The sequence below is a fragment of the Ruegeria sp. CDSC002 genome, from assembly GCF_059610905.1.
The window spans coordinates 164,117-276,824 of record NZ_JBXWOM010000007.1; the positions used below are offsets into that span (position 1 = coordinate 164,117).

At 57.0% G+C, this 112,708-nt stretch carries 112 protein-coding genes, 1 tRNA gene and 1 pseudogene (2 of these 114 cut by a window edge); 77 read left to right on the top strand and 37 right to left on the bottom strand.

Features of this window, described 5'->3' with window-relative positions; all coding sequences use genetic code 11:
• Both AC2FJE_RS14760 and AC2FJE_RS14765 read right to left on the bottom strand, forming a co-directional pair.
• Positions 1-1,303: the 5' end (the start) of a [protein-PII] uridylyltransferase gene (locus AC2FJE_RS14760; protein ID WP_496698803.1), read on the bottom strand. The gene continues 1,469 nt to the left of window position 1, outside the view; 1,303 of the gene's 2,772 nt are visible here — the first part of the coding sequence; its start codon is at positions 1,301-1,303; its stop codon lies beyond the left edge, outside the window.
• Between the two features lie 7 nt (positions 1,304-1,310).
• Positions 1,311-2,483: a penicillin-binding protein activator gene (locus AC2FJE_RS14765; RefSeq protein WP_282120139.1), complete on the bottom strand. Its 1,173-nt coding sequence runs from the start codon at positions 2,481-2,483 to the stop codon at positions 1,311-1,313.
• Between the two features lie 88 nt (positions 2,484-2,571).
• Here AC2FJE_RS14765 and rsmI point away from each other — a divergent pair, with 88 nt between their 5' ends.
• From rsmI to gshB, 3 genes are all read left to right on the top strand, one after another.
• Positions 2,572-3,429: a 16S rRNA (cytidine(1402)-2'-O)-methyltransferase gene (rsmI, locus tag AC2FJE_RS14770; protein ID WP_058278756.1), complete on the top strand. Its 858-nt coding sequence runs from the start codon at positions 2,572-2,574 to the stop codon at positions 3,427-3,429.
• 1 nt (position 3,430) lies between these two features.
• The gene (locus AC2FJE_RS14775; RefSeq protein WP_058273496.1) at positions 3,431-3,802 is read left to right on the top strand and encodes a YraN family protein; all 372 of its coding nucleotides are present in this window, start codon (positions 3,431-3,433) and stop codon (positions 3,800-3,802) included.
• Between the two features lie 61 nt (positions 3,803-3,863).
• Positions 3,864-4,796 carry a glutathione synthase gene (gene gshB, locus AC2FJE_RS14780; protein ID WP_282120141.1) on the top strand — a complete coding sequence of 311 codons (933 nt, stop codon included), beginning with the start codon at positions 3,864-3,866 and terminating at the stop codon, positions 4,794-4,796.
• Here the strand turns inward: gshB and AC2FJE_RS14785 are convergent.
• From AC2FJE_RS14785 to cobU, 4 genes are read right to left on the bottom strand one after another with little or no spacing between them, the layout of a single operon-like run.
• The gene (locus tag AC2FJE_RS14785; protein WP_496761090.1) at positions 4,793-6,307 is read right to left on the bottom strand and encodes a YifB family Mg chelatase-like AAA ATPase; all 1,515 of its coding nucleotides are present in this window, start codon (positions 6,305-6,307) and stop codon (positions 4,793-4,795) included. The two genes, gshB and AC2FJE_RS14785, sit on opposite strands and share 4 nt — an antisense overlap.
• A 46-nt stretch (positions 6,308-6,353) precedes the next feature.
• Positions 6,354-7,238, bottom strand: a complete 885-nt coding sequence (locus tag AC2FJE_RS14790; RefSeq protein WP_496756378.1) for a glutathione S-transferase — start codon at positions 7,236-7,238, stop codon at positions 6,354-6,356.
• Between the two features lie 58 nt (positions 7,239-7,296).
• Positions 7,297-7,875 (bottom strand): histidine phosphatase family protein, encoded by a 579-nt coding sequence (locus AC2FJE_RS14795; RefSeq protein WP_496756376.1) that lies wholly within the window; start codon positions 7,873-7,875, stop codon positions 7,297-7,299.
• Complete coding sequence (cobU, locus tag AC2FJE_RS14800; protein ID WP_282120144.1) at positions 7,872-8,393, bottom strand: bifunctional adenosylcobinamide kinase/adenosylcobinamide-phosphate guanylyltransferase; 522 nt, start codon at positions 8,391-8,393, stop codon at positions 7,872-7,874. The genes AC2FJE_RS14795 and cobU overlap by 4 nt, the downstream gene beginning before the upstream one ends.
• 100 nt (positions 8,394-8,493) lie before the next feature.
• On the opposite strand from cobU, the gene AC2FJE_RS14805 reads away from it, so the two are divergent.
• From AC2FJE_RS14805 to AC2FJE_RS14830, 6 genes are all read left to right on the top strand, one after another.
• A complete protein-coding gene (locus tag AC2FJE_RS14805; protein ID WP_058273490.1) occupies positions 8,494-9,372 on the top strand; it encodes an RNA polymerase factor sigma-32 in 879 nt (292 codons plus the stop codon).
• Positions 9,369-10,184 carry a ChaN family lipoprotein gene (locus AC2FJE_RS14810; RefSeq protein ID WP_058273489.1) on the top strand — a complete coding sequence of 272 codons (816 nt, stop codon included), beginning with the start codon at positions 9,369-9,371 and terminating at the stop codon, positions 10,182-10,184. Before AC2FJE_RS14805 ends, AC2FJE_RS14810 begins: the two co-directional genes overlap by 4 nt.
• Positions 10,185-10,246: 62 nt before the next feature.
• A complete protein-coding gene (coaBC, locus tag AC2FJE_RS14815) occupies positions 10,247-11,443 on the top strand; it encodes a bifunctional phosphopantothenoylcysteine decarboxylase/phosphopantothenate--cysteine ligase CoaBC (protein WP_496761091.1) in 1,197 nt (398 codons plus the stop codon).
• 15 nt (positions 11,444-11,458) lie between these two features.
• Positions 11,459-11,914 (top strand): dUTP diphosphatase, encoded by a 456-nt coding sequence (gene dut / locus AC2FJE_RS14820; protein ID WP_282169778.1) that lies wholly within the window; start codon positions 11,459-11,461, stop codon positions 11,912-11,914.
• Complete coding sequence (locus AC2FJE_RS14825) at positions 11,914-12,963, top strand: HesA/MoeB/ThiF family protein (RefSeq protein WP_496756374.1); 1,050 nt, start codon at positions 11,914-11,916, stop codon at positions 12,961-12,963. Before dut ends, AC2FJE_RS14825 begins: the two co-directional genes overlap by 1 nt.
• Before the next feature lie 106 nt (positions 12,964-13,069).
• Positions 13,070-15,085: a M3 family metallopeptidase gene (locus AC2FJE_RS14830; protein ID WP_496756372.1), complete on the top strand. Its 2,016-nt coding sequence runs from the start codon at positions 13,070-13,072 to the stop codon at positions 15,083-15,085.
• Positions 15,086-15,090: 5 nt separating this feature from the next.
• Here the strand turns inward: AC2FJE_RS14830 and AC2FJE_RS14835 are convergent, their stop codons facing one another.
• Genes AC2FJE_RS14835 through AC2FJE_RS14860 form a run of 6 tightly spaced genes read right to left on the bottom strand, consistent with a single transcriptional unit; the run spans position 15,091 to position 21,658 of the window.
• A complete protein-coding gene (locus tag AC2FJE_RS14835) occupies positions 15,091-16,023 on the bottom strand; it encodes a 2-hydroxyacid dehydrogenase (RefSeq protein WP_496761092.1) in 933 nt (310 codons plus the stop codon).
• A gap of 15 nt (positions 16,024-16,038) precedes the next feature.
• Complete coding sequence (gene rodA / locus AC2FJE_RS14840) at positions 16,039-17,178, bottom strand: rod shape-determining protein RodA (protein WP_282169774.1); 1,140 nt, start codon at positions 17,176-17,178, stop codon at positions 16,039-16,041.
• Positions 17,175-19,124 (bottom strand): penicillin-binding protein 2, encoded by a 1,950-nt coding sequence (gene mrdA, locus AC2FJE_RS14845; protein WP_282120149.1) that lies wholly within the window; start codon positions 19,122-19,124, stop codon positions 17,175-17,177. The genes rodA and mrdA overlap by 4 nt, the downstream gene beginning before the upstream one ends.
• Entirely contained in the window at positions 19,121-19,657 is a 537-nt protein-coding gene (locus AC2FJE_RS14850; RefSeq protein WP_282120150.1) for a rod shape-determining protein MreD, read from the bottom strand. The genes mrdA and AC2FJE_RS14850 overlap by 4 nt, the downstream gene beginning before the upstream one ends.
• The gene (gene mreC, locus AC2FJE_RS14855; RefSeq protein ID WP_108860807.1) at positions 19,650-20,552 is read right to left on the bottom strand and encodes a rod shape-determining protein MreC; all 903 of its coding nucleotides are present in this window, start codon (positions 20,550-20,552) and stop codon (positions 19,650-19,652) included. The genes AC2FJE_RS14850 and mreC overlap by 8 nt, the downstream gene beginning before the upstream one ends.
• Positions 20,553-20,611: 59 nt before the next feature.
• A complete protein-coding gene (locus tag AC2FJE_RS14860; RefSeq protein WP_039523195.1) occupies positions 20,612-21,658 on the bottom strand; it encodes a rod shape-determining protein in 1,047 nt (348 codons plus the stop codon).
• 155 nt (positions 21,659-21,813) lie between these two features.
• Between AC2FJE_RS14860 and AC2FJE_RS14865 the strand changes: the two genes are divergently transcribed.
• The 3 genes from AC2FJE_RS14865 to AC2FJE_RS14875 all read left to right on the top strand — a co-directional run bounded on the left by AC2FJE_RS14865 (position 21,814) and on the right by AC2FJE_RS14875 (position 24,199).
• A complete protein-coding gene (locus AC2FJE_RS14865) occupies positions 21,814-22,602 on the top strand; it encodes a 23S rRNA (adenine(2030)-N(6))-methyltransferase RlmJ (RefSeq protein ID WP_496761093.1) in 789 nt (262 codons plus the stop codon).
• 181 nt (positions 22,603-22,783) lie between these two features.
• The gene (locus AC2FJE_RS14870; RefSeq protein ID WP_496761094.1) at positions 22,784-23,683 is read left to right on the top strand and encodes a sterol desaturase family protein; all 900 of its coding nucleotides are present in this window, start codon (positions 22,784-22,786) and stop codon (positions 23,681-23,683) included.
• An 18-nt stretch (positions 23,684-23,701) separates the two neighbouring features.
• Positions 23,702-24,199 (top strand): DUF2141 domain-containing protein, encoded by a 498-nt coding sequence (locus tag AC2FJE_RS14875; RefSeq protein WP_496761095.1) that lies wholly within the window; start codon positions 23,702-23,704, stop codon positions 24,197-24,199.
• 55 nt (positions 24,200-24,254) lie between these two features.
• Here the strand turns inward: AC2FJE_RS14875 and AC2FJE_RS14880 are convergent, their stop codons facing one another.
• Positions 24,255-25,829 carry a 2-isopropylmalate synthase gene (locus tag AC2FJE_RS14880; protein ID WP_496761096.1) on the bottom strand — a complete coding sequence of 525 codons (1,575 nt, stop codon included), beginning with the start codon at positions 25,827-25,829 and terminating at the stop codon, positions 24,255-24,257.
• Positions 25,830-26,117: 288 nt separating this feature from the next.
• Here AC2FJE_RS14880 and AC2FJE_RS14885 point away from each other — a divergent pair, with 288 nt between their 5' ends.
• Positions 26,118-26,783 carry an SDR family NAD(P)-dependent oxidoreductase gene (locus tag AC2FJE_RS14885; protein ID WP_496761097.1) on the top strand — a complete coding sequence of 222 codons (666 nt, stop codon included), beginning with the start codon at positions 26,118-26,120 and terminating at the stop codon, positions 26,781-26,783.
• Between the two features lie 5 nt (positions 26,784-26,788).
• Here the strand turns inward: AC2FJE_RS14885 and AC2FJE_RS14890 are convergent, their stop codons facing one another.
• Positions 26,789-28,246: an MORN repeat-containing protein gene (locus AC2FJE_RS14890; RefSeq protein WP_496761098.1), complete on the bottom strand. Its 1,458-nt coding sequence runs from the start codon at positions 28,244-28,246 to the stop codon at positions 26,789-26,791.
• Between the two features lie 147 nt (positions 28,247-28,393).
• On the opposite strand from AC2FJE_RS14890, the gene AC2FJE_RS14895 reads away from it, so the two are divergent.
• From AC2FJE_RS14895 to AC2FJE_RS14905, 3 genes are all read left to right on the top strand, one after another.
• Positions 28,394-30,052, top strand: coding sequence for an NAD+ synthase (locus AC2FJE_RS14895; RefSeq protein WP_496756353.1), 1,659 nt, complete (start codon positions 28,394-28,396; stop codon positions 30,050-30,052).
• Positions 30,053-30,385: 333 nt separating this feature from the next.
• The gene (locus AC2FJE_RS14900) at positions 30,386-30,619 is read left to right on the top strand and encodes a hypothetical protein (protein WP_496761099.1); all 234 of its coding nucleotides are present in this window, start codon (positions 30,386-30,388) and stop codon (positions 30,617-30,619) included.
• Positions 30,620-30,773: 154 nt separating this feature from the next.
• Positions 30,774-32,102, top strand: coding sequence for an NAD(P)/FAD-dependent oxidoreductase (locus tag AC2FJE_RS14905; protein ID WP_282120159.1), 1,329 nt, complete (start codon positions 30,774-30,776; stop codon positions 32,100-32,102).
• Positions 32,103-32,106: 4 nt separating this feature from the next.
• Here the strand turns inward: AC2FJE_RS14905 and AC2FJE_RS14910 are convergent, their stop codons facing one another.
• On the bottom strand, positions 32,107-33,039 hold the full coding sequence (locus AC2FJE_RS14910; RefSeq protein ID WP_496756347.1) for an MBL fold metallo-hydrolase: 933 nt from the start codon (positions 33,037-33,039) through the stop codon (positions 32,107-32,109).
• Between the two features lie 117 nt (positions 33,040-33,156).
• On the opposite strand from AC2FJE_RS14910, the gene AC2FJE_RS14915 reads away from it, so the two are divergent.
• Positions 33,157-33,591 (top strand): DUF1801 domain-containing protein, encoded by a 435-nt coding sequence (locus AC2FJE_RS14915; protein WP_496756345.1) that lies wholly within the window; start codon positions 33,157-33,159, stop codon positions 33,589-33,591.
• Positions 33,592-33,651: 60 nt separating this feature from the next.
• Positions 33,652-34,977 (top strand): glutamate--tRNA ligase, encoded by a 1,326-nt coding sequence (gene gltX, locus AC2FJE_RS14920; protein ID WP_282120162.1) that lies wholly within the window; start codon positions 33,652-33,654, stop codon positions 34,975-34,977.
• Between the two features lie 52 nt (positions 34,978-35,029).
• On the opposite strand, the gene AC2FJE_RS14925 is transcribed toward gltX, so the two are convergent.
• A complete protein-coding gene (locus AC2FJE_RS14925) occupies positions 35,030-35,599 on the bottom strand; it encodes a gamma-glutamylcyclotransferase family protein (protein ID WP_282169763.1) in 570 nt (189 codons plus the stop codon).
• A gap of 95 nt (positions 35,600-35,694) precedes the next feature.
• Here AC2FJE_RS14925 and AC2FJE_RS14930 point away from each other — a divergent pair, with 95 nt between their 5' ends.
• Positions 35,695-36,147 carry an RrF2 family transcriptional regulator gene (locus AC2FJE_RS14930; RefSeq protein ID WP_109312998.1) on the top strand — a complete coding sequence of 151 codons (453 nt, stop codon included), beginning with the start codon at positions 35,695-35,697 and terminating at the stop codon, positions 36,145-36,147.
• Here AC2FJE_RS14930 and AC2FJE_RS14935 read toward each other — a convergent pair.
• Positions 36,144-38,672: an ABC transporter permease gene (locus AC2FJE_RS14935; RefSeq protein ID WP_496756341.1), complete on the bottom strand. Its 2,529-nt coding sequence runs from the start codon at positions 38,670-38,672 to the stop codon at positions 36,144-36,146. The genes AC2FJE_RS14930 and AC2FJE_RS14935 overlap by 4 nt on opposite strands.
• The gene (locus AC2FJE_RS14940; RefSeq protein ID WP_496756337.1) at positions 38,669-39,364 is read right to left on the bottom strand and encodes an ABC transporter ATP-binding protein; all 696 of its coding nucleotides are present in this window, start codon (positions 39,362-39,364) and stop codon (positions 38,669-38,671) included. The genes AC2FJE_RS14935 and AC2FJE_RS14940 overlap by 4 nt, the downstream gene beginning before the upstream one ends.
• A 51-nt stretch (positions 39,365-39,415) precedes the next feature.
• Here AC2FJE_RS14940 and AC2FJE_RS14945 point away from each other — a divergent pair, with 51 nt between their 5' ends.
• Both AC2FJE_RS14945 and AC2FJE_RS14950 read left to right on the top strand, forming a co-directional pair.
• Positions 39,416-40,057: an arylesterase gene (locus tag AC2FJE_RS14945; RefSeq protein ID WP_496756334.1), complete on the top strand. Its 642-nt coding sequence runs from the start codon at positions 39,416-39,418 to the stop codon at positions 40,055-40,057.
• Positions 40,058-40,061: 4 nt separating this feature from the next.
• Positions 40,062-40,676: an SOS response-associated peptidase gene (locus AC2FJE_RS14950; RefSeq protein ID WP_496756331.1), complete on the top strand. Its 615-nt coding sequence runs from the start codon at positions 40,062-40,064 to the stop codon at positions 40,674-40,676.
• A 5-nt stretch (positions 40,677-40,681) separates the two neighbouring features.
• Here the strand turns inward: AC2FJE_RS14950 and AC2FJE_RS14955 are convergent, their stop codons facing one another.
• Complete coding sequence (locus tag AC2FJE_RS14955; protein WP_496756326.1) at positions 40,682-41,242, bottom strand: L,D-transpeptidase; 561 nt, start codon at positions 41,240-41,242, stop codon at positions 40,682-40,684.
• A gap of 178 nt (positions 41,243-41,420) precedes the next feature.
• Positions 41,421-41,627, bottom strand: a complete 207-nt coding sequence (locus AC2FJE_RS14960; RefSeq protein ID WP_058273677.1) for a cold-shock protein — start codon at positions 41,625-41,627, stop codon at positions 41,421-41,423.
• A 1,293-nt stretch (positions 41,628-42,920) separates the two neighbouring features.
• Between AC2FJE_RS14960 and AC2FJE_RS14965 the strand changes: the two genes are divergently transcribed.
• Positions 42,921-43,127, top strand: a complete 207-nt coding sequence (locus AC2FJE_RS14965; RefSeq protein ID WP_282169756.1) for a hypothetical protein — start codon at positions 42,921-42,923, stop codon at positions 43,125-43,127.
• Positions 43,128-43,367: 240 nt separating this feature from the next.
• Here AC2FJE_RS14965 and ettA read toward each other — a convergent pair whose 3' ends face one another.
• Positions 43,368-45,023, bottom strand: a complete 1,656-nt coding sequence (gene ettA / locus AC2FJE_RS14970) for an energy-dependent translational throttle protein EttA (protein WP_496761100.1) — start codon at positions 45,021-45,023, stop codon at positions 43,368-43,370.
• A 217-nt stretch (positions 45,024-45,240) separates the two neighbouring features.
• Here ettA and AC2FJE_RS14975 point away from each other — a divergent pair, with 217 nt between their 5' ends.
• The 4 genes from AC2FJE_RS14975 (at position 45,241) to dacB (ending at position 48,497) form a co-directional block, all read left to right on the top strand.
• Positions 45,241-45,786: a hypothetical protein gene (locus tag AC2FJE_RS14975; RefSeq protein ID WP_496698862.1), complete on the top strand. Its 546-nt coding sequence runs from the start codon at positions 45,241-45,243 to the stop codon at positions 45,784-45,786.
• Between the two features lie 46 nt (positions 45,787-45,832).
• Entirely contained in the window at positions 45,833-46,300 is a 468-nt protein-coding gene (locus AC2FJE_RS14980) for an MOSC domain-containing protein (protein ID WP_496761101.1), read from the top strand.
• A gap of 32 nt (positions 46,301-46,332) precedes the next feature.
• Positions 46,333-46,953, top strand: coding sequence for a nicotinate-nucleotide adenylyltransferase (locus AC2FJE_RS14985; RefSeq protein WP_282120172.1), 621 nt, complete (start codon positions 46,333-46,335; stop codon positions 46,951-46,953).
• A gap of 65 nt (positions 46,954-47,018) precedes the next feature.
• The gene (dacB, locus tag AC2FJE_RS14990) at positions 47,019-48,497 is read left to right on the top strand and encodes a D-alanyl-D-alanine carboxypeptidase/D-alanyl-D-alanine endopeptidase (RefSeq protein ID WP_496756319.1); all 1,479 of its coding nucleotides are present in this window, start codon (positions 47,019-47,021) and stop codon (positions 48,495-48,497) included.
• Positions 48,498-48,499: 2 nt separating this feature from the next.
• Here dacB and AC2FJE_RS14995 read toward each other — a convergent pair whose 3' ends face one another.
• Positions 48,500-48,922 (bottom strand): tellurite resistance TerB family protein, encoded by a 423-nt coding sequence (locus AC2FJE_RS14995; protein WP_058273455.1) that lies wholly within the window; start codon positions 48,920-48,922, stop codon positions 48,500-48,502.
• An 81-nt stretch (positions 48,923-49,003) separates the two neighbouring features.
• Complete coding sequence (locus tag AC2FJE_RS15000) at positions 49,004-49,471, bottom strand: Lrp/AsnC family transcriptional regulator (RefSeq protein WP_496756317.1); 468 nt, start codon at positions 49,469-49,471, stop codon at positions 49,004-49,006.
• 108 nt (positions 49,472-49,579) lie between these two features.
• Here AC2FJE_RS15000 and AC2FJE_RS15005 point away from each other — a divergent pair, with 108 nt between their 5' ends.
• From AC2FJE_RS15005 to AC2FJE_RS15025, 5 genes are all read left to right on the top strand, one after another.
• Positions 49,580-50,380, top strand: coding sequence for a phenylalanine 4-monooxygenase (locus tag AC2FJE_RS15005; protein ID WP_496756315.1), 801 nt, complete (start codon positions 49,580-49,582; stop codon positions 50,378-50,380).
• Between the two features lie 7 nt (positions 50,381-50,387).
• On the top strand, positions 50,388-50,741 hold the full coding sequence (locus AC2FJE_RS15010) for a 4a-hydroxytetrahydrobiopterin dehydratase (protein WP_496698874.1): 354 nt from the start codon (positions 50,388-50,390) through the stop codon (positions 50,739-50,741).
• Positions 50,742-50,862: 121 nt separating this feature from the next.
• Positions 50,863-52,437, top strand: coding sequence for a lysine--tRNA ligase (locus tag AC2FJE_RS15015; RefSeq protein WP_282120177.1), 1,575 nt, complete (start codon positions 50,863-50,865; stop codon positions 52,435-52,437).
• Between the two features lie 48 nt (positions 52,438-52,485).
• Positions 52,486-52,887 carry a DUF4864 domain-containing protein gene (locus AC2FJE_RS15020; protein WP_282169750.1) on the top strand — a complete coding sequence of 134 codons (402 nt, stop codon included), beginning with the start codon at positions 52,486-52,488 and terminating at the stop codon, positions 52,885-52,887.
• A gap of 135 nt (positions 52,888-53,022) precedes the next feature.
• A complete protein-coding gene (locus tag AC2FJE_RS15025) occupies positions 53,023-55,311 on the top strand; it encodes a glycosyl hydrolase family 28-related protein (RefSeq protein WP_496756312.1) in 2,289 nt (762 codons plus the stop codon).
• A 21-nt stretch (positions 55,312-55,332) separates the two neighbouring features.
• Here the strand turns inward: AC2FJE_RS15025 and AC2FJE_RS15030 are convergent, their stop codons facing one another.
• Complete coding sequence (locus tag AC2FJE_RS15030) at positions 55,333-56,016, bottom strand: hypothetical protein (RefSeq protein WP_496756310.1); 684 nt, start codon at positions 56,014-56,016, stop codon at positions 55,333-55,335.
• A 122-nt stretch (positions 56,017-56,138) separates the two neighbouring features.
• Between AC2FJE_RS15030 and AC2FJE_RS15035 the strand changes: the two genes are divergently transcribed.
• Both AC2FJE_RS15035 and AC2FJE_RS15040 read left to right on the top strand, forming a co-directional pair.
• Entirely contained in the window at positions 56,139-56,465 is a 327-nt protein-coding gene (locus AC2FJE_RS15035; RefSeq protein ID WP_058273448.1) for an antibiotic biosynthesis monooxygenase family protein, read from the top strand.
• A 65-nt stretch (positions 56,466-56,530) separates the two neighbouring features.
• A complete protein-coding gene (locus AC2FJE_RS15040; RefSeq protein WP_496756309.1) occupies positions 56,531-56,938 on the top strand; it encodes a universal stress protein in 408 nt (135 codons plus the stop codon).
• Here the strand turns inward: AC2FJE_RS15040 and AC2FJE_RS15045 are convergent.
• Positions 56,923-57,426, bottom strand: a complete 504-nt coding sequence (locus AC2FJE_RS15045) for a HugZ family pyridoxamine 5'-phosphate oxidase (RefSeq protein ID WP_496761102.1) — start codon at positions 57,424-57,426, stop codon at positions 56,923-56,925. The two genes, AC2FJE_RS15040 and AC2FJE_RS15045, sit on opposite strands and share 16 nt — an antisense overlap.
• A gap of 239 nt (positions 57,427-57,665) precedes the next feature.
• Between AC2FJE_RS15045 and AC2FJE_RS15050 the strand changes: the two genes are divergently transcribed.
• From AC2FJE_RS15050 to AC2FJE_RS15060, 3 genes are all read left to right on the top strand, one after another.
• On the top strand, positions 57,666-57,971 hold the full coding sequence (locus AC2FJE_RS15050) for an excalibur calcium-binding domain-containing protein (RefSeq protein WP_373455756.1): 306 nt from the start codon (positions 57,666-57,668) through the stop codon (positions 57,969-57,971).
• A 97-nt stretch (positions 57,972-58,068) separates the two neighbouring features.
• Complete coding sequence (locus AC2FJE_RS15055; RefSeq protein WP_170414756.1) at positions 58,069-58,359, top strand: antibiotic biosynthesis monooxygenase family protein; 291 nt, start codon at positions 58,069-58,071, stop codon at positions 58,357-58,359.
• A gap of 50 nt (positions 58,360-58,409) precedes the next feature.
• A complete protein-coding gene (locus AC2FJE_RS15060; RefSeq protein ID WP_496706018.1) occupies positions 58,410-58,763 on the top strand; it encodes an MmcQ/YjbR family DNA-binding protein in 354 nt (117 codons plus the stop codon).
• Here the strand turns inward: AC2FJE_RS15060 and AC2FJE_RS15065 are convergent.
• Positions 58,760-59,467, bottom strand: a complete 708-nt coding sequence (locus AC2FJE_RS15065) for an ORF6N domain-containing protein (RefSeq protein WP_496706016.1) — start codon at positions 59,465-59,467, stop codon at positions 58,760-58,762. The genes AC2FJE_RS15060 and AC2FJE_RS15065 overlap by 4 nt on opposite strands.
• A 221-nt stretch (positions 59,468-59,688) precedes the next feature.
• On the opposite strand from AC2FJE_RS15065, the gene AC2FJE_RS15070 reads away from it, so the two are divergent.
• Positions 59,689-60,675 (top strand): PIN domain-containing protein, encoded by a 987-nt coding sequence (locus tag AC2FJE_RS15070; RefSeq protein WP_496761103.1) that lies wholly within the window; start codon positions 59,689-59,691, stop codon positions 60,673-60,675.
• Here the strand turns inward: AC2FJE_RS15070 and uvrB are convergent, their stop codons facing one another.
• Together uvrB and AC2FJE_RS15080 are read right to left on the bottom strand one after the other, a co-directional pair.
• Complete coding sequence (gene uvrB / locus AC2FJE_RS15075) at positions 60,676-62,862, bottom strand: excinuclease ABC subunit UvrB (RefSeq protein ID WP_496761104.1); 2,187 nt, start codon at positions 62,860-62,862, stop codon at positions 60,676-60,678.
• 80 nt (positions 62,863-62,942) lie between these two features.
• Positions 62,943-63,422, bottom strand: a complete 480-nt coding sequence (locus AC2FJE_RS15080; RefSeq protein ID WP_496756294.1) for an SRPBCC family protein — start codon at positions 63,420-63,422, stop codon at positions 62,943-62,945.
• 154 nt (positions 63,423-63,576) lie between these two features.
• Between AC2FJE_RS15080 and AC2FJE_RS15085 the strand changes: the two genes are divergently transcribed.
• The 4 genes from AC2FJE_RS15085 to AC2FJE_RS15100 all read left to right on the top strand — a co-directional run bounded on the left by AC2FJE_RS15085 (position 63,577) and on the right by AC2FJE_RS15100 (position 66,141).
• Positions 63,577-63,888 (top strand): ETC complex I subunit, encoded by a 312-nt coding sequence (locus AC2FJE_RS15085; RefSeq protein ID WP_058273439.1) that lies wholly within the window; start codon positions 63,577-63,579, stop codon positions 63,886-63,888.
• Positions 63,889-64,365, top strand: a complete 477-nt coding sequence (locus AC2FJE_RS15090) for a GNAT family N-acetyltransferase (RefSeq protein ID WP_058278703.1) — start codon at positions 63,889-63,891, stop codon at positions 64,363-64,365.
• Positions 64,366-64,386: 21 nt separating this feature from the next.
• A tRNA-Arg gene (locus tag AC2FJE_RS15095) sits at positions 64,387-64,463 on the top strand.
• Positions 64,464-64,701: 238 nt separating this feature from the next.
• Entirely contained in the window at positions 64,702-66,141 is a 1,440-nt protein-coding gene (locus AC2FJE_RS15100; RefSeq protein ID WP_496761105.1) for a CAP domain-containing protein, read from the top strand.
• Between the two features lie 464 nt (positions 66,142-66,605).
• Here the strand turns inward: AC2FJE_RS15100 and xylB are convergent, their stop codons facing one another.
• On the bottom strand, positions 66,606-68,042 hold the full coding sequence (gene xylB / locus AC2FJE_RS15105; RefSeq protein WP_496698895.1) for a xylulokinase: 1,437 nt from the start codon (positions 68,040-68,042) through the stop codon (positions 66,606-66,608).
• A gap of 120 nt (positions 68,043-68,162) precedes the next feature.
• Between xylB and AC2FJE_RS15110 the strand changes: the two genes are divergently transcribed.
• From AC2FJE_RS15110 to AC2FJE_RS15140, 7 genes are all read left to right on the top strand, one after another.
• On the top strand, positions 68,163-69,188 hold the full coding sequence (locus tag AC2FJE_RS15110; protein WP_496756289.1) for a LacI family DNA-binding transcriptional regulator: 1,026 nt from the start codon (positions 68,163-68,165) through the stop codon (positions 69,186-69,188).
• Between the two features lie 94 nt (positions 69,189-69,282).
• The gene (locus AC2FJE_RS15115; RefSeq protein WP_282154165.1) at positions 69,283-70,584 is read left to right on the top strand and encodes an ABC transporter substrate-binding protein; all 1,302 of its coding nucleotides are present in this window, start codon (positions 69,283-69,285) and stop codon (positions 70,582-70,584) included.
• Between the two features lie 107 nt (positions 70,585-70,691).
• Positions 70,692-71,558 (top strand): carbohydrate ABC transporter permease, encoded by an 867-nt coding sequence (locus tag AC2FJE_RS15120; RefSeq protein ID WP_109310933.1) that lies wholly within the window; start codon positions 70,692-70,694, stop codon positions 71,556-71,558.
• 12 nt (positions 71,559-71,570) lie between these two features.
• Positions 71,571-72,401 (top strand): carbohydrate ABC transporter permease, encoded by an 831-nt coding sequence (locus tag AC2FJE_RS15125; RefSeq protein WP_109310934.1) that lies wholly within the window; start codon positions 71,571-71,573, stop codon positions 72,399-72,401.
• 12 nt (positions 72,402-72,413) lie between these two features.
• Positions 72,414-73,418: an ABC transporter ATP-binding protein gene (locus tag AC2FJE_RS15130; RefSeq protein WP_496756286.1), complete on the top strand. Its 1,005-nt coding sequence runs from the start codon at positions 72,414-72,416 to the stop codon at positions 73,416-73,418.
• Entirely contained in the window at positions 73,415-74,188 is a 774-nt protein-coding gene (locus tag AC2FJE_RS15135) for an L-iditol 2-dehydrogenase (RefSeq protein ID WP_496756284.1), read from the top strand. Before AC2FJE_RS15130 ends, AC2FJE_RS15135 begins: the two co-directional genes overlap by 4 nt.
• Positions 74,188-75,699, top strand: a complete 1,512-nt coding sequence (locus tag AC2FJE_RS15140) for a mannitol dehydrogenase family protein (protein WP_496761106.1) — start codon at positions 74,188-74,190, stop codon at positions 75,697-75,699. The genes AC2FJE_RS15135 and AC2FJE_RS15140 overlap by 1 nt, the downstream gene beginning before the upstream one ends.
• 228 nt (positions 75,700-75,927) lie before the next feature.
• On the opposite strand, the gene AC2FJE_RS15145 is transcribed toward AC2FJE_RS15140, so the two are convergent.
• Positions 75,928-77,526, bottom strand: coding sequence for a GMC family oxidoreductase (locus AC2FJE_RS15145; RefSeq protein ID WP_496761107.1), 1,599 nt, complete (start codon positions 77,524-77,526; stop codon positions 75,928-75,930).
• A 109-nt stretch (positions 77,527-77,635) separates the two neighbouring features.
• Between AC2FJE_RS15145 and AC2FJE_RS15150 the strand changes: the two genes are divergently transcribed.
• The 4 genes from AC2FJE_RS15150 to AC2FJE_RS15165 all read left to right on the top strand — a co-directional run bounded on the left by AC2FJE_RS15150 (position 77,636) and on the right by AC2FJE_RS15165 (position 81,754).
• A complete protein-coding gene (locus tag AC2FJE_RS15150; RefSeq protein ID WP_058273422.1) occupies positions 77,636-78,874 on the top strand; it encodes a TRAP transporter substrate-binding protein in 1,239 nt (412 codons plus the stop codon).
• A gap of 65 nt (positions 78,875-78,939) precedes the next feature.
• Positions 78,940-79,605: a TRAP transporter small permease gene (locus AC2FJE_RS15155; RefSeq protein ID WP_058276699.1), complete on the top strand. Its 666-nt coding sequence runs from the start codon at positions 78,940-78,942 to the stop codon at positions 79,603-79,605.
• Entirely contained in the window at positions 79,605-80,963 is a 1,359-nt protein-coding gene (locus tag AC2FJE_RS15160; RefSeq protein WP_058276698.1) for a TRAP transporter large permease, read from the top strand. The genes AC2FJE_RS15155 and AC2FJE_RS15160 overlap by 1 nt, the downstream gene beginning before the upstream one ends.
• An 11-nt stretch (positions 80,964-80,974) precedes the next feature.
• The gene (locus AC2FJE_RS15165; protein WP_496761108.1) at positions 80,975-81,754 is read left to right on the top strand and encodes an IclR family transcriptional regulator; all 780 of its coding nucleotides are present in this window, start codon (positions 80,975-80,977) and stop codon (positions 81,752-81,754) included.
• A 419-nt stretch (positions 81,755-82,173) separates the two neighbouring features.
• Here the strand turns inward: AC2FJE_RS15165 and AC2FJE_RS15170 are convergent, their stop codons facing one another.
• Positions 82,174-83,049 (bottom strand): LysR family transcriptional regulator, encoded by an 876-nt coding sequence (locus AC2FJE_RS15170; protein WP_496705996.1) that lies wholly within the window; start codon positions 83,047-83,049, stop codon positions 82,174-82,176.
• A gap of 112 nt (positions 83,050-83,161) precedes the next feature.
• On the opposite strand from AC2FJE_RS15170, the gene AC2FJE_RS15175 reads away from it, so the two are divergent.
• The 3 genes and pseudogenes from AC2FJE_RS15175 (at position 83,162) to AC2FJE_RS15185 (ending at position 86,141) form a co-directional block, all read left to right on the top strand.
• Positions 83,162-84,148 carry an NAD(P)-dependent oxidoreductase gene (locus tag AC2FJE_RS15175; protein WP_496761109.1) on the top strand — a complete coding sequence of 329 codons (987 nt, stop codon included), beginning with the start codon at positions 83,162-83,164 and terminating at the stop codon, positions 84,146-84,148.
• A 15-nt stretch (positions 84,149-84,163) separates the two neighbouring features.
• Positions 84,164-85,003, top strand: a complete 840-nt coding sequence (locus tag AC2FJE_RS15180) for a 3-methyl-2-oxobutanoate hydroxymethyltransferase (RefSeq protein WP_496761110.1) — start codon at positions 84,164-84,166, stop codon at positions 85,001-85,003.
• A gap of 605 nt (positions 85,004-85,608) precedes the next feature.
• Positions 85,609-86,141, top strand: a pseudogene (locus AC2FJE_RS15185) (sterol desaturase family protein).
• Between the two features lie 109 nt (positions 86,142-86,250).
• Here the strand turns inward: AC2FJE_RS15185 and AC2FJE_RS15190 are convergent.
• Together AC2FJE_RS15190 and AC2FJE_RS15195 are read right to left on the bottom strand one after the other, a co-directional pair.
• A complete protein-coding gene (locus tag AC2FJE_RS15190; protein WP_496761111.1) occupies positions 86,251-87,123 on the bottom strand; it encodes an amidohydrolase family protein in 873 nt (290 codons plus the stop codon).
• On the bottom strand, positions 87,120-88,124 hold the full coding sequence (locus AC2FJE_RS15195) for a nuclear transport factor 2 family protein (RefSeq protein ID WP_496756574.1): 1,005 nt from the start codon (positions 88,122-88,124) through the stop codon (positions 87,120-87,122). The genes AC2FJE_RS15190 and AC2FJE_RS15195 overlap by 4 nt, the downstream gene beginning before the upstream one ends.
• A gap of 161 nt (positions 88,125-88,285) precedes the next feature.
• Here AC2FJE_RS15195 and AC2FJE_RS15200 point away from each other — a divergent pair, with 161 nt between their 5' ends.
• The 15 genes from AC2FJE_RS15200 (at position 88,286) to AC2FJE_RS15270 (ending at position 102,983) form a co-directional block, all read left to right on the top strand.
• Entirely contained in the window at positions 88,286-89,359 is a 1,074-nt protein-coding gene (locus AC2FJE_RS15200; protein WP_496756267.1) for an ABC transporter ATP-binding protein, read from the top strand.
• A 48-nt stretch (positions 89,360-89,407) separates the two neighbouring features.
• A complete protein-coding gene (locus AC2FJE_RS15205; protein ID WP_108859138.1) occupies positions 89,408-90,619 on the top strand; it encodes an ABC transporter substrate-binding protein in 1,212 nt (403 codons plus the stop codon).
• Between the two features lie 66 nt (positions 90,620-90,685).
• Positions 90,686-91,708 (top strand): carbohydrate ABC transporter permease, encoded by a 1,023-nt coding sequence (locus AC2FJE_RS15210; RefSeq protein ID WP_058273413.1) that lies wholly within the window; start codon positions 90,686-90,688, stop codon positions 91,706-91,708.
• Between the two features lies 1 nt (position 91,709).
• On the top strand, positions 91,710-92,864 hold the full coding sequence (locus AC2FJE_RS15215; RefSeq protein WP_496756263.1) for a carbohydrate ABC transporter permease: 1,155 nt from the start codon (positions 91,710-91,712) through the stop codon (positions 92,862-92,864).
• Positions 92,865-92,991: 127 nt separating this feature from the next.
• Positions 92,992-93,522, top strand: a complete 531-nt coding sequence (locus AC2FJE_RS15220) for an ester cyclase (protein WP_282169728.1) — start codon at positions 92,992-92,994, stop codon at positions 93,520-93,522.
• Between the two features lie 11 nt (positions 93,523-93,533).
• Positions 93,534-94,865 (top strand): histidinol dehydrogenase, encoded by a 1,332-nt coding sequence (gene hisD, locus AC2FJE_RS15225; RefSeq protein ID WP_472722919.1) that lies wholly within the window; start codon positions 93,534-93,536, stop codon positions 94,863-94,865.
• A complete protein-coding gene (locus tag AC2FJE_RS15230) occupies positions 94,862-95,914 on the top strand; it encodes an ester cyclase (RefSeq protein ID WP_496756260.1) in 1,053 nt (350 codons plus the stop codon). Before hisD ends, AC2FJE_RS15230 begins: the two co-directional genes overlap by 4 nt.
• Positions 95,914-96,678: an SDR family NAD(P)-dependent oxidoreductase gene (locus AC2FJE_RS15235; protein ID WP_496756258.1), complete on the top strand. Its 765-nt coding sequence runs from the start codon at positions 95,914-95,916 to the stop codon at positions 96,676-96,678. Before AC2FJE_RS15230 ends, AC2FJE_RS15235 begins: the two co-directional genes overlap by 1 nt.
• Positions 96,678-97,721 carry a LacI family DNA-binding transcriptional regulator gene (locus AC2FJE_RS15240; protein ID WP_282120208.1) on the top strand — a complete coding sequence of 348 codons (1,044 nt, stop codon included), beginning with the start codon at positions 96,678-96,680 and terminating at the stop codon, positions 97,719-97,721. The genes AC2FJE_RS15235 and AC2FJE_RS15240 overlap by 1 nt, the downstream gene beginning before the upstream one ends.
• The gene (locus AC2FJE_RS15245) at positions 97,718-98,707 is read left to right on the top strand and encodes a nuclear transport factor 2 family protein (protein WP_496756255.1); all 990 of its coding nucleotides are present in this window, start codon (positions 97,718-97,720) and stop codon (positions 98,705-98,707) included. Before AC2FJE_RS15240 ends, AC2FJE_RS15245 begins: the two co-directional genes overlap by 4 nt.
• Before the next feature lie 192 nt (positions 98,708-98,899).
• A complete protein-coding gene (locus tag AC2FJE_RS15250; protein WP_496756253.1) occupies positions 98,900-99,865 on the top strand; it encodes a cupin domain-containing protein in 966 nt (321 codons plus the stop codon).
• Positions 99,862-100,464 (top strand): class I SAM-dependent DNA methyltransferase, encoded by a 603-nt coding sequence (locus AC2FJE_RS15255; RefSeq protein WP_496756251.1) that lies wholly within the window; start codon positions 99,862-99,864, stop codon positions 100,462-100,464. Before AC2FJE_RS15250 ends, AC2FJE_RS15255 begins: the two co-directional genes overlap by 4 nt.
• A 10-nt stretch (positions 100,465-100,474) precedes the next feature.
• A complete protein-coding gene (locus AC2FJE_RS15260) occupies positions 100,475-101,599 on the top strand; it encodes a cobalamin-independent methionine synthase II family protein (RefSeq protein ID WP_496756249.1) in 1,125 nt (374 codons plus the stop codon).
• The gene (locus AC2FJE_RS15265) at positions 101,596-102,291 is read left to right on the top strand and encodes an alpha/beta fold hydrolase (RefSeq protein WP_496756248.1); all 696 of its coding nucleotides are present in this window, start codon (positions 101,596-101,598) and stop codon (positions 102,289-102,291) included. The genes AC2FJE_RS15260 and AC2FJE_RS15265 overlap by 4 nt, the downstream gene beginning before the upstream one ends.
• Entirely contained in the window at positions 102,288-102,983 is a 696-nt protein-coding gene (locus tag AC2FJE_RS15270) for an RraA family protein (RefSeq protein ID WP_282169719.1), read from the top strand. The genes AC2FJE_RS15265 and AC2FJE_RS15270 overlap by 4 nt, the downstream gene beginning before the upstream one ends.
• A gap of 34 nt (positions 102,984-103,017) precedes the next feature.
• Here the strand turns inward: AC2FJE_RS15270 and AC2FJE_RS15275 are convergent, their stop codons facing one another.
• Both AC2FJE_RS15275 and AC2FJE_RS15280 read right to left on the bottom strand, forming a co-directional pair.
• Positions 103,018-104,160 (bottom strand): adenylate/guanylate cyclase domain-containing protein, encoded by a 1,143-nt coding sequence (locus AC2FJE_RS15275; RefSeq protein ID WP_282169718.1) that lies wholly within the window; start codon positions 104,158-104,160, stop codon positions 103,018-103,020.
• A 312-nt stretch (positions 104,161-104,472) separates the two neighbouring features.
• Positions 104,473-105,342, bottom strand: a complete 870-nt coding sequence (locus AC2FJE_RS15280) for a LysR family transcriptional regulator (RefSeq protein ID WP_496756239.1) — start codon at positions 105,340-105,342, stop codon at positions 104,473-104,475.
• Between the two features lie 119 nt (positions 105,343-105,461).
• On the opposite strand from AC2FJE_RS15280, the gene AC2FJE_RS15285 reads away from it, so the two are divergent.
• The 3 genes from AC2FJE_RS15285 to AC2FJE_RS15295 are packed head-to-tail and all read left to right on the top strand — an operon-like array spanning position 105,462 to position 107,830.
• Positions 105,462-106,328 carry a HalD/BesD family halogenase gene (locus AC2FJE_RS15285; RefSeq protein WP_496756237.1) on the top strand — a complete coding sequence of 289 codons (867 nt, stop codon included), beginning with the start codon at positions 105,462-105,464 and terminating at the stop codon, positions 106,326-106,328.
• Between the two features lie 11 nt (positions 106,329-106,339).
• Positions 106,340-106,888, top strand: a complete 549-nt coding sequence (locus AC2FJE_RS15290) for an isochorismatase family protein (RefSeq protein ID WP_109312362.1) — start codon at positions 106,340-106,342, stop codon at positions 106,886-106,888.
• A gap of 30 nt (positions 106,889-106,918) precedes the next feature.
• Positions 106,919-107,830: an NAD(P)-dependent oxidoreductase gene (locus AC2FJE_RS15295; RefSeq protein ID WP_282120218.1), complete on the top strand. Its 912-nt coding sequence runs from the start codon at positions 106,919-106,921 to the stop codon at positions 107,828-107,830.
• 120 nt (positions 107,831-107,950) lie between these two features.
• Here AC2FJE_RS15295 and AC2FJE_RS15300 read toward each other — a convergent pair whose 3' ends face one another.
• Entirely contained in the window at positions 107,951-108,427 is a 477-nt protein-coding gene (locus AC2FJE_RS15300; RefSeq protein WP_496756235.1) for an Lrp/AsnC family transcriptional regulator, read from the bottom strand.
• An 87-nt stretch (positions 108,428-108,514) separates the two neighbouring features.
• Here AC2FJE_RS15300 and AC2FJE_RS15305 point away from each other — a divergent pair, with 87 nt between their 5' ends.
• The 4 genes from AC2FJE_RS15305 (at position 108,515) to AC2FJE_RS15320 (ending at position 112,525) form a co-directional block, all read left to right on the top strand.
• Positions 108,515-109,525: a pyridoxal-phosphate dependent enzyme gene (locus tag AC2FJE_RS15305; protein ID WP_496756232.1), complete on the top strand. Its 1,011-nt coding sequence runs from the start codon at positions 108,515-108,517 to the stop codon at positions 109,523-109,525.
• Positions 109,518-110,642 carry a M20 aminoacylase family protein gene (locus AC2FJE_RS15310; protein ID WP_496756230.1) on the top strand — a complete coding sequence of 375 codons (1,125 nt, stop codon included), beginning with the start codon at positions 109,518-109,520 and terminating at the stop codon, positions 110,640-110,642. Before AC2FJE_RS15305 ends, AC2FJE_RS15310 begins: the two co-directional genes overlap by 8 nt.
• A 474-nt stretch (positions 110,643-111,116) precedes the next feature.
• Complete coding sequence (locus AC2FJE_RS15315; RefSeq protein ID WP_058273394.1) at positions 111,117-111,593, top strand: hypothetical protein; 477 nt, start codon at positions 111,117-111,119, stop codon at positions 111,591-111,593.
• Positions 111,590-112,525, top strand: a complete 936-nt coding sequence (locus AC2FJE_RS15320; RefSeq protein WP_496761112.1) for a polyprenyl synthetase family protein — start codon at positions 111,590-111,592, stop codon at positions 112,523-112,525. The genes AC2FJE_RS15315 and AC2FJE_RS15320 overlap by 4 nt, the downstream gene beginning before the upstream one ends.
• On the opposite strand, the gene AC2FJE_RS15325 is transcribed toward AC2FJE_RS15320, so the two are convergent.
• Positions 112,526-112,708: the final stretch of an adenylate/guanylate cyclase domain-containing protein gene (locus AC2FJE_RS15325; RefSeq protein WP_496756226.1), read on the bottom strand. 3,099 nt of this gene lie beyond the right edge of the window; only the last 183 of its 3,282 coding nucleotides appear in the window; the start codon falls outside the window, past its right edge; it ends in the stop codon at positions 112,526-112,528. It lies immediately after the preceding gene.

A 112,708-nucleotide genomic window follows, 5' to 3' on the forward strand; every position in this document is an offset into this window, starting at 1 on the left:
CGTCGTCGATGAGGTTTAGGTTGGCTGTCACCAGCCGCATCGCATCCGGGTGGATCAGCATGCCAGTGCGAAGACCTTCCTCGAACAGACGCAGAAGGTTCAGCTTGTCGGAAAGAAACTTCTTGGCGTCCGCTACATCCAAGCGACCGTGAACGACCTTGTACCCTGCTTTGACACGCGGTCGACGCCTAAAGATGCGTTCCAGTAGGGCGGCGCCTTTCACGTGTGACGCTTCGAGTTTGGTCAGGAAGATCCGGGTCAGTTCTCCGACGCGCGTTGCCTCGCGGAAATAGCGTTGCATGAACACTTCAACAGCCCGTCGCCCGGCGCGATCTTCATAGCCCATCCGGTCTGCCACCTCGACCTGCAGGTCGAAGGTCAGCTGTTCCGTCGCACGACCGGTCAGCAGATGCAGATGAGAGCGTACAGCCCACAGAAACTCTTCGGCCTCTACAAAGGTGCTGAATTCCTCGGGTTCAAACAGGCCCAGAGGGACCAGTTCAGCCACGTCCTGAACGCCATAGATGTACTTTGCAATCCAGTAGAGTGATTGAAGATCGCGCAGCCCACCCTTGCCCTCTTTTACGTTGGGCTCGACCATGTAACGCTCGCCCTGCTTGTGGTGGCGCTCGTCACGTTCCTGCAGCTTAGCCTCGATGAATTGACGCTCGCTGCCCTTGAACAGCTCGGTTTTCAGGCGGTTATCAAGTTCTTCGGCAAGGGCTGCGTCCCCAGCCAGATAGCGTTGCTCGAGCATCGCGGTACGGATGGTGAAATCCTCGGTGCCCAGTCGCAGGCAATCCTTGATCGTTCGGGATGAATGGCCAACCTTCAGGCGTAGATCCCAAAGCATGTAGAGCATGGACTCGATGACGCTCTCGGCCCAGGCGGTGATCTTGTAGGGCGTCAAAAAAAGCAGATCGACGTCCGAAGCCGGGGCCATTTCGCCGCGGCCATATCCACCAACAGCAAGAACCGCAATCTTTTCGCCCTGCGTCGGGGTTGCCAGCGGATGTAGATAGGTGCTGGCCACTTGCATCGCTGTGCAGACCAACCCGTCGGTCAAATAGGTGTAGGACCGGGTCAAAGGTCTGGCGTCAAAGGGGCGTTTAGCGAAGGCATCCGCAATGGTCTTGCGCCCAGCCTTTTGGGCATCGCGCAGGATGCGCACGGTTTCATTCCGCCGCGCGGCATTGTCTTGAATATTTTCAAAGGCTTCCGACAGTTGCACCAGGATGGCGGTACTGTCGAAAATTTCATCGGCCGGGCAGATCAGCTCACCCTTGGGGGTGAGCGTCAGCATCGGCTGATCAGAAACCGGCGCCAGAGAAGCTTTGAGGGGCGGAGTCAATCACTACTACCTGTTTGTTCTGGATCGTGGCAACGGCCAGACCGCGTTCATTCGTGCCGTCTGATCGCAGGCGGAAGATGCCGCCAACGCCCTGGAAACCGGCATTTTGTGTCAGGGCAGATGCGGTCAGCGCGTCGGATTTTCCCTGGCTCACCAAAGCCGCAATCGCTGCAATGCCATCATAGGCCAGACCGCTGATCGGGTGCGGAGCCTCACCATAGGTGCTGTTATACCGCTGACGGTACGCCTGCGCCTTTGCCGGGTCGGGCAGGGCGAACCAGCCCCCTTGAACACCCGGCAGTTCCAGCGTCTGTGCCGGTATGTCCCAGCGCGTCAGGCCGAGGAACTGGGTGGTGGCCGACGACACACCAGCTTCTGGCAACAGCTGCGAATACAGCGGCAGTGCGCCAGCTGTCGTTGCCGTCAGAAACACCGAATCCGCACCGGCAGCATCCACGGTTGCCTTGATCGTTGGAACCGAATTGATGACGCCTTGCTGGGACCGGTCATAGCCAACCGTACCCGCGTTCGCTACGCGGCTGCTGGCAAGCGCAGTTGCAATCGCTGATTGACCAAGCTGCCCGGCTGCATCGTTGCTGTGGACGATGACCATGCTGGTCTTGCCTTGTGAACCGGCAAAGTTGACCAAACGGTTCGCAGTGTTTTGAAAAGTCGGGCCCAAAACAAAGACGTTGCCACCTGCAATGCTGGTATTGTTCGAGAAGGACAGCACGTTGACTTTGTTATTCAGTACAGAGAGACCTGCCGAGTTTGCCGCCTGCGCGTAAACCGGGCCAATGATGATCTTCGCCCCATCCGCGACGGCTTGTTGCGCCACTGTCGCGGCCGTGTTCGAGCTGCCCCGCGTGTCATAAACGCGCAGATCAATCTTAACATTCTGCAGATCAGCCATGGCCAGACGCGCCGCGTTCTCAAGGCTCCGCGCCAGTTCGGCGTCGCCGGAATTTCCCGATCCCGCCGGAACCAAAAGTGCGACCGGAACGGGTTTGGACGTGTTGATTGACGGGCCTCCGCCAAGGCCGCCGGGCTCACATGCCGCGAGGAATGCGGCGGTTGCCAGGATCGCGGCGGATTTCGCCAGCTTGCGAACGGGCTTGCAAACGGTAAACATCTAAATGAAAACTCCCTGTCCCGGCGGCTTGGGGTACCACCAATCTGTTATGCCGCGATAATAAACGTCACGCTGTGAGGGTCCAGCTTTGAATTTTCAAAAAGTAAGATTGGGCGCGGGCCTGTATTTTGTTGCCACTCCGATCGGTGCGGCGCGCGATATAACGCTCAGAGCGCTGGATGTGCTGGCCTCGGCTGACGTCATTGCTGCCGAAGACACGCGCAGCTTGCGCCGGTTGATGGAGATTCACGGCGTACCGCTGGATGGGCGACGAATCCTAGCCTATCACGATCACAGCGGCGTCGGCGCGCGCGGCAAAATCCTTGATGCGTTGCAGGACGGGAAGTCTGTCGCTTATGCATCTGAGGCCGGAATGCCGCTGATCGCCGATCCGGGATACGATTTGGGGAAGCAGGCCGCCGAAGCGGGTCATACGGTGACCTGTGCACCGGGACCGTCAGCGGCGCTAATGGCGCTGACACTGGCCGGGCTGCCGACAGATGCATTCTTTTTTGCGGGCTTCTTGCCGAACGCGACCGGCGCGCGCCGGTCGCGGATCGAGGTATTGCGGGACGTGCCGGGCACACTGGTGTTTTACGAATCTCCGAAACGCGTAGCGGCGTGTTTGTCGGATCTTGCAACCGTGCTAGGCAATGACCGTCAGGCCGCAATGTGCCGCGAACTGACAAAGAAATTCGAAGAGGTTCGTCGCGGGACGTTGGAAGAACTGGCGGCCAACCTGCATGGGCAGACAGTCAAAGGTGAAATTGTTCTGCTCGTGGACCGCGGACATTCAGAAACTGTTAACGAATCCGACGTAGAAGAGGCGTTGAAACGAGCCTTGGAAACCCATTCAGTTCGCGACGCGGCCGATCTGGTATCAGAGATGTACAAGCTGCCGCGCCGCCCGATCTATCAGAAGGCTCTGAAATTGGGAAAGGGATGACATGGCTGCACGATCCGTTCGAAGTTCGGTGTCCTATCATGCCGGGCAGGCGGCGGAGCAGCAGGTTGCGTCAAATTATGAACAACGCGGCTATTTCATCCTGAATCGCCGCTGGCGCGGCGCCGGTGGGGAGATCGATCTTATTGCGCGCGACGCTCACGGGATTGTCTTTGTCGAAGTGAAAAAAAGTGTCAGTTTCGATGCCGCTGCCGCCCGGATCAATCGGCGCCAAATGGATAGGATCTGCGCATCGGCGGCCCAATTCCTGGAAACCGAACCAAACGGGCAATTGACCAATGTGCGGTTTGACGCGGCTTTGGTGGATGCCTCGGGCGCCGTTCAAATTATCGAAAACGCCTTCGGTTTAGCCTGATCCCCATTGAACCCCCGACGTGGCTGGGCCATGTATCTGGCGTGAAACTGAGGGACACGCCATGAAAATCGCCTTTCAGATGGACCCAATCGGGGCCGTGGATATCAATGCCGACAGCTCATTCCGTCTGGCCGAAGAGGCGCAGGCGCGCGGACATACGCTGTTTTTCTACAGCCCGGATCAGCTGGCCTATCAAGAGGGGCGGATCACCGCGCGCGGTCAGGACATGAAAGTTCAACGGGTGGCGGGCAATCCGGCGGAACTTGGCCCCGAACGTGAAGTGGACCTGGCAGAGTTCGACGTGATCTGGCTGCGTCAGGACCCGCCGTTTGACATGCATTACATCACATCGACCCACTTGCTGGACCGTCTAAAGGGGCAAGTTTTGGTTGTGAATGATCCGTTCTGGGTGCGGAACTACCCCGAAAAACTACTGGTTCTGGATTTCCCGAATCTGACGCCGCCCACAACGATTGCGCGGGATCTGCAGACCATCAAGGCGTTCAAGGAAAAGCACGGCGACGTCATCCTCAAACCGCTTTATGGCAATGGCGGTGCCGGAGTTTTCCGGTTGGACGCGAATGATCGCAACCTGACCTCTTTGCATGAGCTGTTCACCGGGTTCTCGCGCGAGCCTTTGATTGTTCAGAAATTCCTGCCGGATGTCAGCAATGGCGACAAACGTGTGATTCTGGTTGATGGTGAAGCCGTAGGTGCGATCAACCGCGTACCGGCCGCGGGCGAAACACGTTCGAACATGCATGTAGGCGGTCGTCCCGAAAAGATTGGCCTGTCCGAGCGCGACCTGGAAATTTGTGCCGCGATCGGACCGCTGCTGAAGGAAAAAGGCCAGATATTTGTCGGCATCGACGTGATCGGCGATTACCTGACGGAAATCAATGTGACCTCGCCAACAGGCATTCAAGAGCTAGAGCGGTTCAACGGCGTGAACGTCGCCGAAAAAATTTGGCAGGCGATTGAAGCCAAGCTTTAAGATGCCGCCTTGGCGCTGATACGAAAGCTCAGCGCCTCGGCTATATGAAGGCGCCGGACATCCGGCGCCCCGTCCAGATCAGCGATAGTACGCGCTACGCGCAGGATGCGGTGAAAGGCGCGGGCAGACAGGCCAAATCGCTCGGCTGCCTTCAGCAACAGGTCTTTGCCTTCAGCATCCGGGGCAGCGATTTCGTCCAGCAATTTACCCTCGACATCGGCGTTCTGACGGGTGGACGGTGTATCGCAAAACCGCTCTGCCTGAATCGACCGGGCTTGTTCGACGCGCGCGGCAACGGTGGCGGAACTGTCACCCGAGGGTGGTAGGTCCAGATCGGTGAATCTGACCGGGGGCACCTCAATCCTCAAATCAAACCGGTCCATCAACGGCCCGGAGATTCGGCTCAGGTAATCCTCTCCGCAAACAGGTGCGCGGGAACAAGCGCGCCCGGGATCGGTGAGGTAGCCGCATTTGCAAGGGTTGGCCGCCGCGACCAGCATGAACCGGCAGGGGTATTTCACATGGGCATTTGCACGCGCGACCATGACCTCTCCAGTTTCAATAGGCTGGCGTAGTGTCTCTAGAACCGTGCGTGGGAATTCCGGGAACTCGTCCATGAACAGAACGCCGTTGTGGGCCAGTGAAATCTCGCCCGGCTTTGCCCCCCTGCCGCCACCAACGATCGCAGCCATGGACGCCGTGTGATGAGGTTCGCGAAACGGGCGGCTGCGGCTGATCCCACCTTCGTCCAATAGCCCGCACAATGACTGAATCATCGAAGTTTCTAGCGCCTCGGTCGGTGTCAGCGGCGGTAAAATCCCAGGCAGGCGTGCAGCCAGCATGGATTTGCCGGAACCGGGTGTGCCGGTCATGATCAGATGGTGTCGACCTGCTGCGGCGATTTCCAGTGCGCGCTTTGCACGTTCTTGCCCTTTGACGTCGCGCAGGTCACGCGCGCTGGGCTCAAGTGTGACTTCGCCGGGCTTTGCGGCGGATAGCGGAGACTGGCCAGAGAAATGCCGCACCACGTCCCCAAGCGACCCAGCGCCGATCACCTGTGTTGCATCAACCCAAGCAGCCTCGGCACTAGAGGCACGGGGGCAGAGCAAGGCCCGATCCTCAGCCGCCGCAGTCATTGCAGCGGGTAGGGCACCGACCACAGGCACTAGTGAGCCATCCAAAGATAACTCGCCCAGCGAAACCGAACCTTCGGCGGCGTCCCGCGGAATGATCTCTAACGCGGACAGCAATGCAACAGCTATAGGCAGGTCGAAATGGCTGCCTTCTTTGGGTAGGTCGGCAGGCGACAGGTTGATAGTGATCCGTTTTGACGGCAACGCGATGGCCATCGAGCTCAGCGCGCTGCGGACGCGGTCCCGCGCCTCCGACACGGCTTTGTCGGGCAGCCCGACGATGGAAAATGCGGGCAGGCCCGGTGAGACGGCGCACTGCACCTCGACCGGGCGGGCATCGACCCCTTGAAAAGCAACAGTGTGGGCGCGGGCAACCATGAATGACCTTTTTTGGTTAACAGGTCGTTGCTGCCACGGCTGCGGTTTAAGAATCGTTAACGGCGCGGGTCATCTCGGTGAATTTTGGCCAGGCACCGGGATCAGCGACTGTTTTGTCACGGCAAAACTGGTTGCAGAACCCCCAACGCTCGCCGTTCAGTTCAAGAACTGCGGTGATGGCTTTGCCGGAATAGGGGCAGGCGTCGTTGATTGACATATTTCCGTTCACGGCTTTTGCCTGAGAAGAACCGGCAATTGGCCAAGGTTCGGATGGCAGATCCACGGGGTATGGAAAAGGGTCGTAGTTGACCGTCAGCCCCATCGCACGCCACTGGCGGACAGAAACATCCGACAGCAACTCAAGACAGTATTCGCGATTGGCATCAGCAACTGGCAAGCCATAGCCAATAATCCGTGCCGCGACCGGCGTATAGAACACGTCCGCAAGGGAATAGTGACCGAACAAAGGACCGGAGTCCCCGCCTGACACATTACGGGCATGGGCCCACAAGGTTTCGATCCTTGCAAGATCGGCGCGTGTTTCGGTCGACGGAGCGAACCCCTGCCAGCACTGTTTGAGCTGCATTGGACACTGCCCGCGCAATGCGCCAAACCCGGCCACCATTTCAGCACATAGCCACCGCGCGGTGGCGCGCGCGGCGGGGTCTTTGGGCCAAAGTCCCGTTTCGGGATGTAACTCGGCAAGGGTTTCCGCCATTGCCAGGCTTTCCCCAACCACGGTGCCGTCGGGCAATCGCAGGGCCGGGACAAGGCGGGCCGGCGCGAGGGGTTTCATATCCTCGGCCATGGTGCCGGAGTAGAGGCCGATCATGTGGGAACGATAGGGCAGACCGAACTTTTCCAGCATCAGCCACCCGCGCATGGACCAGCTGGAAAACAGGCGGTCTCCGATAAACAAATCATAAGTCATGCGGCTAGGATGGCGTGGCCGATCCATTCCGTAAATCAGTGATTTGTGCGCGGTTGCATCACGGAAGATGATTGATCCGTCCGACAGACCAGCGATCGCCGTGATGCGTGATTTCGGTAACCGAAAGGTTGTCGATGCGATGGCCAAAAGCCTCTTGCGCGTCAACGTCGAGCGCCCTTTGGACCTGGGTTAGGATCACGCCAAAATGCGCCACGACCACCAGATCGCATCCTGTGTGTTGTTGGATCAATTGGTCAACGGCTGCGTCGACGCGTTCGCGGACCTCGTTCCAGCTTTCCCCGTTTAGGGGGCGCACATCGCCGGGGTTGTCCCAATATGCAAAGGCAAGTTCGGGGTCTTCAGCCTCAATCTCTTTGAAGGCGCGCAGCTCCCAAGTGCCGAAATTGATTTCGCGCAGCGCAGACTGATGTTGCAGCCGCCGCCGTGTGCCTTGAATGGCCGATGCAGTATCGGCGGCGCGGCTCAGGTCAGAGGAAACAAAGATAGCGTCCGCAGGCAGGTGGTCATGCAGCCGGGCAACGGCGGCACGATCGCTGAGGTCAGCAGGCAGGTCGGACCAGCCAACCATCGTTTTGGCGTGGGTCGGGCCGTGACGCACGAGATGCAGACGTGTCAATCCAGTCGCCCCTTCAATACCAACGGCAGGCCAGCCGTGACTTGCACCACCAGATCGGCTTCGGCGGCCAATGCGATGTTCAGCCGTCCCTGCGCTTCGCGAAACCGGCGGGACAGCGCGTTGTCAGGGACGATCCCTTGTCCAACCTCGTTCGAGACGATGACGACCTGTGCGGAACACAGGCGTAGCGATTGTAAAAGCGCGCTTTGCGTCTGTTCCAGATCGTTTTCTGCAAGCAGGTGATTGGTCAGCCACATGGTGGCACAGTCGATCAGACAGACAGAGTTCGGGGGCAAATCCGCCAATGTCGGGCCAAGGTCAAACGGTGCCTCGATCGTCTTCCAGCCTTCGCCCCGTTGGGAAACATGGCGCTGGACCTTATCTTGCATCTCGTCATCAAACACTTGTGATGTTGCAAGATAAACCCTCTTTTTTCCTGATGAAACAACAAGATGTTCGGCAAAAGCCGACTTGCCCGAGGCCGCGCCGCCCAACACAAAGGTTAAATCCGGACTCACGATAATTACCTTCCATGTGATCCACCCGGTTTTGTTTTGCGTATCGTTCATAGGTCGGCAAAGCAACCCCGGCCCGCGCCTGTGAAAAGGGGAGATTTCAATGGCACTGGACAATGCGAACGACTTCTCGATGTCCCGGAGGGCAATGAAAGCCGAGCTTCTGGACGCGGAAACCGAATTAAAGTTGGCATATGCGTGGCGGGACGACCGCGATGAACAGGCCCTTCACCGATTGATCACGGCCTATATGCGGCTGGCCATTTCGATGGCGGCCAAGTTCAAACGCTATGGGGCGCCGATGAATGATCTGATCCAGGAAGCCGGGTTAGGCTTGATGAAAGCCGCCGACAAGTTCGACCCCGACCGGGGCGTGCGGTTTTCGACTTATGCGGTCTGGTGGATCAAGGCGAGCATTCAGGACTATGTGATGCGCAACTGGTCAATGGTGCGCACCGGGTCCACGTCTTCGCAAAAATCCCTGTTCTTCAACATGCGACGTGTGCAGGCCCGGCTAGAGCGTGAGGCCGCGTCCGATGGCATGGATCTTGACCGTCATCAATTGCATCAGATGATTGCCGCAGAGATCGGCGTTCCGTTGCGGGACGTGGAAATGATGGAAGGTCGTTTGTCCGGCTCCGATTTCTCGTTAAATGCCGTTCAATCGGCAGATGAAGACGGCCGGGAATGGATCGACGCGCTGGAAGATGAGCGCGAACAAGCCGCTGAAGCTGTCGAAAACAGTCACGATACCCAGCAATTGCGTGAATGGCTGGTGACGGCAATGCAGGCTTTGAATGATCGCGAGAGGTTTATTGTCCGCGAACGCAAGTTGCGCGAACCCGCCCGAACGCTGGAAAGCCTTGGGCAGGAACTTAGCCTGTCCAAAGAACGCGTGCGTCAGCTTGAGGCTGCGGCTTTTGTGAAAATGCGCAAGAACCTTGAAGCCCAATCGCGTGAGGTGCAACACTTCATCGCATGAAACATCTTGCGATTCTGCTTTGTGCACTGGTGGTTATGGCCAACCCTGGCCATGCCGATGAGCTGATACCCGACGACGTTGTGTCTGCGATGACGTCTGCGGACGTCGTCATATTAGGCGAAATTCACGACAACCCGCAGCACCACATCATTCAGGCCGAGGCGTTGAAGGCCATCAATCCCTCGGCGGTTGTCTGGGAAATGGTGACTGAAGAAGGTGCTCAGAGATTGGCGGACAAGGCCATTTCCGATCCGGAAGAGCTTGCCAGAATACTGAAGTGGCTCGAATCCGGCTGGCCGCCGCTTAGCATGTACTACCCGGTCTTTCAGGCCTCAGACGCGCCGGTTTACGGTGCCATGGTTCCGCGCGCGGCGGCGCGCGCGGCAATGGAACGTGGCGCTGCGACGGCTCTGGGTGCTGATGCCGCCCGTTATGGATTGACGGTGCCACTGCCGAAGGATGAGCAGGTCGAGCGTGAGGCTGATCAACTCGCTGCCCATTGCAACGCAATACCAGAGACTGCGCTGCCGCAACTGGTCGCAATCCAGAGGTTGCGGGACGCGGTTCTGACAAGGGCCATATTGCGCGCTGTGGATGATACCGGTGGACCGGTTGCGGTGATCACTGGCAATGGTCATGCCCGTATGGACAGAGGGATTCCAACCTTTCTGTCCCGGCTACGCCCCGGTTTGAAAGTTTTCGTGCTGGGTCAGTCCGAGGATGGCGTCATTGACGGTGAGTTCGACGCTGTGATCGACAGCCCCAGCATCGAACGTGAAGACCCTTGTCTGGCGTTTGAGACACAGAATTAACCGCTGGAACTGTCCGTTGGCCTTGCCTAATGTCGGGCCGACCGGGACGGGAAGGGCAAAATATGCTGGCATCGAAACGCATTCTTCTAATCATCGGCGCTGGAATCGCGGCCTATAAGTCGCTGGATCTGATCCGGCGGCTGAAAGAGCGTGGTGCCTCTGTAACACCGGTTCTGACAGGCGCGGCCGAAGAGTTCGTGACCCCGTTGTCGGTGTCGGCGCTGGCCGGAGAGAAGGTTTATCGCGATCTGTTCGACCTGACGGATGAGGCCGAGATGGGCCATATTCAGCTGTCTAGGTCCGCCGATCTGATCGTGGTCGCACCGGCAACGGCGGACATGATGGGAAAGATGGCGGCTGGGCTAGCCAACGATCTGGCCTCGACCCTGCTGATGGCGACAGATACCCCGGTTTTGTGCGCACCGGCGATGAATGTCCGCATGTGGGACCATCCGTCAACACAGCGCAACTTCAAGCAACTACAGGCAGGTGGTATTCGGTTCGTTGGCCCAAATGAAGGCGACATGGCTTGTGGAGAGTACGGCCCAGGTCGAATGTCGGAGCCTCTTGAGATTGTGGCCGCGGTCGAGGCGCAACTTGGCAACGGTCCGCTGAAGGGCAAGCGCATTCTGGTCACCTCCGGCCCGACACATGAACCGATCGACCCTGTGCGCTACATCGCCAACCGGTCCTCGGGCGCGCAGGGCACCGCGGTGGCACGGGCGTTGTCTGCGCTGGGCGCTGATGTGGTTTTTGTTACCGGCCCTGCCGATGTTTCGCCGCCCGAAGGGGTGCAGGTTATCCGCGTGGAAACCGCGCAGCAGATGTCTGACGCGGTCGACGCTGCACTGCCGATAGATGCGGGTGTGTTTGCTGCTGCGGTTGCGGATTGGCGCATGGCGACGGCTTCAGACAAGAAGCTGAAGAAAAGCCGCGATGGTCTTCCGTTGCTGGAGTTTGCTGAGAACCCCGACATCCTCAAACGCGTGTCCAGGCTGGATGCGGGGCGGCCGACGTTGGTGGTTGGCTTTGCCGCAGAAACTGACAACGTGCTTGAACACGCCACTGCGAAACGCGCGCGCAAGGGCTGTGACTGGATCGTCGCCAATGATGTCAGCCCTGCGACGGGCATCATGGGGGGATCGGAAAACGCGGTCACCCTGATCTCGGACGATGGGGCTGAAGAATGGCCGCGCATGGACAAGGATGCAGTGGCGCAACGTCTGGCGCAAAAGATCGCCGACGCTCTGACAAGCTGAACAAGAGGTGCAGTGATGGTAGCAATTCGTGTGATCCGCGAAGACGGGGCCGATCCGGCCATCGCTTTGCCGTCTTATGAAACGACTGGCGCGGCGGGAGCGGATGTCAGGGCGAATCTGCCAAATGGAAATTCGATCATGTTGGAACCGGGGCAGCGCGCTTTGATTCCCACGGGGCTGCGGATCGAGATTCCAAATGGGTACGAGGTACAGGTTCGACCCCGATCCGGCCTTGCGCTGAAACACGGGATTACTCTGCCTAATACGCCCGGCACGATCGACAGTGACTACCGCGGCCCGCTGGGGGTGATCCTGCTGAACGCCGGTCAGGAAAGTTTTGAGATTGCGCATGGCGAACGCATCGCGCAACTGGTCGTCGCCCCAGTCGTGCAGGCTGCGTTTGAACCCGTTGAGGTGCTCAGCGACACGGATCGCGGCGCAGGCGGTTTTGGCTCGACTGGACGCGGTTGATGCTTCTGGTTCTGATCCTTGCCGGTGCTCTGTGGGGCATTGGGTACGTAGCGGGGGTGTCCCGAACTGCTCGCTCCGTGTCGGTAAGCGTTTTGCTGATCGGAGTACTTGTTATCCAACTGACGTTGCCGGGTGGGCACCCGCTGCGCGAGGCAACCGGCGGGTCTGCGGCATTGTGGTTGATCCTGGGTGGTGCCGCGGTTTTGGTGTTGAGTTATGGCAAGGTGCTCAAAACGCTGCGTAACCGTGCCGCGCCACAGCCAGCCGAGGAAACCGCGATGCAGTCTGACAAGTTCTCTGAGACCGAGTTGGAGCGGTATGCCCGCCATATCGTTTTGCGCGAACTGGGCGGGCCGGGGCAGAAAAAGATGAAACAGGCCCGTGTGCTGGTTATCGGCGCGGGCGGTCTTGGTGCGCCGGCGTTGCAGTACCTTGCGGCGGCTGGCGTGGGCACCATCGGTGTGATCGACGACGATATTGTTGAAAACGCCAATCTACAGCGGCAAGTGATCCACCGCGATGCCGACATTGGCATGCCCAAGGTTTTCTCGGCCCAGCAAGCCATGCAGGCGCAAAACCCGAACGTGATTGTTCTGCCCTACCATCGTCGTCTGACTGATGAGATTGCAGCAGACCTGTTCGCCGATTTCGACTTGATCCTCGACGGTACCGACAATTTTGACACGCGCTACTTGGCCAACCGTACTGCGGTCGCACTTGGAAAACCGCTTATTTCAGGTGCTCTGTCACAATGGGAAGGTCAGCTGAGCGTCTTTGACCCCGCCAATGACGCGCCTTGTTATCAGTGTATCTTCCCTGAGGCACCGGCCCCCGGTCTGGCCCCGTCCTGTGCCGAAGCGGGGGTTATTGGCCCGTTGCCCGGCGTTGTGGGGTCGATGATGGCGGTTGAAGCGATCAAAGTCATCACCGGGGCCGGGCAGGCCCTGCGCGCCGAAATGCTGATCTATGACGCGCTCTATGGCGAAAGCCGCAAGATCACCCTGACCCGACGCTCGGATTGTCCCATATGCGGAGCGGCAGACGCATAAGCCAAAATGGCGCGCTAGATTGGCAAGAGATTTCGGCGGTATCGCGGGCACCCCCTCTGGACCATTTCGGCCCGCCTCCCTAGCTTGACCAGCAAAGGAGATCCGCATGACCAACCCGATCCTGTCCGCCTGGACCACTCCATTTGAAGTCGCGCCATTTGCCGAGATTTCGGATGATGATTTTGCGCCTGCATTGGACAAGGCGATGGCCGCCCACAACGCGCAGATCGACGCGATTGCCACCAATTCCGACCCAGCCAGTTTCGCCAATACAATCGAGGAGCTTGAGGCGGCTGGAGAGCAGATGGACAAGGTTCTGTCTGTCTTTTTCACCGTTGCAGGTGCCGACAGCAATCCCGCGCGGGAAGAGCTGCAACGCGCATTCTCACCAAAACTCTCGGCGCATTTTTCGGGGATTTCGTCAAACAAGGCGCTGTTTCGGCGAGTTGCGGACCTGTGGGTGCTCAAGGATCAGCTTGACCTGACCGATGAACAGGCCCGTGTTCTGATGCTGACCCATCGTGGCTTTGTGCGTGCTGGCGCAGCATTGGAAGGCGATGATGACACCCGCATGCAAGAGATCAAGTCGCGCCTTGCCACGCTGGGGACGTCCTTCACCCAGAACCTTTTGGCGGACGAACGGGAATGGTTCATGAACTTGACCGAGAATGATCTGGAAGGATTGCCGGGTTTCGTCGTGGATGCAGCCCGCGCTGCCGGGGAAGAGAAGGGTGCTGATGGTCCTGTCGTCACTCTGTCGCGGTCGTTGATTGTACCGTTCCTACAATTCTCACCGCGCCGCGATCTGCGTGAGAACGCGTATCGGGCCTGGACCGCGCGTGGTGCCAATGGTGGTGAAACGGACAACCGCGAGATTGCGGCCGAGATCCTGAACTTGCGCGAAGAACGTGCCAAGCTATTGGGATATTCCAGTTTCGCGGACTACAAACTGGAAACCGAAATGGCCCGAACGCCGGACCGCGTTCGCGATCTGCTGATGCAGGTTTGGGGGCCGGCAAAGGCAAGGGCTGACGCCGACGCCGAAACCTTGACCGCGATGATGCAGGAAGATGGCGTCAATGGTCCGTTAGAGGCGTGGGACTGGCGCTACTACGCCGAAAAGCGCCGCAAGGCTGAACATGATTTGGATGAAGCTGCGCTGAAGCCGTACTTGCAGCTGGATCGTATGATCGAGGCCGCCTTTTCCTGCGCCAACCGGCTGTTCGGGCTGGAGTTTGCCCCGCTGGATGTACCGCTTTATCACTCCGATTGCCGGGCTTGGGACGTAACACGCGACGGGCAGCATATCGCTGTTTTCATCGGTGACTACTTCGCGCGGGGTTCCAAACGATCGGGCGCATGGTGCAGCGCCATGCGGAGCCAGGCAAAGTTCCCCGAGGTACAGGCCCCCGTCGTGATCAACGTTTGCAACTTCGCCAAGGGCGACCCGGCGCTGCTGTCTTATGACGATGCGCGCACGCTTTTCCACGAGTTCGGTCACGCATTGCACCAGATGTTGTCCAACGTGACCTATGAAAGCATCTCTGGCACCAGCGTCGCGCGTGACTTCGTAGAGCTTCCCAGCCAGCTTTATGAACACTGGCTGGAGGTGCCCGAAGTACTGGCCGAATTTGCAACCCATGCCGAAACTGGTGAACCGATGCCGCAAGATATGCTTGAGAAAGTTCTGAAGGCCGCGAATTTTGATCAGGGGTTCCAGACCGTGGAATACGTAGCCTCAGCCTTGGTCGATCTGGCGTTCCACCAAGGCGAAGCGCCAGCTGATCCGATGGCGAAACAGGCCGAGGTTCTTGATGGTATCGATATGCCGCATGCCATCGGTATGCGCCACGCGACACCGCATTTTGCCCATGTCTTCGCTGGCGATGGCTATAGCTCGGGCTATTACAGCTACATGTGGTCCGAGGTCATGGATGCCGACGCATTCGCGGCCTTCGAAGAAGCCGGGGGAGCCTTTGACACAGAGCGCGCCAAAGCACTGGAGGACAATATCCTGTCCACCGGCGGCTCGCGCGAAGCTGAGGAGCTGTATCTGGCGTTCCGCGGGCGTTTGCCAGGGGTCGAGGCGCTGTTGAAAGGTCGCGGGCTTATCGCGACCTGACCGGATCAGTAGCCCAGATTGCGGTCGACGAGGTGGAGGAAGGGTTTGCCTTCCTCCCCTCGTACAATGTTCTGGCAGATCACCTGGGCCGCAGTTGTCGGACGGGTTTCCGACGCGATATGCGGCGTGACGGTCACATTGGCATGCGCCCAATACGGGTGTTCCGGCGGCAGGGGTTCCACGCGGAATACGTCTAACGTGGCGTGGGCAATGTGTCCTGAATCCAGTGCGACCAGCAACGCGTCGTCGTCGATCAATGGACCGCGACCGGGATTGATGATCCGAGCGCCTTTGGGCAACAAGGCCAAAGTGTCCGCATTCAGTGCGTTTTCCGTTGCGGGGGTGTCGGGCAGCAACAGGACAACGATCTCGGCACTGGACAACGCGGCGCGCAAGCCGTCGGTGCCATGCAGGCACGTTACCCCCGGGATGTCCTTTGCGGTTCTGCTCCAACCGGTCACTTTGAAATTCAACGCGGCAAGCGCGGTTGCGGCGGCTTCTCCCAACGCACCAAGGCCCAGCACACACACATTCCGTTCGCTGGCAAGCGGTGGGGCATCGGGCGTCCACACGCCGTCCTGCAGGGTGATATAGCGGTCCATGCCCAGGTGATAGCGCAGCACGTGGCCGACGACCCACTCGGTCATGCCATGCATCAGCCCGTGGTCCACCATCCGGGCCAATGGCACGGTCAGCGTTTCGTTGCCCGCGATTTTTTCAACACCTGCCCAAAGACTCAGAACCGCCTTCAAACGTGTATAGGGTGAAAAATCCAGCAGCCCGCTTGTTGGTGCATAGACAACATAGTCGACCTGATCAGGCGCAAACTCGGTTGCCAGACGGAAGTCCAGATCGGCCTGCGACAGCCCTTTTGTAAGTAGAGGTTCATACACGGGCCATTGTTCTGGGCGCGCGGAAAACAGGACGTTGACGGGCATGAGGGGCCTTTCAATTCAGCGGGGGCGGTGAATATGCGCGCTTTGAACAATGCCGAAGGCGGCCATCAGAACCAGCATGGCGGACCCGCCGTAGCTGACCATCGGCAGGGGCACGCCCACAACCGGTGCCAGGCCCATGACCATGGACATATTGACCGCAAAGAACAGGAAGAAGTTCAGCGCAACACCCAAGGTGACCAGGGATGAGAACCGGTCCTTTGTCGCCAAAGCCGTGACCAGACAAAAGATGATAATCAGGGCGTAAAGGGTCAGCAAAGTGATGCCTCCGACAAACCCGAATTCCTCGGCCAGCGTGGTAAAGATGAAGTCCGTGTGCTTTTCGGGCAGAAAGTTCAGGCGCGACTGCGTCCCTTGCATGAACCCGCGCCCGTTCCAGCCGCCTGACCCCAGCGCAATTTTCGACTGGGTAATGTGATAGCCTGCACCCAGCGGATCGGTGGAGGGATCAAGGAAAGTGTCTATTCGGCGGAACTGATAATCCTTGAGCAACTGCCACTCGGTGCCCCGACTGTTGAACACGGTCGCAATCAAGCCGACCACCGCCGCGATAACGGCGGCGAAATAAGCCCAGTGCACACCAGCCAGGAACATCAGTCCCCCGCCCGCCGCCAACAACAGGATCGAGGTGCCCAGATCGGGTTGTTTCAGGACCATAGCCGTAGGGATCAGGATCAGGATGACCGGGATAAGCACCCAGAGCGGTCGCGATGTCTTATGGGAAGGCAACCAGTCGTAATAGGCGGCCAGAACCATGACCAGCGCAATTTTCATGACTTCGGAAGGCTGGAGCCTCATGAAACCAAGGTCGATCCAACGCTGCGCACCCATGCCGATGGTACCAAAGAGTTCCACAAATATCAGCAAAACGATCGAGCCGAGATAGGCCAAGACGGACATGTTGCGCCAGAACCAGATCGGTACCAACGCGATGATGAACATAACGGTCAGCCCCAGTCCAAACCGCTCAATCTGGGGTTCGGCCCAGGGCATCCAGGACCCGCCCGCGACCGAATACAGCATCAGGAATCCGGCGCTGGCGACGCTGATCAGCAACAAAGTCAGCGGCCAGTTCATATAGAGGAATTTGCGAAACCCTGTTGGCGTGGATTTGACGGCGTACTCAAGATAGCTCATGCGCGGTCCTTTTCATCAGGTCGCGCTTTGGGGCGGCGGTCGCCCTCAAGCCGTTTTTGTTGTTCCTTGATGCGGTCACGATCTGCAACCGGATAAGCCTCGAGCGGCGGGGTGCCGTTGTACAGAGCCTGCAGCATGATATCCCGCGCGACCGGGGCCGCTGCCTTGGATCCGCCACCGCCGTGTTCCACCACCACTGCCACGGCGTATTTCGGATTGTCGTACGGCGCATAGCTGACGAACAGCGCGTGGTCGCGCCGTTCCCACGGCAGGTCTTCGTTGCGGATTACGCCAGCCGCGCGTTCGGCCTTGGTGATGTTGCGCACCTGGCTGGTCCCTGTCTTACCGGCCATGCGGAATTCATCATTGATGATGCGGCTGCGATAGGCGGTGCCAGCCCTGTCGTTTGAGACCGAGAACATCGCTTTGCGCACCTGATTCAGGTTGTAGGGATTGACGTCCAGCGGCTCACCTGCTCCTGACGGTTCCTCGACGCCATTGACGGACCGCACCAAACGCGGCTTCACGGCCCGGCCTGTGGCGATCCTTGCCGTCATGACCGCAAGCTGTAGGGGCGAGGCCAGCATGAACCCTTGCCCGATCGAGGCATTCGCCGTGTCGCCTACCAGCCAGCCTTCACCATGGACCCGCTCTTTCCATTCCTGATTGGGGGCCAAACCGGCAGCGACAGCTGACATCGGGATGTCGTGCTTGACGCCCAGTCCGAACTTGCGCGCCATTTCAGAGATTTTGTCGATGCCGGTACGCACCGCGACATCGTAATAGTAGACGTCGCAGCTGCGCTTTAGCGACAAATTGAGATCCACTGTCCCATGCCCGCCGCGCTTCCAGCAGTGGAAGCGGCGGCTACCGACCTTCAGGTGGCCGGGGCAATAGACGGTGTTGCCGGGGCCAACAACTCCGGCCTCAAGTGCGGCAAGCGCAGTGATCATCTTGAAGGTCGAACCCGGCGGGTAGGTGCCCTGAACCGTCTTGTTGGCCAGCGGGCGGTAGTTATCTTCAGTCAATGCCCGGTAGTCCGCGACCGATATCCCGCGCACGAATAGGTTCGGGTCGAAACTGGGTGCAGAACTGATGGCCCGGATATCCCCGGTTTCGCAGTCGATGACGACTGCAGCCGCGCTTTCACCGCCCAGGCGCGCCTGGGCGTATTGCTGCAGGTCCGCATCAACGGACAATTGCAGATCGGCCCCTGCCTCGCCTTCTTGCCGGTCAAGCTCGCGCATGATGCGGCCTGTGGCGTTGACCTCGACACGTTTTGCGCCAGCTTTTCCGCGCAGGCTGATTTCCTGTTTGGACTCCAGACCGACCTTGCCGATCTGGAACCGGGGGATACGCAGCACCGGTTCGGGATCTTCGATCAGGCTGAGATCATAGTCACTGACCGGCCCGACGTAACCAACGACATGAGCGAAATCCTCGTAGCGGGGATACTGACGGGCCATGCCCACCTCAGGCGTAACGCCGGGCAGGGCGGGCGCATTGACAGCGACCTTGGAGATATCCTCCCACGTGACCTGATCGGCCAGTGTGACTGGCAGGAACGGGGCAGAACGGCGCATCTCGGTCTTGGCGCGATTAATCTCTTCCTGAGTCAGCGGGATAAGCTCTGAAAGTTTGGCGATGACTTTGTCGACGTCGCCCGCATCTTCGCGGACCATAACAATACGATAGGACTGCGTGTTTTGTCCGATGATCTGGCCGTTGCGGTCATAGATGCGCCCGCGCGTTGGCGGGATCAGGCGAATGTTGATCCGGTTTTCTTCGGCCAGCAGACGGTACTCGTCAGCCTGATCCACTTGCATAAAGCGCATTCGCGCTGCCAGGCCGCCGATAAACGCAGTCTGCAACCCACCCAGGATCAACGCGCGGCGCGGCAGGCGTTTATAGGCCAATCCTTGCGCTTTGGGATTGCGTTGTTTCATGCCCTGGCCCCTCTTGTGCCGGGGTCCGACACTGACACGCGCCGAACGCCAAGCACATTCTGGCTGAGAAGTACGACGAGAGGATAAACCGCAATTGTCAGAACCACTTGTATCACCACAGGACCCAAAGCTGCTTGCTGTACCGATAGAATAGCAAGAATGACACGGTTCAATATGAAAATTCCCGCGATCACCACAGCGGCCGTTGTCCATTCAGCCATAAACCCGGCGTCGCGCATTCCGGGCGCGGCCGAGCGCAGATACGACGATCCCAAAACCACAAGTGCTGCCAGCAGGCCCGGAGGTCGTTGCAGCAGCAAATCGGCCATCAGCATCACCGCAGCAACCAGAAAAATGGGAACGTATTCCGGTCGGCGAAGAACCCAGGCGAACGTTAAAGCAATAAGCATGTCCGGAAACGGCCACCGGTCCGGCTGTGTATCCAGAGGCAGAAGATGCAGGAACATAATCAGTAACGCCAGGAACACGTACAAACAGCGTTTGAGCCAAAGATGAGAGGTTTGCCTATCCATCGCCGACCTCCGGTGGGGTCAGGGCAGCCTCGGGTTGCCGTGGGCCCACGATGCCGCCAGGATCCGAGATCACCGGGGCCAAGTGGAAGCGCAGAACGCGAAGGAATTCCAGTCGTTCAAAATCTGCGGAGAGGCGCACCCGCAAACGCCCGCCTGGGTCTTCGGTGATCTGCCCGATCAGCAACCCTCCGGGAAACACGCCGCCATCACCCGAGGTTACAACGCGGTCGCCGGGACGTACCAGTTCGCGGTTTTCCAGAAACTCCACCGACGGGGATTGCGTGTTGTCGCCGGTGATCAGAGCGGTTTGGCCAGACGGTTGAATCGTGGCAGGAATTGCACTGGATGCATCTGTCATCAGGATGACACGCGCGGTGTCGGGGCCAACGCCCGAGATACGCCCGACGACGCCAATCCCGTCCATGGTGGCCCAGCCGTCCCTGATCCCATCCCTTTCACCCACGTTCAGCAGGACCGACTGGCGGAAGGGCGAGCCGCTATCGGCCATGACCACCCCGGTGATATAGGTCAGGCGCGGATCAAGACGCACGTTGTTCAGGTCCAGAAGCCGGGCATTTTCCTGCTCCAGCTGCAACGCGGCCTCTTTCCAGGCGCGCATGATGCGCAATTCGCTGCGCAATTCCTGGTTCTGATCACTCAGCCGTTGGTAACTTTGGAAATCGCGCACCAGATTGACGGCGGCGGTGACAGGAACCATGGCCCATTCCATCGACGGCACAACACTGTCCACGACCTGTGCGCGAAAACGTTCCACGCGCGGGCTGTCGATCCGCCAGATCAGAAAGATGCCTAGCAGACACAACACAACAATCCCCAGCAACAGGCGGCGCAAGGGGGTTGTGTATTCATCGCGCTGTGATCGGTCTTTTGCCACAGGACTCCTTCCCGTGCTGCTCGTGCCGAATTTACCCAATGTAGTAAAGGGTGCGCGCCTTAGCTTTCGTAGTCAATCGCGTGGCGCAGTTGTTTTTCGTATTCCAGCGCCTTGCCGGTGCCCAAAGCCACACAATTAAGGCTTTCGTCGGCTATCGACACGGCCAAGCCGGTCTGTTCGCGCAGGGCAAGGTCCAGATCGCCCAACAGTGCACCGCCGCCGGTCAGCATCACGCCCCGGTCCACAATGTCCGCCGCCAGATCAGGCGGAGTGGTTTCCAGTGCGGTCATTACCGCCTCGCAAATCTGCTGGACGGGTTCGGACAGCGCCTCGGCCACTTGGGCCTGGCTGATTTCAATTTCCTTGGGCACACCATTCAGCAGGTCGCGTCCGCGAATGTGCATCGACTGGCCGCGGCCGTCGTCGGGCATGCGCGCAGTGCCGATGGTGGTCTTGATCCGCTCGGCCGTGGATTCACCGACCAGCAGGTTCTGCTGGCGGCGCAAGTACGAGATGATCGCCTCATCCATACGGTCACCGCCGACGCGGACCGAGCGGGCATATACGATGTCACCCAGCGACAGAACAGCAACCTCGGTGGTACCCCCGCCGATATCGACAACCATGTTGCCGGTCGGGTCGGTGATGGGCATGCCCGCTCCAATCGCGGCAGCAATAGGTTCGGCAATCAGACCGGCGCGGCGGGCGCCTGCGGACAGAACCGACTGGCGGATCGCGCGTTTTTCAACAGGGGTCGCGCCATGGGGAACGCAGACGATGATCTTGGGCTTCGAGAAAGTTGAACGCTTGTGCACTTTGCGGATGAAGTGCTTGATCATTTCCTCGGCAGTATCAAAGTCGGCAATCACGCCTTCGCGCATCGGGCGGATGGCTTCGATCGAACCGGGGGTCCGGCCCAACATCAGCTTGGCGTCTTCGCCAACGGCCAGAACCTTTTTCACGCCGTCCTTGACGTGATAAGCTACCACGGAGGGTTCAGAAAGGATAACACCGCGGCCCTTGACGTAAACCAGCGTGTTCGCTGTCCCAAGGTCGATAGCCATGTCCGCTGTGAACAGGCCGCCCAGATTGCCAAAGATCCCCATATTTTTCCCTGATCCTGTATGTCAGTTTTCTACTGCCCGCGACTCGACGGTTCCGGGACGGATGACTTATAGGGTGCCAACTCGCCCGGTAAAAGGGCTGATTCCGCGACAATCAGCACCTTTCCGCCTTAATTGCAGGGACTTTAGAAGGCATCATGCTCTCATATCAACATATTTACCACGCAGGTAACCTTGCGGACGTCCATAAGCACGCAATTTTGGCAGAAACGCTGGCCTATCTGACCCAAAAGGACAAACCGCTAAGCTATTTCGAAACCCATTCGGGGCGCGGGCTGTACCAGTTGGACTCGGATCAGGCGGTTCAGACCGGTGAAGCAGCAGCGGGAATTGAACGTGCGTTGACCGAAGGCTGGTTTGACGCCGATCATCCCCTGAGCAGGGCCATTGCCGTTGTGCACGATCGGTATGGCAAAACGGCGTATCCGGGGTCGCCGCTGATCGCAGCGAGCCTGTTGCGTCCGCAGGACAAGATGAACCTTGCTGAATTGCATCCGCAGGAATATCGGGCGCTGAGCGACGCCATGATCACGACCGGTGCCCGGACCTATCAGCAGGATGGCATTGAACTAGCCCAGTCCCTTCTGCCGCCAACACCGCGCCGTGGCGTTTTGCTGATTGATCCAAGTTATGAAGTCAAATCCGATTATGACAGGCTGCCCGGCATCATCGCTTCGCTGAATCGGAAATGGAACGTGGGTGTCATCGCGCTGTGGTATCCGATACTGGCCAATGGACGGCATCAGGCCATGCGCGACGCTTTGGCGAAACGGGATTTCCCCAAAGTTTTGCATCACGAGGTGCGCTTTCCGGCCGCACGTGAAGGGCACGGTATGGTTGGTTCGGGCATGTTCGTCGTGAACGCGCCTTATGGTCTGAAGGAGTCCGCTAAAACGCTGGACGGCTTGTTCGGCAAACTTCGTTGAAGAAAAACCGGTGATTACACGGGATTTTGCCTGAAAGTGAACTTCTCAGGGGCAAAAACTGATGTGACAGCAATGGCTTTGTCGGAAGGTCCCGTTTTTCTGATGCGGGGATCTTGATTTTTAATATTGGCTCCGTAAATAAGTTGTCACATATGACAACGAACGGATTCGGATTACTTCGATGGACTTTCTAAGCCGCCATATCAGTGACTTTCACCTGAGTTACTGGGAAACTTTGATCAACGACTGGTTCTTTGTCTTCGCAATGGGCTTCCTGGCCTTCGAATTGGTCCGCTATGCCGTCGTCAAAAAACTGAACTGGCAGATGATGGGGGATACCGTCACCAACTTTATCACGCTGGTTTTCTTCATCGGAATCAGCTTTGTACTATTGGCCGGGTTTTACATCGGTGCATATGTCTGGGCTTCGCAATTTGCCGTGTTCGATATTCCGACAACATGGGCTTCGTTCATTATCGTGCTGATCCTTGCAGACCTGGCCTATTACTGGGAGCATCGAATCCTGCATCGGATCAACTTCCTTTGGGCCACGCATTCGGTTCACCATAGCTCTCCCTTCTTCAATATATCAGTGGCTTATCGCCATGGTCCGCTGGATGGCTTCTGGCCGTTGTTTTTCCATTTGCCGCTTGTGCTTTTGGGGTTCAACCCGTTCATGGTGCTGGTCGCGGAACTGCTGGTGCAGCTGTATCAGACGGCCCTGCATACCGAAGTTATCAAAAAGCTGTGGCGCCCGATTGAATACATCTTCAACACGCCGTCGCATCACCGCGTTCACCATGGATCAAACCCGAAATACCTGGACAAGAACTATGCTGGGATTCTGATCATCTGGGACCGCATGTTCGAAACGTTCGAGGACGAAAAGGAAGAGGTGGTCTATGGCCTCGTCAAACCGATCGACTCGATCAATCCCTTCGTCGCCTTCCTTCACGGCTTTGCCCGCTTGTTCAAGGATGTCCGGAACATGCCGGGGTTCGGCAACAAGCTGGGTGTTTTCTTCGGACCGCCGGGCTGGCAGCCAAAGAACGGCCGTAAACAGAGTAAACTCGCTAAGTAAGGCGTAGGAGCGCAAAAGATGCCAAGCAACACACAACGCATCGTGGCGGTCATCGTTACGGCAGGTCTGTTTGTCGGAGGCGCCTGGGTCGCCTCGGGGTTCACCACAGATATTGACCAAGCAGCGGCTTCCACCACAGGGACCTCGCAAGACAAGGGTCTGACCGTCAATCTGCATGGTGCGCGCAGCACCAAGGGCAACGTGATTGTCATGGCCTTTGACCAGGCGACAGCCTTCGACAACATGGATTACACCAAAGCTGCTAGTTATCTTGAGGCACCAGCGTCCGAGGACCCGCTCCGCTTCGATTTTCCCGACCTCCACAGCGGGTATTTTTCTGTTATCGCGTTTCACGACGAAAACGGGGATTATGATCTGAACTATGACGCGAACTACATACCAACCGAAGGGTATGCAGTATCGGGGCTGAACGATCTCAACGATACGCCGGTGTATGACTACTCGTTGATCGGGATAGAAAAGCCAGCAGATCTGACCTTATTCTATTGGCCGTAATGCGGCTGGAGATAATAGAGAAGGGGCGGTCGACAATCGTCCGCCCCTTTTTTGTTCAAGTGAGATCTTTGTAGCTGATTTCCCGGGTATCTGCGCCCGGACCGGCCTTTTGTCGGCGCACGATCAGGCGGTTCAGCGCGTGGATATACGCCTTGGCCGAGGCCACGACTGTATCGGTGTTGGCGGATTGGCCGGTTGCGATCATGCCGTCCTCTTCCAGACGCACCGATACCGTGGCCTGCGCGTCCGTACCTTCGGTCACGGCGTGCACCTGATAAAGCTGCAGATGCGCCGTATTCGGATGCACAACTCGAATGGCGCGGAAGGCAGCGTCGACCGGGCCGTCGCCTTGTTCGGTGGCGATGATTTCCTTGCCGCCTACTTCCATCTCGATGGTGGCTTCGGCCTTGCCGACGGTTCCGCAGGTAACCTTCATCGAAACCAGTTGCAGGTGATCGTTGCCGTCGTCATCATCCAGCGTCATCAACGCGATCAGATCGTCGTCGAACACTTCTTTCTTACGATCGGCCAGTTCCTTGAACCGAACGAATATGTCCTTGAGCTGGTTGTCGCCAACCTCATAACCCAGCGTGTTCAGCTTATCACGCAGCGCCGCGCGGCCCGAGTGTTTGCCCAGCGGCAAGGATGTCCCGGACAGACCGATATCCTCGGGGCGCATGATTTCAAAGTTTTCGCGGTTCTTCAGCATGCCGTCCTGGTGGATACCGCTTTCATGCGCGAAGGCGTTCTTGCCGACGATGGCTTTGTTGAACTGCACGTTGAAGCCCGACACCGTCGCGACCCGGCGTGAGATATGCATGATCTTGGTGGTGTCGATGCCTGTGTTCCAGGGCATGATGTCATTGCGTGTGCGCAGTGCCATCACCACCTCTTCCAGCGCGGTGTTACCGGCGCGTTCGCCAAGGCCGTTGATGGTACATTCAATCTGACGCGCACCACCCGCAACAGCAGCCAGCGAGTTCGCGGTCGCCATGCCGAGGTCGTTGTGGCAGTGGGTCGCGAAGACCACTTCATCCGCGCCCGGAACCGTTTCGATCAGACGTTTGATCAGGTCAGCAGACTCCATCGGTGCCGTGTAGCCGACCGTGTCAGGAATATTGATCGTTGTCGCACCGGCCTTGATCGCAATCTCGATCACGCGGCACAGATAATCCCATTCGGTCCGCGTCGCATCCATAGGCGACCACTGCACGTTTTCGCACAGATTGCGCGCATGGCTGACCGTTTCGTGAATTTTGTCGGCCATTTCGTCCTGCGTCAGGTTCGGGATGGCACGGTGCAGCGGTGAGGTGCCGATGAAGGTGTGGATGCGGCTTTTACCTGCATGTTTCACCGCCTCCCAACAGCGGTCGATATCGGCGAAATTGGCACGGGCCAGGCCGCAGATACGGCTGTTCTTTGACCGGTCGGCAATTTCAGATACGGCCTTGAAGTCACCTTCGGAGGCAATTGGGAACCCCGCTTCGATGATATCGACGCCCATGTCGTCCAACAGCTCGGCAATCTCCAGCTTTTCCGAATGGGTCATAGTTGCGCCGGGGCTTTGCTCGCCGTCGCGCAGGGTTGTGTCAAAGATCAAGACGCGGTCTTGGTCGGTCACGTTGGTCATGGGATTCTCTTTCTTCTTCTGTCCTAAAGCCTATGGCGCGCGGGCGTCCTCCTCTGAGCGGGCGCGCCGGATGGCACGCTCAGAGGCGGATTAGGATCAGTAGGCCACGCAGAGACGCACCGCGAAGGGCGGTGTCGGCAATCAGGATATCTGCGCGGTTGATCATGGGGTTGAGGTTATACATCGCGCGGCGGGAATGAAAAGAACGAATTTACCTCCGGCCTATGAAGAGATTTCTTTTTTCCCACATGTGTTGATCACGCATTGCCGACGGCTAGTTCAACCCGCATGGAAACAGCACTTATCATCGGCGCCTCGGGTGGGATCGGAGGTGCAATCGCCGACAGGCTTCGGCAACTGTCGGTCGACGTCACCACATTGTCCCGGTCACAGGACGGATTTGATTTGACCGACCCCGAGATCGTAGATCGGACGTTGGCGGGCGTTTCCGGTCCGTTCGACCTGATCCTGGTCGCTGCTGGCGCTCTTGAGGTTAATGGTGCCACCCCCGAGAAAACCATCAGACTGCTATCCGCGCCGGCGATGATGGATCAGTTCGCGCTGAATGCGGTCGGACCTGCGTTAGTTCTTGCACATGCCGCGCGCTTGCTGCCGCGCGACCGGCGCGCCGTCTTTGCGGTTTTGTCTGCACGTGTGGGGTCGATTGGTGACAACCGGCTTGGTGGATGGATCAGTTATCGGGCGTCCAAGGCGGCGCTGAACCAGATTGTTCGCACATCCGCGATTGAGCTTGCCCGGAGCCATAAACAGGCGATCTGCGTCGCCTTGCACCCCGGTACGGTCACGACAGCATTCACCCGGAAATATGTCGGGCGGCACTCTGCGGTTGCACCTGATGAGGCTGCCCGTAATCTGCTAACTGTCGCAGCCGCCTTGGACCCTGTTGATACGGGTGGGTTTTTTGATTGGGCAGGAACGCCGGTACCCTGGTAGCTTGATTACCCGTCAGAGGCGGATGTATCAGGCCCGGTTTCGGTATCCGTCGCGTCGGGTGCGCTCACGTTCTCACTGGGTAGGACTCCGTTTTCCCAAACGCCGGTTTCTTCCAGACCATTGGCATAACGCATCGTGCCATTGCCGTGGCGTTTGTTATCCAGAAAGGTGCCTTCGTACACGTCGCCGGTGGCATAGGTTGCCACACCCTGACCACTGATTTTGCCTTCGGCCCAGCCGCCGGTATAGCTGAATCCGCGCGGGGTTTTTATAGTTCCCTCGCCGTGACGCTGACCGTCTTGGAAATCACCTTCATAGGATGTTCCGTCAGGAAAAGTTGCTTTGCCTTTACCCTGACGCGCGCCATCTACCCAGTCGCCTTCGTACCGATACCCGTTAGCGAATGTCAGAACGCCCGTGCCATGGCTCAGACCGTTCTTGAACTGTCCTTGGTAAACAACACCGTTGGGATACGTGGCCTTACCGTTGCCCTCAAAGATGCCAGCCGTCCATTCGCCGTCATAGACGGTGCCATCCGGATAGGTCTGAACGCCTTTGCCATGCGGCAAATCTGCGCTGAAATCACCGGTATAGGTCGCGCCATCAGGATAGGTGACCTCACCCAGTCCTTCGATCTGGCCGTCCACCCATTCGCCGGTGTAATCAAACCCGTCGGTCCCAAGAAAGCGTCCTTTTCCGTGGCGGCGGTCATCGGCATATTCGCCCTCATAAGTCGCACCGTTGGCATAGGTGGCCTTGCCATTGCCCTGACGGCGGCCATCAACCAGATCGCCCTCGTAAAGGTCGCCATTGGCCTGCAACAAGCGGCCCTTACCGGTCATGCTGTCCTGAGACCAATCACCGGTATATGTCATGCCATCCGGAACTGTCAGAGTACCCTGGCCATCGCGCAAGCCGTTGTTGATTTGCCCTTCGTAGATGCTGCCTTGCGTCGAGGTGATTTTGCCCTCGCCGTGCTTGACGCCATCCTTCCAGTCGCCATCGTAGACGTAACCGCTGGGGTCGGTCAGGACGCCTTTGCCGTGATAGCGGGCGTCTTTGAAGCTGCCCTCGTAACGGACGCCGTTGGTGTATTTTGCAATTCCGGTTCCGTTGATTGACCCTTCGGCCCAGTCCCCCTCATAGCTGCCGCCGTCGGGGTAGATGATCTTGCCCTGCCCCTCGGGTTGCCCCTTCGCGAACATCCCCTCATAGACCGAGCCGTTGACATAGCGCGCTATGCCGTTGCCTTGAATTTCGCCTTCGACCCATTCGCCGACATATTCGAACCCGTTCGGCAGGCGGTAAGTGCCTTCGCCGTGGCGCAGGCCGTTCAGGAAAGTGCCCTCGTACACGCCGCCAACATCATCATCCGCAACGATAACCTGCCCGTCCTGCGCAAAGGCGGATGTGGCCAGCAAAGCCATCGCCGTGGCGGCCAAAGAAATGCGGATAGCGTTCATGGTTTTTCCTGCCTTGCCCGGTTGTCACGTTTTAAAGCAAAACTAAGATACCCGTGCGGACAGAGCAACGTGTTTTGCCGCATTTGACTTTCACTCGCGGTGCGATCTGCTAAATGGCATTAGGACTGACGAGGGCAAGAGGGCAGCATGGCCAACCGTTTCCGCATTACTCTGGCACAACTCAATCCCGTTGTTGGGGACATCCAAGGCAATTTGGACAAGGCGCTTGCGGCGTGGGAGCAGGGGCGCGAATCTGGTGCCGACCTTGTGGCTTTCCCCGAAATGTTCATAACCGGTTACAACACCCAGGACCTGGTGATGAAGCCGGTGTTCCATCAGGCGGCCATGGCGGCGGTTCAGTCGCTGGCTGCGCAATGTGCCGATGGTCCTGCCATTGCAATTGGTGGTCCATGGACGGAAGACGGCAAGCTTTTTAATGCCTACCTGATCCTCAAGGGTGGTCGCATCGGCACCAAGGTGCTGAAACATCACCTTCCGAATGAAACCGTGTTCGACGAGGTGCGCCTGTACGACGCGGGCCCGTTGGGGGGGCCGTACTCGGTTGGCAACTCGCGGATCGGTAGCCCGATTTGCGAAGACAGCTGGCACCCGGATGTTTCGGAAACACTGGAAGAGACCGGGGCCGAGTTTCTGCTGATCCCCAATGGTTCACCTTACTTCCGCAACAAATATGATGTGCGCCTGAACCATATGGTCGCCCGTGTGGTCGAGACCGGTTTACCGCTGATCTATCTGAACATGGTGGGCGGTCAGGACGATCAGGTCTTTGATGGCGCGACTTTCGGCCTGAATCCGGGCGGAGAACTGGCCTTTCGAATGCCGGTCTTCGATGAGGCCGTAACACATGTCGATTTGGAGCGCGGTGATGAGGGTTGGCGTATTGTGCCTGCTGAAGTTGTGCCGCAGCCGGATGAATGGGAGCAGGACTATCGCGCTATGGTCCAATCCCTGCGCGATTACATGGGCAAGACCGGGTTCAAAAAGGCGTTGTTGGGGCTGTCGGGTGGAGTGGACTCGGCGTTGGTCGCGGCAATTGCTGTTGATGCAATCGGTGCGGAAAACGTCCGTTGCGTGATGCTGCCGTCGGAATACACCAGCCAGGCCTCGCTAGATGACGCTGAAGCCGTCGCCAAGGCGCTGGGCGTGCATTACGACTATGTTCCGATCTCGGACAGTCGGGCGGCGGTGACAGACACTCTGGCCTCGTTGTTTGCGGGCCGCGAGGCGGGTTTGACCGAGGAAAACGTCCAATCCCGCCTGCGCGGTTTGCTGCTGATGGCGATCTCGAACAAGTTTGGCGAAATGCTGCTGACCACGGGCAACAAGTCCGAGGTGGCTGTGGGTTACGCGACCATCTATGGCGACATGAATGGCGGCTATAACCCGATCAAGGATCTGTATAAAACGCGCGTGTTCGAAACATGCCGCTGGCGCAATGCCAATCACCGTGACTGGATGATGGGCCCCGAAGGTGAGGTGATCCGACCGTCGGTCATTGATAAACCCCCCAGTGCTGAGCTGCGCGAAGACCAGAAAGACAGTGACAGCCTGCCGGACTACCCGGAACTGGACGCGATCCTGGAAATCCTGGTCGACCGCGATGGCTCGATCGCTGATTGTGAAGCAGCAGGATTCGAAGCAGATGTCGCCCGTCGCGTAGAGCATCTGATCTATATCAGCGAATATAAGCGGTTTCAGTCCGCACCAGGTACGCGCTTGACCAAGCGAGCCTTCTGGCTGGACCGCAGATACCCGATTGTGAATCGTTGGCGTGATCGGTCTTGAGCTGAAACCACGCGTTTTTTTGAGTCTCTGATCGTTTCCAAAAGGGGTGCTTGAGGACGCGCTTTTATTCATTGTCCCTATGACGGGGACAGTGCATATCTAGATTCGGCTTAGGCCGTTTAACACGCTTGAAATCAGGACATTTTTCTGACACATTTTAGCTTAATTGCCGCCTCATGTGGGGCAGATGCGGCGCATTCTTAAGTGGCTCGATGTTCATGATCGAGTTTTGTTTGTTACGCATCGTGAATTGCGTGTCTGTGTTAACGATTTGGTGTGAAAATGCGTGAGCAATACGATAGACCACTCCACTCGCCACCTCCGTGGCGTTCGATGGAAACCAAGGGTCATGAACTAGACGAAGATCAGGTTGATTCTGCCATTGCCGACCTTTTGGGGGCTGAGATGTCGTCAGAGCAAAAATCGGAACCAGCGGAATCTGTGGCCTCTTCGGTTCTGCCTGAACTGCCTTCACAAGAAAGCATGGGCGAAGATTTGGCCAGCAACGATGCCGGATTGACAGCCACATTGCGTCAGAAGTGGGCTGAACTCTGCGGCGCGGCTTAACGGCTTGGACCTGTTGAATCCAACAGTGCCAGAGATCATTCTGGCACTATAACCACAGCTTGTGAAAATTGTGATCCATGCATCAGGCGGTATGTTGCCTATTGCCTGATACCGCGCATTCATTGCAGTCCGAGCAATGAAATAAGAGCGGCGGATGCCCGGTCCAAAACCAACTCCTGTAGAACCTGATCTGCATCTGCCCAAGTCAGTGGACGTTGTGGTCATAGGCGGCGGAATCATCGGCGCATCAACAGCTTTAGAGCTGTCAGAGCGGGGCGCGTCGGTTTTGCTGTGCGAAAAAGGCCATATTGCGGGCGAACAAAGTTCGCGAAACTGGGGATGGGTGCGTTTGGGGCTGCGGGACCCTCGGGAAATCCCGCTCATGCTAGAAGCGCAGCAGATCTGGCAGGATCTGGATCAACGCACAGGGCGCCAAACCGGATTTGCGCGTTCCGGCATCCTTTTTGGCGCCTCGGGGAAGCGGGATCATGCAAATCTTGAACGCTGGATGCGCCATGTTGAAGGTCTGCACACTGGCGCTGAGATGGTTTCGGGTGCTGAACTGGATGGCTTGCTGCCCGACAATCAATCGGGGTTGAAAGTTGCCCTGCACATGCCACGGGATGGACGGGCTGAACCGCAATGGGCCGCCCCTGCGATCGCTGAAGCCGCACGAGACAAAGGGGCGTGCCTGATGACCAACTGCGCAGTGCGCAGCGTTGATGTCGAGAACGGTTATGTCTCAGGTGTGTTTACCGAACGTGGTCGGGTGGCTTGTGCACGGGTGGTTCTTGCCGGAGGCGCGTGGTCGCGGCTGTTTGCGGGCAATGCGGGGATTGACCTGCCACAGCTTAAGGTTCTCAACACGGTCCTACGCACTTCACTGGTGAATGGGCCGGAAACAGCAATATGGTCAGATGACTTCGCGATGCGAAAAAGGGCCGATGGCGGTTATACAATTGCATCCGGGCACGAGAATACGGTTGATATTGTCCCGGATAGTTTTCGGCTTGCGCTGCAGTTTGTTCCGGCGTTCCGACAGGAATGGCGATCCTTGCGTTTCAGGCTGTCCAAACGCTGGGCGGCAGAGGCCGGTGAGGACCGAACATGGTTGCACACCGACGTCACGCCATTCGAACATTGCCGTGTGCTGGATCCTGAGCCCTCGGCCAAGGTCTTGAGGCGGACATGGGCGCGCGCGCGCAAAGGGTTCCCGGTGCTGGAGCAGGCAGAGATCGTTCAAAGCTGGGCAGGTTTGATCGACGTCACCCCGGACGCCATTCCGGTAATATCTTCAGTCGATACCATGCCAGGGATGTTCATCGCCACGGGGTTTTCAGGTCATGGATTTGGGATCGGCCCCGGAGCGGGGCGTTTAATGGCCGATCTGGTTTGTGAAACCACGCCATGCGTTGATCCGGCCGCCTTTCGCCTGTCCCGATTTACGGATGGTTCAAAGGTGCGGCCGGATCCGGGATACTAGGGTGCTATCCCATCATCTGGTAGCTGACCGGCACAAAGCGGAACCCGTCGCCACGGGGTTCAACGAAGCCAGCTGCCGGGAATGGCATGTGATAGCCGATCATCGGAACCTTGTCGGCGGCCAGCATGCCCAGCACGTCGCGGCGCGATGCCGTGGCGGCTGCTTTGTCCATGTCAAAACGGACTTCCCATTCCGGATGGGCAAAGGACCAGACATAGTGGTTTGCCAGATCGGCGGTCAGAACCAGACGCTGCCCGTTGCTTTCTAGATGATACACCGTGTGGCCAGGTGTATGGCCATAAGCTGCAACAGCGGTGATACCCGACGAGACTTCGCCGCCATTTTCAACAAAGGTCATCTTCTCGGCCAAAGGTGTGACCTTGGCCGCGACCAGATCTCCGACACGATTGCCCGCGTCCTGCGCCGCCCAGAAGTCATATTCCGGAGAGGAGGTGACATAGCGCGCGTTCGGGAAGGTCGGCGCGTCATTGATCGTCATGCCCCCGATATGGTCGGGATGCATATGGGTGATGACGACGACATTGATTTGATCCGGTGTCACACCCGCATCGGCCAAGGCCGCCTGAATACCACCTTGCCCCAGCCCCGTGTCGAACAGGACCAGCTCAGACCCGGTGTTGACCAGAGTCGGGGTAAAGAAGAACTGCGCGACATCCGGTGAGATGAAATTGTCTGCTGAGACTTTCGCGAAGTCTTCATCTGACGCTCCGCCGCCAAAGATTTCTTGGGCGCCATCGCGCGGCAGGCTGCCGTCCAACAATGTCGTTACGGTAAAATCGCCCAACGCAAAGGATTTGGCGACGGTTGAATTTGCCCTTGTCTCAGCTCCGGCTGCCAGAACCGGCGCTGCAGCTGCGGCAAAGGGCAAAGCTGCCGCGGTACCCAGTGCCGCTCGGCGTGTCAATTTGATGGTCATATTGGTTCTCCCTGTCAGAACAGCATTCAGTGAGTTTAGGTCGGCGCGAGTCTCTTGCCAGTGTATACCCTTTTCAAATGGGCTGCGTGGATGAACATTACGTGTTAATTTTTGTTTATGGCGCGATCTGAAAACAAAACCGTTCCCACAGGGCAAAGTGTCGAGGGCTTTTTGGCGGCTGTTCAACCGGTGAAGAAGGCAGATGATGCGCGGGCGTTGGATGCCCTCTTTCGGCACGCGACCGGGTTTGAACCTGTTATGTGGGGTGCGTCGATTGTGGGCTATGGTCGATACCATTATCGCTACAAGTCCGGGCGCGAAGGAGAGTTTCTGGCAACCGGGTTTTCCCCGCGCAAAACGGCTTTTTCGATCTACATCATGCCCGGCTATGCAGATTTCGGGGATATTCTGTCACGACTGGGTAAACACAAGCTGGGCAAGTCCTGTCTCTATGTGAACAAGCTGGCGGATATTGACACGAATGTTCTGTCTGAACTGATCTGCGCCGGGTTAAAGGACTTGGATCGGCACTGGCCGGTCCAGCCGACCTGAACGCCTTTGCTGGACAATTGGCCAATCCTGTGACAAGAGCCGCGCCAACAGGAGACACCTATGACAACCACCCGTTTTGCCCCGTCGCCCACCGGTTACATCCACGTGGGCAACCTGCGCACCGCCTTGATGAACTATCTGATCGCCCGCAAAGCAGGCGGCACGTTCATCTTGCGGATCGACGACACCGATCCTGAGCGGTCGAAAGAAGAATATGTCGACGCCATCAAACAGGACATGGAGTGGCTGGGCCTGCACTGGGACCGGGTTGAACGTCAGTCGGATCGTCTGGACCGTTATGCCGAAGCCGCAGACAAGCTGCGCGAGATGGGCCGGTTCTATGAGGCGTTTGAGACGCCCACCGAGCTGGACCTCAAGCGTAAGAAACAACTGAACATGGGCAAGCCGCCGGTCTATGACCGCGCGGCGCTGAACCTCAGCGATGCTGAGAAAGAAGCGCTGCGGGCCGAGCGTGGCAGCGGCGTCTGGCGCTTCAAGCTGGATCATGAGCGGATTGAGTGGAATGACGGCATTCTAGGCGACATCTCGATCGATGCGGCATCGGTGTCCGATCCGGTTCTGATCCGGGGCGATGGTCAGGTTCTCTATACGATTGCGTCGGTGGTGGATGACACCGAAATGGGCGTCACCAATGTGGTGCGCGGCTCGGACCATGTGACCAACACCGCGACCCAGATTCAGATCATCGAGGCGCTGGGCGGCACCTGCCCGCGTTTTGCGCACCATTCGCTGTTGACCGGTCCGCAAGGAGAGGCACTGTCGAAGCGACTTGGCACGCTGGCTCTGCGTGATCTGCGTGAACAGGGCGTGCAGCCGATGGCGTTGTTGAGCCTGATGGCGCGTCTGGGCTCCTCCGACCCGGTTGAGCTGCGCTCGGAAATGGCGGAACTGATTGAAGGCTTCGATGTGAACCGTTTTGGGGCCGCGCCGACCAAGTTCGATGTGCAGGACCTGTTCCCGCTGACGGCAAAGCATTTGCAGTCCCTGCCTTTGGCCGACGTGGCCGAGGCCGTGGCTGATGCTGGTGTTCCTGCCGATCTGGCCGAACCCTTCTGGGCGATGGCACGCGAGAACATCACCACTTTGGCTGATCTCAAGGGCTGGTGGGAACTGTGTCGCGATGGGGCTGAGCCGCTGATCGCGGATGAGGACCGTGAGTTTATCGCCGAGGCTATGGCGCTGCTGCCTGAAGGTTCGTTCGATGGCGAAACCTGGGGCAAATGGACCAGCACGGTTAAAGAAGCGACCGGCCGCAAGGGCAAAGGGCTATTCATGCCGCTGCGCAAGGCGCTGACCGGCATGGAGCGGGGGCCTGAGATGGCCATTCTGTTGCCACTGCTGCAGGTGATCCGCGCAAAAGCCTGAGTGTACGGCAATAGAATGAGGAAGGGCGGGGTCATTCGATCCCGCCTTTTTTCTATGCGTTCTGCACAATCTGGGTTGAGAGAAGGCTGAGACGATCATCCACGAATTCGGTCTCAACCGATTTCAACTGTTGATGGCGCGGGTATCGGGGCTCGGCCCGGTCGTTCAGGATCGGCGCATCCCATCCATCTGTGGTGGCAAAGAAACGATCTGCGCCGTCTTCACCAAATGCGCGCAGGTATCCCTGCACGACCACATCAATGTAACTCAGTAGCAATGGGTGGTGATTGCTTGGAGCATTGTGCCGGTCAAGAGGCACAGCGTAGACGGCAATCTCGACCTCATGCTTTACCGGGTGCGTGACGGATTGTGTGGCGGGAATTCGTTTATAGGCCCATTCCCGTTTGTCTAGGGCAATCCAATCATTTTTCGGCACATGCGCAATCATGCCTTCGATTTCGGACGCAGGGTCCGAAACTGCCGTCAGAAAGGCGACCGGTCGCAGGTCAGTGTGTCGCCACGCGCGCCGCCAGCCTTTTAGCCGGGCAGGATGCGGATCGGGAAAGTCGTGCGTCGAAAGGTTCACAAGGCTGCCGTAGCCAAAGAAATAGGGATCTGCCATGGGCCTGTGCGTCCTTTCCTGACGATTGATGTATGTCAAACCGCTTTTATGCCGGACATGCAATAAGTCTGCATCTTGAAACTTGGGAGGTCACGATGCGGATAACCAAACGGACGAACATTGCGGTACGGCTGCTGATGTATTGTGCAGCTCATCAGGATAGGCTGGTTACCAAGTCCGAGATTGCCGAAGTCTGCAATATTTCCGAGAACCATCTGGCGCAGGTCATCAATCAGCTTAGCCAGTTGGACTATCTTAGCACCCAACGCGGTCGTAACGGTGGTATGGTTCTGGCGCGTTCGGCCGAACAGATCCGGATCGGATCGGTGTTTCGTGATGTCGAAGGCAACCTGCCGCTGGCCGAGTGTTTTGCGGATGCCGACAACACCTGCCCATTGACGGATGCATGTCGATTGCGGATGGCGCTTCAGGACGCGGCTGAGGTCTTCTATGCCTCACTGGACGAGATCACGCTCGACGCCCTGATCTGCGACAACGATCCTTTACTGCAGATACTGCAACCGGTTACCTGCGCGCGCGCCGGTTAATCGCTGGCACGCAGGATGCGGGCTGGGCGGACGGCCAGGGGTCGCAGAGCAAAGATCAGCCCCGCGCCAAGCGTCACGATGATGCCCGCCAGAACAATTCCGATTGCGGACGGCCAGATCACCGAGAATTTCGTGTCGAAAATATAGGTGGCAACGGCCCACCCACCCAGGATGCCGGTCAGCAGCGCAACGCCACCTGCGGCCGCACCCAACAGCGCGGCGCGCAGGGCAAAGCTGAACAGGATGCGCTGCCGGTCCGCGCCCAGTGTTTTGAGGATCGCGGCCTCATATCGGCGCGCGGGTTCCCCGGCCGCGGCAGCGCCGATGAGGACCAAGAAGCCGGTCAGCAGAGAAATACCCGCGCCATAAGACGTGGCCGCTGCGATGCCCGCCAGCAGGCCCGAGACGCGGTCAATCGCATCGCGCACCCGGATCGCCGTTATGTTAGGGAACTTCCCGGCCAAATCGCGCAGAATTGCAGTTTCGGCCTGTTCTTCGGCATAGACCGTCGCGATGAAACTGTGCGGGGCACCTGCAAGGGCCGATGGATTCATCGACATGATAAAGCCCATACCGGCGTTCGAGAAATCAACCTCGCGCGTTGATGTGAGTTCTGCGGTAATGTCCCGGCCCAAAATGTTCACGGTCAGTTGGTCGCCGAGCTTCAGGCCCATTTCTTCCGCTTCCTCGGCTGCGAAACTCACCTGTGGGGTACCGGTATAGTCATCGGCCCACCATTCGCCCGAGGTGATGCGTGCGTTTTCGGGCGGACGGACGGAATAGGTGACGCCCCGGTCGCCATCCAGAACCCAATGATCGCCTGCCATTTCGCGGGCGGGTTTGCCGTTGATCTGTGTGATGATCCCCCGCAGCATCGGTGCGCTTTCGATCCGGCTGACGCCGGGGTCGGTGGTCAACCTGTCGTTAAATCCCGGCATCTGGTCCTTCTGGATGTCGACGAAGAAGTAAGACGGGGCAACGTCCGGCAAGTTGCCGGAAATTGCATTGCGCAAGGTGCCGTCGATCTGTCCAACGGCCGCCAGAACCGAAAGCCCAAGACCCAGAGACAGTACAACGGATGCAGCGCCCTCTCGCGGGTCGGAAATGGCCGACAAGGCCCACCGAAGGGCCGGACGCCCGCGCGCTGATGGGGCGCTAAGCCGAGCCAGCCGGCGCACCGCATAGGCCGCAGCGGACAGCAGCAGCAACGCGCCCACCAACCCTCCGGCGGTCCAGAACGTCAGGCGCGCCGAGCCGCTGAACCAGGCGGCTGACGCGATCAGCAGCGCGAGGCCGAAACCAGTTGCGATGAGGTATACCCCTCGCGGAACCGCACGCGCCGAGGTCAGAGCATCCCGAAACAGCGTCGCTGCGCGGACGTCTTCGGTGCGGGCAAGGGGCCAGAGCGTGAACAGAAAGGCCGTCAGTAAACCGTACAACGCTGCTTCGGCAAGCGGCGCCGGATAAAACGAGAAAACTGCGGGTACAGGCAGCCGGGCTTCAATCAAGGGGGCCAGCAGCAGCGGCAGCAACCCGCCCAAGGCAAGGCCCAGCAAGATCCCGATCCCCGACAGGACACCGATCTGGATCATGTAAGTTTGGAATATTGTCGCCTTGTCAGCGCCCAGTGTGCGCAATGTCGCGATGGTCTCTGTCTTTTGGGACAGATAGGCGCGCACGGCCGCGGAAACTCCGATGCCGCCGACTGCAAGGCCTGATAACCCGACCAGAACCAGAAATGCGCTGAGCCGCCCGACGAATTCCGCAATCCCCGGCGCTCCGTTGCGAGCATCGGTCCATCGCATACCGGTGCCCTCAAAATTCTGACGCGCTTCTACCGCTAGATCTTGCAGATCGGTTCCTGATGGCAGGGCCAGGCGGTATTTGGTGGAAAACAGAGTTCCCGGGGCCAACAGGCCGGATGCTTGCAAGTCTTCGGTCCGCACCAGCGTGCGAGGGCCCAGACCAAAGCCATCTGCCGCCCCGTCCGGTTCATGGATCAATGCGGCGGTCAGGATGAATTCCTGCGTCCCCAGTGCAAAGCGATCTCCGAAGGAAAGGCTTAGCCGATCAATAAGCGACGGGTCCATAACTGCGCCCGGAAGCCCTTGATGCGTCCCTAAAGCCGCCGATAGGGGCAGTGCAGGCTGCAAAACCGGAGATCCCAATAACGGGTACGTGTCGTCGACCGATTTGACCTGAGTCAGCGCGCGTTGCGTTTCAGCGTCCTGATCGGCAACGGCCATTGAGCGAAAATCGACCACTTCAGAGACAGCTGTTCCGGTCTGGTCCATCCAGGCGCGTTCGTCATTTGTAGCAAACCGGTAGGTGAATTCCAGTTGCGCATCCCCGCCCAACAGGGCCGCGCCTTCTTCGGCCAATCCAGCCTGGATCGCGTGGCGCACCGACCCAACTGCTGCGATTGCTGCGACACCCAGCGCAAGACACGCGAGGAAAACGCGAAACCCACGCAGCCCGCCCCGAAGTTCACGGCGTGCCAGCCGCCTGGCCAGCCGAAGGCTCATTCCGCGGCCTTTTGCTGGCTGTCTTCCGAAATCCGCCCGTCGCGCATGCGCACAACCCGATCGCACCTGCGCGCCAGACTATGACTATGGGTTACAAGCACCAGAGTGGCGCCGTGTTTGTCGCGCAGGCCGAACAATAGATCGACGATCGCCGCGCCGTTCGTTTCGTCCAGATTTCCTGTTGGCTCATCCGCCAGCAAAATCTGCGGACGCGGTGCGGCGGCGCGGGCCAGTGCAACGCGTTGTTGTTCGCCGCCTGACAATTGCGCCGGATAATGATCGCGGCGATGCGACAGGCCAACCGCGTCAAGTTCTGCCGCGGCGCGTTGAAACGCATCCTTGTGTCCGGCCAATTCCAGCGGCGTGGCCACGTTTTCCAGGGCAGTCATGGTTGGGATCAGATGGAAGTTCTGAAAGACGACCCCCATCGCATTGCGTCTGAAACGGGCCAGAGAATCTTCATCCATGCCAGTCAGATCCTGGCCAAGGGCTGTGATCTTGCCTGCGCTTGCCTGTTCCAACCCGCCCATCAGCATCAGCAGCGAGGATTTACCGGACCCGGACGGCCCGACAAGCCCGAGCGTTTCGCCTTTTGCGACGGTCAGGGTAATATCGTGCAGGATATTGACCCGGCCGGCATTGCCATCCAGCGACAAAGCGGCATTTTGAAGCGAAAGAACAGGTGTCGTCATAGGTACTTCCAAAAGGAGGCGGTCATTTTGGGATATGGAGTGGTTCAAAAAATGCGCAAGGCTCTGACGGCTTTACTGTTTGCGTGTTGCGGCTTTGCCGCCACAGCGGAACCGTTGGTCATCGCGGCCCTCGGGGACTCGCTGACACAAGGATACGGGCTGCCGGAACAGGACGGGTTCGTACCACAGTTGGATCAATGGCTGAAGGATCAGGGCGCAGACGTGCAATTGATAAATGCCGGAGTATCCGGGGATACAACTGCGGGCGGCGCGGCGCGTGTCGATTGGACACTGACACCTGACGTGGACGCGATGATTGTGGCGCTGGGCGGCAATGACCTGCTGCGCGGTATCGACCCGGCTGTGTCGCGCGCGCACCTTGAGACAATCGTAACCTCCGCCCGGGCGGCGGAGGTTGAGGTTTTGCTGATCGGAATGCAGGCACCGGGGAATTACGGGGTCGATTACAAGCAGGCATTTGATGCGATGTACCCGGATCTGGCCAAGGCATATCAGCTTGTGTTTGCAGAAAGCTTTTTTGAAGGGTTGCAGCCAAACGGCGACCCGAGCGCAGTCCGGCAGTTCATGCAACCGGATGGAATTCACCCCAACAAAGAAGGCGTGGCGCGGATCGTAGCAGCGCTTGGGCCTTACGTGCTGGAGTTGGTCGAAACCTCGGCCAAGCAGGATTGAGAAGATGCCCGGGCGATATTTTCTGACACGGCCAATGTCTGAGGTCGCGCAGGCACTGAACGTCCGATGTGATGTGGACTTGCAGCCGCCGCGAAAAAACATTCAACCGGGTCAGGAATTGATCGTCCTGACTGCCCACGGCCTGACACCCATGCGATGGGGCATGATCCCGGTTGGGCGCGTAAATGCGCGCGGCCGGCCTGTGATGGAAACTATTATCAACGCCCGGTCCGAAACCGTCTTTGACAAAACCGCCTTCGACGGCGTTGGCCGAGCCGTTGTTCCGGTCGACGGGTGGTACGAGTGGACGGGTGAAAAACGTCGAAAAACCGCATGGCGCATCACCTCAGCGAATGGTTCACCTCTGTTCTTCGCTGCGATCACGGACAGTTGGCAGGCTCCGGGCGGTCTGCGGGTTGACCAGTTTGCAGCTGTGACCTGCCCACCTAATGCTGATCTGGAGCCGATACACCATCGAATGGGCGTCCTGCTGGACCCTGCCGACATTCAGACATGGGTTACAGGAACCGAGGACGACGCCAAGGCGCTGGCGCAGCCTTGGCCTGACGGGTTATTGCAGATCGAGGAGGCGACGGACGTCGACTGGTCAGAGCCGTGACCGCCTCAGACCACCGTGACCACAGTTCCGACCGGTACACGCTCATACAAGTCGATGACATGAGCGTTCAGCATCCGAATGCATCCGTTTGAGGCCGCGCGCCCGATGGTTTGCGGCTGAGTCGTGCCGTGGATACGGAAATAGGTGTCGACCCCATTCTGAAACAGGTAGAGCGCGCGTGCCCCCAGAGGGTTACCATCACCGCCCGGTTGAACATAATCATTGTCCTTGAATTTAGCGTAAGTCAGCGGTTCACGTTCGATCATCTCGTTCGTGGGGCGCCAAGTCGGCCACTCTTTCTTGACGTCGATCGTGGCTGTGCCGGTGAATTCCAGACCTGCCTTGCCAACGCCGCACCCATAGCGGATCGCCTTGCGCGGTTCTGTGATGAGATACAGGTAGAAGGACCGTGGCGCGACCAGAAGCTGCCCCGGCAGAAATTGTTTCTTGACCCGAACGAACTGGGGCGTGGGGTCGTATTCAACGGCTGTCTTCTTGGCCGAAGCAATACCGGGTGTCAGGCCAGCGGCAGCAGATGCTGCAAGGAAAGTGCGACGTGTGAACATATCGGTTCTCTTAAGGACAACAGGAAAATCGTAAACCAGTGTCGGAATGATAACCGATCTGGTCAATCATCTGCCAAGAGTAACCGTATTGTGATGTAATCGCAGGGACACACTTGTGTTGCAGTTTTGTCCCGCGTGATGTGAAAAGGGCAGAGGTGACCTCTGCCCTTTCATGGCCTTAGGCCAGTGCGATATCGTCGGCGCTTTCGCGGCCGTCACGACCAGCGCGCAGCTCGTACGTGACTTTCTGGTTGTCGGCCAGACCGGTCAGGCCCGAACGCTCGACAGCCGAAATGTGAACGAAGATGTCTTTGCCGCCATCCTCAGGTGCGATAAAGCCAAAACCTTTGGTGGTGTTGAACCATTTTACGGTGCCTGTGGGCATATCCGTTGTCTCCTGTTTAGTGCTGCCCACGGAGTTGCGGCAGCCCGGCGTCGTTGTCTGTATCGATAGACTGAGCGCCGGAAACGGTGACAGTGGGTCGAAATAGAAAAACGTAAGCCCCATTGATATGGCATCGGGGTGGGCGTGTGACAAGGGATTTTGTGCGTTTCGTACAAGGGTTTGAGGGCCAGTTTCCCGATTTGCACAAGAATCCGCCGACGGGTTTGGTTATTGGCTCAGCGGCCATTGATAAGGTAAAGCTATGCGATCGGGGCGCTAGATGGGCATTTAGAAACCTTTGACCAAGCTTGTGATCAGGTTGCGGCATGACGAGTTACTGCCGCATCCGAATGCCCGGAGTCAGGTACATTCCCACCGTGTCTCTGGCCGATCGATCATCGGAGCAGTTAGTGCACGAGGTGGCACATTTGCGGGCGGCCTTTGTGATGACGCAGAGAGAGCGGCCATTCTGGTGTGATGCGTTTATTGTGTTGCCCGATCATCTGCACGCGGTTTGGACCTTGCCAACGGGGACGCGGATAATTCCACACGGTGGTGGTTAATAAAAAGTCGCTTTGTGTGGGGCGTCGGCGCGTTTGGCCCGCGGAGTGGGTCGAAAGTTGTCAAACAGGAACGTGGGTATTGGCAACGCAGGTTTTGGGAGCACCGGATCCGTGATGAACGAGATTATCGCAATCACATGGCATATCGCCGGGTTGATCCAGTCAAACACGGACTCGTAAACCATCGAACCCATTGGCCATGTTCGTCGATGTACCGCGATGTTCGTGCGGGTCGGGTTGATCTGGAATGAAGAGGCTGCGTCACCAAAAGGAAGCTTGGGGGACCGTAGGGTCGGTGAATTCACCCATCCTTTTTATAGTTGGATTCCTTAAAACTGAGGAATGAAGGTTGCGAGCACCCATCCTGCGCTGCCGAAAAACCTCAGTTTAGAATCCAGACAATCCGCAAAAGAAGCACCCAAAACTATCAGCAATAAATAGTGTCGTAACGTCACAATTGGGGCAGTGGCATGAGCTTTAGCTCGCAAAGTCGCATCACAAAATGACTTTTTGACGGGCTATTCAAAAATGACGCGGAGCGCGGTTTTCTTCCCCGTTGGCGCTTGATCTTTCTTTCATATGTACGCTGCACCGCTGCGGGTGGCCACTCACGGAAACACGGTCCTTGAGCCGACGTCCACCGCACGCTCGGATCGGCCCGCAGCGGAACATTGCAACGAATATTCAGTTTCAAACAATTTCGAGAAACCCAACACGCACGGGGAAAGATATGTTTTTCAAGTCGATCCTAGACCATATTTTCAAGTCAGCGGAGCAGGCAAATTCGATGCCCAAAGAGCTTGCCGGAAAAACCCAAATTGCAAATTCTGGAGCGGTTAACAAAAAAGAACTGACTGTGCTTTTTGGAGATGTTCTGAACGAGAAACAGGTTGGGATTGGTGAAAACCAACAGCCAGTCGGCCAGTCGCGAAAGTAACTGATTTCCGCCGGCTGTTGTAAGGCACAGATCAAGAATGCGCGGACAACCTGACTTATGTTGTGAGAGGCTGAACTCTGACCGGCCGCTTGAGGCTCACAAGTGGTCTGGAGAAGCTGAGAAAGATAGCAGCACGCACCGGTCAAACCGTATTACCGATATCTACGCTGCTACTCACTCCAAACAGGCTATTTGAGGCCCGGAATCACATCCGTTGGTTCCGGGCTTCAAACAAAGTTTTTACCGCGCAAACTTCTTATGCTTCAACCGCTTGGGCTCCAGCGCGTCCGGTCCCAGGCGGCGCTTTTTGTCCTCTTCGTAGTCTTCGAAGTTGCCCTCGAACCATTCCACATGCGCATCGCCCTCGAAGGCCAGAATATGCGTGCAGATGCGGTCGAGGAAAAAGCGGTCGTGCGAGATGACCACGGCGCAGCCGGCGAAATCGACCAGAGCGTCTTCCAGCGCGCGCAGGGTTTCGACGTCCAGATCGTTGGTCGGTTCGTCGAGCAGCAGGACGTTGCCGCCCTCTTTCAGAAGACGGGCCATGTGGACGCGGTTGCGCTCACCACCTGACAGAAGCGAGACCTTTTTCTGCTGGTCGCCGCCCTTGAAGTTGAAGGACGAGCAATAGGCGCGGGAATTGACCTGCGCATCGCCCAATTGGATGATCTCGGCACCGCCGGTGATCGCCTCCCACACAGTGTCGTTGTCTTTCAAGTCGTCGCGGGACTGGTCGACATAGGACAGTTCGACCGTGTCGCCCAGCGAGATGGTGCCGCTGTCGGGCTGTTCCTGACCGGTGAGCATCTTGAAGAGCGTTGATTTACCGGCGCCGTTGGGGCCGATGACGCCGACGATACCGCCGGGGGGCAGGGCGAAGTCCAGCCCTTCGATCAGTTGCTTGTCGCCCATATGTTTCGACAGGCCTTCGACCTCGATCACTTTGCCGCCAAGGCGCTGGCCGTTGGGGATAACGATCTGGGCGCGGGTCAGCTTTTCGCGCTCGGACTGGTCTGCCAGCTCGTTATAGGCGTTGATCCGGGCCTTGGATTTGGCCTGACGGGCCTTCTGGCCCTGACGCATCCAGTCCAGTTCACGCTGCAGGGTTTTCTGCTTGGACTTGTCCTCGCGGGCTTCCTGCTCCAGCCGTTTGGCCTTTTGTTCCAGCCATGCGGAATAGTTGCCCTCGTAAGGCAGACCCCGACCACGGTCGAGTTCAAGGATCCAGCCGGTGATGCTGTCCAGGAAATAGCGGTCGTGGGTGACGATTAGGATGGTGCCCTTGTAGTCGATCAGGTGTTGTTGCAGCCAGGCGATGGTTTCGGCGTCCAGGTGGTTGGTCGGTTCATCGAGCAGCAGCATGTCGGGGGCCTGCAGCAGCAGTTTGCAGAGCGCGACGCGGCGTTTCTCACCGCCCGAAAGGTTGGCGATGTTGGCGTCGTCGGCCGGGCAGCGCAGCGCCTCCATCGAGACGTCGATCTGGCTGTCGAGGTCCCACAGGTTCCGGCTGTCGATCTCGTCCTGCAGTTTGGCCATCTCATCAGCGGTTTCGTCGCTGTAGTTCATCGCCAGTTCGTTATAGCGATCAAGGATCGCCTTCTTTTTGGCCACGCCCAGCATGACGTTTTCACGAACGCTGAGGGTTTCATCCAGTTTCGGTTCCTGCGGCAGATAGCCGACCTTGGCACCCTCTGCGGCCCAGGCCTCGCCGGTGAAGTCCTTGTCGAGGCCCGCCATGATCTTCATCAGCGTCGATTTACCGGCGCCGTTGACGCCGACAACACCGATTTTCACACCGGGCAGAAAGCTCAGGTGGATGTTTTCAAAGCACTTTTTGCCACCGGGATAGGTCTTGGAGACACCCTGCATGTGGTAGACATATTGATAGGCGGCCATGTCGCGTCCTCTGGGTCGGGGAAATCAAGTTGGGCGGTGTGATAGCGGATGGTTGGGATGGGGGCAATCATGAACAATCAGGCCGGATGAAGCCGTCTGCACAGTTTGCAGGGACGTAGTGCCCAGTGGTTAAAACCAGCGGGTTCCGGGTGCTGGGGATTTCCTCTGTAAGGATTGCTGTATACACACAACCCAAACGGGAGATTGGTAAAAGAAGATGAGCAGTTATGTGATAATTTCGATGGCTTTTTTTGCTTTCGGCGCGATCAGTTCAATGGCGGCTCGTGCTGAAAATTTGCCGGACTGTAAGGCGTACAAAGACGCAACTTATTGCTCAACATACAATGTGGCGCAGATGTCGACGTCTCAAATCGAAGGGGGTGATTTTGCTTCTGCAGGTATTTTGACTATGCTTAGTGTTTCGAATGCGTCAGATCACGATATCAGGTACTATGTTACCTTTAATTTCATTCAATCACTTGCAAATATCGAGGAAAAGTTCGCACTGACCGAAGACTACCGACAGCTCAAAAAGTCACTTTTGCACCAGATGCTTAAATATGTAGCCTTGACTGGTGATGAGATCAGAGCTCAAGTCTATTTGGCATACTTGGAATTTTTCATCGAACCGAAGTTGGAATTGCCAAAGAGCGCTAATTATCCTCAGATTGAATGGAAGCAGCAGTCAGCGGATTCCAAGCTTCATATTAAGTGTATTGTCGAAAGCGATGTTCCATTTTTTGCCGCTGAAAGAGATTGCTGAATCCGCCGAATTCAAAACATGTATGAACGGATAAACCGGAGGTTATTTGTCCCTGAGTGTATTGATATCCAACTGGTGCAAACCTGGCCGTATTGACTGGTTCGGTCTGCGACCTGAGCGTCGTGCGGAGATGGTCGCGGTTAAGGAAGGCATGATCTCCACCAATGGGCTTGAAGGCGACCGGGGCCGCGCAGGCAAGCGGGCGGTGACGCTGATCCAGCAGGAGCATCTGGCGGCGATTGGGTCATATCTTGGGCAGGGGCCGGTTACTCCGGACATCCTGCGTCGCAATCTGGTGGTGTCAGGGATCAATCTGGCGGCGCTCAAGGGGCGTGAGGTGCAGGTAGGCGAGGCCGTTCTGCGTTTTACCGTTATCTGCGCGCCGTGCAGCCGGATGGAGGAGGCGCTGGGCAAAGGCGGCTATTCCGCCGTGCGGGGGCATGGTGGGTGGTGCGCCGAGGTGGTGCGGCCGGGGCGAGTCACGTTGGGCGATGAGGTTCAACCGGTTGATTGACAACGTTGTCCAGTTCTGAACATCAGCAAGGCATGGATCGTTTTAGCATTCCATACGCGCGGCCCGGGCAGGTCATCGGGCTGTTCGGTGGGTCGTTTGACCCGCCGCACCAGGGGCATGTGCATGTCACGCTCGAGGCGATGAAGGCGTTTGGGCTGGATCGGGTGTGGTGGCTGGTGTCTCCGGGCAACCCATTGAAGGAACGAGGTCCTGCGCCTCTTGAGCAGCGAATGGCGGCGGCGCGGACTCTGATGCAGCACCCCGGGGTCGAAGTGACGGACATTGAGGCGTTAACGGGGACAAGGGCAACGGCGGATACGTTGGCCGAACTGCGTCGTCTTTATCCCAAAGTGCGGTTTGTCTGGATCATGGGTGCGGATAATCTGGCGCAGTTCCATAAGTGGAAAGATTGGCGGTTGATCATGGACAGCGTGCCTGTGGGTGTGATTGCGCGCCCCGGCGACCGGATTTCTGCGCGGATGTCCCCGGCTGCGCGGCTTTATGCCAAGTACCGCATAGATGGGCAGGCGCGGCGTCTGTTGGGGCGCGCCGATGCGCCCGCTTGGTGTTTCGTGAACGTACCGATGGTCGATGTAAGTTCCAGCCAAATCCGGGAGCGCGGTGGTTGGGGCGCTGAGGTGTTGCCGGAATAGCCCCATGCGCGCATAATCCATATCTGTGGTTGTGCGTATTTAATCTGTGAGATTTTATTCGACTTATGACTGATCGATTTTCTCGACGTGGATTTTTAGCAGGGCTGGGGGCGACTTTGATCCCCTCTGCTGTGCTGGCCGAGGCGCCTTTGGTCTCGTTGCGCCCTCAATTGCGCGGCGACGTACCGACCGGGGTCGAGCGGCTTGTCCAAGCGGCCGGGTTGCGTGGTGAGGTGGTGTTCGCGGTGGCGGATGCAACAACGGGAACGCAGCTGGAAGAGTACAGTGGCAATCAGGGGCTGCCGCCGGCAAGCGTTGCCAAGGCGTTGACAGCTCTTTATGCGCTGGATGTCTTAGGATCAGACTACCGGTTCGAGACCGCCCTGATGGCGGATGGACCGATCGAAAATGGTATCCTGAAAGGTGACTTGATCCTTATGGGAGGTGGCGACCCGCTGCTGGACACCGATGCGTTGGCCAATATGGCGGCGAATTTGCGTGAGGCTGGGATTTCCGAGGTTCAGGGTGCGTTCAAGGTTTATGAGGGGGCGCTACCATATGTGTTCAGTATCGATCCGGGGCAGCCGGATCATTTGGGCTATAGCCCTTCCATCAGCGGCATATCGTTGAATTTCAACCGGGTGCACTTTGAGTGGAAACGTGATGGTACCCGTTATGACGTGTCCATGGATGCGCGCAGCGCGCGGTACAAACCGTCGGTCGATGTGGCCTCTATGCAGATTGAGAAACGAAAAGCGCCTATCTACACCTATGAATCCAGCGCGCGGCAGGACCGCTGGACCGTGGCGCAAGGGGCGCTTGGGACTGGTGGGGCGCGGTGGTTGCCGGTGCGCAAGCCTGCGCTTTATGCGGGGGATGTGTTCAGGACGCTGGCGCGCGCGAATGGGATCCAGTTGGGTCGCGTACAGGTCATGCGCGAAGCGCCGAAGGGAACCTTGCTTGTGGTGCATCACAGTGATCCGCTGGACAGTATCTTGCGCGGCATGTTGAAGTACTCGACCAACCTGACGGCTGAGATGGTTGGTATGGCGGCCTCGCAAGCGCGCGGTGCAAATCTGCAAACCTTGGCGGATTCTGCGGCCGAAATGAACCGTTGGGCGACCGAGACATATGGCGTAACGGGGATCGCGATGGTGGACCACTCGGGTCTAAGCGATGCGTCCCGAATGGCACCGGGCGCTTTGGTGACAGCACTGGTCGCGGCGAAACAAGCGGACGCATTGAAACCATTGCTGAAAAAATTCACCCTTGCGGACAGTCAGGGGCGGCCGGTCAAAGATCACCCGATCAAGGTCGATGCCAAGACCGGTACGCTGAATTTTGTTTCTGGTCTTGGCGGCTTCATCACAACGCCGGACGGCTCCGAATTGGCTTTTGCCATTTTCACCGCCGATGTCGACCATCGGGCCACGATCCCGCGCGCGCAGCGCGAACGACCGCAAGGCGCGCGAAGCTGGAACAATCGCTCGCGCAAACTCCAACGCGCTCTGATCGAGCGCTGGGGGTCTATGGCCGGAAGCTAAGATCAGGTGGTGTGACGTGCCCGCGCGCCGCGTTCGATCGCGGCGGCATGCAGGCGATCAATGCTTAGCTCGTAACGAATTTCTTCAAGCAGGCGCAGCTCGGATTCCGCCAGCGATCCGTCGGCGGCGGCCACATCACAGGCCAGTGCATAGGCGGTTTCGTTCAGCCGTTCGGGCAGATTGTCGCGGATCAGGCCGAACAGCGCATCCAGCCCGTCTTCTTGTTCAAACAGGTCAAACACAGTTTGCGAAACGCGGCGGGTTCGGTCGATGTCATACTCGGCAAAAACCGGCAGCATATTGACCGCGCCTTCGATCTTGACCAGCTCAGCGGTGCGGATGGTCTCATCAGACGCAGAGATCGCAACCATGATCGCAACAAGGCAATCCTGTGGGGACATTGGATGGGGTACTTGTTCGGTCATGGTGTCGTCCTGATTAGGCTTTCTGCGTCAGCACGATAGGTGGGCAAGCGGGCAGGTTCAACGGGTTTCGCTTCGGCGAGGCTAGAGAATGGGCAAAGGACCGCGCGTTTTGGTTTGCCGCAGTACAAAATTGCTGCGTGTGTCGCGCACAAGGCCGGATTTCAAAAGCCGCTGCATAATGAAGTGCTCAAGCTTTTCTGGGGACTTGGCATAGACTTTCAGTATGAAATCGTGATCCCCGGTGATTGAGGCGCACTCGACGATCTGAGGTTCGGTTTCAATCAGGCGCAGGAACGCGTTGATGCTGTCCTCCTGATGCTCGCGCAAAGCTACGTGAACGTAGGCTATGGCGTTCAACCCAACAGACTTGGCGCGTACCTGCGCGGTATAGCCGGAAATGATACCAGCGGCCTCAAGGTCACGCACACGCCGCCAGCACTGCGAAGCGGATAACCCCGTGCGATCCGCAAGGTCCTGCATGGATTGGCGGCCATCCTTCTGAAGCTCTTGCAATATGGCGATATCGGCGGATTGAAGCGTTTGTCTCATAAATCGTGACTCAATGATATGTATTTGCCAAATTACTGGAGTTTCACCGTAAAACCAAACCAAATTTTTCAATCAGAGGGCGTATTCTTTTCACAAGGAGGAGATGTGATGCCCAAGTCGACCAAATACGCCGCAAAGGTTGCCGATGCGCGTGGCCATATCGCGTATACGCCGGAAGAGGATGCTGTTTGGGCCGACCTCTACGCGGCCCAAGAGGAAAACGTTCAGCGCTATATGGCGCGGGACTACCTGGACGGGCTGCAGCGGCTGGACCTGCCAAAAACCACCGTGCCGTCCTGTGCCGATATCTCTGAACGGCTTCTGGATATGACCGGCTGGCGGGTGCAACCGGTGCCTGCGCTGATCGGGTTTAAGACTTTTTTTGGCATGTTGGCGGACCGGGTGTTTCCCGCGGCATCCTTTATCCGGTCGCGTGAGGATTTCGACTATATCGAAGAACCGGACATTTTTCATGAGATTTTCGGCCATACACCTCTGCTGAGCGATCCCCGCTTTGCAGCCTTTAGCCACGCGATCGGAAAAGCCGGGGTTCAGGCCGGTGAGAAAGACTACTCATGGCTCATCCGACTATATTGGTTCTCGATCGAGTTCGGGTTGCGCCTTCAGGATGGTAACATCAAGGCGCTTGGATCCGGACTTGCGTCTTCGCCGACCGAGCTTGTCTATGCTGTCGAGAGTGACATCCCCGACCGGGACCGGTTCGATGTCATGACGATTCTGCGTACCCCCTATCGGATCGACATGCACCAGATGGGCTATTTCGTGCTAGACTCGCCCGAGGAGTTGTTCGCAGCCGCCGATCGTGACCTGTTGGCGGATGTGCGCAGGGCACAAACCCTTGGGTTGCTGCCGAACAAGTTTCCGGAAAAAGTAACCGCAGCGGAGTGAACGGATCATGTCTTCAACAGGAGAAACCTGCAGCCTATCGGACCGTACCTGCGTTCCTTGTTCCGGCGGCGTCCCGGCTTTAACGCGCGATGAGGCTGACAACCACATGGTCGAGCTTTCCGATGATTGGCATTTGGATGCAGGTGCAAAGATGCTGAGCAGGCATTTCAAGTTCAAGGGTTTTGCCAAAGCAACGTATCTAGCAAATCTTTGTGCGTGGTTGGCTGATCAGCAAGGGCATCATCCTGATGTCAGCTTCGGTTGGGGATATGTGGACGTCAAACTGACGACCCATGAAATCGGTGGACTGAGTGAGAACGACTTTATCTGGGCTGCGAAACTGGATCAGTTGACCGCTTAAATCGGCCTTTCCATCAGGAATAACAGCGCGCTTTATTGACTCATGCTGCACCGGCACAATAGGAGGGGTCGGTCGGTTGCATGGGGCGACTGGCACTGTTTTTCCCGATGGAGCAAATCTGATGTCTGAACTGCGTGAAACCGCAATGTCGTCCAAGGCCTGGCCTTTCGAAGAGGCGCGCCGGTTGCTCAAACGCTATCAGAAAGGGGCTCCGGAAAAGGGATACGTTCTGTTTGAAACAGGTTATGGCCCTTCGGGTCTGCCGCATATCGGCACGTTTGGCGAAGTTGCGCGGACCACGATGGTCAAACGTGCATTCGAGGCGCTGTCGGACATCCCGACCAAACTGATCTGTTTCTCGGATGATTTGGACGGCATGCGCAAGGTGCCAACCAATGTGCCAAACCCAGAGATTCTAGAACAGCACTTGCAGCGTCCATTGACCTCGGTGCCGGATCCGTTTGGCACGCATGACAGCTTTGGCGAACATAACAACGCGATGCTGCGAAGGTTCCTTGATACCTTTGGGTTCGAGTATGAGTTCTACTCGGCCAAGGAATTCTACGAATCCGGACGGTTTGACGAGATCCTGAAGCGTGCGGTTGAGCGTTATGACGAGATCATGGCGATCATGCTCAAAAGCCTGCGTGACGAACGTAAGCAGACCTATTCGATCTTCCTGCCACTGCACCCCGAAAGCGGGCGGGTCATGTATGTGCCGATGAAAAAGGTCTGTGCAGAGACCTACACCGTGACCTTTGACGATGAAACGGGCAAGGAATGGACCGTTCCGGTCACAGGCGGCCACGTCAAGCTGCAGTGGAAACCGGATTTCGGCGCGCGCTGGGCTGCTTTGGGTGTCGATTTTGAGATGTACGGCAAGGAACACGCCACGAACGAAAAGATATACGACGCGATCTGTCGTGCGCTGGGTGGCCGCGCGCCCGAGCATTTCTCATATGAGCTGTTCCTGGACGAAAACGGTCAGAAGATTTCCAAATCTTCGGGCAATGGTGTGTCGATCGACGAATGGCTGACCTATGCGCCGACCGAAAGCCTGACTTACTTCATGTATCAAAAGCCCAAGACGGCCAAGCGTATGCATTTTGATGTGATCCCGAAGGCATATGATGAATATCATCAGCAATTGCGAGCGTATCCTGGGCAGGATCTGAAGGCACAGCTGAACAATCCCGTCTGGCACATTCACGGCGGGAACGTTCCGGAATCCACCCTGATCGTGCCATTCGCGATGCTGCTGAACCTTGCGTCTGTGTCCGGGGCCGAGGACAAAGAGGCGCTGTGGGGCTTTATCCGTCGCTATGCGCCCGAAGCCACGCCCGACACCCATCCTGACCTGGATCAGGCTGCGGGCTTTGCCGTGCGTTACTTCAACGATTTTGTCAAACCCACCCGCCAGCACCGCGCGCCGAACGATCAGGAACGCGAAGCGCTGGAGGCTTTGAAAGCCGCGCTTGAGGCCTATGATGGCCCGGTCGAGGACGAGGCGCTGCAGTCGGTGGTTTATTCCGTCGGGCGGGAACGGTTCGACCCGATGCGCGGTTGGTTCACTGCGCTTTATGAGGTGCTGCTGGGTGCCTCGCAGGGTCCACGCTTTGGCGGGTTTATCGCCCTTTACGGCGTGCCCGAAACCATCGCACTGATCGACAAGGCTTTGGTCGGGGATCTGGCCTGATTTGACCTGAAACCGCATGGGGCTACTCTTTCAACAGGAGGTGGCCCCATGCGTCGTTTACTACTTGCTGTATCACTCAGTGCCGGACTGGCCTCGGGCGCGTTTGCCCAAAATGCCGAGATTGAGGCAAATATTGCGGCGCAAATACAGGCGTTTAAGGCAGATGACTTTGTCAGGGCCTTTACCTTTGCAAGTCCCAACATCCAGAACTTTTTTGGGACGCCCGAGAACTTCGGAGCCATGGTCCGCAATGGCTATCCCATGGTTTGGAGACCTGCTGATGTTCGCTTTCTGGAGCTGCGAGAGGTTGCTGGTGCATTGTGGCAGAAGGTCATGATCACGGATAGCAACGGGCAAGTGCACGTTTTGGACTATCAGATGGTCCAGCAAGAAAACGGCTGGAAGATCAATGGTGTGCAGCTTCTGGGAAATTCAGATCCGGCTGCATGACGCAACACCACCGTTACGGTGACATGAGCGGCGGTTAATCCCTATTCGGTACTCAGGCTTTTGCGTTCGGGCAGCCCCGGACACTGGGTTTGTGCGCGTGGTGACCTACTGCGCGCGATTGGGAAAGGGATCTCTATGAACAAGGCAATCACCGACGGCATCGTCTTCATGCCGCCTGCTTTCGCGAATGGTCTGAGCGTCTGGTCCAGAGGCGACGGGACACCAGGTTCGCCAACCTATGACGGCGCACCGAACGGGGCATTTGTTCCGGCGGATCCGGATTTTGGCGGTTGTCTGGAAATCCTGAAGGTGCAGGCCACGCAACAGCTTCGCTATATGGGACAGACGCCCCTGATCCCGGGATGCTATTTGCAAATCAAGGCGCGGGTCAAAGCTATCAGCGGTCCCTTGCCGCAGGTTCGTATTGCGGCTTGGGCGGGCGGGGCCGGGGACCAGCATGTAACCGGTGTGGTCGATCAGGGGCCGGTCGCGCAGCTTTCGGGTTACGGCACCGTGCATGAAATCACGGCCATCGTTGGCAATGGCAAACGCTCCGGTGTTGATATGCCTTGGGGCGTCGCGGCACTTTATGGGCATTTTGGTTTGAACATTGACGGAGCAAACGGTTCGGTCATTCGGGTTGATGATATCGAGATCACCGATGTCACCAGCATTTTTCTGCGCGAGATGATCAGCACTGTCGACGTGCGTGACTATGGTGCAATCGGCGATGGCGTCGTCGACGATTCCGTAGCGTTCGAAGCAGCGGACCAGGCCGCTGGCGGTCGCAGGATTTATGTCCCGAAAGGCACTTATTTGCTGGCGCAGAACACGTCGATGTCGTCCGAGATGGATTTCGAGGGCACAATCATCATGCCCGACGACAAGATGTTGTTGCTGACAAAGAATTTCGACCTTCCGGCTTACATCGCAGCATTCGGGGTCGAGGAGCTGGCGTTCAAAAAAGCGTTTCAGGCGTTGTTGAACAATTCGGATCATGAATCGCTCGACATGGGCGGGCGCAAAATCTCGGTCACAGCGCCAATTGACATGGCCGCTGCCGTTCCGAACCGGCAGGGCGGTTTTTCGACCCGGCGCATCATCCGTAACGGGCAGTTCGATGTCAAAAGCAGCTCGGCCTGGGATACCGAAACCTTCACCTCGGTCGCAACCTACAACCCGGCGGATTCGACCAAGCTGACTAATGTGGAGAACGTCGCCAACATTCCGGTTGGCGCGCTGGTGCAGGGCAATGGTGTTGGGCGCGAAATCTATGTGCGCTCCAAGGATGTCGGTGCCGGAGAGATCAGGCTGAATGACCCGCTCTATGATGCGGCGGGGACGCAAACCTTCACGTTTCAGTCGTTCAAATACCTGTTGGATTTCAGCGGTTTCAGTACGTTGCGCAAATTTGGCATGGAAGAGATCGAATTTCAGTGCAACGGTCGCAGCAGCGCAATCCGGCTTGCGCCGTCCGGCAGTACTTTTGCGGTGACGAATTGCTTTATCAGCCGGCCCAAAGATCGCGGCATCAGCTCGCACGGAACCGGATGTCAGGGGATGTTGATCGACAATTGCCAGTTCCTGTCGACCGAAGAATCCTTCAACGTGTCTGACCGCAAATCCATCGCGTTGAATGCCAATGCAAACGATATCAAACTGCGACACAATCGCGCCGTGCGGTTCCTGCATTTTGCTGTGTTGGCCGGATCCAACAACCTGATCTTAGGCAACCACTTTTTCCAGGGTGACAGCATCCCGCAGGGTATCCGCAGCGCCGGGTTGATCATGACCGGGACCTATAACAGCTCGACCATTTCCGAGAATTATGTCGATAACTGCTTTGTCGAATGGACCAATGAACGGGATGCAAACCCGGTCTACACGAGTGGGTATTCCTTCAGTTCGATGACCATTTCGGACAACATCTTTTATGCCAGCGAAGTCGCACCGTGGTTCAGTCAGATTGTCATTCGCCCTCATGGAGCCGGGCACTATTTGAACGGAGTCGTCGTGACCGGGAACAAATTCCGTTCAAGCAGTGGTCGCATCGACCGGGCCGACCGGGTAGATACTAGTTTTGCCGATCTGAACCATTCGGCGCATCTGAACGTGATTTTCGAAGACAACACGTTCAATGGCATCAACGCAAAGGTGGAAAACCCGTTGCGGATCCGACGCTCGCAACAATCGGCATCCTCGGTTTGGACCATTCCTTCTGACGGCCGGTTGCCCTTTGGCGGCAAGGCCCGCGGGTGCGATGCGGTTACGGTGTTGGGGCCGCTCAGAAATGCGGGTGGGCAGATCGTTCACGCCACGCCCTATGTCGAGCTAGAGCAGGGCGCAAATCAAGACACTATCCAACTACGTTGGCCTTTGCCTGCCAGCGGATCGGTGTCGGCCGTCATGCGTATGGAATACTAAGCGGCGCGTGCCGCAGGCGATCTAGAACGTATTCCAGATTGCCAGCCTGATGCCCGTATTTTTGCGGGCATCATTGCGCTCCAAGCCTAGAACCCACGTGGTGGGGCTGTCCTTGGTGCGGATCATGATCGAAGGCTTGATCCTCCAGTGCAGGGGTTGGTCGCTTTGGTACGCGGTTTCGATCTGCAGCAGGGGGTTAATAAGCCGCGGGGATGACAGGCCTGCAGTAAGGTCCAACTTGCGATATACCGCATCATGCGTTCGAAACTCCAGCGCAGCATCAATGGCGATCCAGCCATTGCCCCAGCCGGTTTGAAACCCCTTGCCGTACGAAAGCGTGGCTTTGTACAAGGCCCAGGCTCGCATCTGGCGATGATGGGCTCCGATTGCAATCTCGGCAGCAAAGCGCCCTGCCTTTTCGAATTCGGCGACAGGCAAGCGGGCAAACACCAGAGCATGACCATAAATGTCGCGGTGCTCTTCAACGTCCAGGCCAAGGGTTAGCTTCTCTCGCAACCCGTACTCAGCATAAAATGACCCTTTGTAGTCGTATCCGTAATCCGGTTCCTTAAACGCCGTTACGGCAGTCGATGCAAAAGATGCGCCCTTATCCCGCAACCAAGCACCAGACCAGGCTGGCGAGGCTGCTAAGAGCAAAATCAGAAGGATCGAAACCCGGCGCATGCGCGCAGCATCTGTTAGCATGGTTAACGGATCGTTAGGATTTGGCCCAATTCTGCAGGAACTTCATGCCGCTGAATGGCAAAGGAAACACAAGACCTTTTCAAAACCTATGTTAGGTTTGAAACAGATAGAGGAGAATCCAGATGCCGAAGATTGCCAAAGACACCAGCGTCCAGACAGTTATCACGACCTTTGAAATGACGCCCGGCACCTGCCAGGACCTGCTGGAAGCTCTGACGGATGCTTATGCGGAATTCATCTCAAAACAGCCCGGATTTGTCGCCGCGGGACTGCACGTGAATGACGCGCAGACGCGGATCGCCAACTATTCGCAATGGGAACGCCGCGAGGATTTTCTGGCTATGCTGCGCACCACGGAAATGCGCAACCGCAATCGGCAGATTAACGAGCTGTGCAAAAGTTTTGAGCCGGTGATGTATGAGGTGGCCGGGACCTTTGGTGGAGCCTGATCTGAATCAATGCCTAACAGCCTGAGATGGTGCAGGGTTCAGGCGTGAAAACGGAGGTGCGCGTCATGTATCACAATATTCTTGTCCCCATTTCCTTTGATGCCGAAAAGGATATCTCTGGGCCGTTGAAGCTGGCCGAAATACTGGCGACATCGGATGCGCAGGTCACGTTGCTGCACGTGGTCGAGCATATTCCGAGCTACGCCATTTCCTACATGCCACCCGAGTATCTGGCCGAAGCTCGCAAGGCGCTGCAGATGGAACTGGACGCGCTTGCGGAAAAACTGCCCAACGCTGAAGGTGTTCTGGTCGAGGGTCATTCGGGGCGGACAATTCTTGACTGGGCAGTCGAACATAAGCCTGACCTGATCATCATGGCATCTCACCGTCCAGGGATGCAGGATCTGTTGCTGGGTTCTACGACCAACCACGTCGTGCGCCATGCGGCCTGCGCCGTTCATGTGGTGCGCTGATCGGGCCAAATGTCGGTTGGGGCAAGGCGCCATGCCTTGCCAAAGCCGCCGTTCAAAACTGCATCGGAAATGGTGAACGTGACGAACCCGAAATCGGTGAAGTCCGCATAGAGCTTGGCCTTGGGCCTCAGGCTCAGATACCGAGCGCGCAGCGCGGCGTGTTTCTCTGTCCCTCTGGCGACGAACTGCGCGTTGGCATGCAGCGTCAACCTTGGGTGCGTCAACGGATCGCCTTTATCACCGGGTTCACCAATCAACAGGGCACAGGCCGGATTGGTGGTCAGTGCCCGGGTGTGGTCGGCCAGGGTTGAGATCAACGTGACCGGATGCCCCTGACCATCCGTTGCTAGTGCCACGCGCGACACAGAAGGAAACGCACTATCTGGGCGCAGCACGGCCAGAGCGCCGAACGTCGCGTTTTCGATCAGGTTGCGGGCCATTTGGCAGGCTGAGTCATCAACCGGGCGGTACGGATCGGTGTTGGTCATTGGTGTCTCAGCCTTGGGCGTTCATTCGGGTGCAACATTATCCGTATTGCGACCTGTGCGCGAGGGGTCGTACAGGTCTCGATTTTGCCGCAAAGCCGGTTTAAGTCTCCGATATGGTTCTCAATGATTCCGAGCAGGGCTCGAATAAGAAAAACCAAAGAGCCGCAGCGCGGCATCGGCGCGCGGATGCGCTGCGCAGACGAGCGTTGTCGCCTGTACGCATCATTTTCATGATCCTCATGTTGCCCGCCACCACCGCGGCGATCGCGGTGGGTGTCTTTTTGCGAACATCCGAATTCGAAAGTCCCGATGCCCTTTTGCATTTGGTAGCGTTGGCTGGCTGTCAGGCCGCCGAAGCGCTTGTACCCGGGCCGTACTGGGACGGTGAGCCGGGGTATCACGCGCGCAACGATACGGATGGAGATGGTGTTGCCTGCGGGGCGACGGCTCCTCAGTTCGCAACTCCCCAACCGGCTGCGGACCCTCAACCAGCTGCGGCGGCGCCTCAGCGGCAGGTGGGTACGGCCAAGTTCGTCCGGCCCTGATCACCTCGACCCGAAACATTCAAATCTATGCTATAGTACACGTGACGCGCCAATTCGGCCGTCAGTGGGGGATTTCGCCCTGAAAGGGAGAAAAGTCATGTTTGCACGTATTACGCAGTTCAAAATGAAGCCTGGCATGCGGGATGCTGCCGAGGCCAAGATGAATGAATTGAAAGACCAGATTATGGGCATGGAAGGCATGCACAGCTTTACCAATGTCATGAATGAAGACGGCACCGGTTTTGTCGTTGCAGTTGTCCAAAGCGAGGAAACATCAAACGCAAACGCATCCAAAGTGGCCAAGCTTTGGGGCCATTTCGCCGAGTTTCTCGAAGGTCCGCCATCGCCTGCGGGGTATGACGTCGTGGTCCACTGGGACAAGGGATAGAACCTCGCCCAGCGCTTGCCAAACCACACACAATCGCCAAAATTGGGCTGATGACCCGCGATGAATTCAACAGCTTTTGTGCCAACCTCAAAGCCACCAGCCATGTGGTGCAATGGGGCAATGCAGATGTGTGGAAAGTAGGCGGCAAGGTTTTTGCGCTCTGTGGCTGGAACGACGGCAAGGATGCTTTCACTTTCAAAGCGACCGATCTGGCTTTTGAGGTGCTGGGCAGCGAACCCGGCATCCGCCCAGCGCCTTATCTGGCGTCACGGGGCATGAAATGGCTGCAGGTCTATGACGAACGCGGCATGAGCGATGAGTCGCTGCGCGAGCATATCGTGACGTCCTACGAGTTGGTCGTGGCCAAGCTGACCAAGAAATTACGGGCGGAATTGGGCCTTTAGCCCTTCATCGCCTGCAGCAATTCCAGCAGTTGTTTCCGGTCGCCGTCATCCGTGTAATCGCCGGTGGCCAGACGCTCGGCAATGCGCAGGCGCAGGCGTTCCTGCTGGGTGCGCACCTCTTCGCCGGCGGTCTCAGCCAGAGTTTTCATGATCATCGCCACCGCTTGTTGCCGCTTGGTGGTGGGGTTGGCGATATAGTCGACGAGGCTCTGTTGCCCGGAATCGAGGATGTTTTCGGCCAGATCACGCAGTTGATCGCCATTGGGCAGCAGCGGGGCAGGGGCGTCCTCGGGCGGCAAGATTTCCGGTACGCTGCGCGGGGTCTCGGCCAGCGCATTTGCGCCGTCGACAAAGGCCTCGGTGATCATCCTTGTGATCTTGATGGCGCGCGGGTCCTTGAACAGAGCCGAGGCGATGGCCACGCCGTAATCCGTATAGACCCACGGGTTGACCCGCCGCCCACCGCGGCCTTTGGGTTTTGAGATCACATTCTGTGATTGCAAATCGGCGACCTCGGCATCGGACAGCTGAAAGCGGTAACCCTCGAACAGGTCCTTGTTGCGCGACACGGCCTGATTGAAGGCGCTGACGGATTTTCCGTAGAACTGCGCCAGATCCTCGGCCAGCACCACGCGAGTGCCGCGCACCCGGTGAATGGCGCTTTGGACTTCATGAGTGCTGGGCAGGATATTGGGTTTCGTCATGGCAACCGTTTGGAATCACAATTTGTGATTTCAAACGTGGAGGAGGGAGGGGTGGGGTGCAAGGTGGAATGTGGTGCTTAAAGGACGGAGAGGTAGAGTGAATAAACTAACTTTTCTTGCTTTGCTGTGCTTCAACAAGTCACATCCATAGGTTGCGTTGTGTCAGTTATGCGCTTGTCTAAACCTAGCCCCGATCAAGTAACCGAAACTGGAATACGGATTTGAAAAGCCTTTTTCTTGATGCAAATATTCTCCTGGATTTTTTTCGCTACGGTCAAGATGACATTACCGAGATCCGAAAGTTGGTGACTCTGATTGATGACCAAGAAATCAGACTATACACCAATAAACTTCTTCAGGACGAGGTCGAGCGATCGCGAGACGGAGTAATTGTAAACTCATTTAATGAATTCAAATCTGGAAAATTCAAAGTTAAACCTCCAAATTATTGTGCCGGAATGCCTCAACTTGATGACCTTCAGAAAATTCTGAAGGAAGCAAATGAAAAGCACCTTCAAATCGTAAAGGATTTAGAAAAAGATATACAAAACCAGTCGCTTGCAGCTGATGAACTTGTAAGGGATTTGTTTTCCAAGTCAAAAGACTTGGAGGTCAATGAAGCAGTCATTAGTCGAGCAAAGGACAGGATGCTGTGGAACAATCCACCAAGAAAATCAAAAGACTCAATAGGGGATGCTCTCCATTGGGAAACTCTCCTTACACTCGATGCTGGTTGGGATTTCCATTTGGTTTCCAGGGACGGCGACTTTGCTTCCGAAGTAAACACAAGTGATTTGAAAGAGTATTTATCCAGAGAATGGCGTTCTACATACAACGAATATGCAAATGTGAACCTATATTCTTCTTTGGCAGGGTTCTTTCGGCAGAACTACCCCCAAATTAAACTATCGGATGAGGCGCAAAAAAACGCCCTGATCGAACGCTTGAACGACTCACCAAACTTTTCGACTACTCATGATGTAATTGCGGAATTGAAAGAGTTCGAATTTTTTACAAACAGGCAAGTCTCAAAGCTTTTTCACATCCTGGTCCACAATAACCAAGTGAACTGGATTTCCACGGACGATGATGTGCACACCTTCTACGTTAGCCTTAAGGACCGAGCGCACTTGGTGCCGAGCGACCTGCATAGTGAGGCGGCGATCGCTCTAGAAGTTGAGGAAGAAGATTTCTTTTTACCGTTTTAATTACCGCTTTCGCCGTTTCACATTCCCACCCCGCTGCCCCGGCCTGCCAGCCGTTGAGCGTCCGCGCGATTTCACCGCGTCTTCCGAGGCTTTCTCGACCGCCCATTGGCGCGCCATGGGGTCGTCGGCGATGGCCAGATCGACCGCTTCCAGACGCTTGATCTCATCCCTGATATTGGCGGCCTCTTCGAATTCCAGGTTCTCGGCAGCTTTGCGCATCTTATCGCGCAGACCGTCCAGATGCGCCTCGAGGTTGGCGCCGTGCATCGGTTTGTCGATGGTGGCTGTGACGCGGTTCATGTCGACGTCGCCCTGATAGAGACCGGCCAGAACGTCCTCGACATTCTTCTTCACCGTCGCGGGGGTGATGCCGTGTTCGTCGTTATAGGCGATCTGTTTGGCGCGGCGGCGGTTGGTTTCATCCAGCGCGCGTTCCATGCTGCCGGTGATTTTGTCGGCATACATGATCACCCGCCCGTCTGCGTTCCGCGCGGCGCGACCGATGGTCTGAACCAGTGAGGTCTCGGATCGCAGGAAGCCTTCCTTATCGGCGTCCAGAATGGCGACCAGCCCGCATTCGGGGATGTCGAGCCCTTCGCGCAGCAGGTTGATGCCGATCAGCACGTCGAACGCCCCCAGACGCAGGTCGCGCAGAATCTCGATGCGTTCCAGCGTGTCGATATCCGAGTGCATGTAGCGGACCCTGATGCCCTGTTCGTGCATGTATTCGGTCAGGTCCTCGGCCATGCGTTTGGTCAACGTGGTGACCAGCGTGCGATAGCCATCGGCGGCGACCTTGCGCACTTCGTCCAGCAAATCGTCGACCTGCATGCCGACAGGGCGGATTTCGACTTCGGGATCCAACAGGCCTGTGGGGCGGATCACCTGTTCGGTGAAGACACCGCCGGTCTGTTCGATCTCCCACTTGGCGGGGGTGGCCGAGACGAAGACGGATTGCGGGCGCATGGCGTCCCATTCCTCGAACTTCAGGGGGCGGTTGTCCATGCAGGACGGCAGGCGGAACCCGTGTTCGGCCAGCGTGAATTTGCGCCGATAGTCGCCCCGGTACATGCCGCCGATCTGCGGCACGCTGACATGGGATTCATCGGCGAAGACGATGGCGTTGTCGGGGATGAATTCGAACAGGGTCGGGGGTGGTTCCCCCGGTGCGCGGCCGGTCAGATAGCGGGAGTAGTTTTCGATCCCGTTGCACACGCCCGTCGCCTCAAGCATTTCCAGATCGAAATTGGTACGCTGTTCCAAGCGCTGCGCTTCCAGCAATTTGCCCTCGCGGACCAGTTGATCCAGCCGGATGCGCAGTTCCTTTTTGATGCCGATGATCGCCTGCTGCATCGTTGGTTTCGGTGTTACGTAGTGTGAATTCGCATAGACCCGCACCTGATCCATCGACGCGGCGCGTTCGCCGGTCAGCGGGTCGAATTCGGTAATAGTCTCCAACTCCTCACCAAAGAACGAAAACTTCCACGCCCGGTCCTCAAGGTGAGCAGGCCAGATTTCCAGTGAATCGCCCCGAACCCGGAACGAACCGCGCTGAAACGCCTGATCATTGCGGCGGTATTGCTGGGCGACCAGATCGGCCATGATCTGACGCTGGTCGTATTCGTTGCCGACCTTGAGATCCTGCGTCATCGCTCCGTAAGTTTCGACCGAGCCGATACCGTAGATGCACGAGACCGAGGCCACGATGATCACGTCATCGCGTTCCAGCAGCGCGCGGGTGGCCGAGTGGCGCATCCGGTCGATCTGTTCGTTGATCTGGGATTCCTTCTCGATATAGGTATCCGACCGCGCGACATAGGCCTCGGGCTGGTAATAGTCGTAGAAGGAGACGAAGTATTCGACCGAGTTTGCCGGGAAGAAGCCTTTGAATTCGCCATAAAGCTGGGCCGCCAGCGTCTTGTTGGGCGCAAGGATGATCGCAGGGCGTTGGGTTTCTTCGATCACTTTGGCCATAGTGAACGTCTTACCGGTACCCGTCGCGCCCAGCAGAACCTGTTCTCTTTCGCCGCCAAAGATACCGCTGGTCAGTTCCTTGATCGCAGTTGGCTGATCACCAGCAGGCGCGAACTCGGTATGCATGACGAACTGCTTGCCGCCTTCGAGTTTCAGGCGCGCGCGAACGTCATCAGCGGTCAGCTGTGTCTTGTCGGAATGGGCATAGGGCATAGGCAGGCTCCGGGTCAGGCCCTTACATTTGTTCTTATTTTGTCCAACTGCAAGGCCTGATCCGGTTCAGAAACTCAGTTTCAGTAATAGGCATACTGTGCATCGGGGATTTGAACCGATTGCACCTTGTCGGCCAGCGCTTTCAGGTTGCTCTCCAGAACCCGGCCCATCATCGCCTTCATCAGTGTTTGACCCATCAGCCAGCCCAGCGGGCCATATTTCATCTGGTAATCCATGCTCCAGACGACCCGTGAATGGCCGTTCGCAAGGGGTTGGATGGTGATGGCCGCATGCGCTTGGATCACAGGCATCGCCGGCATCTCTGATAAGCGTACGCGATAGCCTTTGTTGACTTGCCAATCAGTCACTTCCTCGACCAGCGAGGTGCCGTTTTCAAAGTGGCAACGCCGTTTCGACCCGACGCCGTCTTGCCCAGTCGTCAGCGCATCCACCGAGGCGACTTGTGGTGCGAATTCGTCGATATGCATGAAACGGCTTAGAATGGCCCAAAGTGATTCGGGCCGGGCGTCGATTTCCAGGCTTTTTCTATGGTGGATCATGTTGGTGTCCTCTTGATGGCGTTGCACGATTTATAAAAGGCCCTGATGACAGTTTCTGACATCAGGGCGTGACCAGCCGCGACAATTCCCATCTTGTCCCAGCCTGTACTCTGACGCATAAACAATCTCAGCCAAGTGAGGACGGAGGGGCGACATGCGCGCACGGATTTACAAGCCTGCCAGGAACGCAATGACTTCGGGGATGGCTAAGACCCGCAAATGGGTTCTGGAATACGCGCCCGCGTCGTCGCGTGAGGTTGATCCGCTGATGGGCTGGACGTCTTCCGACGATACGCAATCTCAAGTACGCCTGAAGTTCGACACCAAGGAAGAGGCCCTGGATTATGCCAAAGACAATGGCATCGAAGTCCAGGTTAGCGAACCGCACAAACGCAAACCCAACCTGCGTTCGCGCGGCTATGGTGAGAATTTCGCCACCGATCGGCGTGCGCCCTGGACCCACTAAATGATCGAAATCCATGAGGCGGATCCGACCTCGGACGCGCTGCGCCCATTGATCGAGGCGCATTTCGCCCATGGCGAAGCTGCAGGACCTGCGGAAAGCAACCATACCATGGATGCCCAGGCTCTGGCTGCCGAGGGCATCAGGTTCTGGGCCATGTTTGAGGACGGACAGCCCGTCGGATGTGGAGCGTTAAAGGCGTTGCCGGACGGAACGGCCGAGGTGAAGTCTGTTCACATCATCTCGAAGGTGCGTGGACGCGGTCTGGCGCGTCAGATGATGAACCACCTGACAGATGAGGCTGGCATCCAAGGGGTGGCGGCTTTGGTTCTGGAAACAGGTTCGGAACATCTGCCGGAATATGCGGCCGCCCGTAAGCTATATGAACGGCTTGGGTATTCCTATTGCGGTCCGATTTTTGGATATGAAGACGACCCGAACAGCGCCTTTATGCGCTTGGCTCTTGAACCCCGGAAGTAAAAACAGCAAGAAGGGCCCAGCGGTCCCGTAGCTCAACTGGATAGAGCAGCTGACTTCTAATCAGCAGGTTGAGGGTTCGAGTCCTTCCGGGATCGCCAATTACTCCAAACCACAATGCGTAGATTACATTTTTTGGCCGCCTATTGTGGGCCGCGGTTTATGCAAATTTGGGTAGATGTTGCTTCTAGGGATGAGTCGTACGCAAAATATTGCCGCCCCTACTACTTTGTCGAGCGAATCTCTGCCGTTAAAAGCCTTCACGCGATTTTGGACTGCAGTTTGCACTGATCTGAACAAGTTTGACTGCAACACATGCGAACAATCGGAGGATGGACGATGTCGCAGGCCAGCACGCTTGAGCGTGAAATGCTTAATTTGATCAATGCAGAACGTACGTCGCGTGGCCTTGATCCTGTTCAACTTGAACTCCGCCTGAACGCTTCGGCTGAAGAGCATAGCCAGTGGATGCTGGGATCCGGTAATTTCTCTCATACTGGTGAGGGTGGAAGCTCGGCTACCCAGCGCATGCGCGACGCGGGTTTTGTATTGTCCGGATCATGGGCGACTGCCGAGAACATAGCCTGGCAAAGCCAGGGCGGTGAGCCGGGATTTTCAGACGATGTCGTTGATTTGCACAATGCGCTTATGAACAGCCCTGACCACCGCGCCAACATTCTAAATCCAAACTTGGCTTACATCGGTATCGGAATTGAGATTGGTTCATTTGGTGGTGTTCCTGCCGTCATTGTGACCCAAAATTTTGCCCGTACTACGGCGAGTGTCCAGTTGGACACCGGCGCCGGTTCGGATGCCGGTGGTTCTGATACGCCAGCAGATCCGGTACCGGTCGTTCCCGATCCGGGCGAACCGGCAGATCCGGTTTCGACATCCTCGCAAGAGAATCTGTCGTTTGGCGACGCGGACACCCTCAGAGTGACGCCGGAAGAACTGGATCAAAGTGTTATCAGCGGGTTTGGAGTGGGCAAGTCCCTCGTCATCGAAGGTGTCGAGCTTAGTCGGTCCAACATTCGCTTGACCGAGAATTCGAACGTTGAATTCGATGTTGATGGTGATGGTAGGACGGATCTGACGATTTCGCTGGACGGCGGGCAGTCGGGCGGCGACTTTTTTGCCGTCACCAAGGATGGAAACACCGTGGTCAGCTATGCAAAATTTCTGCCTGACCTTGCGCCTGGGGTCCGCGTTGATAGCAGCGTGATCAACGGCATTGTGAACAAATCCTTTCTCGAAGGCGATGGCACGACCGATTTTCGGATACAGATGGTCAACCTCGGAACCGCTGACTTTAACAATGTCCTTGGCGTTTATGATATTCTAAGTAACGGCGAAATTGCGAATGTGCGCCTGCTGTTTGAAAACACCAATGAAGCGAATGGCGCGGTAGAGCTAAGTAATTTGGCGGACGGAAACCGTCTTGGGTTCTTTATTGTTCAGGATGGTGCGGATTGGGCCCAGACCCTTTCAGACAGCGACAATCTAGGTTTTGTTGCCAGCAATGGTGGCATGGCAGACGTGGACGACGAATTTGATTTCGTTTTAACGGTGAATGGGAACTCTGCTGGCGTCACCACGTTTCACGCTGAAAAGGCGGCCTTGAACAGTGACAATCAGCAACACGCGCTGTCCGGTATCGTGTCGGGCGGCCAGGCAATGACCATCGGTTTCGAGGATTTGACGGGTGGGGGCGATTCCGACTTTGAGGATGTCGTATTCAACGTAACCAGGCTTGAGGACGACGCGTTCTTGATGGTCTAAGTCTGTTTGCCGTGTGCTGCTGACAAACGTATTGAAAGTCTGCGCGCCCTACTTTCGATAACAAAGGTAAGTGTCAGACGTCGATGATATTGCCCTTTCTGCGTTCTCCTTGAATGCGCCGTAGGATTGATGCCTGCGCGCTACGGGCGCAACAACTGCCGTTGGACATTTCACGGTTTGATGCCACTCCTTTGGTAGCGTTCATTGCAGCAAGGCGCACGCACTTGGGAATTGAAACGGGCGGAGGCTTTCCGAGCAGATGCTGTGCGGATTGCCCTGACTAAAGCGGTGGGTCTGGTGAACCGATGCTGCGATAGTGGCGAGTGCCTATTGGGCCTTGAAAGCAGTGTTCAAAACTAGGGTTTGCAAGCAAGAGCTTTCCATGATCCGCGGTAAAGAATGACCGGTAACCTTAGTTAACGTTCTGCTTGGCATCATGGCCACGGAAAACGACTGTATATAGGTCAGTCTACTACCTTCACTGCGGTGTAGAGTCGGCGAAACAGCCTCAGTCTGTCGTGCAGCGCACCGGGACTAGCGGGTTCAAACCTGTCTTTTGTCTGGGGCTGAACTGCCAGATCGGCAATACTAATGGTACCAACTCCACAGGCGGCCAAAAGGGCTGCGCCATAGGCGGGGCCAGAATCCGATCCTTCTGAGCGTACCACCGGCTTTCCTGTCACCGATGCAATCAGGCCCAACAAGAGGTCCGATTGACTGCCGCCGCCGATGGCCGCTAATTCCGGTAGATTTTCTACAGTGTCTCCGAAGCTCTGCGCGGCATCGGCAAAACAAAAAGCAATTGCCTCGACCACGGAACGGCAGAGATCCGCGCGCGTTGTCGAATCCTCAAGACCAAAGAAACAGGCACGAATATGCGGATCCCCGAGGGGGCTGCGTTCACCCGTCAAATACGGCAGGAAAATCGGCCCGCGATCACCGCTGACCGTTTCGGCAAGCGCAACAACTTCGGCAGCGGACAGCTCCAATTGACCACCAATCCACGAAATCGGCCTTGCGCCGTTCAGCATAGCGGCCATTTGATACCAACGGTCGGGCAATGTGTGCGCAAAAGCATGCACATAGCGTTCAGGATTGGGCTTGAACCGACGGTCCGCCACGAACAACTGGCCGGACGTCCCCAGTGAAATGAACCCACGTCCCGGTTCGGTGGCGCCCAAAGATACCGCCCCGGTTGCCGCGTCTCCGCCTCCGGCAACGACGGGTACGCCGGGTTTCAGCCCGGTTTCAGCTGCGGCTTGCGCCGTCACGGTTCCGACGACGACGTGACCGTCGAAAACCTGCGGCAGCCAATCGGGCGCGACATCTGTGGCTTCGGCAACTCCGACATGCCATTTTCGCGATGCCTGATCGAGCCACATTGTACCGGCTGCATCGGACGTGTCGGTTGCCAACTCTCCATGCAGGCATAACCCGATGTAATCTTTGGACAGCAGGATATGAGCAAGTCGGGCATAGTGTGCCGGCTCATGTTGTTTCAACCAGGCGATTTTGGGTGCCGTGAAACCCGGCAAAGGGAGGACGCCAGCGATATGACCAATCTGCGGCTGGGCTTCGCGCAGTTCATCGCATTCACGTACCGCTCTGCTGTCATTCCACAGGATCGCCGGACGGATCGGGCGCAGATCGCGATCCAGCAAAACTGCCCCATGCATCTGACCGGACAACCCGATGGCCTGCACCTCAGACAGCGTGACTTGTTTTGCAAGTTGGCTCAATGCATCGCGCGTCGCCTGCCACCAAATATCCGGGTGCTGCTCTGACCAACCAGGCTGCGGCGAGGAAGTCTTTATGTCTATTGAAGACGTTGCAAGAATTCGATCGGTATCCGCACAGACAAGTTTGACCGCTGACGTTCCGATATCAATCCCGAGAAACATTCAATCCCCTTGCCCGCAGAAACGCCCGGACCTTGCATGGCTATTGATTTTTTAGCGCGCGCAAAGAATATGTAAAAATATGATAAGATCAAGGCGGCTCAGATCCGCAGGCAGACTGACATGACCAAAATAAAGAATATGGAAGAGTTCGCAGCCCTCAGTGGCATCTCGCGGCCTACGGTATCCAAGTACTTTCACGATCCCGACAGCGTTCGCCCGACAACGCGGGCCCGTATCGAAGAGGCGCTGGAGCGGTTCGACTATCGCCCCAATATTTATGCGGTGAACCAGAACCGGAAACTGACCAAGAATATCGGCATCGTCGTGCCCTATCTGGCTGATCCGTTCTTTGCCGAAATCGCGCGCTATTTGGAACAAAGCTGTATCGCGGCGGGGTATCGTCCATCCCTCTTTAGCTCTCATGGTGAACAAAAACTGGAAAACGACATTCTGGACGGGCTGCAATCCATGAAGCCTGCCGGGGTGTTGTTGGCGCCATTGGGACGGACCTCAGACCAATCAGTGATCGAGAGGTTCTGCGCGAATGTGCCGACTGTTTTGTTCGACAGTAACCTAGAGGGTCTGGGTGCCGCGTTTATCGGGTCGGACAATTTCAGCTTTGTGTCGCAAACCGTGGAATACATGATCCGGACGGGCGAGCCCCCGTCATTCTTCGAAATGCGAACGCCTGCAAACCCGAACGCCAACAAACGCCGAAAAGCCTATGTTGAAGTCATGGAGCGTCTCGGGTTCGAGCCGCATATCATCAGAGTCGACGGTAAGGGCTGGGCGTTTGAAGAAATCGGTCACAAGGGTGCGCTGAAAGTTCTGGTGGAAAATGAGCTGCGAACAAACTCGGTCCTGTGCAGCAATGACCGGCTGGCAATCGGTTTTCTGGCGGCTTGCTACGAACAAGGGATTCGGGTCGGTCGACGGGACGATTGCGCGCTGCGTCTGGCTTCAAATGACGATCATCCCTTCGCAAAATTTACGTGCCCCTCTCTGACCACGGCTGCGCATGACTATGACAATGTGGCCGGGCGCAGCGTCGAAACTCTGTTCGAACTCATTGAAAGTGGAGGGAAATTTGAAACACGGTCGGAAACGTTGTTCCCTGCAAGGCTGGTTTTGAGGGATTCCGCGTAATCCTAAAATTTAACGCGCGTAAAGTTTTCATTGACGCCGCGACAATTTTTGCATTACGTTCTCTGTACGACATCCAAGCTCAGGGAGGACAGGGATGTATTTGAGAAACGCACTTCGTGCGGCGACTGCAATGACACTCGTCGCGACGGCAGCAGCTCATGCGGATACCTTAACAATAGCGACCGTGAACAACGGCGATATGATCCGGATGCAAGGCTATACCGATAAATTCACCGAGGCGACCGGCATTGACGTCGAATGGGTGACGTTGGAAGAAAACGTGCTGCGTCAGCGCGTAACGACCGACATCACGACCAAGGGCGGTACGTTCGACATCATGACAATCGGCATGTATGAAACGCCGATCTGGGGCGCAAATGGCTGGCTGGTGCCGCTGGATGGCCTGTCCGAAGAATACGACGTTGGTGACATTCTGCCCGCGATGGCAGGTGGGTTGAGCCATGACGGAACGCTTTTCGCGGCACCGTTCTATGGTGAAAGCTCGATGATCATGTACCGCACTGACCTTATGGAAAAGGCGGGCATGGAAATGCCTGAGGCGCCGTCCTGGCAGTTCATCAAAGAGGCCGCCGCCGCGATGACCGACCGCGACGCCGAGATCAACGGCATCTGCCTTCGTGGCAAAGCCGGTTGGGGTGAAGGCGGAGCCTTTATCACTGCGATGTCCAATTCATTCGGTGCCCGCTGGTTCGACGAAGAATGGAAGCCTCAGTTCGATCAGCCCGAGTGGGCAGATACGCTGAATTTCTACGTTGAAATGATGAACGAATCCGGTCCGGCCGGCTATGCCACCAATGGGTTTAACGAAAACCTGTCGCTGTTCCAGCAGGGCAAATGCGGCATGTGGATCGACGCGACAGTTGCGGCTTCGTTCGTAACCAACCCGGACGACTCCACGGTCGCGGATCAAGTAGGGTTTGCGCTGGCACCTGACACCGGATTGGGCAAACGGTCCAACTGGCTTTGGGCGTGGGCACTGGCTATTCCTGCTGGCACACAGCAAGAAGATGCTGCTAAGCAATTCATCGAATGGGCGACCTCAAAGGACTACATTGAGCTAGTGGCCGAAAGCGAAGGATGGGCAAACGTTCCCCCGGGTGCACGTACGTCTCTGTACGAGAATCCGGAATACCAAAAGGTTCCGTTCGCCAAGATGACACTGGACTCAATCCTGTCAGCTGATCCGAACAGCCCGACGGTGAAACCCGTCCCGTATGTCGGCATCCAGTTTGCCGCGATCCCGGAATTCGCAGGCATCGCCACACAGGTGAGCCAGGAGTTCTCGGCGGTATATGCCGGACAGCAAACGGTTGAGGAGGCACTTGCCAAAGCGCAGGCTTTCACAGCCGAAGAAATGGAAGCCGCCGGTTACTGAGGCATCCTCCCAACGGGTGGGCAGAGGTCTGCCCCCCGTTTCAACCCTTCCACAATTCGCGTTTTTCTCGCAGGCTGAGTTACGCCTGAACAGAGAGGGTTTGCCTAATGGCTACTCAACATTCCCGATCAGTTGCCCGCCTGATGATGGCACCTGCAGTGGTCCTGCTGCTTGGCTGGATGCTCGTGCCTCTGACGATGACGCTGTATTTTTCTTTCAAGAAATACCTGCCGCTGCGTGGAGGCGATCTGGGTTGGGTCGGGTTCGACAACTACGTTCGTTTCGTATCCTCCAGTTCCTTCTGGCCCGCGGTCCAAGCAACATTGGTAATCGTTGGCGGCGTACTGGTAATTACGGTCATTCTGGGCATTCTACTGGCCATGCTGCTGGATCAACCCATGTGGGGGCAGGGCGTTGTCCGCATCCTTGTGATCGCGCCATTCTTTGTCATGCCAACCGTATCAGCGCTTGTCTGGAAGAACATGTTCATGGACCCGGTGAACGGTTTGCTGGCCCATCTGTGGCGCTTTTTCGGGGCTGAGCCGATTTCGTGGCTGTCCGAAGCTTCGATGACTTCGATTGTTATGATCGTATCCTGGCAGTGGCTTCCCTTTGCGACGCTGATCCTGCTGACCGCTATCCAGTCCTTGGACAGTGAACAGCTGGAAGCGGCCGAGATGGACGGTGCGCCGGTGCTAAAACGCTTTTATCACATTATCCTGCCGCATCTTGGTCGCGCCATTACGATTGTGATCCTGATTCAGACGATCTTTCTACTGTCGATTTTCGCCGAGATTTTCGTGACCACCGGCGGCGCCTTCGGCACCCGTACACTTACCTACTTGATCTTCCAGCGCGTGTTGGAAAGCCAGAACGTTGGCCTCGGATCAGCCGGTGGTGTCTATGCAATCATCCTTGCCAATATCGTTGCCATCTTCCTGATGCGCATCGTTGGCAAAAACCTAGACGCGTGAGGAGACAAAACCATGGCCCGCACCGTCACGACACAACGCAAAACACTAAACACCGCCCTTGCCTGGGCCGTAGGTCTGCTGATCTTTTTCCCGATCCTCTGGACGATCCTGACCAGCTTCAAGACCGAGGCACAGGCGATTGCAAGCCCACCAATCTTCCTCAACTTCGACTGGACGCTCGAAAATTACGCCATCGTGCAGGAACGCTCTGACTATATGCGGTTCCTGTGGAACTCAGTCATCATCGCAGGCGGATCAACACTTTTGGGTGTAATCGTCGCGATACCCGCAGCCTGGGCGATGGCGTTTGTTCCGTCCAGACGCACCAAGGACATTCTGTTGTGGATGCTGTCCACAAAGATGTTGCCCGCAGTTGGTGTTCTGTACCCGATCTACTTGCTGTTCATTCAGCTGGGATTGCTGGACAGTCGCGGCGGGCTGGTCGTGGTGCTGATGCTGATCAATCTGCCGATCATCGTCTGGATGCTCTACACATATTTCCGCGAAATTCCGGGGGAAATCCTCGAAGCGGCACGAATGGACGGTGCGACGCTGAAAGAGGAAATCCTTTATATCCTGACGCCCATGGCCATCCCCGGCATTGCATCGACCGTTCTACTGAACTTCATCCTGGCCTGGAACGAGGCGTTCTGGACCCTTAACCTGACGGCCGTCGATGCGGCCCCGCTCACCGCATTTATCGCCAGCTATTCCAGCCCCGAAGGCTTGTTCTTTGCCAAGCTCAGCGCGGCCTCGACCATGGCGATTGCACCCATCCTGATCCTTGGCTGGTTCAGCCAGAAACAACTTGTCCGCGGCCTGACTTTCGGCGCTGTGAAATAAGGAAGACTTCGTATGGGACGTATACAACTCAAGTCCGTGACCAAAAGCTTCGGCGACGTAGAGGTCATTCCCCCGCTGGATCTGACCATCGAAGATGGCGAGTTCACCGTATTTGTCGGCCCCTCGGGTTGCGGCAAGTCCACTTTACTCCGCCTGATTGCGGGACTGGAAGACATGACCTCTGGCTCCATCGACATTGACGGCGCCGACGCAACAGACGTGCCGCCTGCCAAACGCGGGCTGGCGATGGTGTTCCAATCCTACGCCTTGTATCCGCACATGACCGTTCGCAAGAACATCGCATTTCCGCTGCGCATGGCGAAACTGGATCAAGCTGAGATCGACAAGCGGGTTGAAGGTGCGGCGAGCGTTCTGAACCTGACCGACTACCTGGACCGTCGTCCCGGCCAATTGTCTGGCGGGCAACGTCAAAGGGTGGCCATCGGTCGGGCCATTGTACGCGAACCGGCTGCGTTCCTGTTTGATGAGCCGCTGTCGAACCTGGACGCCGCCTTGCGCGTTGGCATGCGGCTGGAAATCAGCGAACTGCACGAACGTCTGGCGACTACGATGATCTACGTCACCCACGATCAGGTCGAAGCCATGACTATGGCCGACAAGATCGTTGTGCTTCAGGCAGGTGTGATCGAACAGGTAGGCAGCCCGTTGGAGCTGTACCGTACGCCGCGCAACCTGTTTGTTGCAGGCTTCATCGGTTCGCCCAAGATGAACTTCATCGAAGGCCCCGAAGCAGAAAAGCTCAGTGCCCAGACCATCGGAATTCGCCCTGAACACATTGCGGTGTCTGAATCTGAGGGAGACTGGTCCGGCGTCGTAAGTGTCTCTGAGCATCTTGGCTCGGACACTTTCTTCCACGTCCACGAAACAGGGTTGGCCGAGACCATCACCGTCCGAGCAGATGGCGAGGTCAGCTTTCGCCACGGCGACCGTATCCACCTGACGCCACGCTCGGATGCCATCCACCGGTTTGACGCGAAAGGTCTGCGGTTCGAATGACGCGTCTGACCGGAAAAACTGCCCTGATCACCGGGGCCGGGCGGGGCATCGGACTGGCGTTTGCCAAGGCTTATGTGGCTGAGGGCGCGCGCGTCGCCATCGCGGACATAGACGGGCAGCGCGCGCAGAACGCAGCAACTGAGATCGGCGCAGCCGCGTTGGCCGTCGAGATGGATGTGACCAGCCAACAAAGCATAGAAGCCGCCGTTGCACGAACGGCTGAACATTTTGGCCCAATCGACATTCTGATCAACAACGCGGCCATCTTCTCCGCCGCTCCAATCGTTGAAATTGAGCGTGCTGACTACAATCGCGTTTTTGATATCAACGTTTCTGGCGCGCTGTTTTCGATGCAGGCCGTTGCGCGCCACATGATTGATCAAGGGACCAAAGGTCGGATCATCAACATGGCATCGCAGGCAGGGCGTAGGGGCGAGCCGTTGGTCGCCGTGTACTGTGCCAGCAAAGCCGCGATCATATCCTTGACCCAATCGGCCGGGCTGAACCTGATCTCTCATGGGATCAACGTAAACGCCATTGCACCTGGTGTCGTCGATGGCGAGCACTGGGATGGTGTTGATGCGTTTTTTGCAAAGCACGAAGGCAAACCACTGGGCCAGAAGAAACGCGAAGTGGCTGCAGCCGTTCCTTATGGCCGAATGGGTCGGGCCGAAGATCTGACCGGGATGGCAGTATTTCTGGCTTCTGAAGACGCAAAGTACATCGTCGGACAAACCTACAATGTCGATGGCGGAAATTGGATGAGCTGATGGACCCTGTGGCGAATGCAAAACCTTCGGTACGGCTACGGCGTGAAAGTCTTTCAGACCTGCCAGAGATTGTCAGGACTCCGACCTATGCCCGCTCTGACCTGACACCGGGCATTGTCCATATCGGACTTGGCAACTTTCATCGCGCGCATCAGGCCTGGTATATTCACCAGTTAATGCAGCTGGGCCAGGCCCATGACTGGGCAATCATCGGGGCAGGTGTCCGAAGCTATGACGCAAACATGCGAGAGCGACTGTTGGCGCAGGACTGCCTGACAACGCTGATCGAACTGGACCCAAAAGGAATATCCGCCGAAGTGATTGGTCCGATGATCGATTACCTGCCGATCGAAGACAACAATGTCGTGCTTGTCCGGACGATGGCGGACCCTGCCATACGAATTGTGTCGCTGACTGTAACTGAAGGTGGGTATTTCCCGGACGCCAACACTGATGCGTTCGATACGGATCACGCAGACATTCGGCACGATGCCGAGAACCCGGACCAGCCGCGTACGGCTTTCGGCGCTATTGTCGCGGCGCTCAGACAACGGCGTGCAAATGGCTTGAAACCCTTTACTGCGCTCAGCTGCGATAATCTTCAGGGCAACGGTGGAATTCTGCGAACCTGCGTTGTTGGTTTGGCGCGTCTTTCCGACCCGGATCTGGCCGATTGGATCGATCAGAATGGAGCGTTTCCGAACTCGATGGTGGACTGCATTGTTCCCGCAACGACCGAGGAGGTCGTAGCGCAATGCCGGGCACTGGGCGTCGACGACCGCGCACCGGTCACGCATGAGAACTTTCGCCAATGGGTGATTGAGGACAATTTCTGCGCTGAACGACCGCCCCTTGAGCAAGTTGGAGTAACACTGACGCAGGACGTCCACAGCTATGAAGCGATGAAACTGCGCATATTGAACGGCGGCCACCAACTGCTCGCAAATGTCGGGGAGATTCTGAATGTGCCCACGATTTCAGACTGCATGCAGGACCCGGACATCGTGGCGTTTTTCAGGAAAGTTCAGACGGAAGAAATTCTGCCTCAGGTCGAAGCCGTTCCCGGAACCACTGCCGCCGAATATCTTGGGTTGGTTGAGAGGCGATTTTCCAACACCACCATCCACGACACAACACGACGCGTGGCGTTCGATGGATCTTCACGACACCCGGGTTTCTTACTGCCGTCGCTGCGCGATGCACTTGCGTCCGGGTCGTCCGTAAATGGGCTTGCGCTGGCCGAAGCATTCTGGTGCCGGATGTGTGCAGGCATTCGCGAAGATGGTTCAGAAATTTCCCCAAACGATCCCCATTGGGAGCATTTGCAAAAAACCGCACTGGCTTCCAAGGTCAATCCGATTTTGTGGATCGAACAAAGCCAGTATTTTGGTGACTTAGGCCGCGACGCGCAGTTCACAGACGCTTTTTCCACCTGGCTGGCTGCGATTTGGCAACGTGGTTGCCGCGAGGCGATAGCTGACTTTACCGCTCTTGAGCCAAAGCCCCACTGATTCTGCGGCAGGCATGCTTCAAGCCAATCTCTGTGGTAGAGGCCAGTTTGCACGAGGTTTAATGATGGCTGAAAAATAGGCACTCTTTGAGCGTTCTATTCTGGCTGTCCAAAGTGCGTAAGCGCCGTAGGCTATTGCCTTCGACATGCCCGTGAAACTTATGGAATCTGACCATCTTGTACAGGTCAGATCCAGGCACGGGTAAGGAAGGTCACAAAAAGTCCAAAATCACTTGTTTGCGCATAGCAACTCACTGGCTTTTTCACCGATCATGATTGCTGGAGCATTAGTGTTGCCGCTGACGATTTCCGGCATGATTGAACAGTCGGCAACGCGCAGATTTTCGATTCCTTTGACCTTCAGGTTTGGATCCACAACAGAGCTTTCCGAGGTACCCATCGCGCAGGTTCCTGTCGGGTGATAGATCGAGACGGAATTCGAGCGCGCCCAATCCAAAGTGCCTTTGTAGTCATCGCGGGACAGATCAGAGGTTGGCCGGAACTCTTCTGAAATCTTAGAAGCCAGTGGATTATGCCGGGCGATGTCCCGCGCGATGTTCACGCCGTCGACGATCGTTCTGCAATCAGTTTCCGTCGACAAATAGTTTGGAATGATCTTGACGTAACTGGCCGGATCGGGGCCATCCAGACGCAGTTCTCCGCGGCTTTCCGGCCTCAGCTGACAGACGGACATTGTGAAGGCAGAAAACGGGTGCACGCCCTCTCCGGGGCTGTCGGCAGACCAGGGTTGAACGTGGAATTGAATGTCAGGAGTCTGAACTTCAGGGCGGGTTTTCAGAAATCCGGTGGCCAGGCTGGCCGCCATTGTCATAGGTCCGGCCCGGAATAGCGCGTATTTCAGCGCGATCCGTGCCTGATTGAACAGGCTGCGCACTTCATCATTCAGCGTTGGCTCGTTGCATTTGAAGACCAGGCGTGCCTGCAAGTGATCCTGCAGCCCTTTGCCGACGCCGGGCAGCGAATGAACGGGTTCAATGCCGTTGGCCTTCAAGTGATCCGGGTCTCCGATGCCTGACAACATCAAAATCTGAGGTGAGTTGATGGCACCACCGGACAAGATGATTTCGCGGCGCACTTTGATCGACTTCACTTCACCCGATCGGTCGCGATAAAGAAGTCCAGTTGCTTTTTTTTTGCCGTCCAGTTCGACCTTGGTTACCAATGCACGGGTGATGATGTTCAGGTTCGGCCTGTTCCTGATCGGTTTGAGGTATGCAACGGCCGCACTGCAGCGACGCCCGTTCCGAGTGGTCAATTGGAAATAGCCAACGCCTTCCTGATCGGCCCCATTGTAGTCAGGATTAAACGGGTAACCCGCCTCTTGGGCGGCGGCGACCCAGGCGTCACAGATCGGTCTTTGAATGCGCATGTTGGATACCGACAGCGGGCCGCCTGTACCGTGAAATGCGTCTTCGCCGCGCTCTTGATCCTCGCTGCGTTTGAACAGAGGCAAGACGTCATCCCAACCCCAGCCGACGTTACCCATCTGACGCCAGCGGTCGTAGTCCTCTTTCTGACCGCGAACATACAAAAGCCCGTTCAACGAGGAAGATCCGCCAAGGACCTTTCCGCGCGGCCAATCAATCGAGCGTCCATTCAAACCTGGATCTGGTTCAGTGCGGTAACACCAATCCAATGAGGGGTTATGCATGGTTTTGAAGTATCCAACCGGTATGTGAATCCACGGGTTTGTGTCAGGTCCACCAGCTTCCAACAATGCCACTGTTGTGCTGGGGTCAGCGCTTAGCCGATTGGCAATGACGCAGCCCGAAGAGCCTGCTCCGACGACTGCATAATCCACCTCCATGACGGTCTCCTCCCAAAGTAACTGAAAAAAACACTATGCAAATTGCCGGAACTATACTAGCATTTTTTGATACAAAACGTCTCAATAATTGCGATCAGGGAGGTAAGCAATGGAGATCGGTAAGAAACTAAGCGGTGTCTCACGGCGGGATTTTTTTCGTGTGGCCGGGCGTTATGGCATGAGCTCAACGCTGCTGGCAGCGGGTGGCTTTGGCGGCGCGATGAGTTTGGCCAATTTGGCGCAAGCCGCAGAATCAACTTATGAAAAACGGTTTTCGAAAGAACCTAAACACACGCTGAAATTCGGTGCTTCGGGCTTCAACACGCGCAACCTGCTGATCGAACGGGCAGGGGCCATCGAATTCGCCCGAGATCTGGAAGAACGCACTGACGGTGAGATTCGGATCGAGTTCATTGGCGACAACCAGATCTGCGGACAACTGAGCTGTGTTGAGAAGACTCAGCAGGGAATCGTCGACATCTATGCGGCGTCGACCCAGAACTCTGCGGGCGGTGCGCCATATCTGAACGTGCTGGACTATGCCTATATGTTCCCCAGCAGGGCGGCGCAGTATCATTTCTTCTACAGCCCCGACAGCCAGCGTATTCTGCGAGACCCCCTCGAAAAGCGCCACGGGCTGAAATTCCTGTTCACCCACTGTGAACTGCGCGGCCTGCAAATGGGCTCGACCTTCTCTGACAAGCCAACTGTCACCAAACTGGAAGAACTGTTCGGGACAAAGAACCGTGTGACAGGGACACAGCTTGGCCGGATCGCCATGCAGCTACTGAACCTGAACCCGGTGCCGGTGGCATGGGAAGAAACCCTGGACGCGCTCAAGACGGGCCTGATTGATGGGGCGGAAACTTGGGCATCAGCCGTTGCCTACGCAAACATGGCTCCGGTCGTCTCGCAATCCGTCAATCTCAAATTCTTCTGCGGTACTGAACATACGTCAATGTCGGCCAAAGTGTTTGACGGTCTTGGCGGTGAACTTCAGGACGCAGTAATGGAATCGTCCTATTTCACGCAGGCCCTTATTCAGGGTGCAAACGAAGCTGCATTGCTGAACACGGTTGGTTTCTCGGAACCACAGCTGCCCAACACCATCTTTGCGGAAAACGGTGTACGTGCAGCATTCCTGCCGGACGATCAGATCAAACTGGCCGAGGAAATGTGTGCGCCGAACTTTAATCCTGAACCCTGGGCGCAGTGGCGCGAGCGGTTGAACAAATGGGCCGGTGGTATCGACACCTATCAGGAAATCTACGACATCGCGCGGCAGATCCCAGCAGACACACTGCCCGAAAACGTTGAGCCCCGCCGTTGGTGGAAAGGCGCGGCCTAATCTAACATTTCGAACCGGCCCCTCGGGGCCGGTTTCTCTAAACACCGACTGGGAGGACGGGGTTCATGTCACTATGGGCAGATATCGGGGCAATTTTCAGCGCCTTGCTCACTCGCGATTCATTCGAAATCCAATCCGCATTGGAATCTGACGCCGCCTGGGTTGTCGGCACTGTTGCCGCCGCGCTCGGCGGTTTTCTTGTAATGCTGATCTATCGCAAAGTGCCCTTTGTTGAACGCCACTTCGAACGGTCGATCATGGTCTATTCCTACCTTGCCATTGCGCTGATCATCTTCTGGGGTGTGATTGACCGCTTTGTCTTTAACGATCAGGAACCCTGGTCTACCACCATTCCTCCGCTTCTGTTCATGATAATGGCCTGGTTTGGTGCGTCCTATAATGTCCGCCTGCGCACGCATCTTAGCTTCAGCGAGTTTCGCACCGCGATGCCGCGCGGCGGTCAACTGGCCTGTCTGTTTCTGGATGCCATTTTGTGGTTCATCTTTGCGGTCATCGTGATCGTGACCACAACACGCCTCGTTGCGCTGTCAGCCTCGAACTTTCAGATCGTGCTTGGGACAGACAACATCATGCAGTGGTGGTTTCTGTTGGCCGCGCCTGTGTCCTTCTTTTTGATGGTCGGTCGCGTGTTTCAAAACCTTGCTGACGATCTGCACAATTGGAAAACCGGAGAGCCGCTGATCAAGCAGGCCGTGATAGGGGCAGACTGATGACAGACGGAACTTTAGTTACACTTATTTCGCTGGGCGTGACGTTTCTGTTCATGTTGGGCGTGCCGGTGCTGCTGGTCATCGGATACTGGGTGATCGGATGCTCATTCGTTCTGGGGCTGACACTCGACAATATGGGTGCAGAGCTACTGAACGTGTTCAACAAAGGCTTCGCCTTGTTGGCGATGCCGCTGTTCATCCTGACCGGCGACCTGATCAACAAATCGGGGATCGCGCGGCGGCTGAGTGATTTTGCCTATTCCTGTTTAGGCTGGATACGCGGCGGGCTGGCTATGGCATCGCTTGGGGCGTGTGGATTGTTTGCCGCGATTTCCGGGTCGAACTCTGCAACGACCGCAACCATCGGTTCAATGCTGCACCCTGAGATGGTCAAAGGCGGCTATGACGAACGCTTTAGCGCGGCCACGGCGGCGGCGGGCGGTACGGTTGGGATCATCATTCCTCCATCCATCATCTTCATCGTCTACGGGTTCTTGATGAACCTGCCCATTTCCGAGCTGTTCGTCGCCGGTATCATACCTGGTGCGCTTATGGTTTTTGGTATGCAATTCGCGTGCTGGATCATCTGTCGGATCAATGGATGGGGGCACCTGATTCCGCTGCAACTGAACCGGATTCTCAAAACGGCATTTGGTGCATGGCTCGGCTTTTTCGCCATCGGCCTCGTGCTATGGGGCATCTATACAGGCAAGTTCTCACCGACCGAGGCGGCGGGTGTAACCGTTGGTTTCTGTGTCATCGCGGGCTTGGTCAGCTATCCGATCAACCGGATCATGGGCGCGCGGGATAATATCTCGCCCACAGACAAAAGCTTTGCCGAAATGCTAGTTGTCGAAGGATTCACGATCCCTGAGATCCCCTCGATCGTGATCCGATCGGCTCAGATCACGGGTATCCTTGCGCCGCTGATTGCGATCTCGGTGGTCATGCAGCAAATTCTGTCGCTGCTTGGAGCACAACAAACGATCGGAGATTTCGTGACCTCAATGGGTGGGTATTACGCGGTTCTGTTCACATCAATGGTCATCGTCTTCTTTTCGGGCATGGTGCTGGAAAGTTTGCCGGTGACGATTATCCTTGCGCCGATCCTCGCGCCAATTGCTGCGTCGGTAGGGGTCGATCCGATCCATTTCTCGGTGATCTTTCTGGTGGGTGCATCGATCGGGTTCATAACGCCGCCTTATGGCCTGAACCTCTATGTTGCGTCCGGTGTGACAGGCGTGCCTTACTTCCGGCTGCTGCGCTATACGGTGCCTTACCTTGTGGCGTTGCTGTCTGTGTGGATTTTGGTCTCTCTGGTGCCTGATCTGGCCTTGATCTTGTTGCCAAACAACTAGAGTTTAGCGGGATGGCAAACGCAGACACGCGAGAGAAAGAATCCCAAATCCCGACGAACCTGCGTTTGCTGTTGATCCTTGAAGAGGTTGCAAAGCGCGGGGTCGCAGTCAAACCGTCAGACCTGATTGAATCATTGGGTCTGGCGAAGCCGACAATCCATCGCCTGCTTCAAACGGCTGAGACTGAAGGGTTCCTTCAACGTGATCTGGATGGGCGGTCTTACGGTCCCGGGCCACGTTTACGGCAGCTTTCGGTGAACACGGTCTCGTCGGAGCACCTTCGGACAGCCCGCCTTGCGATCCTTCGGGGCATCGCCGATGAAATTGGCGAGACCTGCAACCTCGCCATCCCGGATCGGGAAGGAATGATTTATCTGGACCGGGTGGAAACGGAATGGCCCCTGAGGATTCAATTGCCGATTGGCACTCAGGTTCCGTTTCATTGCACGGCTAGCGGCAAGATGTACTTGTCGACGCTTCGTGAGAACACGTTGGACGGGTTTCTTTCCGCTCGTAAGCTGAACGCGAACACTAAGAAAACAATAACTGATCCAGAAGCTCTGCGCGCCGAAATCATTAACATCGCGCAAAGAGGGTATTCAACGGACGACGAAGAATTCATGCCCGGGATGACCGCCGTAGCTGTCCCTGTTCTGGATGGGCACGAAAGGCTTGTGGCTACGTTGTCTGTTCACGCGCCAACCCAGCGTCACGAATTGGACAGTTTGATGCAGTTCCTTTCGCTTTTGCAGTTTGGAGCGACCAAAATATCGGGATTGCTGACGTCATAGATAAGCGTCGGGACTTAGTCTTTCTGTGGGTCCCAATCTATACTGATTGTTGTTCTGTTCATCCCACCTTTGGCTCGACCAATCAGACGTCCACGCCCTCCCCTTTGGTCACTATTCCCCGGTTGGGTCAGAGTAGTTTCTTGGAAGCTGCTTTAGCGCATGACCCTTGGGGCAGATGCATTGAACGTTCTCAGCATCTTATTCGACGTCGGTTCGGGTTCATGTTCCGTCGTGTGCCCGGAATTGTAGAATACTGGTATGCGCAGAGTGATCTGGCGCTTATATCCCGATATTCGCCGCGTTGAGGCCCGAATGCCGTCTAGCGCGGAGGCTTTGCCGTTGAAGCTTCCATCAGTATTCCAAAAATATCAGAGCTGAACACGCACGAACACAACCCGTTTGGACGAAGCCGTTTCGGTTCACTTAAAGATGCCTTCCAGCCAAGCTTCAAAACGCTGTTTGGCCACTGCATCCGCTTTTGAGTTTTGCCCCGCAATCAAGTAGTGGCTCTGTTCTATTGGAACTGCTTCACCAACTATGGCGACCTTTCTTCCGGTCTCAATGGCGGTTTTGGCAAACCTCTCGATAACGATCGCATTGCCGCCACCTGCGGCCACGATGTCCACCGCCGCAATTGTCGTGTCGACCACAAAGGTCGATGCGTACTGGATTTGTTGAACCCCGGTTGCGAAAAAATACCGTTCCCACATCTGTTGGAAACCCAGAATGTGAATGAGCGGCTGTTGTTGCAGATCTTCGGTGGAAGGGGCTTTCCCCCCAGAAATCGTGGGGGCAATTCGTACGATACGCTCAGTGGATATTTTCCGAGCGGGGATATCAGTCCACTCGCCGCTTCCAACACGCAACTCGACATCGACATTTTCACGGCCTGCGGATTCAGCCCAAATGTTCGAGACCAGCTTTATGGAAATATCGGGGTGGATCCGCAAAAACTCGGGCAACCTGTGAGCGAGAAACAAGGTCGCCGTGGATATTGGTGCACGCACGACTAGCTCGTGCTTCTGGTTTGATCCGAACAGACTGATCGTTGACAGATCGATGTCTCTTAGGGCTTGCCGCACAGAAAACGCGTATGCCTGGCCAACTTCGGTCAGGCTTAGGTTGCGTGCGGCGCGATAGAACAAGGGGCAGCCAAGTTGCGCTTCCAGCGAGCGGACATGCAGGCTAAGTGCCGATTGCGTGATACCCAGCTCTGCCGCGGCGGCAGTAAAGCTCAGATGCCGCGCGGCGCATTCAAAAGACCGAAGCCAGATAGGGTTAGGAGATTGCGGCATTCGTAGCACCAAAAATTTTCGCTGATACCTGCCGGTTTTATTCGTTTTACACAATGCCATCAACGTTTGTACTTTTTGCGAAGTAAAATCTTTGCCGATCATCCGGCGGGAAATGAAACAGGGAACCACTTGCATGAAAGTTGGATTTATTGGTCTTGGAAATGTCGGCGGGAAACTCAGTGGCAGTTTGCTGCGGAACGGCATTGATCTAACGGTGCATGACCTCAACACCGAACTTGTGGATGATTTCGTTTCGCGCGGGGCAACCAGGGGGGAGAGCCCGGCCCAACTGATGCGCGATTGCGATACGGTAATCACCTGTTTGCCATCGCCCGCTGCTTCTGATGCCGTCATGCAACAGATGCTGTCCGAGGTGAAGCCGGGCAAAATCTGGATGGAGATGTCCACCACTGACGAAGCCGAGGTCAAACGCTTGGGCGCAATGGTGATGGAGGCAGGAGGCGCAGCCGTGGATTGCCCGGTTTCGGGCGGATGCCACCGTGCGGCGACGGGCAATATCTCGATCTTTGCGGGCTGCGACCGTGCCACGTTTGACCGCATCGCGCCTTTCCTGAAAACCATGGGTCGACGCATTTTGCACACTGGCGATTTGGGCTCGGCTTCGGTTTTGAAAGTGGTGACGAACTATCTGGCCACGGCCAATCTTGTCACTTGCTGCGAAGCGCTTGTCACCGCCAAGGCGGCCGGTATGGACCTCAACACGACCTATGAGGCGATGAAGATTAGCTCCGGCACGTCATTCGTACATGAAACCGAAAGTCAGGTGATCCTGAACGGTAGCCGGGACATTTCTTTCACCATGGATCTGGTCAAAAAGGATGCCGGTCTGTTCCAGCAGGTGGCTGACCGTCACAATGTGCCGCTGGAAATCTCGCCTATGTTGGTTCAGATCTTTGAGGATGGCATCGAACGCTATGGCGAGCGTTGTTTTTCGCCCAACATCATCAAACGTCTGGAAGAGGCCACCGGTCTGGACATTCTCGCCCCCGGTTTTCCGCCGGAAATGACGGATGATGAGCCGGAAGAACCCGGTTACGAGGTGATCCCGCAAGGCTCTGAACGCAAAGCCGCTGAATAAAAAAGGACAGCGGTTTTGAAACGGATCTATACTTTTGGTGGGCATCCGGCGACGCGTAACTTGACGGTGGCGGATATCAAGGCAGGCAAGAAGGGCAGGCGTAAATTCGTGCAGACGACCGCCGTGAGCCGCACCGAGGCTGCTGCGGCTCAGGCCGCGGGCATTGATCATCTATCAATCGTCGATCACGATCTGGCCGAAGTACGCGCCGGTGCGCCTGACACGTTCACCACTGCCGCGTTGATGGCCGGCGATTATGAGACCCACCAGGACATCCTGCGTGCCGGTATACGTGCGGCAACCGCCGGGGCAGACGCGGTTTACACATTGCGCAGTCTCAAAGCCGTGGAACTGCTGGCCGACGAAGGGTTGGCCGTTCAGGGTCATCTGGGCCTGGTGCCCCGCCTGTCCACCCAGATCGGCGGATTGCGTGCCTATGGGCGCACCGCGGATGAAGCAATACAACTGGCCGAGGATCTGCGACGGTTGGAAGACGCTGGGGCTTATGCAGTCGAGTTGGAATGTGTCGCCGACGAGGCGATTGCAGAGATCAGCCCGCGTACCGGACTGATCACCCACTCAATCGGTTCTGGCGGGGCTGCCGATGTGATCTTCCTTTTCCAGGAAGACGCTTGCGGCGACACCCCAAACCCTCCGCGACATGCCAACGCCTTTGCCGATATGGCAGGTGCCCGTACCAAACTGGAGGCCGAAAGGATGAAGGGTCTGACCGCCTGTCGTACCGCGGTTCTGGACGGTAGTTATCCCGACACTGCGACGAGCATCGGCATGAAGCCCGGTGAGCATGAAAAACTACGTGAAGCGCTGGACAAGCGCCGCCCGTTTCACGAGTAGGCCCCACGATGACTTGCCGTCCGTCACGGAAATACCCGTATAAGCCGCCTCCGGCCTCTTCCTGATCAAAAAAGGTACATTTGCTCAGGAAAGGACGCCCCGTGACGACTGCAGATACGAACGCACGGAAAACAGCTCATACCGCCGAAGACCCCGCCCCCATGAGCCGCGAATGGCACTGGCACCCGGAACTTCCGGTAAAGCACGCCCCCTATTGGCACTGGCCACCCAAATTCGGCGTGATGGGGAAATGGGTCTGGCAGAACTGGCTGCAATTTTCGGATCGTTCGATCTATCTTGCGCTGGCATTTCTGGTGGCGTTCTGGTTGCAGCCCGTCGGATCCGATCAGGCCATTTTTGCCATTGGCTGGATGTCATGGGTGTTCATTCGCAACTGGGTGTTGCTATTGGTCGTCGCCGGTGGGCTGCATATGTGGTTTTACGGTGTCGACGGGCAAGGCAAGTTGCTGAAATACGACCCCCGACCGTACATGAAGCGCAAGAATGCGCTGTATAAATTCGGCTATCAGACCTGGGACAACATCTACTACTCGATGGTCTTTGGTGTGACCATCCTGTCGATGTTTGAATGCTTCCTGCGCTGGATGTACGCTAACAATTATATCGGCACGCTTAGCTTTGTTGCGCATCCTGTGTGGTTCATTCTGCTATTCCCGATATTGGCGCTTTGGCAAAGCTTTCACTTTTATGCCGTTCATCTATTTCTGCATCAGCCGTTCATATACAGGCACGTACACGCCGTGCACCACCGCAACGTCAACACCGGCCCCTGGTCCGGCATGTCGATGCATCCGGTCGAATCCTTCGGGTATCTCATGCTATTCTGATCGTGCTGATCTTACCCAGCCATCCCGTTCACATGATTTTCCTCGGCTACTGGCTGATGCTGGGCGCAGCGTCGTCTCATTCTGGATACGAAGCGATTTGGGCGCGCGATCGTCAGGCTTTGCTGATAGGTGCATTTTTCCACCAGCTTCATCATCGCTATTACGAGTGCAATTATGGCAATGCCGAAATGCCCTGGGATAAGTGGTTCGGAACATATCATGATGGGTCCGAGGACGCCACAAAGCGTACCCGCAACCGAAAGCGCGAGATGCACGCTAGCGGCAGATAACCAAAGCTCCAAATACAGAAGTTCGTTTGCAATGCGTTGGTCGGATTGGGCTCACTTTCGGGAACTTCCGTCGGGAAGACGTCGCTAAAACAGGGCTGAAAAATTTCCCCTATTCAAAGAGATAGAAGCGTTTTGCCGTGCCGTGGAACACATCGTCTTGGTTTGATTCCGGGACGAGTTCCTGGTGCCTGGAAACAACTTCTTTGTAGGTTGAACTGAGGCTGTCGACCGGAAAATTCGACCCGAACATGCAACGGTCGGCACCAAACTGTGACAGGCAGGATGCAACGATTGGTGAGACGCTTTCAGCGCTCCAGTTATGATCAAACATTCCGAGGCCGGAGAGTTTGCACCAGACTTGAGGGAGGTTTGATAACGTTTTTAACCCGTCCGCCCATCTCTGCAAGCCTTGTGCGGTTCGGTCGTGGGGGGACCCTGCATGGCAAAGAGCAATCCGGGTTTCTGAGGCCTGCGACAACACATCTGCGGTCATTTCCATTAACTCAGGCAGCAGTTGAAGATCGAAGGATAGCCCGCGTGAGCCCAGTTGTTTCAGGCCAGCCAAGAACTTTGGATCTTCAAGCAGCGTGTTTGTGCCGGTGATTGCATCCTCGCCCGGAGCGCGGCCGATGATCTGACGAACGCCGCGTACAGACGGCAGGGTTTGGAGGCGGTCGAGTTGTTTGTCCAGATCATCAGCTGTCAAATCGCAGAAGGCCACTTGCACCAAGGGCCAGTCCGGAAACTGGTCCGCCACTGATTGCACCCATTGCGCTTCGGCCCAGGGGTCGGCCGCGCCCACCTGAATATGTACCGAAGCGCCGAAACGCTCGGCTTCGGCGTCTGCGCGAAATTCCGGCAGCAAATAGTTTCGTTGGATGGGGGAGGGATCGCCAAAGAAACGAGCGACGCCCTTTTCCATGAGCCAGGGATAGGTCACGGCAGACAGGTCCCACAGGTGGTGATGCGCATCTATCCTCATGGCGTTTCGACCTCTGTGGTTCGGGCCAGAATGTCGACGCCTTGCCCATTCCAGAAGTGCAGCAAGTCGATGAAGACCCAGTTTTCCGCCAGTTTGTCACCCGCGCGGCGATAGATATCGATCACCCTGAATTCGCCGGGTTTACCAGTTGCGGGCATACCCATGAACCCGCCGGACGGAGTGGCCGTGAAATTGGGCCAGCCAAAGAACCCGCCATAATGCCCCTCGGCCATGCGGCAGACATGATTGGTTTTAGATCGGCCCGAGAAGGCGGCCCGGAACGGTCCAGAGTGTTGTTTGGCATAGCGTTCTATCGTGTAAGTCGCGCCGATCCCTTCGGGTCCCCACCAGATCATGTCTTGATGCCAGGTTTGGGCCAATTCATCCTCAAGCGACAACCCACTGTCCCATTGGCCGAGATCTGAGATCATCGCGTTGATGACCGCCAGGGTCTTTTCGCCTTCTTCAGCGGGTTGTGTGTTCAGCAGTAGGCCGTCATGGGTTCTTGGGCCGGGTTGCACCAAATGCGCCGCTGTTTGTGGAGGGAACGGATTCTGCCCGGCTTGCACCATCAGGTGCGGTATGTCGAAATACATCGCTGTTTCGACAATCCTGTCACCGGCGACCTTGTAGAACGCGCAATAGCGCAGGAATGCCAGCTTGCCAGTTGGGCGAATGCCCAGCCACGGGCGATCGAACAGCCCCATCAAATGCCCCATGGACACGACCCAGACATCAGCATCGTCCCGTAGTGAGTTTTGCCCCGCAAACAGGATATCTACACGGTTCTGCTGGCGGGTCAGGCTGCTCTTTAGTGGTTGCCAGAACTGCCGGGCAACTTGTTCGGCGCCATTGATTTCGTTGAATGGGTGAAAGCCGCGCCACTTCAGATCCGGGGCGTAGTATTGGCTTATTACCTTCGGGATTTCTTGTTCTGTCGCGGAATCCAACGCGGTGTGAAACGCAGAGACGAGTTTTTTTTCTGTCTGAAAGGTCACGATATTTGCCATTGTGATCAAAGTTTTACGAGAGGCACGAAGCCGGGATGAGTCGGGTATTTGCGTTAGTTTTGCATACGTATGCAAAAAAGTCTTGCCTGAATTGACGTATGCGAATTACAGTTTTGCAAACGTATGCAAAATGATTCCTTGCAGGGGGCACCATGGCGGAAATTCAATTGCGGAACGTCGGCAAGCGATGGGGCTCATTCGTTGGGGTTCACAATTTCGACCTGACCATTGCTGATCGCGAGTTTCTGGTCCTGCTCGGCCCCTCGGGCTGCGGCAAGACCACCACGATGCGGATGATCGCCGGGCTTGAGGACGTGACCGAGGGCGAAATCCTGGTCGATGGCAATGTGATCAACGATCTGGAGCCGAAGGACCGCGATGTTGCGATGGTGTTCCAGAGCTATGCGCTTTATCCCAACATGAACGTCTATGAAAACATCCGCTTTCCGCTGAAGGTGCGCGGCATCGACCCGTCGACCCACGACGAAAAGGTACGCCGCGCCAGCGCGATGGTCGAGCTGGATGATTTTCTGCATCGCAAACCCGCCGAGCTATCAGGTGGTCAGCGACAGCGTGTGGCACTCGCCCGTGCCATTGTGCGCGAACCAAACGTGTTCCTGATGGACGAGCCGCTGTCGAATCTTGACGCCAAACTGCGGGTCTCCACCCGGGCGCAGATCAAGAACCTCAGTCATGAGCTGGCGGTGACGACGATCTATGTGACCCATGACCAGATCGAAGCGATGACACTGGCCGACCGCGTTGTGGTGATGAAACAGGGCGTGGTGCAGCAGGTTGGCAGCCCCACGGAAATCTATGACATGCCGGCAAACACGTTTGTGGCCAGCTTCATTGGTTCACCCGCGATGAACTTGATGGATGGAGACGTTTCAGGTGGAATGTTCCGTGCCGAACACGTCGAAATCCCAGTGGATGCCCCAGACGGTCCTATGACGCTGGGCTTCCGCGCCGAGGATGCCAGCCTTGCCGAAGGGCAGGGCCAGATCACAGCGCCGATCTACACGCTGGAATTGCTGGGCGACGCGACCATGATCTCGGTCCGGGTCGGCGGTGCTCTGGTATCGGTTAAAGCCGATAAAGCCTACCGCGCCGAGATTGGCGAGACAGTCTCGTTCTCGGTGCCGAAAGAAATCTGTCACCTCTTTGAAGCTGAAAGCGGTGCGCGGATTGGGGAACACCCCCGCAAACAGCCCAAACGGGCTTAACACCGGTCCGGACGTCGACGACGGACCGATCCTGACAGGGAGAAACGCATGAAACTCAAGACGATCCTAATGGCAGGTGCCATGTCCATCGCCGCCACCGGCGCATGGGCGGAATGCGCCTTCGAAAACGACGTGCCACTAAAGTCGCTGTCCGCCGGGTTTGAAGCCTGGAAAGCGGTCACCGATGCGATGGCGGAATGCGGCAACTTCAGTGCTTCGCTGGACCAGGAATTCCGTGAAAAGCAACCCGAAGCCTTTGCGGCTGATCCTGCACTTTATCAGATCGGCGGTGTATCGAACGCAACACTGGTCCCCTTGCTGAACGCGGGCACGATCCGCCCTCTGGACGATCTGGTTGAAAAATATGGCCAGGATTTGCTGCCCAACCAGTTGATCAAGGTGGACGGACAAACCATGGCCATCGCGATGATGGTGAATGCGCAGCACCTGATGTATCGCGACGATGTTCTGGCTGAACTGGGCATCGAAGAGCCGAAGACTTATGGCGATGTTCTTTCCGCAGCTGCCAAGATCAAGGAAGCCGGCGTCATGGACTATCCCATTGGTGGGACGTTCAAGACCGGTTGGAACCTTGGTCAGGAGTTCGTCAACATGTATTTGGGCGAGGGCGGTTCGTTCTTTGGTGACGGCAACATGCCTGCAATCAATAACGAGCAAGGCGTAGCAGCGCTTGAGACATTGAAGGCCATGACCGAGTATATGGACCCGGAATACCTGGTCTCTGACTCGACCTATGTGCAGCAGCAGTTCCAGCAGGGCAAGATCGCGATGGCGAACCTGTGGGCCAGCCGTGCCGCTGCGATGAACGATGAGGCCGAAAGCCAGGTCGTTGGCAAAGTGACCATGGCCGCGGCTCCAATGGGATCGGCGGTTCCGGCGACCACAATCTGGTGGGACGGTATTGTTCTGGCTTCGAACATGAGCGACGAAGAAGCGGATGCTGCCTTCCGCGTCGCACTTGAGGGCATGGACACCGATACGGTCAGTGCGAACAACGATGTCGCAGTATGGCTGAGCACGGCCTATTCGGCAGGTCCTTTGGCCGCCGGTGCAGCAGCTTCCGCTGAAGGCGGTGCCAAGGCTTATCCGGCATCCGGTCCTATGGGCATCATGCACACGTCGTTGGGCAATGGCTTGGCGGACTACCTGACCGGTGCCAAAGACGCGCAGACGACTCTGGCCGATATCGAGGCAGACTACGTCACCGCCGCGAAAGAAGCGGGTCTGATCAGCAACTGATCCTCCCTTGGGAGGGCTATGGCCCTCCCATCCCTTTCCCCCGAGAACCATTAGAAAGGCAGAGCCATGAATTTCCGGACATTTGCTGCTTTTGTCGGACCCTCTGTCTTTATGATGCTTCTCTTCATCGCGTTCCCGCTGGTCAGCGTGTTCAAGCAGAGTTTCTATATCACCCAGCCGATCTATGAGACGGTTGAAAAAGAAACCTGTACCCCTGGTTTCCTGACCCAGACCTGTGTGACCGAAAAGGTGTCGCAGCCAAAGCTGGATGAGCATGGTGAGATCATCACGCAAACCCAGTATGTGGGGTTGCAAAGCTATCGCAATGTTCTGGAACCTGACCGCGCATGGCGCGCCATAAGTGACGGCAGCTGGCATGTGCTGTCGACGATCAATTTCTGGAAGGCCCTGCGGTTCACGCTGACGTTTACTTTGATCACTCTGCCGCTGGTGGTCGGTTGCGGGTTAGGGATCGCGATCCTGATAAACAATGCTGCGCGTTCTATCCGCGGTCCGGTGATATTCGTCTCTCTACTACCTTTCATCATCACGCCGGTGATCGGAGTTCTGTCAATCAATTGGCTGTTTCGCGGCGACGGTATCCTGACTGCGATGATGGAATGGTGGCTGAACCGTGACATAGCCCTGTTCGCGCAGGCTTGGACGATTGAAGTCCTGATGATGATCTACCGCGTCTGGCACGTGGCGCCCTTTGCGGCCATCATCTTTTACGCCGGTCTTCAAACGGTCAATCAGGACAGTCTGGAAAGCGCGGTTATTGACGGGGCGACCCGCTGGCAGCGGCTGAAATACATCGTCATTCCGCATCTGATGCCGCTAATCATATTTGTATCGATGATCCACCTAATGGACAGCTACCGCGTGTTCGAAGAAATCGTTGGCTTCTCAAGCCAGGGCTATGTGATCTCGCTACAGTGGTTGACGTTTGACTACCTGACGCCGGATCAGGCGGGCAACCGGTCGATCAGCCGTGCCTCGGCCAACTCGATGCTGACCATGATTGGCGTTGTCATCCTGCTTATCCTTCCGCTGCGCCGCACATGGCGCGATCATAAAGGAGGTCACTGACATGTCCTCGCGCGCGCTTCGCCAACCGCTCAGCCTGCGGCTGACCTCGAACATCTTTCTGGCGCTTTGGTGCCTGATTGCGGCCTTCCCGATCTTCTGGATCGTGGTGATGAGCTTCAAATCGCCAGTCGATGCATTCGACAGTAACGCGCTGAACGTGATTTTTGGTCCGGCCACTCTGGGGGTTGGCAAGGGTCTGTCGCTGCTGGACATCATTCTGGGTGTTGCGGTGGTCTGGGCGACGATAATCATCGCCACCAAAACACTGCCTTCGATGGTAACATCTTACTCGAAACCCGGGCAGGAATGGTTCGGCTGGGTCATTGGCGTACTGGTCGTTTTGGTGGGCTTTCTCTTAGTGTTCTTTGTTGTCCTGCCTGCCGTTCTAAACGTACTGAACCCGTGGTTCGGGCCCTTGGGTCGGGACGTGCTTGGCCTGACCACGGAACACTACAAGACCGTCTGGATTGACCGGGGCTTTTCGAACAACTTCAAGAATTCGCTGATTGTGACAACAGGCGTGGTGACAGTCTCGCTGACAGTCGGCACGTTGGCGGGATATGGTCTGGCACGGTCTGGATCGACTTTGGCTTTCTGGATCCTAATTGTCGCCTTGGTGTTCCGGGCCCTGCCGCATTCGGTGCTGGTGGCTGGTTATCTGCCGGTTTTCATCAACTCGGCTGAATGGCTGGCCCCGATCCTGGGTGAAAACGCACCAACGCTTTACGGCAAGCCATTTGCGGTGATCGCCGTTCTGGTCGCGATCAATCAGCCATTCACGATCTGGATGCTGCGTTCGTTCTTTCAGAATATCCCGGCAGAGCTGGATGAGGCCGCCCGCGTTGATGGTTGCAGCCATTTTCAGGCCTTCCGCCGTGTGATCATGCCGGTAATGTGGCCGGGGGTGATCACCACAGGCCTGTTCAGTTTCCTGCTGGCGTATAACGACTTTCTTGTCACCGCGTTGCTGCTGGACGCGCAGAACCAGACGATGGTTCCTGCCATCGTCGGCATGTTCAACCGCGAGACGACTACAACCGACCAAGTGGTCGCGGTTGCCGCCGCCGTGTCGATCACTGCGCCGCTGATCTTCCTTGTTCTGATCTTCCAGCGCCAGATCGTCAGCGGTCTGACAGCCGGAGCGGTCAAAGGCTGATGAGCAACCATGCACGCCATAACGCCATGTCGCGCCACCCGGCGCTGAACAGGATGCCGAGGGACTTTCTGAGTATAGGGGCTGCGATCCCCAAACTCTCTCTCTGGCAACCTGAAAGGACATAGACATGAAAGGTTCCCGTCCCGAACAAGCGGTCCTGACCCGCGACACGGACATGAGCAAAACCGAAGACACGCGCCGCGTGATCGAAACCATGGTGGATGGTCTGAACGATCACCGCATTGATGATATCGGAGAGTTCTTCACCCAAGGCTTCCGCTGGATGGGCAATCAAGGCTGCGGCATCAAAACCGGGCTGAAAGAGTTTCAGGAAAACTGGCAGCGCCCGTTTCAAGCGGCGTTTTCGGACAAAACCTGCATCGATGAGGCCCGTCTTTACATGGGCGAATGGGCAGCAGCCTTCGGCCGTCAGGAAGCAACCCATACGGGTGAGTTTCTGGGCATCGCCCCTACCGGCAAGCGGGTCGAGATCCGCTACATGGATTTTTGGAAAGTCGTTGACGGCAAGATCGTCGACAACTGGGTGAATGTCGATTTCGCACATGTCGCGGCGCAACTGGGCGTCGACCTGTTCAACGGCGAAGGCTGGGAAGCATTTGACCGGGGTGAGAAATGTCCACCCCGGCCCGAAAACTGAGGATTGGAAACATGGCAATCGAGTATCTTAAACGCGGCAAATCCGATGCGGACCGGGCTGAAGATGATGCCAAGACCCGCGCCGTGGTTGAGGCGACGCTGAAAGACATTGAAACCCGCGGTGATGCTGCGGTGCGTGAGTTGAGTGAGAAGTTCGACAACTACTCGCCAGCCTCGTTCCGCCTGAGCCAGAAGGAAATCGATGACTTAATCGGTCAACTGACCGATAGGGAACTGGCCGACATAAAATTCGCACAGGAACAGGTGCGCAACTTTGCGCAGGCTCAGCGGGATTCAATGCTGGACATTGAGGTCGAAACCCTGCCGGGCGTGATCCTTGGCCACAAGAATATTCCTGTGCAATCGGTCGGATGCTACGTCCCCGGTGGCAAGTTTCCAATGGTGGCTTCGGCCCACATGTCCGTGGCCACGGCTTCGGTCGCGGGTGTCCCTCGTATCATCGCCTGTACGCCTCCGTTCAAAGGCAAGCCGAACCCAGCAGTGATTGCGGCGATGCATTTGGGTGGCGCTCATGAGATCTACGTTATGGGTGGCATACAGGCCATTGGTGCGATGGCTTTGGGCACCGAGACGATTGATCCGGTCCACATGCTGGTTGGCCCCGGCAACGCCTTTGTTGCCGAAGCCAAGCGCCAGTTGTTCGGGCGCGTCGGCATTGATCTGTTTGCGGGGCCCACCGAAACCATGGTGATCGCGGACGAGACCGCAGCAGATGCCGAACTGTGCGCAACCGACCTGCTGGGGCAGGCCGAACACGGATACAACAGCCCCTGCGTGTTGCTGACAAACTCTGAAAAGCTTGCCAATGAGACGCTCTCCGAGGTGGACCGCCTTTTGGGCATCCTGCCGACTGCAGACACCGCGAAAGTGTCCTGGGATGAATATGGCGAGGTGATCGTCTGCGACACGTATGACGAGATGCTGCAGGTTGCCGATGATATCGCCTCGGAACATGTGCAGGTGATGACGGATCGTGACGACTGGTTCCTTGAGAATATGACCTGCTACGGCGCGTTGTTCCTTGGTCCGCGCACCAACGTGTCAAACGGGGACAAGGTGATTGGTACGAACCACACCCTGCCAACGAAGAAGGCCGGGCGCTATACTGGTGGGCTTTGGGTCGGGAAGTACCTGAAAACGCACAGTTATCAGAAAGTTCTGACCAACGAGGCGGCGACACTAATCGGCGAATACGGCTCGCGTCTGTGCATGTTGGAAGGTTTTGTAGGCCACGCAGAACAGTGCAACGTCCGCGTGCGTCGCTATGGTGGCATCAATGTGCCCTATGGCGAACCCGCGCCGTATCGGGATGCCGCTGAATGAGTGACAGGCATACACAGCATAAGGCCCTGATCGCTCCGCTCAGGGCCGCGATGTATGATTTTTCCGAGGCCGGTGTTCGCGCGGCACTGGCCGAGGTAACGGCCTCGGACGCCGTTTTCCACCTATGCCATCCTTTTGGCGACAGCATTGGCAGCGACGCTTTCTATGACCGCGCCTATAAAGACCTGTTGACGGCCTGGCCCGAACTGGAACGCCGCGACTACATTGTCATGGCCGGCCCGGATGAACATGGTTCGGACTGGGTCGGGTGCGGCGGCTACTACACGGGCACATTCACCGGCCCATGGCTGGACATCCCACCGACTGGTAATCAGGTTACTATGCGGTTCCACGAATTTTACCGTTTCGAAAACGGCAAAATCGCGGAAATACAGGCCCTTTGGGATATCCCCGAGGTGATGATGCAGGCAAATGCCTGGCCGATGGCACCCAGCCTTGGACGCGAATGGCATGTGCCGGGCCCGGCCACGCAGGACGGGTTCGTTCCCGGTCCGTATGATGAGGCAAAGGGCAAAGAGACCTGTCAGCACATCATCGATATGTTGGAGCACCTCAAGAAACACCCCAAACAGGGTGGCCCCGAGGTGATGGAGATGGAACGGTTCTGGCATCCGCGCATGAACTGGTACGGGCCGTCGGGCATTGGAACCGGGCGTGGCTATGCGGGCTTTCGCAATTGGCACCAAATTCCGTTCCTGAGCGGAATGCCGGATCGTGGGCAGTTCGTGGACGACATCACCTACCACTTTTTCGGTGATGGCGAATACGCGGCTGTGACCGGCTGGCCCAATATGATCCAGACCGTCACTGATGACGGTTGGATGGGCATTGCGCCCTCGGGCAAGAAAATCACCATGCGTAGCCTCGATTTCTGGCGGCTGGAAAACGGGCGCATTCGTGAAAACTGGGTGCTGGTCGATCTTCTGGATGCTTATCGCCAGCTAGGCGTTGACGTCTTCGCCCGTCTACGGGAATTCAACAAAGCGCGAAACATAGGGCGCATTGAAATACCGGATGGAATGAGCTGATGACTGAACTGCCACGCACCCCTTCGTTTTACCTGACAGGAAAGACCGCCCTGGTGACAGGTGCCTCTTCAGGCATCGGGCAGGGCTGTGCCGTGGCGCTGGCCGAGGCGGGCGCGCATGTCGTCTGTGCGGCCAGAGGCGAGGACCGGTTGAATGATACGGTGGCTGCTCTGCAGGGGCAGGGCTGGTCAGCCGAAGCGCTTGTGCTGGACCAGGGCGATCTGGGAAAGCTGAAACAGCTTTTCGAAACGCGAAACTTCGAGGTCGTGGTGAACTCGGCCGGGGTCGCCCGTCATAGCCCCGCAATTGAAACGACACCCGAAGACTTCGATGTCGTTACCGGCGTCAACTTGCGTTCCGCCTACTTCCTTTCCGCCTATGCTGCGCGTGCCTTGATCGATGCTGGCAAGCCAGGGTCCATAATTCATATCTCCAGTCAAATGGGCCATGTGGGCGGCGTAGACAGGGCGCTTTACTGTGCAACCAAGCATGGGCTCGAAGGTATGGTCAAATCCATGGCCATCGAATGGGGCAAGCAGGGCATTCGGATCAACACGGTCTGCCCGACGTTCATTCGAACGCCGTTGACCCAGTCCACTTTCGACAACCCCGAACGCGCCGCGTGGATCATGGAGAAGATCAAGCTGGATCGCGTGGGCGAGGTCGAAGATATCATGGGCGCGGTACGCTACCTCGCCTCGGATGCCTCAGCGCTGGTTACGGGCACCTCGATGTTGATTGACGGAGGTTGGACAGCAGATTGATGGCCGAGAAAGTAACATCACTCCAGGTCGCGCAACTTGCAGGTGTAAGTCAGTCAGCGGTTAGCCGCGTCTTCACGCCCGGTGCCTCGGTCAGCAAGAAGACGGAAGAGAAAGTGCGCAAAGCCGCGACCGAACTTGGCTATCGCCCCAATGTGTTGGCGCGCGCGATGGTGTCGGGCAAAAGCCGCATCATTGGTTTGGTCGTCGCCTATCTGGACAACTATTTCTATCCCGAAGCGCTTGAGAAGTTGTCGAACGAGTTGCAGGAGCAGGGGTATCACGTCCTGATCTTCATGGCCTCCAGAACCGCCGGAAACATTGACGACGTTATGGAGGAAATTCTTGATTATCAGGTTGATGGCGTGATCCTGGCCTCGGTCGCGATGTCGTCCGATATCGCAACACGGTGCCAACAAGCTGGTGTGCCGGTCGTACTGTTCAACCGTAGTCAGGATATCGACGGGATCACCTCGGTGACCTCTGACAATTATTCCGGCGGTCGCAAGGTCGCCGAGTTCTTTGTTGCCGCAGGCCACAGTCGCATCGCTTACATTGCCGGTTGGCAGGGTGCCTCAACCCAGCGAGACCGCGAGGCCGGTTTTCGCGCCGCACTCGGTGATGCAGGTCAGGATTTGTACGCCTACGAAATCGGAGAGTTCCTGACCGAAAATGCGCGATTGGCCGCGCGCCGCATGTTTGACGTTGAACCGCAAAAACGACCCGACGCGGTGTTCGTCGCCAATGACCATATGGCGCTTGCCGTGATGGACGTCGTTCGGTTTGAACTCGGAATGCGTATACCAGAAGACGTTTCTATCGTTGGATACGATGACGTACCGCAGGCCGGATGGCTTGCCTATAACCTCACCACCATTCGTCAACGCGCCAACCTGATGGTTGCGGAAACCGTTGATGCCTTGTTGGATCATATTGAAAACCCGGCAGTTGCCGCAGCCCGCAAGGTCGCGATTGATGGGCCGTTGATCGTGCGCACTTCGGCACGGCTGCCCAAAGGCTGGACCCCGCAAAGGATGAAAACATGAAAGGCTTTGATCCCAAGTTCCGGGATTTTCCCGACTATATCATCGGAATTACCAAAGAGATCTGGGAAGACCGGGGCATCGCAACCCTGCACGAGTATTACAGCGAAGATATCGTCGTCCGCTCACCCGGTTCGGTGGTTTTGGGAAATCAGAATGTGATCGGCGCGACGATGGCGACCCTGGCCGAGTTTCCGGACCGGCAGTTGATGGGTGAAGATGTGATCTGGTCGGGCACGCCGGAAGAAGGCATGCTGAGCTCTCACCGCATCCTGTCTACTGCCACGCATCTGGCCGAGGGGGTTTACGGCAAACCTACGGGTACAAAACTATGCTATCGAATTCTGGCCGACTGCCACGCCATCGACAACCAGATCAACGACGAATGGTTGATCCGCGATCAGGGCGCGATTGTGCGGCAGATGGGCTGGGACCCAAAGGAATACGCCGCTGATCTGATTGCGCGCGAGGGCGGTAAGGACAGCTGCACCAAGCCTCTGACCCCCGAAATCGACCAGCCCGGCCCCTACAAGGGTCGCGGAAATGATAATGCGTGGGGGCAGCGATATGCTGATATCCTGACCCGGATCATGAGTGCCGATATGGGCACAATCGCGGCTGAATATGACCGTGCGGTGCAGTCTGAGTATGTGGGCGGCGTCACGGGGCACGGCCGGGATGCCGTCGACCGGTTCTGGATGGGGCTGCGGGCGAGTTTCCCGAATGCTGAATTCAAGATTGAACACCAGATCGGGCGCGACGACCCGGATATGCCGCCGCGATCAGCAATTCGCTGGAGCCTTTGGGGCAAGCATGACGGCTGGGGCATGTTCGGGGCGCCGACAGGGGCACAGGTTTATGTCCTCGGGATCAGTCACGCCGAGTTTGGCGCGTTGATTGCGGGGCAGCCGCAGCTGCGCCGTGAATATACTCTGTTCGATGAAACCTCGGTCTGGAAACAGATCCTGTTGCAGAGCGGAGAGGTCTGAGTGGCCCGCCCGGTCGCATATCACATCCTTGCAGGTGGTCTGCGTGAAACCGGAGCATGTCGACGTTTCCATATGTTTCGTCAGAGCCTGCGGGCGCGGCGACTGAATCTGCGCCCGCCAGGGGAGTGAGCGCCTGTGCCGCCAGAGCACACGAGCTTGCATTCCTGAAAACAAAAAATCGGATCATACGTCATGACCAAGTCAGCCATCACTTCCCGCATTGTCCGCTACGGCGAGCTCCAACCCTGTAAAACCGCATTTATCGATGCCCATACGCCGGGCAGCGATCAGAAAGAGAATTTCACGATCATCGGCGGTGGTGTCTCGGAATCCCCGGATCAACACGTGCACATCACCGACAAGATCGGTTTCAACATCGGTGCCGCCGGTCAACCGCCGAAATGCCGGAACTCATTGCACAGCCACACAACGGCCGAGGTTTTCTTTGTTGCCAAAGGTCGCTGGCGCTTTTTCTGGGGCCGTTATGGCACCGCCGGTGAGTTCATCGCCGAGGAGGGTGATATTTTCAACATCCCGACCGGCATCTTCCGTGGTTTTGAAAACGTTGGCCAGGACTACGGTATGATCATGGCAATCCTGGGCGGAGACGACGCGGGCGGAGGCGTCACTTGGGCCCCTCAGGTCATTGAAGATGCGCAGGCGCATGGTCTGATGCTGGGCGACAATGGCGTTCTTTACGACACCAAGAAAGGGCAGGAGCTGCCTCATAATGTGCGCCCAATGCCCTTGCTGACCGAAGAGCAGTTGAAGGGCTACCCTGAGGTCCCGGTTGAGGATGTCGTCGGCAAATATGTTGCACGGTATTGGGATCTGATGGCGTTGTCGGCCAATAAGCCTGCGCAGGTGATTGGTGAGAGCGGGTTGATCAAGGATAAGCCGGGGTTTGCGGTAGACTTCCTTGGCCGGGGGTCCTCTGTGACCGAACCGATTGCGGCGGATAAACCTGTGGTTCTGATGCCAGCCAGCGGTCACTGGCATATCTCGATCGACGAGCACGAAACCACAATTTCGACAGGTGACACGGCTCTAGTTTTGCCCGGTGAATCCTATAGCGTTCAGCCATCAATGACCGGGCAGGCGGGCCTGTACCGGATCACTGCAACCGATGAACCGGCAGGAGCGACCTGGACAGGATGAGCGCAGACCCGAACGACACCCAAGCCATATATGAGCGGCAAGCCACAGAGTATGACAAGCGCCGCTCAAAAGCCCTTTTCGAGGCGCGCTGGCTGGCGCGCTTCACGGCCAGCCTCAAACCGGGTGACCACGTACTGGATCTGGGCTGTGGCACAGGCGATCCCATTGCGCGCTGGTTTATGGCCGAAGGGTTTGACGTCACGGGTGTCGATTTTTCCGCAGCCATGCTGAAAATCGCCAAAGAACGCTGGCCGGACGGGGATTGGCGGATGGCTGACATGCGGGATTTTGAGCTGGATCAGCAATTCGATGGGATCATCGCCTGGAACAGCTTTTTTCACCTGACGGCAGATGAGCAGAAGGGCTGCATCACCCGCATGGCACGCCATTTACATAACGGTGGAATGCTGATGCTGACCGTAGGCCCACGCGCTGGGGAAGTCAGCGGTACGGTCGGATCAGAGCTTGTCTATCACGCCTCGTTGTCCCCGGCCGGTTATGCAACGTGCCTTGAAGAGAACGGGCTGCAATTGACCGGCTTTTTGGCCGAAGACCCCGAAACGCAAAGCCATACTGTGCTGATGGCACGAAAACTGTAAGGAGGTCTTTATGGCCGTAAAAACCACACATGTTGGGTCTTTGCCCCGAACACAGGACGTCGTGGATCTTATCTTTGCCAGGGAAAACGGCGAACCTTATGAAGCAGCCGCGTTTGACACGTGTATGACCGCCGCAGTCTCTGAAACGGTGCGCAAACAGGTCGAAGCCGGCGTTGATATAGTCAGCGACGGTGAGACTTCGAAGATTTCTTATGCAACCTATGTCAAGGACCGCTACACCGGGTTTTCCGGCGACAGCCCTCGAAATGCGCCTGCTGATTTGAAGAAGTTCCCCGGCTTTCTGCAGCGGCTGGCCAATGACGGCGGCACGCCGCAATACGCCCGACCAATGTGCACCGGAGAAGTGCGATCAAAAGGGCAGGGCGAGTTAGAGAAGGACATCGCCAACCTCAAAGCGGCTATGGCGCAGCATGGGGTCGAGCGCGGTTTCATGAATGCCGCGTCCCCGGGCGTGATCTCACTGTTTTTGCAGAACGATTTCTACTCCACGCGTGAGGCATATCTGGCCGCGCTGGCCGATGCCATGAAAGAGGAATACGAGACCATCGTGGCCGCAGGTCTGGATCTGCAACTGGATTGTCCCGACCTGGCCTTGTCGCGCCATATGCTGTTCACAGACCTTTCAGACGACGCGTTCGTCGAAATCGCCGATATGCATGTCGAGGCGCTGAACCACGCGCTTCAGAACGTCCCGCAGGATCGCGTGCGGGTGCATATCTGCTGGGGCAACTATGAGGGTCCGCATTGCTGCGACATTGCGATGGACAAGGTGTTCAACACCCTGATGGCGACCAAATCGCGCTATGTCCTCTTTGAGACCTCGAACCCGCGTCACGCCCACGAGTGGACCGTGTTCCGTGACCGAAAATCTGAGATACCAGATGACAAGGTTCTGGTCCCCGGGGTGGTCGACACCACCACCAATTTCGTCGAGCATCCCCAGCTTGTGGCCCAACGGATCGAACGTTTCACGGGAATCGTCGGCGCGGACCGGGTGATAGCAGGCAGCGATTGCGGCTTTGGCACCTTTGCGGGCTTCGGCGCGGTTGACCCTCAGATCGCCTACGCCAAGTTGGCCGCGCTATCTGAGGGGGCCAAGCTGGCCTCGGCATGATACCCGTGATTTTCTTGCCGGGTATGATGTGTGACGCCCGCCTTTTTGGCCCGCAAATCGACGCACTGTCAGGCAGGATGCCTGTGATGACATTCCCGTTGTCGCGACACGACAGCGTGCAGGCAATGGCAGATGACATTCTGCAAAATACGCCGTCTGAATTTGCGCTGGTAGGATTGTCGATGGGCGGTATCGTGGCAATGGAAGTATTGCGTCAGGCCCCGGAACGTGTTTCGCGCCTGGCTTTGCTCGACACAAATCCACTGGCCGAAAAGTCAGAGGTCAAAGCCCGCCGCGCGCCCCAGATTGCAGCCGTTCGCGACGGCAAGCTGAGGTCGGTGATGCGGGACGAGATGAAGCCCAGTTACCTGTCCGACGGGCCTAACCGGGGGGCTATCCTGGATCTGTGCATGGCAATGGCCACCGACTTGGGCCCTGACGTATTCTTGCGCCAATCGCAGGCGCTGATGGATCGCCCGGACCAAAGCGTGACGCTGACAGCTTACACGGGAAAGGCTTTGGTTCTGTGTGGGCAAGAAGATCGGCTGTGCCCCATTGAACGCCACCAGTTGATGCACGATCTATTGCCAGACAGCGCGCTGGAGATCATCGAAGGCGCCGGGCATCTGCCGACATTGGAACAACCCCAAAAAACCACAGCGGCCTTGATCCGTTGGTTGGAGGACACATGACGCCATCCCTTTTGTCCCTGCTTCGCAAGGTCGATACCCCCACCGTCTGCAATGCCATTGAAGTGGCGCAGGGCAAGCGCGGGTTCGATGATTTCACGCGCGGAACCATGCTGTGTTCAGCGCCAGAGGAACCTCCGATCGTCGGCTATGCCCGTACGGCAAAAATCGCGGCAGTCAATCCACCGACCGAACCGCCTGAGGTCATCAAGACCCGGCGTATGGCCTATTACAAATACATGGCCGAAGCGGCCAATCCGTGCGTCGCGGTGATCGAGGATTTGGATTATCCGGATTGCATCGGAGCCTATTGGGGGGAAATCAATACATCCGTCCACAAGGGGTTCGGTATCTCTGGTGTGGTAACCAATGGTGTTATGCGTGATCTGGGGGACTTACCCAAGGGTTTCCCGGTCGTCGCCGGTTCCGTCGGGCCAAGCCATGGTTTCGTGCACGTCCGCGAGATTGATACACCGGTTTCCGTTTTTGGTCTGACAGTTAATCCTGGTGAACTGGTGCACGCCGACCGTCATGGCGCGTTGGTCGTACCCGATGATGTCGTCGATCAGTTAGAAGCCGCAATCCAAAAGCTATTGGTGACAGAACGCATCGTCTTGGATGCAGCCAGTCAGCCAGGGTTTGATTTTGACGCTTTTGAGACCGCTTGGGCGGCCTTCGAAAAAGCCAGGGTCTGACTATAGGGGCCGTCATTCCGCATGCCGCCGCGCCTCAGAGCTTCTGCTCGACGAGGGCGAACAGCTCAATTGGATGCGCAACGCCACGAATGTCGTGAAACCCGCAAGGAGCAAACAGATCATCCGAAGCGCCAGCAACGACTGACGTTGCCAAAACTCTTCGGCCAATAGATTTTGTCAAACCCTCAATTCGGCTGGCGACGTTCACCGCGCCACCAAGTACAGTAAAATCCAGTCTTCCGGGGCTGCCGATGTTGCCATAACTGACTTGCCCTGCGTTGATCCCGATACCAACGTCTAGAGCCGGTTTTCCGGCTTCCGCGCGACTGCAGTTGAGGGTGGTCAGACCAGCCAAAACACTTTGCGCTGCATACGCAGCTTTGCGACATCGGTCAGCGCGATCAGCTTGCGTGGCGATGGTGAAAATCGACAGAATACCGTCACCCATAAATTTAAGAACATCGCCTCCATTCTCTTCCACTGACTGAACAACTAGATCGAAGTATCCGCTCAGCGCGTCAAAAACTTCCTCTTCAGGTGCGCTGTCCGATAGCGCCGTAAAGCCGCGCAAATCTGAGAACATGACCACGGCCTCAAGCGTTGTACGTTCCCCTCGTTTGATGCGCCCGTTCCAAACGCTGTCCGAGGGTCCATCGCCAAGGTAGGTTCTCAGAAGGCCTTTGGACGATTTGCGCATTGTGACAGGTTCCAAAGCCGAAGACAGCGCGGGCAGCGCGTCCTCGATCAATTTCAGATGCAGTGGTGAGAACCCTTCTGGTGCTTGGGTAACAAATGTGCAGCCGTGTAGTGATCTGTCGCCGTAATAAAGCAGGGTGGCATAATAGTCGGTGCCGCCCTGCTCGGCGAATTCCAGGTAGGATGAATGCTCTGTCTTTGAATCCAGCTGGCGTAGACTTTTGTGAAGTGGCTTTCGGTGTTCCAGAATATACTCAAATGAGCTTCCAACGTACCCGTCGGTCAACATCGTCTCATGTGTGACGTCATAGCTTTCGGTTCCATCAGGTGTCCAAACCACACCCCAAGCGATGAGTAGGGGATTGGCGAAGCGCTGGCCAATATTGACCCGCCAGAGCGGGACACCCGCCTTCATCAAGGACGAGCAGAAATGCGACACCACTTTCACGGGATCGCCTGATTGGCGTCCTTCAGTGATCATCCAGTTTGTCAGTTGGGCTACGGAGTCCATAATTTCAAACTAGTCGCTAGGGCTGGATGCACAAAGGAAATTGGGCCTGTGATGGGCCGATTTGAACCAATTGAGGCCCGCGCATGATGCCAGGCGCGTTTAGGCTTGGCGCAAATTCAGGAGGCGATCCATCGAAGATCTCAAAACACAAACAGCTTGTTTTGCACGACCTGGCCCCAGATTGGGCTACCCGCTTCAAGCGCCTTGCCAAGGACGGCTTGGCAAGGCCGTGGTCATGTCCCGCTTGATCCCCAGGATGCATTCGCGTTTTAAGGGCGGTCGTCAAAAACGGGTTTGTAGCCACTCGCAAAATGCGGTCGAAATGTGTAATCCCGCCGTACCTGTTTTGTGTTGCAAGACGTAGTGGGCCTGGCCTGTATCAACGGGGGCACCGACAATTCTGATCTGGCGGCCGCTTGCGATGGCCTGCTGCGCGAACCGGTTGATCATAATAGTGCAGCCGCTTTCCGCGGCCACCAATTCGCAGGCGGCAACTGAGGTATCGACGATAAGGCGCGGGGATATATCAGCATTGGGCAGACCACGGGCCGACAGATACCGCGCCCAATGGTCGTCAAACCCCAGAACGTGGATGGCAGCGTGCGCCATCAGGTCCTCGGGTGTTTTGATCATTGGCGCGGTGCGCGCACCGCAAACTGGAACGATGAACTCATCGGAAAGCTTGACCATGCGCGTGTCGGAATGGGTTTGCGGAGCCAGCAGGATGTCAATGTCCACGGGATGCCCTTGCTCGCCGCTCTGCCACAGAGAGGTGACAAGTTTGATCCCGATACCGGGATGGGCTGTCTGAAAGGTCGCAAGTTGCGGCGCCAGCCAAATGATCATAGCCGCCGACGCCCGCACAACGATCGTCGTCTCTAAGGCAGGCCCGAACAACCCGTTTGTGGAAAATGCGATGTGTTCCAGTGAATCCCGGACCGATATCAAATAGACTCGGCCGATTTCCGTCAGTTGCAGGCTTTTGGCCTTGCGAATGAACAGTTTCTGCCCCAGCTGACCTTCCAGCGCCTTCATGTGCTGACTGACAGCCGTTTGTGTCAGCCCCAGCTCTCGGCTGGCGGCGGTAAAGCTTAAATGACGTGCGGCGGCCTCGAAAGTGCGAAGCCAGTTCAGGTTGAGATTGCTTTTCATTGCCCATTCATAAGTTTTTTATGTGCATGGAGGCAAATTCTTTCATTTTCCTTCATTTTGGTCGGCAGTTAGACAAAAACAACCGACGACGAAGCCGACCAGACAAAAGGGAGCGATCTATGCCGGAGATCAATCTAGATGCAGCCACCGACATGGTTTTGAGCCTTGTGGATCTGGAGCGTTATCCCATTGCGGATGTGGAAAGTGCCGAAGGCGCTGCGTTTCTCAAGACCTGTCAGGACCAGATGGAGGAACATGGCTGGTGCAATCTGGATGGGTTCATCCGTCCCGAGGCACTGGCAGCTCTGGCCGATGAATCCAACGCCTTGCTACCCACCGCTGACGTACTGACCATCAAACGCAACATCTATCAGGGCGCAATTGACCCGTCGCTGCCCAAGGATGATCCGCGTCGTAAGGAATATACGCATGTTGCGACGCAATTGGCGGATGATCAGCTGCCGAATGAAACGCTTATTCAGCGGCTTTATCAGTCGCCGCGTTTGACGGACTTTGTGCGCCGCGTCCAAAAGAAAGAGGTGCTGCATCGCTGCGCCGATGAGTTTCAAGCGCTGAATGTCGTCGCCCTGCATCCAGGAAGCTGGCACGCCTGGCATTATGATACGACGGAATGCACCGTGACGCTGCTGTTGCAGGCCGCTGAAACCGGGGGTGATTTTGCCTTCTTGCCAAACTCGCGCACCGACGAAGCCGAAGACCGCGAGGCGGTGGATCGTTTGCTTGCTGGTGATAATTCCCATGCGCAGAAGTTTGACCGGGGTGCCGGTACTTTTACCCTGTTTCGCGGTGGCTATTCATTGCACGGGGTGACAGAGGTCGAAGGGTCGACCCCCCGTGTCACCGCGATCATGACTTATGACGAACAGGAAGGCCGCGTGATCAGCGACGACATCAACATCCGGATCTATGGTGATCGTGTCAAAAATATCCTCGCGGAACGCGCAGCCTCCAACATCAACGCATAAAGGACCAAGCCATGAAAACTGCTCTACTCGTCATTGATGTGCAAATGGCACTGGCTCATGAGGATGCCGCCGGTGCCGTGCGATCTTGCCCCGAGGCAGGCGACAATATCGGCCGGCTTCTCAGCCGGTTTCGCGCGCACGGTGACAAGATCGTCCATGTGCATCACCACGGGCTTGACCCGGGCGATCCATTTCATGCGGATGCGCCAGGCGCGGCTGTTCAACCCTTTGCGGCACCGCAGGGGGACGAGCCGGTGATCATCAAAAACGTCTCCAGCGCCTTCGCCGGAACTTCGCTCGAAGCTGATCTGCGCGCCGACAATATTGAGCGTGTGGTCATTTGCGGGGCCACGGCCAATCACTGTGCCGAGTCTGCCGCGCGCTCTGCAAGCAGTCTGGGCTTTGAGATGGTCTATGCCTCTGACGCCGTCTGGGCTTATGACGCGACCGGGCCGGACGGAGTGACCCACAGCGCCGAACAGATCCATTCCGTCACGCTTGCCAATCTGCAGGGTGAGTTTGGTGAGGTATGTTCGACCGACACCATCCTGAATGCCTAAGCAATATAACTAACCCCGAGGACGGCGAAGATGCGCATTGGATTTATTGGGCTTGGCACCATGGGCGGCCCGGCGGCCCTGAATCTGATCAAGGGCGGGCATGACCTGACGGTCTGCGACCTTGATCGGAACCGGGCAGAAGAGCACCTGGCGCTTGGGGCGAAGTGGGCAGAGACCCCTGCGGCAGCCGCGCAAGCGGCGGACATCGTGTTCACCATGGTCTTTGGACCAAAACAAATCGAACAAGTGGCAGGTGGCGACGATGGGCTGCGATCCGCCATGTCCGCGGGGCAGGTTTGGGTGGATATGACAACAAACAAACCCGCCTTTGTGCGCGAGCTTGCCGCCACCTTTGCTGAAAACGGTGTACAGTTGATTGATGCGCCGGTCACAGGTGCCGTCGATGGTGCACGCACCGGCAACATGCCCCAATTTGCAGGTGGGGATGAGGCGACCGTCGCGCGTATTCGCCCCGTGATGGAACTGATGGGTCCGCTTCATTACATGGGTCCCAGCGGCAGCGGGTCCGTGACGAAACTGGCCAGCAATCAGCTTTGGGCCATCCACGCGACAGCCATGGGTGAAGCACTTGTCATGGCGGTGAAATCAGGTGTCGATCTGTCACGAGCCTGGGACGCGCTTAAGATCGGGGCCAGCGAAAGCTGGTGCATGCATCACGACGCCCCGTCCGTTTTTGCCGGACATTATGATCCGTCTTTTACACTGGACTTGTGCCAAAAGGATCTGGGCCTGATCGTTGAGGCCTGCGACGACGCCGGCACCGCCGCCCCTGCCACACGGCTGGTATGCACGCAATTCGAAGCGGCCCGCGAAAAATACGGGGGCGACAAGGGCGAATTGCATGTAGTGAAGCTTGAAGAAGACAATGCTGGCGTGTCACTTCGCCTTGACGGGGATTGGGTCCCGCACTGGGAAAAATAACGAGGGGCCCAATCTGGGCCCTAACCCGGAGGACGCGTGGCGCTGGTTCATGAACACATCTGCTGCCCACCATTCGAAGGGCCGCTTTGAAGCGGTAGCTGACGCAAATGTTGATTCTTATTATTCTAACCCAACGTCCTGAACAGGAATGCCCAAACCGACTTTCTTTCTCCCCATGACAACAGATGTGCGAAAGCGACGGACGTTTGAGTTGTCGAAGAACAGTCGCTTCGTGAGTTCCTGAAAATCATCCATATCCTTTGCTGTGCAGACCAGACAGAAGTCGGCGTCTCCGGTGATGTAATAGCACTGCTGTACCATAGGCTCTGATTGCGCCTGACGTGAGAATGCGTCGATCTGATCCTGACGCTCGCGTTCCAATTCGACCATGACAATGAAGCTCATCGCGACACCTAGCTTTTTGGGATCAACGATCGCGACTTCTGAAAGAATTGCGCCCGAGGTTCTGAGCGCCTTTAACCGCCGCTGAACGGAGGCCACGGACAAGCCCGTCTCTGACGCAAGCGCTTCGAGGCCTATCTTGGCGTCGGTTTGCATCAACTGAAGCAGATTTCGGTCGTGCTGATCAAGTTTCATGCGAATTTCCCTTGGTGTGAGAAAATTTCCCGAAAATTAAGGAGAATTGACCATAATAGATCATCTTTCGCGTGTACAACTTTCTGTATGAAAAATCCAACGATACTCGATGTTGCAAAACCGCTGGCTCTGCTGGCTGCATGCCCCGCCTATAAACCAAGTCCGTTGGAGACGCGCAGTCTCCAAGACAGACCTATTCTGATCAAGGATGAAACCAACAGGATGGGATTGGGCGCTTTCAAAGCGCTCGGAGGCGTTTACGCTGTTGCCAAGCTGATAGAAGCGCGCGTCGGCCGCCCTTTGGAAGCAAACGCCTATTTGGATGATTCCATAAAAACCATCGCACGCACGATGATTTTTGTCTGCGCCAGTGCAGGTAATCATGGCATGGCCGTGGCGGCTGGAGCGCGGCTGTTTGGCGCAAAGGCCCGCATTCACCTTGCCGAAACAGTGCCAGAGGATTTTGCAATTCGCCTGCGGGACAAAGGCGCGGAAGTTGTCCGATCGGGTGACGATTACGAGGCGAGCGTTGCGGCAGCCATAGCCGACGCCGAGGCGTCCGGCGCAATCCACCTCGCCGATGGATCTTGGCCTGGATATACCGAACCTCCGCGGTTGGTAATGGAAGGCTATACCGTCATCGCCGAAGAAATGCGGACAGAGTTGGAAAGCTCCGGAAATTGGCCAAGCCACGTTTACTTGCAGGCAGGCGTTGGTGGTCTGGCTGCGGGGATCGCTTACATGATCCGGTCCACCTGGGCGGTTCAGCCAAAGATCATAGTGGTCGAACCTGATGCGGCCCCTTGCCTTGCCGAAAGCGCCCGGGCGGGACAGATCGTAACGGTTGAGGGCCCGGTTTCCAATATGGGGCGTCTGGATTGCAAAACGCCTTCTATGCTGGCTTTCGAAATTCTGGAACGGTGCGCCGATGACTGGGTTACGGTCACTGACCTGCAGGCCGTGGACTCTGTAAAACATGCGCGCGATCTGGGCTTTTCCACCACGCCGTCTGGCGCAGCGGGGCTTGCAGCCTTGTTGACGGACGAGGCTAAATTGCCGTTGATCGTGCTGTCCGAAGGGGCCGTTCCCGATGCTTGATCTCGTTGCGTTTCGCCGTGATCTGCATGCCCACCCGGAAACAGGCTTCGCCCTTGACCGGACGTCGGATCTGATCGCGGCGGAGTTGGAACGCGCGGGACTTGAGGTCACCCGGGGTGTGGGCCGCGCGGGAATTGTGGCCACCTTGCGCCGTGGTCCGGACGAAACCGCAATCGGTTTTCGAGCCGACATGGACGCGCTGCCGATACAAGAGGCCACCAACTTGCCGTACCGCTCGGGAACGGAAGGCAAGTTTCATGGATGTGGCCACGATGGCCATAGCACCATGCTGCTGGGTGCCGCGCTGGAGCTTTCGGCGGACCCGTCTTTTGACCGCACCATTCACTTCATCTTTCAGCCGGACGAAGAGAACGGAAACGGGGCAGCCGCGATGATCGCGGACGGTTTGTTTGAACGTTTCCCGATGGCCGCGATCTTCGGCCTTCACAACATGCCCGGAATGGAGCTTGGGCGCTTTGCCACGCAAAGGGGCTCATTCTGCGCGTTCGAGGATAATTTTGAGATACGCGTTCAGGGTCAGGGCGGGCACGCGTCGATGCCGGAAAAAGGCGTTGATCCGATTGTGACTGGGGCCGCAATTGTGCAGCAGTTGCAATCGATCGTCTCTCGCTCGGTTCCGGCGAGCGAGCATGCAGTGGTTTCCGTAACGGAGTTCCTGACAGACGGCGCGCGCAACATTCTGCCTAGCAACGTAACTCTACGGGGGGATTGTCGGGGCTTTTCCAGAGATGTGTCCGAGAATATCGAGCGAAGAATGCGCGCCATAGTCGCCGGTGTATGTGCAGCACAAGGCGCTGAGGCGGAGGTTGATTACTCGACTTCCTTCCGGCCATTGGTGAACGATGCCAGAGCCACAGACATGATCGCGGGTGCCGCTCGTGATGTTGGTAGCGTTGATGCGGATTACGGTCGGGTAGGATTCTCCGAGGATTTTGCAGAGTTTCTTGCGCACCGCCCCGGGGCCTTCATCCTGATGGGCAACGGATTGGAAGGGAACAATTCGATGCCGCTTCATAACCCGTCGTATGATTTTAACGACGAGGCGATCAGACATGGGATCGCGTTTTGGACCAGCACTGCGCGGCGGGAATATTGATGGCAAGCGATGCCTGAATAAGCCCAAATAGCGGGCAGTTTATCCACCCCACAGTTCCCAGTCGAACCTTCGGTCGATCCCATGCCGCGAATGCTTTCTTTGCTGGGCCATTTTATCTGGTGACCACCGCCAGGGCCGCATCGAGACCCAGAAACATTGCGTGACGCAGTTGTCGAAAAGCCTCATTGTCACGAACTTCGCCCCGGCGGATCGCGGCAAATCTGTTTCGTATCGCCCTTCGCGTAACGTGAACCAAAACCCGTGGGGCGGGTGCTTTTTTCTTATGCAGACGGCAGATCCCCAAGGTTAATAGATGGTTAACATATCTCGGTACTTGATTGCGCGCCGATCTTCTTGTTTTACTGAAAATCAAATCAACCCATGCCCAAACGCGGTGTGAATATACAGTGAAGATCGGTAGCAAAACACTGAATCTACAAAACTTTATGACGATGGGGGCAATGGAGTAGCAAGATGGATCAAGACGACGGATCATCACGCAATGAGTTTGGGAACCCTGGCTCGATTGACGATATGGTGGCGATGTATCTGGAAGCGCTTGAGGGTGTTCTGGGGTCGCTGCGGGACTACAGCGAAAAGGGTGCACGGGTCGAGCCCGATGTGATGTTTCTGCTTGCGCAGGCGCAAGCCCGGTGGCTCAGTTCAGCTTTGCGGTATTGGCAGCAGATTGCGACCATCGTCTCGACCCAAGGGACAGACGCGATCGAAGCAACCATACCCAGCGCAGATGGCCCGTCAGTGGAAGCCAGACAGCTGATCGTGCTGGACAAGGCCCGTGCCGTGTTGCGCGAGATATCGGATCTGTCGCTGAGTGAGGCAAAACTGTTGCAACGTGATCTTATGGAAATCGAGGCTGAGCTTCGCAAGTCAGTCGGCCCCGAGGGTGACGACCGGGAAGGCCCCCATCGCTATGCAAAATCCAAACCATGAATAACGAAGGTGCCCGCGCCGATTGGGTGATACCGGAACTGGGATTTGAATCTGAAACCGAACGGTTGCGCACTGCCATCGGCGCGTGGGTTGAATCCACACCCGCAGAGATGCGGCCGCAGTTGGAAGAACAGTTTCTGGCCGGCTCAAAGTATTTTCGCCCATTGACCATCTTTGCCTGTCAGACGGCTGTCGGCAGCGAGGAGATCACGGATGAAACCATACAGGCAGCCGTAACGCTTGAGCTGTTTCATAACATGACGTTGGTTGTAGACGACATTCTGGACCAGTCGGACGAACGGCGCGGCAAACCGACCATGCACACGGCCTTTGGGCAACTTGCGGCGCTGATGACGTCCGGGTTCATGGTTGCGGAAGGCTATCGGATGATGGCGACCGAGCCGCAGGTGGTCGGGTTGTTGTCCGAGCTGATGTCCCGGCTTGGCGCGGCCGAGATCGCGCAGTGGAACAGCCGCACGATGCCGCGCGGCGTCGAGGATTGGCGCAAGCTGGCGCAGGAAGACACCGGTTCGATGTTCGAGGTCGCTGCTTGTCTCGGCGACCGTAGCGAGGGGTTGCGCCATTTCGGTGGTCTGCTGGGCACCCTCTATCACGCCTGCGATGACGTGTCCGACGTGCGTGGAACCGAAGCCCTAGGTGGCGGCGGTGAAGAGGACATTCGCGACGGGATTCTAACCCTGCCGGCTGCGATAGCTGTACGCGAACCTGCAATTGCCGAGATGTTCCGCGATCCGAACCCCGGCAATTACGACGCGCTGGCCGAGGCCTTTCGCGCCGCTTTGCCAGAAGCCGAGGCCGAACTGGACCGGATCGCCGCCAGCGCAATAGCCGAGGCCAGACGATTTGCCCGGAACCCCAAAAAGCTGATCACACTTGTGGATCGCACACGCGCTTTGGGCGAAGCCCGCTGATCACAAATAGGCGCGCGCTGCCTTCAGATACTGGCTGTCGAACCCTTCCTCGAACTGCGCCACCAGCGGTTCGATAAGCGTGCGTTGTGCGTCTTTGGTGGGCAGCAAAGATGCCAACCCAAGCGCGGCGCGCAGTTGCCATGCCAAAGCTGACCGGTTTAGGGCTGCGTCGAAAGCAGCGCG

Bases quoted from the DNA above. Each gene is read 5' to 3' on its own strand.
- AC2FJE_RS14825 (WP_496756374.1), top strand. From the start codon at position 11,914: ATGCTTCTGGTTCTGATCCTTGCCGGTGCTCTGTGGGGCATTGGGTAC.
- AC2FJE_RS14790 (WP_496756378.1), bottom strand. From the start codon at position 7,238: ATGACTTATGATTTGTTTATCGGAGACCGCCTGTTTTCCAGCTGGTCC.
- AC2FJE_RS15155 (WP_058276699.1), top strand. From the start codon at position 78,940: ATGTCACTATGGGCAGATATCGGGGCAATTTTCAGCGCCTTGCTCACT.
- AC2FJE_RS15230 (WP_496756260.1), top strand. From the start codon at position 94,862: ATGAGTGACAGGCATACACAGCATAAGGCCCTGATCGCTCCGCTCAGG.
- AC2FJE_RS15265 (WP_496756248.1), top strand. From the start codon at position 101,596: ATGATACCCGTGATTTTCTTGCCGGGTATGATGTGTGACGCCCGCCTT.
- AC2FJE_RS14875 (WP_496761095.1), top strand. From the start codon at position 23,702: ATGCCAAGCAACACACAACGCATCGTGGCGGTCATCGTTACGGCAGGT.
- AC2FJE_RS15135 (WP_496756284.1), top strand. From the start codon at position 73,415: ATGACGCGTCTGACCGGAAAAACTGCCCTGATCACCGGGGCCGGGCGG.
- AC2FJE_RS15255 (WP_496756251.1), top strand. From the start codon at position 99,862: ATGAGCGCAGACCCGAACGACACCCAAGCCATATATGAGCGGCAAGCC.
- AC2FJE_RS14955 (WP_496756326.1), bottom strand. From the start codon at position 41,242: ATGTTCACACGTCGCACTTTCCTTGCAGCATCTGCTGCCGCTGGCCTG.
- AC2FJE_RS14995 (WP_058273455.1), bottom strand. From the start codon at position 48,922: ATGACCGAACAAGTACCCCATCCAATGTCCCCACAGGATTGCCTTGTT.
- AC2FJE_RS14940 (WP_496756337.1), bottom strand. From the start codon at position 39,364: ATGACGACACCTGTTCTTTCGCTTCAAAATGCCGCTTTGTCGCTGGAT.
- AC2FJE_RS14860 (WP_039523195.1), bottom strand. From the start codon at position 21,658: ATGGGGATCTTTGGCAATCTGGGCGGCCTGTTCACAGCGGACATGGCT.
- AC2FJE_RS14905 (WP_282120159.1), top strand. From the start codon at position 30,774: ATGCCCGGTCCAAAACCAACTCCTGTAGAACCTGATCTGCATCTGCCC.
- hisD (WP_472722919.1), top strand. From the start codon at position 93,534: ATGGCAATCGAGTATCTTAAACGCGGCAAATCCGATGCGGACCGGGCT.
- AC2FJE_RS15090 (WP_058278703.1), top strand. From the start codon at position 63,889: ATGATCGAAATCCATGAGGCGGATCCGACCTCGGACGCGCTGCGCCCA.
- AC2FJE_RS14880 (WP_496761096.1), bottom strand. From the start codon at position 25,829: ATGACCAACGTGACCGACCAAGACCGCGTCTTGATCTTTGACACAACC.
- AC2FJE_RS15290 (WP_109312362.1), top strand. From the start codon at position 106,340: ATGAAAACTGCTCTACTCGTCATTGATGTGCAAATGGCACTGGCTCAT.
- AC2FJE_RS14805 (WP_058273490.1), top strand. From the start codon at position 8,494: ATGGCACTGGACAATGCGAACGACTTCTCGATGTCCCGGAGGGCAATG.
- AC2FJE_RS15175 (WP_496761109.1), top strand. From the start codon at position 83,162: ATGAAACAGGGAACCACTTGCATGAAAGTTGGATTTATTGGTCTTGGA.
- AC2FJE_RS14915 (WP_496756345.1), top strand. From the start codon at position 33,157: ATGGCGCGATCTGAAAACAAAACCGTTCCCACAGGGCAAAGTGTCGAG.
- AC2FJE_RS15005 (WP_496756315.1), top strand. From the start codon at position 49,580: ATGCCCAAGTCGACCAAATACGCCGCAAAGGTTGCCGATGCGCGTGGC.
- AC2FJE_RS15280 (WP_496756239.1), bottom strand. From the start codon at position 105,342: ATGAAAAGCAATCTCAACCTGAACTGGCTTCGCACTTTCGAGGCCGCC.
- AC2FJE_RS15205 (WP_108859138.1), top strand. From the start codon at position 89,408: ATGAAACTCAAGACGATCCTAATGGCAGGTGCCATGTCCATCGCCGCC.
- AC2FJE_RS14765 (WP_282120139.1), bottom strand. From the start codon at position 2,483: ATGTTTACCGTTTGCAAGCCCGTTCGCAAGCTGGCGAAATCCGCCGCG.
- AC2FJE_RS15285 (WP_496756237.1), top strand. From the start codon at position 105,462: ATGCCGGAGATCAATCTAGATGCAGCCACCGACATGGTTTTGAGCCTT.
- gshB (WP_282120141.1), top strand. From the start codon at position 3,864: ATGAAAATCGCCTTTCAGATGGACCCAATCGGGGCCGTGGATATCAAT.
- AC2FJE_RS15315 (WP_058273394.1), top strand. From the start codon at position 111,117: ATGGATCAAGACGACGGATCATCACGCAATGAGTTTGGGAACCCTGGC.
- dacB (WP_496756319.1), top strand. From the start codon at position 47,019: ATGACTGATCGATTTTCTCGACGTGGATTTTTAGCAGGGCTGGGGGCG.
- AC2FJE_RS15310 (WP_496756230.1), top strand. From the start codon at position 109,518: ATGCTTGATCTCGTTGCGTTTCGCCGTGATCTGCATGCCCACCCGGAA.
- AC2FJE_RS14850 (WP_282120150.1), bottom strand. From the start codon at position 19,657: ATGGATAGGCAAACCTCTCATCTTTGGCTCAAACGCTGTTTGTACGTG.
- AC2FJE_RS14950 (WP_496756331.1), top strand. From the start codon at position 40,062: ATGCCCGGGCGATATTTTCTGACACGGCCAATGTCTGAGGTCGCGCAG.
- AC2FJE_RS15260 (WP_496756249.1), top strand. From the start codon at position 100,475: ATGGCCGTAAAAACCACACATGTTGGGTCTTTGCCCCGAACACAGGAC.
- AC2FJE_RS14945 (WP_496756334.1), top strand. From the start codon at position 39,416: ATGCGCAAGGCTCTGACGGCTTTACTGTTTGCGTGTTGCGGCTTTGCC.
- AC2FJE_RS15085 (WP_058273439.1), top strand. From the start codon at position 63,577: ATGCGCGCACGGATTTACAAGCCTGCCAGGAACGCAATGACTTCGGGG.
- gltX (WP_282120162.1), top strand. From the start codon at position 33,652: ATGACAACCACCCGTTTTGCCCCGTCGCCCACCGGTTACATCCACGTG.
- AC2FJE_RS15025 (WP_496756312.1), top strand. From the start codon at position 53,023: ATGAACAAGGCAATCACCGACGGCATCGTCTTCATGCCGCCTGCTTTC.
- AC2FJE_RS14935 (WP_496756341.1), bottom strand. From the start codon at position 38,672: ATGAGCCTTCGGCTGGCCAGGCGGCTGGCACGCCGTGAACTTCGGGGC.
- AC2FJE_RS15120 (WP_109310933.1), top strand. From the start codon at position 70,692: ATGGCTACTCAACATTCCCGATCAGTTGCCCGCCTGATGATGGCACCT.
- coaBC (WP_496761091.1), top strand. From the start codon at position 10,247: ATGCTGGCATCGAAACGCATTCTTCTAATCATCGGCGCTGGAATCGCG.
- AC2FJE_RS14775 (WP_058273496.1), top strand. From the start codon at position 3,431: ATGGCTGCACGATCCGTTCGAAGTTCGGTGTCCTATCATGCCGGGCAG.
- AC2FJE_RS15130 (WP_496756286.1), top strand. From the start codon at position 72,414: ATGGGACGTATACAACTCAAGTCCGTGACCAAAAGCTTCGGCGACGTA.
- AC2FJE_RS15045 (WP_496761102.1), bottom strand. From the start codon at position 57,426: ATGACCAACACCGATCCGTACCGCCCGGTTGATGACTCAGCCTGCCAA.
- AC2FJE_RS15240 (WP_282120208.1), top strand. From the start codon at position 96,678: ATGGCCGAGAAAGTAACATCACTCCAGGTCGCGCAACTTGCAGGTGTA.
- AC2FJE_RS15110 (WP_496756289.1), top strand. From the start codon at position 68,163: ATGACCAAAATAAAGAATATGGAAGAGTTCGCAGCCCTCAGTGGCATC.
- AC2FJE_RS15170 (WP_496705996.1), bottom strand. From the start codon at position 83,049: ATGCCGCAATCTCCTAACCCTATCTGGCTTCGGTCTTTTGAATGCGCC.
- AC2FJE_RS15250 (WP_496756253.1), top strand. From the start codon at position 98,900: ATGACCAAGTCAGCCATCACTTCCCGCATTGTCCGCTACGGCGAGCTC.
- AC2FJE_RS15190 (WP_496761111.1), bottom strand. From the start codon at position 87,123: ATGAGGATAGATGCGCATCACCACCTGTGGGACCTGTCTGCCGTGACC.
- AC2FJE_RS15295 (WP_282120218.1), top strand. From the start codon at position 106,919: ATGCGCATTGGATTTATTGGGCTTGGCACCATGGGCGGCCCGGCGGCC.
- AC2FJE_RS15165 (WP_496761108.1), top strand. From the start codon at position 80,975: ATGGCAAACGCAGACACGCGAGAGAAAGAATCCCAAATCCCGACGAAC.
- ettA (WP_496761100.1), bottom strand. From the start codon at position 45,023: ATGGCCGCCTATCAATATGTCTACCACATGCAGGGTGTCTCCAAGACC.
- AC2FJE_RS14965 (WP_282169756.1), top strand. From the start codon at position 42,921: ATGTTTTTCAAGTCGATCCTAGACCATATTTTCAAGTCAGCGGAGCAG.
- AC2FJE_RS15220 (WP_282169728.1), top strand. From the start codon at position 92,992: ATGAAAGGTTCCCGTCCCGAACAAGCGGTCCTGACCCGCGACACGGAC.
- AC2FJE_RS15140 (WP_496761106.1), top strand. From the start codon at position 74,188: ATGGACCCTGTGGCGAATGCAAAACCTTCGGTACGGCTACGGCGTGAA.
- AC2FJE_RS15035 (WP_058273448.1), top strand. From the start codon at position 56,139: ATGCCGAAGATTGCCAAAGACACCAGCGTCCAGACAGTTATCACGACC.
- xylB (WP_496698895.1), bottom strand. From the start codon at position 68,042: ATGTTTCTCGGGATTGATATCGGAACGTCAGCGGTCAAACTTGTCTGT.
- AC2FJE_RS15235 (WP_496756258.1), top strand. From the start codon at position 95,914: ATGACTGAACTGCCACGCACCCCTTCGTTTTACCTGACAGGAAAGACC.
- AC2FJE_RS14785 (WP_496761090.1), bottom strand. From the start codon at position 6,307: ATGGTTGCCCGCGCCCACACTGTTGCTTTTCAAGGGGTCGATGCCCGC.
- AC2FJE_RS15115 (WP_282154165.1), top strand. From the start codon at position 69,283: ATGTATTTGAGAAACGCACTTCGTGCGGCGACTGCAATGACACTCGTC.
- AC2FJE_RS14985 (WP_282120172.1), top strand. From the start codon at position 46,333: ATGGATCGTTTTAGCATTCCATACGCGCGGCCCGGGCAGGTCATCGGG.
- AC2FJE_RS14895 (WP_496756353.1), top strand. From the start codon at position 28,394: ATGGCCAACCGTTTCCGCATTACTCTGGCACAACTCAATCCCGTTGTT.
- AC2FJE_RS15055 (WP_170414756.1), top strand. From the start codon at position 58,069: ATGTTTGCACGTATTACGCAGTTCAAAATGAAGCCTGGCATGCGGGAT.
- AC2FJE_RS14810 (WP_058273489.1), top strand. From the start codon at position 9,369: ATGAAACATCTTGCGATTCTGCTTTGTGCACTGGTGGTTATGGCCAAC.
- AC2FJE_RS15030 (WP_496756310.1), bottom strand. From the start codon at position 56,016: ATGCTAACAGATGCTGCGCGCATGCGCCGGGTTTCGATCCTTCTGATT.
- AC2FJE_RS14890 (WP_496761098.1), bottom strand. From the start codon at position 28,246: ATGAACGCTATCCGCATTTCTTTGGCCGCCACGGCGATGGCTTTGCTG.
- AC2FJE_RS15200 (WP_496756267.1), top strand. From the start codon at position 88,286: ATGGCGGAAATTCAATTGCGGAACGTCGGCAAGCGATGGGGCTCATTC.
- mrdA (WP_282120149.1), bottom strand. From the start codon at position 19,124: ATGAAACAACGCAATCCCAAAGCGCAAGGATTGGCCTATAAACGCCTG.
- AC2FJE_RS15150 (WP_058273422.1), top strand. From the start codon at position 77,636: ATGGAGATCGGTAAGAAACTAAGCGGTGTCTCACGGCGGGATTTTTTT.
- AC2FJE_RS15245 (WP_496756255.1), top strand. From the start codon at position 97,718: ATGAAAGGCTTTGATCCCAAGTTCCGGGATTTTCCCGACTATATCATC.
- AC2FJE_RS15020 (WP_282169750.1), top strand. From the start codon at position 52,486: ATGCGTCGTTTACTACTTGCTGTATCACTCAGTGCCGGACTGGCCTCG.
- AC2FJE_RS14865 (WP_496761093.1), top strand. From the start codon at position 21,814: ATGCTCTCATATCAACATATTTACCACGCAGGTAACCTTGCGGACGTC.
- AC2FJE_RS15210 (WP_058273413.1), top strand. From the start codon at position 90,686: ATGAATTTCCGGACATTTGCTGCTTTTGTCGGACCCTCTGTCTTTATG.
- AC2FJE_RS15320 (WP_496761112.1), top strand. From the start codon at position 111,590: ATGAATAACGAAGGTGCCCGCGCCGATTGGGTGATACCGGAACTGGGA.
- uvrB (WP_496761104.1), bottom strand. From the start codon at position 62,862: ATGCCCTATGCCCATTCCGACAAGACACAGCTGACCGCTGATGACGTT.
- AC2FJE_RS14910 (WP_496756347.1), bottom strand. From the start codon at position 33,039: ATGACCATCAAATTGACACGCCGAGCGGCACTGGGTACCGCGGCAGCT.
- AC2FJE_RS15270 (WP_282169719.1), top strand. From the start codon at position 102,288: ATGACGCCATCCCTTTTGTCCCTGCTTCGCAAGGTCGATACCCCCACC.
- AC2FJE_RS15100 (WP_496761105.1), top strand. From the start codon at position 64,702: ATGTCGCAGGCCAGCACGCTTGAGCGTGAAATGCTTAATTTGATCAAT.
- AC2FJE_RS15000 (WP_496756317.1), bottom strand. From the start codon at position 49,471: ATGAGACAAACGCTTCAATCCGCCGATATCGCCATATTGCAAGAGCTT.
- AC2FJE_RS15050 (WP_373455756.1), top strand. From the start codon at position 57,666: ATGTTGCCCGCCACCACCGCGGCGATCGCGGTGGGTGTCTTTTTGCGA.
- AC2FJE_RS14835 (WP_496761092.1), bottom strand. From the start codon at position 16,023: ATGCCCGTCAACGTCCTGTTTTCCGCGCGCCCAGAACAATGGCCCGTG.
- AC2FJE_RS15160 (WP_058276698.1), top strand. From the start codon at position 79,605: ATGACAGACGGAACTTTAGTTACACTTATTTCGCTGGGCGTGACGTTT.
- AC2FJE_RS14900 (WP_496761099.1), top strand. From the start codon at position 30,386: ATGGAAACCAAGGGTCATGAACTAGACGAAGATCAGGTTGATTCTGCC.
- dut (WP_282169778.1), top strand. From the start codon at position 11,459: ATGGTAGCAATTCGTGTGATCCGCGAAGACGGGGCCGATCCGGCCATC.
- AC2FJE_RS15080 (WP_496756294.1), bottom strand. From the start codon at position 63,422: ATGATCCACCATAGAAAAAGCCTGGAAATCGACGCCCGGCCCGAATCA.
- AC2FJE_RS15060 (WP_496706018.1), top strand. From the start codon at position 58,410: ATGACCCGCGATGAATTCAACAGCTTTTGTGCCAACCTCAAAGCCACC.
- AC2FJE_RS15065 (WP_496706016.1), bottom strand. From the start codon at position 59,467: ATGACGAAACCCAATATCCTGCCCAGCACTCATGAAGTCCAAAGCGCC.
- AC2FJE_RS14830 (WP_496756372.1), top strand. From the start codon at position 13,070: ATGACCAACCCGATCCTGTCCGCCTGGACCACTCCATTTGAAGTCGCG.
- AC2FJE_RS15145 (WP_496761107.1), bottom strand. From the start codon at position 77,526: ATGGAGGTGGATTATGCAGTCGTCGGAGCAGGCTCTTCGGGCTGCGTC.
- AC2FJE_RS15125 (WP_109310934.1), top strand. From the start codon at position 71,571: ATGGCCCGCACCGTCACGACACAACGCAAAACACTAAACACCGCCCTT.
- AC2FJE_RS15305 (WP_496756232.1), top strand. From the start codon at position 108,515: ATGAAAAATCCAACGATACTCGATGTTGCAAAACCGCTGGCTCTGCTG.
- AC2FJE_RS14930 (WP_109312998.1), top strand. From the start codon at position 35,695: ATGCGGATAACCAAACGGACGAACATTGCGGTACGGCTGCTGATGTAT.
- AC2FJE_RS15010 (WP_496698874.1), top strand. From the start codon at position 50,388: ATGTCTTCAACAGGAGAAACCTGCAGCCTATCGGACCGTACCTGCGTT.
- AC2FJE_RS14960 (WP_058273677.1), bottom strand. From the start codon at position 41,627: ATGCCCACAGGCACCGTAAAATGGTTCAACACCACCAAAGGTTTTGGC.
- rodA (WP_282169774.1), bottom strand. From the start codon at position 17,178: ATGAGCTATCTTGAGTACGCCGTCAAATCCACGCCAACAGGGTTTCGC.
- AC2FJE_RS15300 (WP_496756235.1), bottom strand. From the start codon at position 108,427: ATGAAACTTGATCAGCACGACCGAAATCTGCTTCAGTTGATGCAAACC.
- AC2FJE_RS15275 (WP_282169718.1), bottom strand. From the start codon at position 104,160: ATGATCACTGAAGGACGCCAATCAGGCGATCCCGTGAAAGTGGTGTCG.
- AC2FJE_RS15215 (WP_496756263.1), top strand. From the start codon at position 91,710: ATGTCCTCGCGCGCGCTTCGCCAACCGCTCAGCCTGCGGCTGACCTCG.
- AC2FJE_RS14975 (WP_496698862.1), top strand. From the start codon at position 45,241: ATGAGCAGTTATGTGATAATTTCGATGGCTTTTTTTGCTTTCGGCGCG.
- AC2FJE_RS15040 (WP_496756309.1), top strand. From the start codon at position 56,531: ATGTATCACAATATTCTTGTCCCCATTTCCTTTGATGCCGAAAAGGAT.
- AC2FJE_RS14870 (WP_496761094.1), top strand. From the start codon at position 22,784: ATGGACTTTCTAAGCCGCCATATCAGTGACTTTCACCTGAGTTACTGG.
- AC2FJE_RS14885 (WP_496761097.1), top strand. From the start codon at position 26,118: ATGGAAACAGCACTTATCATCGGCGCCTCGGGTGGGATCGGAGGTGCA.
- AC2FJE_RS14925 (WP_282169763.1), bottom strand. From the start codon at position 35,599: ATGGCAGATCCCTATTTCTTTGGCTACGGCAGCCTTGTGAACCTTTCG.
- AC2FJE_RS15015 (WP_282120177.1), top strand. From the start codon at position 50,863: ATGTCTGAACTGCGTGAAACCGCAATGTCGTCCAAGGCCTGGCCTTTC.